Annotated in this window: 72 protein-coding genes, 1 tRNA gene and 1 pseudogene (2 of these 74 cut by a window edge); 57 read left to right on the top strand and 17 right to left on the bottom strand. The window is 33.0% G+C overall.

Going from position 1 to position 115343, the window contains the following annotated elements:
• Window positions 1-658: the final stretch of a SulP family inorganic anion transporter gene (locus Q4Q47_RS03300; protein WP_303305231.1), read on the top strand. 965 nt of this gene lie to the left of the window's left edge; only the last 658 of its 1623 coding nucleotides appear in the window; the start codon falls outside the window, past its left edge; it ends in the stop codon at window positions 656-658.
• A 188-nt stretch (window positions 659-846) separates the two neighbouring features.
• Here the strand turns inward: Q4Q47_RS03300 and Q4Q47_RS03295 are convergent, their stop codons facing one another.
• The 3 genes from Q4Q47_RS03295 to Q4Q47_RS03285 all read right to left on the bottom strand — a co-directional run bounded on the left by Q4Q47_RS03295 (window position 847) and on the right by Q4Q47_RS03285 (window position 2838).
• Window positions 847-1320 carry a hypothetical protein gene (locus tag Q4Q47_RS03295; protein WP_303305230.1) on the bottom strand — a complete coding sequence of 158 codons (474 nt, stop codon included), beginning with the start codon at window positions 1318-1320 and terminating at the stop codon, window positions 847-849.
• Window positions 1317-1772, bottom strand: a complete 456-nt coding sequence (coaD, locus tag Q4Q47_RS03290; protein WP_303305229.1) for a pantetheine-phosphate adenylyltransferase — start codon at window positions 1770-1772, stop codon at window positions 1317-1319. Before coaD ends, Q4Q47_RS03295 begins: the two co-directional genes overlap by 4 nt.
• 91 nt (window positions 1773-1863) lie before the next feature.
• Window positions 1864-2838, bottom strand: a complete 975-nt coding sequence (locus Q4Q47_RS03285; RefSeq protein ID WP_303305228.1) for a D-alanine--D-alanine ligase — start codon at window positions 2836-2838, stop codon at window positions 1864-1866.
• A gap of 235 nt (window positions 2839-3073) precedes the next feature.
• Here Q4Q47_RS03285 and Q4Q47_RS03280 point away from each other — a divergent pair, with 235 nt between their 5' ends.
• The 5 genes from Q4Q47_RS03280 (at window position 3074) to Q4Q47_RS03260 (ending at window position 7057) form a co-directional block, all read left to right on the top strand.
• Window positions 3074-3628 (top strand): PASTA domain-containing protein, encoded by a 555-nt coding sequence (locus tag Q4Q47_RS03280; RefSeq protein WP_303305227.1) that lies wholly within the window; start codon window positions 3074-3076, stop codon window positions 3626-3628.
• A 52-nt stretch (window positions 3629-3680) separates the two neighbouring features.
• Window positions 3681-4718, top strand: coding sequence for an RluA family pseudouridine synthase (locus Q4Q47_RS03275; RefSeq protein WP_303305226.1), 1038 nt, complete (start codon window positions 3681-3683; stop codon window positions 4716-4718).
• A 171-nt stretch (window positions 4719-4889) separates the two neighbouring features.
• Window positions 4890-5546 carry a VOC family protein gene (locus Q4Q47_RS03270; RefSeq protein WP_303305225.1) on the top strand — a complete coding sequence of 219 codons (657 nt, stop codon included), beginning with the start codon at window positions 4890-4892 and terminating at the stop codon, window positions 5544-5546.
• 28 nt (window positions 5547-5574) lie between these two features.
• Window positions 5575-6333 carry a peroxide stress protein YaaA gene (gene yaaA, locus Q4Q47_RS03265; protein ID WP_303305224.1) on the top strand — a complete coding sequence of 253 codons (759 nt, stop codon included), beginning with the start codon at window positions 5575-5577 and terminating at the stop codon, window positions 6331-6333.
• Between the two features lies 1 nt (window position 6334).
• Window positions 6335-7057, top strand: coding sequence for a hypothetical protein (locus Q4Q47_RS03260; protein WP_303305223.1), 723 nt, complete (start codon window positions 6335-6337; stop codon window positions 7055-7057).
• 111 nt (window positions 7058-7168) lie between these two features.
• On the opposite strand, the gene Q4Q47_RS03255 is transcribed toward Q4Q47_RS03260, so the two are convergent.
• The 3 genes from Q4Q47_RS03255 to Q4Q47_RS03245 all read right to left on the bottom strand — a co-directional run bounded on the left by Q4Q47_RS03255 (window position 7169) and on the right by Q4Q47_RS03245 (window position 10761).
• Window positions 7169-8122: a bifunctional helix-turn-helix transcriptional regulator/GNAT family N-acetyltransferase gene (locus tag Q4Q47_RS03255; RefSeq protein ID WP_303305222.1), complete on the bottom strand. Its 954-nt coding sequence runs from the start codon at window positions 8120-8122 to the stop codon at window positions 7169-7171.
• A gap of 160 nt (window positions 8123-8282) precedes the next feature.
• The gene (locus tag Q4Q47_RS03250) at window positions 8283-9068 is read right to left on the bottom strand and encodes a PhzF family phenazine biosynthesis protein (protein WP_303305221.1); all 786 of its coding nucleotides are present in this window, start codon (window positions 9066-9068) and stop codon (window positions 8283-8285) included.
• Between the two features lie 154 nt (window positions 9069-9222).
• Window positions 9223-10761: an arylsulfatase gene (locus tag Q4Q47_RS03245; protein ID WP_303305220.1), complete on the bottom strand. Its 1539-nt coding sequence runs from the start codon at window positions 10759-10761 to the stop codon at window positions 9223-9225.
• A 521-nt stretch (window positions 10762-11282) separates the two neighbouring features.
• Between Q4Q47_RS03245 and trxB the strand changes: the two genes are divergently transcribed.
• Window positions 11283-12233: a thioredoxin-disulfide reductase gene (gene trxB / locus Q4Q47_RS03240; protein WP_303305219.1), complete on the top strand. Its 951-nt coding sequence runs from the start codon at window positions 11283-11285 to the stop codon at window positions 12231-12233.
• 214 nt (window positions 12234-12447) lie between these two features.
• Here the strand turns inward: trxB and Q4Q47_RS03235 are convergent, their stop codons facing one another.
• Window positions 12448-12915 carry a hypothetical protein gene (locus Q4Q47_RS03235; protein WP_303305218.1) on the bottom strand — a complete coding sequence of 156 codons (468 nt, stop codon included), beginning with the start codon at window positions 12913-12915 and terminating at the stop codon, window positions 12448-12450.
• 220 nt (window positions 12916-13135) lie between these two features.
• On the opposite strand from Q4Q47_RS03235, the gene Q4Q47_RS03230 reads away from it, so the two are divergent.
• The 20 genes from Q4Q47_RS03230 to Q4Q47_RS03135 all read left to right on the top strand — a co-directional run bounded on the left by Q4Q47_RS03230 (window position 13136) and on the right by Q4Q47_RS03135 (window position 48756).
• Window positions 13136-13210 (top strand) — tRNA-Pro (locus Q4Q47_RS03230).
• Between the two features lie 674 nt (window positions 13211-13884).
• On the top strand, window positions 13885-16473 hold the full coding sequence (locus Q4Q47_RS03225; RefSeq protein ID WP_303305217.1) for a T9SS type A sorting domain-containing protein: 2589 nt from the start codon (window positions 13885-13887) through the stop codon (window positions 16471-16473).
• A 217-nt stretch (window positions 16474-16690) separates the two neighbouring features.
• Window positions 16691-19957 (top strand): SusC/RagA family TonB-linked outer membrane protein, encoded by a 3267-nt coding sequence (locus Q4Q47_RS03220; RefSeq protein ID WP_303305216.1) that lies wholly within the window; start codon window positions 16691-16693, stop codon window positions 19955-19957.
• Window positions 19958-19986: 29 nt separating this feature from the next.
• Entirely contained in the window at window positions 19987-21690 is a 1704-nt protein-coding gene (locus tag Q4Q47_RS03215; protein WP_303305215.1) for a RagB/SusD family nutrient uptake outer membrane protein, read from the top strand.
• A 268-nt stretch (window positions 21691-21958) separates the two neighbouring features.
• The gene (locus Q4Q47_RS03210; RefSeq protein ID WP_303305214.1) at window positions 21959-23296 is read left to right on the top strand and encodes a T9SS type A sorting domain-containing protein; all 1338 of its coding nucleotides are present in this window, start codon (window positions 21959-21961) and stop codon (window positions 23294-23296) included.
• A gap of 112 nt (window positions 23297-23408) precedes the next feature.
• On the top strand, window positions 23409-25235 hold the full coding sequence (locus Q4Q47_RS03205) for a GxGYxYP domain-containing protein (protein WP_303305213.1): 1827 nt from the start codon (window positions 23409-23411) through the stop codon (window positions 25233-25235).
• A gap of 149 nt (window positions 25236-25384) precedes the next feature.
• Entirely contained in the window at window positions 25385-27985 is a 2601-nt protein-coding gene (locus Q4Q47_RS03200) for a T9SS type A sorting domain-containing protein (RefSeq protein ID WP_303305212.1), read from the top strand.
• 483 nt (window positions 27986-28468) lie between these two features.
• Complete coding sequence (locus Q4Q47_RS03195) at window positions 28469-29491, top strand: LacI family DNA-binding transcriptional regulator (RefSeq protein ID WP_303305211.1); 1023 nt, start codon at window positions 28469-28471, stop codon at window positions 29489-29491.
• Between the two features lie 67 nt (window positions 29492-29558).
• Window positions 29559-32471: a glycoside hydrolase family 38 N-terminal domain-containing protein gene (locus Q4Q47_RS03190; protein WP_303305210.1), complete on the top strand. Its 2913-nt coding sequence runs from the start codon at window positions 29559-29561 to the stop codon at window positions 32469-32471.
• Window positions 32472-32502: 31 nt separating this feature from the next.
• A complete protein-coding gene (locus tag Q4Q47_RS03185) occupies window positions 32503-32943 on the top strand; it encodes a hypothetical protein (protein WP_303305209.1) in 441 nt (146 codons plus the stop codon).
• A gap of 22 nt (window positions 32944-32965) precedes the next feature.
• Window positions 32966-33658, top strand: coding sequence for an RraA family protein (locus Q4Q47_RS03180; RefSeq protein ID WP_303305208.1), 693 nt, complete (start codon window positions 32966-32968; stop codon window positions 33656-33658).
• Between the two features lie 21 nt (window positions 33659-33679).
• Window positions 33680-34603 carry a sialate O-acetylesterase gene (locus tag Q4Q47_RS03175; protein WP_303305207.1) on the top strand — a complete coding sequence of 308 codons (924 nt, stop codon included), beginning with the start codon at window positions 33680-33682 and terminating at the stop codon, window positions 34601-34603.
• A gap of 55 nt (window positions 34604-34658) precedes the next feature.
• Entirely contained in the window at window positions 34659-36104 is a 1446-nt protein-coding gene (locus tag Q4Q47_RS03170) for a sugar porter family MFS transporter (RefSeq protein WP_303305206.1), read from the top strand.
• 28 nt (window positions 36105-36132) lie between these two features.
• Window positions 36133-36933: an SDR family NAD(P)-dependent oxidoreductase gene (locus Q4Q47_RS03165; RefSeq protein WP_303305205.1), complete on the top strand. Its 801-nt coding sequence runs from the start codon at window positions 36133-36135 to the stop codon at window positions 36931-36933.
• A gap of 12 nt (window positions 36934-36945) precedes the next feature.
• A complete protein-coding gene (locus Q4Q47_RS03160) occupies window positions 36946-37998 on the top strand; it encodes a lactonase family protein (RefSeq protein WP_303305204.1) in 1053 nt (350 codons plus the stop codon).
• 51 nt (window positions 37999-38049) lie between these two features.
• Window positions 38050-39117 carry a mannonate dehydratase gene (locus tag Q4Q47_RS03155; RefSeq protein ID WP_303305203.1) on the top strand — a complete coding sequence of 356 codons (1068 nt, stop codon included), beginning with the start codon at window positions 38050-38052 and terminating at the stop codon, window positions 39115-39117.
• 25 nt (window positions 39118-39142) lie between these two features.
• Entirely contained in the window at window positions 39143-41842 is a 2700-nt protein-coding gene (locus tag Q4Q47_RS03150; protein WP_303305202.1) for a glycoside hydrolase family 38 N-terminal domain-containing protein, read from the top strand.
• A gap of 134 nt (window positions 41843-41976) precedes the next feature.
• Window positions 41977-45018: a glycoside hydrolase family 38 N-terminal domain-containing protein gene (locus tag Q4Q47_RS03145; protein WP_303305201.1), complete on the top strand. Its 3042-nt coding sequence runs from the start codon at window positions 41977-41979 to the stop codon at window positions 45016-45018.
• 122 nt (window positions 45019-45140) lie between these two features.
• On the top strand, window positions 45141-47444 hold the full coding sequence (locus tag Q4Q47_RS03140; RefSeq protein ID WP_303305200.1) for a GH92 family glycosyl hydrolase: 2304 nt from the start codon (window positions 45141-45143) through the stop codon (window positions 47442-47444).
• Window positions 47445-47535: 91 nt separating this feature from the next.
• Window positions 47536-48756: a 6-phosphofructokinase gene (locus tag Q4Q47_RS03135; protein WP_303305199.1), complete on the top strand. Its 1221-nt coding sequence runs from the start codon at window positions 47536-47538 to the stop codon at window positions 48754-48756.
• 321 nt (window positions 48757-49077) lie between these two features.
• On the opposite strand, the gene Q4Q47_RS03130 is transcribed toward Q4Q47_RS03135, so the two are convergent.
• Window positions 49078-49962, bottom strand: a complete 885-nt coding sequence (locus tag Q4Q47_RS03130) for an AraC family transcriptional regulator (RefSeq protein ID WP_303305198.1) — start codon at window positions 49960-49962, stop codon at window positions 49078-49080.
• Window positions 49963-50183: 221 nt separating this feature from the next.
• Here Q4Q47_RS03130 and Q4Q47_RS03125 point away from each other — a divergent pair, with 221 nt between their 5' ends.
• From Q4Q47_RS03125 to Q4Q47_RS03055, 15 genes and pseudogenes are all read left to right on the top strand, one after another.
• Window positions 50184-51194, top strand: coding sequence for a zinc-binding alcohol dehydrogenase family protein (locus tag Q4Q47_RS03125; protein ID WP_303305197.1), 1011 nt, complete (start codon window positions 50184-50186; stop codon window positions 51192-51194).
• Window positions 51195-51351: 157 nt separating this feature from the next.
• Window positions 51352-51570 (top strand): annotated as a pseudogene (locus Q4Q47_RS03120) (altronate dehydratase); the annotation flags it as partial.
• A gap of 27 nt (window positions 51571-51597) precedes the next feature.
• The gene (locus Q4Q47_RS03115) at window positions 51598-53040 is read left to right on the top strand and encodes a tagaturonate reductase (RefSeq protein ID WP_303305196.1); all 1443 of its coding nucleotides are present in this window, start codon (window positions 51598-51600) and stop codon (window positions 53038-53040) included.
• A 506-nt stretch (window positions 53041-53546) separates the two neighbouring features.
• Window positions 53547-54722, top strand: coding sequence for a 1,4-beta-xylanase (locus Q4Q47_RS03110; protein WP_303305195.1), 1176 nt, complete (start codon window positions 53547-53549; stop codon window positions 54720-54722).
• A 640-nt stretch (window positions 54723-55362) separates the two neighbouring features.
• Complete coding sequence (locus Q4Q47_RS03105) at window positions 55363-58404, top strand: SusC/RagA family TonB-linked outer membrane protein (RefSeq protein ID WP_303305194.1); 3042 nt, start codon at window positions 55363-55365, stop codon at window positions 58402-58404.
• Window positions 58405-58415: 11 nt separating this feature from the next.
• Window positions 58416-59930 carry a RagB/SusD family nutrient uptake outer membrane protein gene (locus Q4Q47_RS03100; protein WP_303305193.1) on the top strand — a complete coding sequence of 505 codons (1515 nt, stop codon included), beginning with the start codon at window positions 58416-58418 and terminating at the stop codon, window positions 59928-59930.
• A gap of 175 nt (window positions 59931-60105) precedes the next feature.
• Window positions 60106-63366, top strand: coding sequence for a VCBS repeat-containing protein (locus Q4Q47_RS03095; RefSeq protein ID WP_303305192.1), 3261 nt, complete (start codon window positions 60106-60108; stop codon window positions 63364-63366).
• Window positions 63367-63380: 14 nt separating this feature from the next.
• Window positions 63381-65432 carry an MGH1-like glycoside hydrolase domain-containing protein gene (locus Q4Q47_RS03090; protein WP_303305191.1) on the top strand — a complete coding sequence of 684 codons (2052 nt, stop codon included), beginning with the start codon at window positions 63381-63383 and terminating at the stop codon, window positions 65430-65432.
• Between the two features lie 14 nt (window positions 65433-65446).
• Window positions 65447-68575 carry a glycoside hydrolase family 2 TIM barrel-domain containing protein gene (locus Q4Q47_RS03085; protein WP_303305190.1) on the top strand — a complete coding sequence of 1043 codons (3129 nt, stop codon included), beginning with the start codon at window positions 65447-65449 and terminating at the stop codon, window positions 68573-68575.
• Between the two features lie 33 nt (window positions 68576-68608).
• The gene (locus Q4Q47_RS03080; protein WP_303305189.1) at window positions 68609-69940 is read left to right on the top strand and encodes an aryl-sulfate sulfotransferase; all 1332 of its coding nucleotides are present in this window, start codon (window positions 68609-68611) and stop codon (window positions 69938-69940) included.
• 1 nt (window position 69941) lies between these two features.
• Entirely contained in the window at window positions 69942-71138 is a 1197-nt protein-coding gene (gene chrA, locus Q4Q47_RS03075; protein WP_303305188.1) for a chromate efflux transporter, read from the top strand.
• The gene (locus Q4Q47_RS03070) at window positions 71135-72160 is read left to right on the top strand and encodes a sulfotransferase family protein (protein WP_303305187.1); all 1026 of its coding nucleotides are present in this window, start codon (window positions 71135-71137) and stop codon (window positions 72158-72160) included. The genes chrA and Q4Q47_RS03070 overlap by 4 nt, the downstream gene beginning before the upstream one ends.
• Window positions 72161-72186: 26 nt before the next feature.
• Complete coding sequence (locus tag Q4Q47_RS03065) at window positions 72187-74463, top strand: TIM-barrel domain-containing protein (RefSeq protein WP_303305186.1); 2277 nt, start codon at window positions 72187-72189, stop codon at window positions 74461-74463.
• Window positions 74464-74510: 47 nt separating this feature from the next.
• The gene (locus Q4Q47_RS03060) at window positions 74511-77012 is read left to right on the top strand and encodes a glycoside hydrolase family 3 protein (RefSeq protein WP_303305185.1); all 2502 of its coding nucleotides are present in this window, start codon (window positions 74511-74513) and stop codon (window positions 77010-77012) included.
• 61 nt (window positions 77013-77073) lie between these two features.
• Complete coding sequence (locus Q4Q47_RS03055) at window positions 77074-78393, top strand: saccharopine dehydrogenase C-terminal domain-containing protein (RefSeq protein ID WP_303305184.1); 1320 nt, start codon at window positions 77074-77076, stop codon at window positions 78391-78393.
• Window positions 78394-78647: 254 nt separating this feature from the next.
• Here Q4Q47_RS03055 and Q4Q47_RS03050 read toward each other — a convergent pair whose 3' ends face one another.
• The 8 genes from Q4Q47_RS03050 to Q4Q47_RS03015 form a co-directional block, all read right to left on the bottom strand.
• Window positions 78648-79901 carry a sulfate adenylyltransferase subunit 1 gene (locus Q4Q47_RS03050; protein WP_303305183.1) on the bottom strand — a complete coding sequence of 418 codons (1254 nt, stop codon included), beginning with the start codon at window positions 79899-79901 and terminating at the stop codon, window positions 78648-78650.
• Between the two features lie 214 nt (window positions 79902-80115).
• Complete coding sequence (cysD, locus tag Q4Q47_RS03045) at window positions 80116-81021, bottom strand: sulfate adenylyltransferase subunit CysD (RefSeq protein ID WP_303305182.1); 906 nt, start codon at window positions 81019-81021, stop codon at window positions 80116-80118.
• A gap of 11 nt (window positions 81022-81032) precedes the next feature.
• On the bottom strand, window positions 81033-81452 hold the full coding sequence (locus Q4Q47_RS03040) for a DUF2061 domain-containing protein (RefSeq protein ID WP_303305181.1): 420 nt from the start codon (window positions 81450-81452) through the stop codon (window positions 81033-81035).
• Between the two features lie 26 nt (window positions 81453-81478).
• Complete coding sequence (gene cysC, locus Q4Q47_RS03035; protein WP_303305180.1) at window positions 81479-82072, bottom strand: adenylyl-sulfate kinase; 594 nt, start codon at window positions 82070-82072, stop codon at window positions 81479-81481.
• The gene (cysQ, locus tag Q4Q47_RS03030) at window positions 82069-82890 is read right to left on the bottom strand and encodes a 3'(2'),5'-bisphosphate nucleotidase CysQ (protein ID WP_303305179.1); all 822 of its coding nucleotides are present in this window, start codon (window positions 82888-82890) and stop codon (window positions 82069-82071) included. Before cysQ ends, cysC begins: the two co-directional genes overlap by 4 nt.
• An 83-nt stretch (window positions 82891-82973) precedes the next feature.
• On the bottom strand, window positions 82974-86012 hold the full coding sequence (locus Q4Q47_RS03025) for an aminotransferase class III-fold pyridoxal phosphate-dependent enzyme (protein ID WP_303305178.1): 3039 nt from the start codon (window positions 86010-86012) through the stop codon (window positions 82974-82976).
• 164 nt (window positions 86013-86176) lie between these two features.
• A complete protein-coding gene (amaB, locus tag Q4Q47_RS03020; protein WP_303305177.1) occupies window positions 86177-87706 on the bottom strand; it encodes an L-piperidine-6-carboxylate dehydrogenase in 1530 nt (509 codons plus the stop codon).
• Between the two features lie 4 nt (window positions 87707-87710).
• Window positions 87711-88619 (bottom strand): DUF1338 domain-containing protein, encoded by a 909-nt coding sequence (locus Q4Q47_RS03015; protein WP_303305176.1) that lies wholly within the window; start codon window positions 88617-88619, stop codon window positions 87711-87713.
• Window positions 88620-88719: 100 nt separating this feature from the next.
• Here Q4Q47_RS03015 and Q4Q47_RS03010 point away from each other — a divergent pair, with 100 nt between their 5' ends.
• From Q4Q47_RS03010 to Q4Q47_RS02990, 5 genes are all read left to right on the top strand, one after another.
• The gene (locus tag Q4Q47_RS03010; protein ID WP_303305175.1) at window positions 88720-89622 is read left to right on the top strand and encodes a LysR family transcriptional regulator; all 903 of its coding nucleotides are present in this window, start codon (window positions 88720-88722) and stop codon (window positions 89620-89622) included.
• A 181-nt stretch (window positions 89623-89803) separates the two neighbouring features.
• Complete coding sequence (locus tag Q4Q47_RS03005; protein WP_303305174.1) at window positions 89804-91489, top strand: tetratricopeptide repeat protein; 1686 nt, start codon at window positions 89804-89806, stop codon at window positions 91487-91489.
• A 45-nt stretch (window positions 91490-91534) separates the two neighbouring features.
• The gene (locus Q4Q47_RS03000) at window positions 91535-94474 is read left to right on the top strand and encodes an FAD-binding and (Fe-S)-binding domain-containing protein (RefSeq protein WP_303305173.1); all 2940 of its coding nucleotides are present in this window, start codon (window positions 91535-91537) and stop codon (window positions 94472-94474) included.
• A gap of 321 nt (window positions 94475-94795) precedes the next feature.
• Entirely contained in the window at window positions 94796-96364 is a 1569-nt protein-coding gene (locus Q4Q47_RS02995; protein WP_303305172.1) for a sulfatase, read from the top strand.
• Between the two features lie 521 nt (window positions 96365-96885).
• Window positions 96886-99696, top strand: coding sequence for a M16 family metallopeptidase (locus Q4Q47_RS02990; RefSeq protein ID WP_303305171.1), 2811 nt, complete (start codon window positions 96886-96888; stop codon window positions 99694-99696).
• Window positions 99697-99859: 163 nt separating this feature from the next.
• Here the strand turns inward: Q4Q47_RS02990 and Q4Q47_RS02985 are convergent, their stop codons facing one another.
• Window positions 99860-100468 (bottom strand): RNA polymerase sigma factor, encoded by a 609-nt coding sequence (locus Q4Q47_RS02985; protein ID WP_303305170.1) that lies wholly within the window; start codon window positions 100466-100468, stop codon window positions 99860-99862.
• Window positions 100469-100572: 104 nt separating this feature from the next.
• On the opposite strand from Q4Q47_RS02985, the gene Q4Q47_RS02980 reads away from it, so the two are divergent.
• The 10 genes from Q4Q47_RS02980 to Q4Q47_RS02935 all read left to right on the top strand — a co-directional run.
• Entirely contained in the window at window positions 100573-101784 is a 1212-nt protein-coding gene (locus Q4Q47_RS02980; RefSeq protein WP_303305169.1) for a FecR family protein, read from the top strand.
• Between the two features lie 98 nt (window positions 101785-101882).
• Window positions 101883-105221, top strand: a complete 3339-nt coding sequence (locus Q4Q47_RS02975; protein ID WP_303305168.1) for a SusC/RagA family TonB-linked outer membrane protein — start codon at window positions 101883-101885, stop codon at window positions 105219-105221.
• A 17-nt stretch (window positions 105222-105238) separates the two neighbouring features.
• Entirely contained in the window at window positions 105239-106732 is a 1494-nt protein-coding gene (locus tag Q4Q47_RS02970) for a RagB/SusD family nutrient uptake outer membrane protein (protein ID WP_303305167.1), read from the top strand.
• 53 nt (window positions 106733-106785) lie between these two features.
• Complete coding sequence (locus Q4Q47_RS02965; RefSeq protein ID WP_303305166.1) at window positions 106786-107559, top strand: DUF4843 domain-containing protein; 774 nt, start codon at window positions 106786-106788, stop codon at window positions 107557-107559.
• Between the two features lie 112 nt (window positions 107560-107671).
• A complete protein-coding gene (locus tag Q4Q47_RS02960) occupies window positions 107672-109174 on the top strand; it encodes a PKD-like family lipoprotein (RefSeq protein WP_303305165.1) in 1503 nt (500 codons plus the stop codon).
• A 379-nt stretch (window positions 109175-109553) separates the two neighbouring features.
• Window positions 109554-110963 carry a TlpA family protein disulfide reductase gene (locus Q4Q47_RS02955; protein ID WP_303305164.1) on the top strand — a complete coding sequence of 470 codons (1410 nt, stop codon included), beginning with the start codon at window positions 109554-109556 and terminating at the stop codon, window positions 110961-110963.
• A gap of 87 nt (window positions 110964-111050) precedes the next feature.
• Complete coding sequence (locus Q4Q47_RS02950) at window positions 111051-111923, top strand: S1 family peptidase (protein ID WP_303305163.1); 873 nt, start codon at window positions 111051-111053, stop codon at window positions 111921-111923.
• A 232-nt stretch (window positions 111924-112155) separates the two neighbouring features.
• Window positions 112156-113001 (top strand): thioredoxin family protein, encoded by an 846-nt coding sequence (locus Q4Q47_RS02945; RefSeq protein ID WP_303305162.1) that lies wholly within the window; start codon window positions 112156-112158, stop codon window positions 112999-113001.
• 65 nt (window positions 113002-113066) lie between these two features.
• Window positions 113067-114101 carry a TlpA family protein disulfide reductase gene (locus Q4Q47_RS02940; RefSeq protein ID WP_303305161.1) on the top strand — a complete coding sequence of 345 codons (1035 nt, stop codon included), beginning with the start codon at window positions 113067-113069 and terminating at the stop codon, window positions 114099-114101.
• Window positions 114102-114128: 27 nt separating this feature from the next.
• Window positions 114129-115343 carry the 5' portion of a TlpA family protein disulfide reductase gene (locus Q4Q47_RS02935; protein WP_303305160.1) on the top strand. Its footprint extends 150 nt past the window's final position, so 1215 of the gene's 1365 nt are visible here — the first part of the coding sequence; the start codon lies at window positions 114129-114131; the stop codon falls past the right edge of the window.

Genomic DNA, 115343 nt, shown 5'->3' with positions numbered 1-115343 from the left:
GTCTGGTATTGTTGCAGCATTAATGTTATTAATTTTTGTTTTATTCGCATCTGGGCTTATTGAACAAGTACCAATTGCTGCTTTAGTAGGCGTTATGTTTATGGTGGTTATAGGCACATTTGCCTGGAGTAGTTTTAGAATTTTAAATAAAATTCCGGTAACAGATGTTATCGTTTTGATAGCGGTATCTGCACTTACTGTTATTTTCGATTTAGCAATTGCAGTAATTGCGGGTGTTATTATAAGTGCTTTGGTGTTTTCTTGGGAAAATGCAAAACGTATTAGAGCTAGAAAACGTATGCGTGAAGATGGTACTAAAGTATATGAAATTTGGGGTCCTTTATTCTTTGGATCTATAATAGCTTTTAATGAAAAATTTGATATTAAAAATGATCCTCAACGCGTAGAGGTAGACTTTGTAGAATCGAGAATAAGTGATCATTCTGCCATCGAAGCTATTTTTAATTTAGTTCATAAATATGAAGCTGAAGGGAAAACAATAAGGCTAAAGCATTTAAGTGAAGATTGTAAAATCTTATTATACAAATCTAGTCCAAAATTTAGAGAAGTTATTATTGAAGATATAGACGATCCACGTTACCATTTAGCAGAAAACCCTGAGGCATTTACCAAAGGGCTTTCAGAATATAAGTTGTAGCCTTGTTAAAAGTTAAAAGTTAAAAGTTAAAAGTTAAAAGTTAAAAGTTAAAAGTACTTAAAGTGAACTTAAAGTTATTGTTTTTATTAAAAGTGGAAATGTTCAGAAACTTTAGGCACTTAAAGTTAAAAAGTTAAAAATTTATTTTTACCAACAACCAACAACCAACAACTACTTTTAGTCTTGTTTTAGTTCAGACTTCTTGATTGGCCGCTTAAGAATTTCCAGCCATCTTTACGTTTAATCAATGTTCCAGATTCAATTATTTTAAACGTTACTGGGTTATGATCGGCGTCAACTTGTACACATTTTACAATGCCCGAATAGTTTGCTATTTCTTTTGTTAGAGGGTAAATTTTAATACTTTCCCAAGAAAACTCGATAAAGTCAATGATTTTAGAATTCTCAGTTAATATACTTTTTATAGTATCATAGCTTAATGTTTCTTTGTAACCTGGTGGTACCCAAAAAAAATCTGAAGAATCATCTAAATATTTAAACTCACTTACTAAGCCACTTTTTGTGATATCATTATGGTAATTGTCAAACATTTGCTTAATTTCAAATGTAATAGTTTCTTTGTCTTTGTTGTTTAAGGTCTTTTGGCCATAACTATTAAAAATGACTAAAAAAAGTAAACTAGTTGTCCAGATTAGTTTCATTTGATTTTCACGCTTTTAGGTACAAGTTTCGTATAATCTCCATGATGTCTTATAACATCTCTTACAATAGATGATGCTATATAGGATGTGTCCGCCGATGTTAAAAGGAACACAGTTTCAATAGGCGCCAGGTCACGGTTAGTATGAGCAATAGCCTTTTCGAATTCAAAATCTGCCGGATTGCGAAGTCCACGTAGTATAAATTCTACCCCAATTTCTTTACAAAAATCTACTGTCAATCCTTTATAGATAACAACCTTGATTTTTGGTTCATCAGCAAAAGCTTCTTCAATAAATTGTTTTCGTTCTTCTAATGAGAACATGTATTTTTTATCGGCATTTACGCCTATAGCCACAATTACTTCATCAAAAAGAGTAACACCACGTTTTATAATATCATAATGCCCCAATGTGATTGGATCAAAAGATCCAGGGAATATGGCTCGTTTCATGTTCTTAAAGTTACAAATTTTATTTAATTTGCATAGTCTTTTTGTTTTTTAATTAACCACGCGTAAATGTTTGATTTAGTATTAATTATACTCATTTTAAGGCTTCTTCAATAGCATTATCGAATAATGCCACTAACGAAATACCGTCAGCAGCGGCTTGTTGTGGTAAAATACTTTCTTTAGTTAACCCAGGAATTGTATTTATTTCCAGTATATGTGGTTCACCATCTTTAAAAATAAATTCAGAACGTGAGAAACCTTTCATTTTTAAAACTTCATATACTTTTTTAGCAAGCCTATTTACTTTGTTTTCTTCTTCCTTACTTAACCGAGCTGGTGTTATCTCTTGAGATTTTCCTAAATATTTGGCTTCGTAATCGAAAAAATCATTTTCACTTACAATTTCAGTGATGGGTAATACTTTGGTTTCGCCTTTGTAAGTAATCACCCCAACAGAAACTTCAGTGCCATCTAAAAACGACTCAATTATAATTTCATCATCTTCTTTAAAACCAATAGCTATAGCACTTTGTAAGTCTTCCTTTTTGTGTACTTTAGTGACTCCAAAACTACTTCCTGCTTTATTAGCTTTAACAAAACAAGGCAAGCCTACTTTATCTATGATTTGATCTTCATTAATAGAATCACCCAGATTTATATAAAAAGACACTGCAGTTTTAATACCATAAGGTTTTAAAACACTAAGACAGTCACGTTTATTAAACGTTAAAGCGGCTTGATACATACCACAACTGGTATGGGGTATATTAAGTAATTCAAAATACCCTTGCATAAATCCATCTTCGCCAGGGGAACCATGAATAGCGTTGAACACACAATCGAAAGTAATAACGCGATTAGCTACTCGAACAGAAAAATCATCTCTATTAACAGGGAATTCAACATTATTAGCATCAACATATACCCACTTGTCTTTAAATATATGAATGCGATACCCATTATATTTTGTGGTATCTAGCATTTCATAAACAACATTTCCGCTTTTTAAAGAGATTTCATATTCACTTGAAAAACCTCCCATAATGATGGCAATATTTTTTTTCATTAATATTATTTTGTCATTCCCTTGAAGAAGAGAATCTTATTATTTTAACTTTACAAGTCTAAAAACTTATAATAAAACGTATTTATTATAAGTTTGTACCAGTCTAAGCATAAAAATAACATTGATTTTAAAATGATATTTTATGTCTAAATAGGTATAGGCTAAAATATCATATATATTGCAAAAGAAAAAACAGTTCTGTTTTTATATATTTGCCTTATCGAAAAATTTACAAATGAGCCTATTTAAATTTCTTACCAGTAAAACATTTTTAAAACAAGTTTTATTAGCACTAGTTGCTGTATTTGTATTATGTTTTATTATGCTTAAATGGTTGAAATCTTCAACAAATCATGGCGAATTTGAGACGGTTCCCAATTTAACTGGTAAATCCATAAGTGTTGCAGATATTGAATTAAAAGAAAATAATTTGGTGATGCAAATTCAAGATTCAGCAAATTTTAATCCAGATTATCCTAAGTTTTCAGTTATCGAACAGGAACCACCCGCTGGAGCAAAAGTTAAGGAGAATAGAAAAATATATTTAACACTCAACCCATCAGGATACAGAAAAATACAAGTTCCAGACTTAAAAGAACGTACCTTTAGGCAAGCTAAACCAATGTTGGAAGCCTTAGGATTTCGAGTTGGTAAAATAACCTACGAAAACAATATAGGTAAAGACCTCGTATTAAAAATGCGTTATAAAAGGAAAGCTATTAATAAAGGAGACAAGCTAGCAAAAACTTCAAAAATAGATTTGGTTTTAGGTAATGGTAAAAGGCCTTAAAATTAGAGGATTACTTTATTACTACTTATTATTATATCTAATGTTACTGTAAATGGACGATTATACACCGCAATTACCTGATGAAGATAACCTTTACGAGCATTATGCTTTTGCGGTTGATAAGGGGCAAGCACCTTTACGTATAGATAAATATTTAATGAATTTTGTTGAAAATGCTACTAGAAACAAAATTCAAGCAGCAGCAAAAAACGGTAGTATTTTTGTTAATGACGAAATTGTAAAATCAAGTTATAAAGTAAAACCTTTAGATCGTATTCGTGTGTTGTTTACACACCCACCACACGAAAATTTATTAGTAGGTGAGGATATTCCAATTGATGTGATCTATGAAGATGACGAACTTCTGGTAGTTAACAAACCAGCAGGTATGGTGGTGCATCCAGGGCATGGCAATTATTCGGGGACGCTTATAAATGCTTTAATCCATCGGTTTGATAATTTACCAAATAATTCCAGTGAACGCCCGGGATTGGTACACAGAATAGATAAAGATACTAGCGGGCTTTTAGTCGTTGCCAAAACCGAAAAAGCGATGGCACATTTGTCATTGCAGTTTGCTAAAAAAACCAGTGAACGTGAGTATGTGGCTATTGTATGGGGGCATATAGAGGAAGACGAAGGTGCTGTTGAAGGCCATATAGGTCGTCACCCGAAAAACAGATTACAAAACACGGTTTTTCTAGATGATGAAGCTGACAAAGGGAAACCTGCAGTAACCCATTACAAAGTTTTAGAGCGTTTGGGGTATGTCACTTTGGTATCTTGCAAACTCGAAACTGGGCGTACGCATCAAATACGTGTGCATATGAAACATATTGGGCATACGCTTTTTAATGATGCTCGTTATGGAGGCGAAAGGATATTAAAAGGAACCACCTTTACTAAATACAAACAGTTTGTAGATAACTGCTTTAAAGTATTGCCACGACAAGCGCTTCATGCCAAAACTTTGGGTTTTGTACACCCAAAAACAGGCGAATTTATGCAATTTGATACGCCTATTCCAGATGATATGCAGCAGTGTATTGAAAAATGGAAAGCATATACTAAGAATCAGGAATTGGAGTAGTGGTTTTCTTTAAATCCAGGGAACACATGTATTCCTTTTTCTTCGAATACTGATAATAAATAATATTATACCAATTTAACCTTTCGTAAACACATAAATACACCCTATTCACATATAAATTATATCATTATCAATTACAAAAAATAGGGGTTTCTAGCTTATATTTGAAGTATGAAGATTAAAGAAATCATTCTTTTTACAGCGAATATTCAGAAGCAAAAGCAATTTTATCAAAATGTTTTAGAATTTGAACTGATATTAGACTTAAAAGAAAAGATCTCATTTAAAACAGGAGCAAGTATATTGTCTTTTCAGCATGATAAAAAGGCGGTTAATGCTTCCCATTTTGCATTTAATATACCATCAAATCAAGAACAAGACGCTTTATTATGGTTGCAAAAACGTGTGCAAATATTACCCTACGGGCATGACTTGATATCAAATTTCACAAGCTGGAATGCTAAAGCTGTCTATTTTTATGACTCAGATAATAACATTGTAGAATTTATTGCGAGAAAAAATTTAGAGATTAATAGTCATACATCCTTTGCTTCTAAAAGTATTTTATCAATAAGTGAAATAGGTATTGTTACTACAAATATTGAAACGGTTTATAATTCAATAAATAACATGAAAAACATTCCTGTTTTTAGTGGTAATCTGATGCGTTTTTGTGCTTTGGGAAATGATGAAGGCTTATTTATTTTAATAAATAAGACTCTAAAAAAATGGTATCCTACCCAAGAGGAAGCGTTTACTTCAAATTTTATTGTTAGAGGAGATTATAACTTTAGTTTTGAAAATGGAGAAATAAAAGAATTATTGTAATTTAGTTATCTAAAAAAAAATAGCTTTAATGAAATTAGTCCTGTCACCAGCAAAATCTCTTGATTTTGAAAGTCAATTACCAACAACGATACATACCGAGGCGCAGTTTCTGGCTCAGTCAGAACGTTTAAATAAATTACTTAAAAAGAAGTCAGCTAAAAGTTTATCAAAACTCATGCGTATTTCTGATGCTTTAGGCCAATTAAATTATCAACGTAATCAAGATTGGCAACTGCCTTTTACAGCAGATAATGCACGCCAGGCAGTTTATGCTTTTAGTGGTGATGTGTATAGGGGCATAGATGCTTACAATATTCCAGAAGAAAAAATAACTACGCTACAAAATACCGTTCGTATTATTTCTGGTTTATACGGGATACTAAAACCAATGGATTTAATTCAACCATACCGTTTAGAAATGGGAACTAAATTCCCTGTTGGAAAAAATAAAAACCTCTATGAGTTTTGGAAAAAGCAAATTACAAAGGCTTTAAATGAGGAATTAGAAGCTGACGAATTATTTTTAAACCTTGCCAGCAATGAATATTTTAAAGCTATAGATACCAAAGCATTAAAAGTACCTGTGATTACAGCAAGTTTTAAAGATTTTAAAAATGGTGAATATAAAACTATTATGACCTTTGCTAAGCTGGCACGTGGTTATATGACGCGTTATATCATTGATACTAATGCCAATACTTTAGATGATGTAAAAGGCTTTAATTACGAGGGCTATAACTTTAGCGAACCTATGTCTTCAGAAACCGACTTAGTTTTTATTAGATAATATGGCGTTTTACTTAAGCATTGCACTTCAGGCCTTTTGCCTATATCATCTTTATAAAAATAGAAACCCCTACTATTGGGCTTTTTTAATATTTTTTATTCCGGTTATTGGCTGTATTATTTATTTAATCACTCAGGTTTATAACAAACGTGATGCTGAGAAAATAACAAACGAAATCACGCATATCATAAACCCAACAAAAAAGGTAAGGGGTTTAGAAAAGCAGCTTCAATTCTCAGAATCGTATCAAAATAGAGTGAATTTAGCAGATGCTTATTTAGAAATAAAGGATTATAATAATGCCATTCCCCATTATTTAGAAGCTTTGGATGATAGCTCGCAAAATGACTTTTATGTCATTAAGCAATTAATAGAAGCGTATTTTAATATTGAAGATTGCGAAACTGTTATTTTATATGCTGAGAAAATAAAAGATCATTCAGAATATAAAAAATCGAGAGCGCAATTTTTATATGGATTGGCTTTAGAAAGGGTTGGTAAATTAGAGGAAGCTGAAGAAAACTTAAAACAAATAGATATTCGCTATTCCTTTTATGATGAACGTTTGATATACGCGAAGTTTTTATTAAGTAGAGGTAAAAAAGACCAAGCTAAAGAGGTATTAGAAGATGTGCATACAGAATCCCAGCATATGACAAAGGTTAATAAACGCATTTATAGAGGAACTATATTCGAAGTTGAAAAACTTTTGACTGATTTTTGAATATTGGAAAAACCTTAAGGGTATTCTAAGTACAAATGAATATAGGAATGAACTAAATATGCCATTGTATGTGGTTTTAGGAATAGAATTTAAGTCCGCTTAAGACCTTGTTCATTTTAACTTAAGTTCCATTTGAATATTACACCGTTCATAAGGTGTATAATGACTCGCAACTTTTCGAAAACCAAGCTTTTCATACAATGATATGGCAGGTTTTAAAATCGTGTTACTTTCAAGATATAAGTTAGAAGCTCCTAATGATTTAGCTTTTTCTATAATAGCTTTTCCCAATAAATACCCAATACCTTTACCTTGCGCTTTTGGAGAAACAGCCATTTTGGCTAGTTCATAGTCATAGTCGTCGTCTTGCATTTTAAGTAAAGCACAGACACCTAAAACAGTTTTACCTTGAACAGCCACTAATATTTCACCTCCTCGGTCCAATATGTAGTCTTTTGGATTCTCGAGAGCCTTTCTATCAGCATCTTCCATCTTAAAATATGAGTTAATCCATTCTTCATTCAGTTTTTTAAAGTCAGTATGGTGTTCTGGTAAATAATTTAAAATGTCAATGTTAGATGATTCTCTAATTTTTTTTTGTTCTATAACTCTGGTGAAAAGTGATTTTTCGCTCAATAAGTATTCAAATTCTTGAATTGCTTGCCAAAGATTATGTTTTGTCTGTTTTAGTGTGTCTTTTACTGCATTTTCAACGTCGGTATATTGTGCTTCAATTTTTGTTGATATATCGATTCCTTTTTTGGTCAGAAGAATATTATTTATACGACCGTCCATTTTATCTTTTTGCTCTAAAACCAATCCATTATTTGACATCTCACGAACTATTTTAATAACTGAAGGATGAGAATGTCCAATTTCATTAGCTATTGAAGTAATAGGTTTTCCTTTTTCCTGATTGGATAAAAAATAGAATACAGGAAACCACTTGGGTTTTAACTCTACATTATAAAGTGCATAAATTAATTCGGCATCTTTTGTAACCTTTTCACTTAAGGTTCTTAATCTACTACCCAATGCCATTTCACCAATTTTATCAAAGTTCATTAAAAATATGTATTTAAATACGTAACTGGTTACTAATATATTAAAACTTTTTAATTTTTTGATGGATATTTGAAGTTTTATGAAATGACATGTAATCTTCTTAAGATTACTAACGAGATCTAAATCTAAAAAGTCAGATATGGTTTTTCAATAAATCATTTCATATTCTTAGGGTTCCCTCTGAATAGGTTTTTGCTTTTCCTGCTATTAAAACCCTATCTTTTTTACTTGTGCAAAATAACTTTCCTTTTCGAGCCGATAGCTGAATTGCTGTCATCTCTTTTTTATTTAAAACATGACTCCAATAGGGAATTAATGAGGCATGAGCAGAACCCGTTACAGGGTCTTCAAAGATTGTTGCTTGCGGAATGAAAAATCTTGATACAAAATCGGAATCATTTCCTCTGGCGGTAACCGCTACACCTCCAGGATCAATATTTCCTTGATCAAATTTGTTTTTATCAATCTTAATATTCCTTACGTCATTTTCGTTTTCATATACTAAAATGTAATCTCTTGACTTTAAAATTTCTTTTGGTTGTTTGTTAAGCGATGCTTTTATAAAATCGGGTAATTCAGTTTTGAGAGGATTCCTTTGAGGTAAATCCATGACATACATGTTTTTTTCAACGTGCACATACAGTGGGCCACTTTTAGTATAGAAAGTTATTTTGGTATTATCATAACCTAAAATTGTTTTTAAAACATGAGCCGTTGCAAGCGTGGCATGACCGCATAAATCAAGTTCTAAATCTGGTGTAAACCACCTTAATTCAATAACGTCTCCACTATTGACAAAAAATGCAGTCGCATCAACCGAGTTTTCTCTTGCAATATTCTGGAGTAATCTATCTTCCAGCCACGTATTTAATTGCACAACTTTAGCTGGGTTTCCACCAAATATTTTATCGGTAAAGGCATCTATTTGGTAATAGTTTAATGTCATTTTGTAGTTTTTTTAATTGGGGTCAATCGTAAATTTTATGAGTATAGCTAGACTGTACATTAATATTCGTTCAAGTCGTCAAGAAGATTTAGTGTACTACGAGCTTTGATATTTAGTGCTTTTTTACATTACTTATACAAATTGTTGACAAATATTAGTTGTTATATTTTGAAATCCAGTTTATAAACATACTATCTAATTCTATTATTTTATCAGGATACATGTTATTAAGGTTGTTTGTTTCTGTAGGGTCTTCCTCAATGTTATATAAATCCCATGGCTTATCGATGCCATGTTTAACAATCTTCCAATTATTTTGCAGTAGAGCCCTGCCTTCTTTCCATTGCCAAAATATTGGTTTATCTCTTTTAGCCTCTTTTCCTTCCAGTATAGGCAATAAACTTATGCCTCGCATCGGTGTAATGTCTTGTTTGTTAAAATAATCTGGATATGTTGCTCCAGTTATCTCTATAATAGTTGGCATTATATCGATAAAATGACCGGAGAAGCTCGAAAATGAATTAGATTTAATTTTGTTGGGCCACCAAGCAATTAATGGCGTATTGATACCACCTTCATAACTATAGTTTTTATAAAATCGATATGGCGTATTACTAACATTTGCCCAATCTAGCCCTAAGGAAATCCAACGGTCAATACCACCAATTTTTCCATCGTCGTTATCATTTTTTAAATTAACCACCTGTGACGAAGCGCCATTGTCCGATACGAAAAGAATAATACTATTATCTAATTGCCCTAAAGATTCTAATTCATCCAACACCCGACCGATATTTTGATCCATACGATCGATCATAGCTGCATATACTTCCATTTTTTTTGCTTCAAACTCTTTTTGATCTAAAGTAAGTGTATCCCAAGGCTTAAAAGTAGGTTTCGAAAGTGCATAGCCTTTATCGATCAACCCCATTTTTAGTTGTTTGTTATAACGGGCATTCCTAATACGTCCATACCCTAAATCATACTTGCCTTTATATTTTGCTATGTCTTCAGGCCATGCCATTAGTGGATCATGAGGTGCTGTATAAGCTAAATAAAGAAAAAACGGCTTTTTCTTTTCTGCCGCATCTTTCATGTAATCGATAGCATAATGGGTGAAGTAGTCGGTAGTATAAAAATCTTTTTCCTTAGGTGTGTAACCGTAATGCATCATGCTATCAATACACCAAGTTCTTGTTGGGTTTTTTTGTGCTGGTTTTGCTTCACCTTCTCTTTGCGCTCCCGGATTAAAAAAATTACAAGCACCATCTTTAAGTCCATAATAACGGTCAAATCCTCTGGTTATTGGGTTCTCTTTTCCGTGGTGTTTCCCACTCCAGTAAGTTAAATACCCCTTTTCGCGCAATACTTCACCTATGGTCACTGCATTTTTAATAGGGTTATTAAATGTTGTATCATACCCACAATCATGTGCATATACTCCGGTTATTAAACTTGCTCGTGACGGAAAACATTTAGAGGTATTATGAAATTGCGTGAATCGCATACCTTCTTCTGCTAACTTATCCAGATTCGGAGTATTTATTTCACTACCATAACAACCCAAATCAGACCAACCTAAATCATCTGCCGAAATCAAGATTATATTAGGTCCGAAATTATCAGTATTTTCAGTTTTACATGCCGCAATATTAAAAATAACAAAAAGGTATAACAGAAATCTATACTTCATCCCTATTTAGATTTTAAATGTTCGTTAAGGCAGATAGTTTACAAAGTTAAAGAGACATAGTTTGCACCATATTTTGACTTAGCCTATTGATACCTGTTTATTTTTTATGTACTTTTCACTAAAGAAACCTAAAAATACGTTTCTATAAAATACCTTCCAAATTCCGTTACCTATTTCTTGAGCTTCAATGTATTTTCCTTATTAAAGCAGATGTTAAGTACAAAATATATATTAGGCTAAACTGTTTAATAATCTTGATATGAAAAATTAAAAACGTACAGTTAAAAGTATTTTTTATATAGTACCTGGTAAAGAAGATGCGTTTGCGTAATATTAAAACATTCTTATTCTCTACAACTTCAGTGTTTTGAGGGGTTCTTTTTTTAGATATATTGAGCTTGATAGCGAGGTATAAAATCATTATAGATTTTGCATATAGAGTTATAACAACTGTTAATAACTTCTATGCAAGTTTTAAGTCAAAAATTCTACTTTTGTTTTAATTAAATTTTATAAATATTATGTCTGATACAATAGAAAAAATAAAGTGCTTAATTATAGGTTCTGGGCCAGCTGGCTATACAGCAGCTATTTATGCGGCTAGGGCAAATATGTCTCCCGTGTTATATCAAGGAACACAACCTGGAGGACAATTAACGACAACTAATGAAGTTGAGAACTTTCCAGGCTACCCAGAGGGTGTGACTGGACCAGAAATGATGATTGAATTACAAAAACAGGCAGAACGTTTTGAAACAGATGTACGTGATGGTTGGGTAACTAAAGTAGATTTTTCTGGTGATGTTCATAAAGTATGGGTTAATGACATTAAAGAAATTCATTGTGATACTGTAATAATATCTACTGGAGCTGCAGCAAAATATTTAGGTTTAGAATCTGAGCAGAAATATTTAAAACTAGGTGGCGGTGTTTCTGCTTGTGCTGTTTGTGATGGCTTCTTTTATAAAAACCAAGAAGTGGTGATTGTTGGGGCTGGTGATTCGGCGTGTGAAGAAGCACATTACTTATCAAAATTATGTACTAAAGTCACTATGTTAGTTAGACGCGATGAGTTTAGAGCATCTAAAATTATGGCTGCAAGAGTGAAGAATACGAAAAATATTGAGATTTTATATAATACGGAAACAGAAGAAGTTTTGGGTGATGGACAAGTCGTAACAGGAGTTCGAGTTTTTCATAATAAAACTAATGAAAAACATGACATTCCTGCAACTGGATTTTTCGCAGCAATAGGTCATAAGCCAAATACAGATATTTTTAAGGAGTTTTTAGATTTGGACGAAACGGGTTATATTATTAATGTGCCTGGAACATCTAAAACTAATGTTGATGGTGTTTTTGTTTCTGGTGATGCTGCCGATCATGTTTACAGACAGGCAGTTACAGCAGCAGGAACTGGTTGTATGGCGGCTCTTGACGCTGAGCGTTATTTAGCAGCTAAGGAGCATTAATAAATACTGTTTTTATATAGCCTAGTTATTTTTTTATAACAAGTGTCATGTCAACCCTACTATGTCCAGCCCAAGTCTTGTTCTTTTTCGTTTTTGCTTTAGGATAAAAAGTGCACGTAGCTACGGCTATGCTCATTTTTTCTCCTTTTACAAAATTCAAAAAACAACGGCGACTTAACCGGAATATTAGACTTGACATGACACTAGGCTTTTTTTATTCTAAGCGTCTATAGTTTTCTGCAAAAATAGGATGCCCTTCACTATCCATTTGAATTTGAGTAAAGGTGTTTTCTTCCAAAATGATATCAAATATAAATTCATTTGAATCTTCTGTAATGTTCATTGATTTAGAGCCATATTCAAGAACTTCAATTAACTGACCATCTTCAATCTTATAATCGCCATAACCAAACCATTCAACGGAATCTGAAGTTCGCAACCTGTTCCACATGACTTTAGTGGCAGAGTACATTTTAATTTGTTTTGTATTAGCTGAGGATTTTATGGTGTCTACCGAGCTATCTTCTTTGTAATTTAAATAGCTAACAATTTCCCATGTTCCTTCAAGAGAGGGAGATTTATCTGTAACTTCAATATTGTTTTTTTTTGGGACAGTTTCAGCGTTGTTTTTACAAGAAATAAAAAGAGATGTCGATATAAAAAGAAGAAGAAGTGCTTTCATAATATATAGGATTTAAATGAAATTACTACAAGTTACAAAAAAACACGTATAAACTATTTGTAGGCTAAAATTATATTTAACATGAAGATCTTCATATAAGTATAAAATGTGTTTAGTTTAGAAGATACAATATATGTGATTTAGCGTTATAAGTTTTTATAATAATGAGCCCATAAAATTGTATATATTTTAATAAGGTTTTATTTTTGCCAAATTAAAACGGGATGTGGCGCAGTCCGGTTAGCGTACACGGCTGGGGGCCGTGTGGTCGCAGGTTCAAATCCTGTCATCCCGACAACACTGATATCATTTGATATCAAAAAACATCTAATTAAATGATTTTAAGAAGTTTAATTTTTGTAAAATTCATTTGGTTGGTTGTTGATAGCAACTAAAAAGAGACCTATTCACTACCCATCGGTTATTTAGGACTAGACATATTTATTAGAGAGAGCAACGCTCTCTATGTGATTTAACTTTCGTTTCAAGGATTTATTAACTTAAAAACGAAGGAAAAATGAAGACTTCCACATTTAAGATTTTTTTTCGACAGGTAAAAGGGAAGAGAAAAAACGGTCACCATCTATGCTAGAATTATAGTAAACGGTTGTATTATTTTTAATAGAACGGATTTCCGTTATCAATGGTTCATCTGAACTATTTGAACAGAATCTTTTTTGGGTCTGTATTGTTATGTAAATATTTTATTTTTTCCTCGAGCAAATGCCGTAAAATAGTGATGAAATTCTTTAAAAATAAAGAATTTATAATTTTTATTTGGATATCTCAAATAATTGATTTTTATTTACACTATTAAACTAAAGCGCTTTAGTTGTAAAACTATATTTATGTTATAAGATAACTTAAAAAGTTTAGTTTTTTTATTACATAGAACTTATTTCAGTAAAAATAATTTATATTTTGTAAGAAAACTAAAGCGGTTTAGTTTGGTGATAAAACAAATGTATTATGAAAAGAAATATTTTTTGCCTATTTGTTGTTTTTGTGTCTGGTCAATCGTTGTTTGGGCAAAGACCTTGCGATGATTATGGTACAGCCTTAAATGATGCTGAAATTTCATTCACCTATAGTGATATTTCTAGTTTATGCCATGGTGTTGGAAATGCAGATGTTTCTAATGCTGATTGGTGGGTGACAGACCCTAGTTCGCATAGTGCTGGTGTCATGATAGACGGGCCACGTACTAAAAAATTGCATGAGGGTAGTGGAAAAGTGTATTTTACTATGAAAATTGATAATAATTCAGGAGTAAATGAAATAGGAAAAATGGAAGTGTATGATGTTACAGCGAGTGAAGTTTTAACTTCTAAAACTGTTTGGCAAAATGAATTTTCAAATTCAGATACTTTTCAAGAATTTGAACTTCATTTTTCTTTACATGGAAGGTTAGACCATGTCATACAGCCAAAATTTACATGGTATGATGAAAGAAAAATAACAATAAGTGAAATTAAGTTTACTACAAATAAACATTTAGTAGGAACACCTCCTATTACAAATCAAAGTGAGAGCTCAATAGGTCATGTAACAAGTTTGATAACAGAAGCTATTAATGGGTTAGGGTTTGATAATGACAACGGGCATGAGTACGACGAGCCAAACAAGAGAGATTTAATATTTGTAGGTAAATATTATATAGCATGGATAGATCAAACAGGGTTTTATGGAAAGTTAAACGGACTGTGGTTGCTAAATGGGCTTGATGGAGATAGTTTGGATTTTGTTCAAAAGGAGGGGACTCGTCCTTATAACTTCTTGGCTATAGGAGAAAAAGGAGATGGTGATTGGCCTATAGGATATGCTGGAGCGGAACATTATGAAATTCCTTCTTCCTTAAATGAAGGGAATGATATATGTCTTAAAGATGCGTGTAACTGGTATAGTATTGATGAAGCTAATGCGGGGAGTGATCCTGATTTTGAGTGGTGGAGTGAATGTGCAACAGTAAACCGGCAACCTTGGGGACAATATAATGCTCCTATTGAAGAATTAGTTTCAGGGGATACATTGATGACTGTTAAGAGTAAGGCCTTGGTAAAAAAACTAGGGGATCCAGATGGGGTCTATGATCAGGATTGGTGTAATACAAATATGCTTTTTTTAGATGGTATTCGTAGGCCAGTTTATTTGTTAATGGGGTATAAATTTTATAGCGATAAGCCTTATTTTGATAGGACATATCAATATTATAATGAAGTTGGAAACCCTGATTTTGGATTTCCTCAAATGGGCCATTGGTCTATTATTCATGGAATTGCTATAACAAAATATGCAAATGACTTCACTTCTAAAATAAATTTAGCTGATTATATTTATCCAAATGAAACATTCTATGAAAAGGGTAGAGATGAGCATGTGGATGTAAAATATAGAATAAAAGATCAGATATATTTACCTAAAAAATGGCGATATATTAATCCCGATCTAGATTTAACAGGAGCAACATCTGGAGATGATGAGTTTGCTTGGGCTAGACAATCGTATACTTTGAGCTCCAATGCTTCTTTCGATGTGGGTAAATCTATACATATGTCACATATTGGTGATTTATTTCATACGGTTTTGCCAGATATTAATGGTGCTACCGGTCACTGTATATGTACACAATTAGGTTGTTTAGAAATTGGTGGCGGCATGTTACCTTTTGGAACCATAGGACAAGAAGGAGGAGGAGGAATTACTGGTTCAATAGCAGGAGGGAAGTATAGTGTTGAAGGGGTTAAACGGATAGGTTTTCCACAAGGGACTTCTATGAAAGATATTGTAAATAAACCATCAAAAAGCTTTGAGTTTAAACAATTTGAAACAGAGAACGATACCATAATTAAAGCATCTGGACATGATGCTATTGCTGAAGGGATCCGGTTAACAACAGCAAGCCATAATGCTGCACATGTTATTTATGGACCTGTACCACAAACATACTTAGGCAACGATAGTATTTCCGTGGCTACAGTAGAGATGAAAGTTGATGTTAATGCTTATATAAAACAATCTGCTACCAAGGTTGCAACCATAGAAGTATATAATATAGACACTAGTACCGTCATATCTTCTAGAGATGTCGAATTAGGAGAATTTCCATTGTCAGATGATGCTAAATATGAATATTTCAGTGTAAAATACAATGCACTAAAATACAATGAAACAAATATATCAAATGATTATATAGTGGTTAGGGTGTATTGGTGGGATAATGTTAATCTCAATATAGATAAAGTGTCAGTTTATAATAAAACAGGTTTTAGCTCGTCATCTTTAAGTACAGCAAGAGAAATTGCTTTAGAAAATCCTGCTTTAATGATATTTCAGCCATACAATCAGAATATTTTAAATCTAAAGCTGGGTGAAGGGAGCAAGTTTAATAAGGAATTGGAGTTAACAACCATGCTTGGAAAAAGTATTAAATTAAATACTTCAAGCCAATTAGGATCAACTTATACATATAATATTTCAAGTTTGTCCTCAGGTCTGTATGTATACAGGGTAAAAATTAATGAGAAATTTATTGTAGGAAAAGTTGTTATTAGTAAATAAGAATGTTCTTTAAATAAGAAGTGTTTAAACTGGTTTAATTCTCAGGGTATTAAAAAGCTCTGAGGATTAAAAAAGTTATTTGGAATAATAATCAAAGAACAATTCATTAATAGAATAACATATAAAATAATACCAACGTCTTGAATGATTATTGTATTTGTCTCTTTTGTAGTTGGTCGATTGGGATTATACTAACTAATTTAATTTAAATTTAAAAATGATTAAAAAAATGTTTCAGCCCTTAAAAAAAGGGGTTTGTGTATGCTTTGCTTTAGCATTTGCAAGTGTTGTCTTTCAGGCAAGAGCAGCAGAACCTATTAATAAAATAAGTCACATATATGCAGGCTTAGAAAAGGAGAGTATAAAATTGATAGAAAAAGATGTTCACTTTCAAGGATATGAAATTAAAGGGACTATTACTGATGAAGCTGGTAAGCCACTTGTAGGTGTTAATATTGTTGAAGCTGGTACTTCGAACGGCGTTGTTTCTGATTTTGACGGAAACTACACCGTTTTAGTTAAATCTTCAAAGGCTGTTTTAGTTTACACGTATTTGGGTTTTAGCACCATTAAAAAAATAGTGAGTAGTAAAGCGACTATTAATGTCGTTATGCAAGAAGATTTATCTCAACTTGATGAAGTGGTGCTTATTGGGTATGGTTCGGTTAAAAAAGCAGATAATACAGGTGCTACGGCTTCCATTAAATCGGATAAATTTTCAAAAGACCGGGTTGTTGTTGATATACAAGACGCGCTTAAAGGAAAATTAAGTGGTGTGCAAATCACCCAAAGCCAAGGAGGTCCTAGTTCTGGAAGTACTGTAATAATTCGTGGTGCAACATCTTTAACAGGAGAGAATAACCCCTTATATATTGTTGATGGAGTTCCTATGGATAATTTTGATTTAAATGCCTCAAATGTCGCATCCGTAGATGTTTTAAAAGATGCTGCATCAACGGCAATTTATGGTTCCAGAGGAGCCAATGGTGTTATTTTAGTAACCACTAAAAAAGCTAAAAAGGGAGTTAGTAAATTCGATGTTACATCTGTAACTGGCTTTTCAGATATCTCCAAGCAGCTTGAACTTTTAGATGCCGGAGGATGGGTAAAACAGATTTACTATCAAAATTCAAATTATGTGAAATTTGCAAATAGAGGAGGGATAACTTATGATCCTGTAAATTTTGATTATTACCAAGATGATGAGGGTAATGTTTGGTCTTTTAATGCTAAAGATGTTCATGGTGAACCAAATACTTATAAAAATTATGAAAACTGGCCAAATACAGTGAATACAAATTGGCAAGATGCCTTGTATAGAACTGGAGTATATCAAAATCATGACTTAGCATTTTCAAGTGGTAAGGAGCATTCTACTATAAGAGTATCATTAAATTACCTTGATCAAGAAGGGATTATGCCTAACAATAAAACAAACAAGGTTTATGGTACGATAAATACAACCAATGATATTAATGATTACATTAAACTCTCTACGAATTCATATTATTCTAAAACCAAAGTCGTAGGGTTTACAGGCGTTGTTCAAAATGCTTTAGTGCAACCACCTATAAAGCCTTTAGAAGGAACCTACGATGTGTCGCATATTCCTGGAAATAGACAAGAAGGTGTAATATCAAGCCCTGTTAAACTAACGGAATTAATGGAACAAAAATGGGGGAATTCTGTATTTCAAACAAACTTAATAGCTAACGTTAAGTTTAATGATAAGTTAAGTTTATCTGTACAAGGGAGCTATAGAGGAGAGCATGCCGAAAATAATTCATACCATCCAAAAACAACTATTTATGGAAGGGATTCCAGAGGTGTAGCCAATTATCATGCTTTTAAATCAGAGCAAATGGTGAATACCAATATATTAAGTTTTAATGATAAAATTGGAGATAATCATAATTTTGCATTTATGTTGGGAGGCTCAATAGAGTCAAATAAAATAAAACAGTTTATAACTAAAGTTAATGGTTTTGCAGTTGAGTCATTGGGTTATAATGGTATTGCAGGAGGAGATACACCTGGTGTTCCAGTTATTCTATCAGATGAATCTAAATTGCTTTCTTCTTTTGGACGTTTAAATTATAATTATAAAGATAAATATTTGCTTAAAGCAACCGTACGTACAGATGGGTCTTCAAAATTTGCTAAAAACAAAAAATGGGGCTATTTTCCATCAGCAGCTATAGCTTGGAAATTATCAAATGAAAAATTTGCCAAAAACATTTCAGGATTTCCAAATACTAAGTTCAGAGCTAGTTGGGGTAGAACAGGAAAACAAGCACTTAGTCCATATCAATCTATATCTGCTATAGATGTAGTTCAAACAACTATTAATGGTGTTGATCGTGCACTAGGAAGTATAACGTCTAGACCAGAAAATCCAAATCTTCAATGGGAAACTGTAAGTGAAACAGACATAGGTATTGATCTAGCATTCGCAAAAAACAAATATATTTTTTCAGCCGATGTATACAGAAAAACGACCGAAGATTTATTGTTAGCCGTTTCTACACCAGGTTATACAGGGTTTACGTCTCAATTAGTTAATCTTGGCAAACTTCAAAACGAAGGGCTAGAATTACAATTAGATGCAACGCCTTTTAGAGGAGGGGATTTTACATGGAACTCAAATTTCAATATATCATTCAACAAATCGAAGGTTATTGAAATAGGGGAAGATAATATACTATATCTTGATTATGGAATATTGAAAGAAGGCGAGGAAATAGGTGAATGGTTCGGATATCAAACTCAGGGATTATGGCAAACTCAGGCAGAAATTGATGCTGCGATAGCAGATGGTTTTATCTCTCAAAATGGTACTGCAGCAAGTGTACTTTATCCAGGGGACTCCAAGTTTGTAGATCAAAACGATGATGGTATTATCGATTCTTTTGATCGTGTATCACTAGGGAGGTCAAGTCCAGATTTTACTGGTGGATTTAGTAATTATTTTACTTATAAAGGTTTTGCTTTAAACGTCATGTTACAATTTAGTTCAGGTTCAAAAATATTTAATCATAACAGAATTTGGCAAGAATCGGGAAGAGGGTTTGCAAATAGTAATGCTGCTACTGCTAATAGATGGTATCCAACTTTATATACTTACGATCCAGCAAATCCAGACAATAAGGAATTAGTACATCAAGGAACTGGTACGAATTACATTAGACGGGTTAAAGGACAAGACGAGAATATATTAACAGATCATTTTATAGAAGATGGCTCGTTTATTCGACTAAGTGATGTTTCAATCTCATATAACCTTTCAAATGAGGTCGTTTCTAAATTAGGAATTAGTAGTTTAAGATTATTTGTTACAGGAAAAAACCTGAAAGTATGGACAAAATATAAAGGTTATGACCCAGAAGTAAATACAGGAAGATATAAATCATTGCTTTCAGGATTTGACGGAGGTGCTTACCCAAGAGAAACTACACTGGCAGTAGGGCTTAATGTATCATTATAAGACAGGTCTTTAAATTTAAAAAATATATTATGAAAAAAAATAAAATAATTTTATTAGTTAGTTTAATAGGACTGTTTGTGTGGCAATCCTGTAGCAACGACATTTTGGAAGAGGTTCCGGCAACGAGTTATTCCGATTCGAATTTTTATAGTACTGAAGAAGGATTAAAAGCAGGAATTCTTGGTGTATACGCTCAAACACAAAAAATGTATGATAACTATATGTCTGTACCTGTAATGTTAGGAACCGATATTGCAGCAACACGATATGCTAGTGAGTATATTGCTACATTTGATTACTTCACTTATACATCTGATGAAAATGCAATTTATCATGCATGGATTCAATATTATAATGGGATAAGTCGTTCTAATATTATTATAAAATCAGCTGAGAATTCTGGAGTTGATGATGCCGTTAAGCAACGCGTTATTGCTGAGGGGAAATTTCTTCGTGCTTGGTTTTATTTTAGAATGGTTCAACTTTGGGGACCAGTACCATTAACACTTGAAGTAAGTAATGAAGAAATACCTCGTAGTTCGGTAGGTGAAATATACGCTCAAATTGTTAAGGATTTAATAGAGGCTACTGCCAATGAGCCTTTGCCGCTAACCAAGGATGCGACCGAGCCTGGGAGAGTTACACATCATGCAGCAAAAACATTATTAGGAAAGGTATATTTAACAATGGCTAGTACAAAAAAGTATGCCAAAGTTGATGATTTACTTAGCCAGGTAGGTAAAGAAGAATATGGTTACAGTTCTATTCCCGAATCTTCATCAGAATTATACAATAAATCTAAGGCTGTATTAAATGAAGTCATTAATAGTGGAACTTATGCTTTATTGGATAAATACAAAGATAATTTCTCAATAGCCAATAAGAATATGAATTCTGAAAGTATTTGGGAAGTGCAATTCTCTAAGGAAAATCCAAGTCAATTTACCAAATGGATGGGAATGGCAACTTGGTTTCCATGGAAATGGCCTGAAGCAGGTTGGGGAGGAGCAGGAAATGTTGCTCCAACCCCGTCTTTTATGTCCTATTACAAAAAAGGAGATAGACGCTTTTATTGGAATAATCCACCATGGAGAATTTCTATGATTAATGGGGCTGAATATGATCAACTCATAGATTGGGAAGATGATTTAGATTTGGTTGTTGGTGGTCAATATATAAATCATTTTTATTGGGGTATGGGAATTACGAAATATAGATGGACTGAAAAATGGAATGAATGGAGTCCTTATGATGGGGTAAACACACCAAATAATGGTATTGTACTTCGTTATGCAGATGTATTATTAATGTATGCGGAGGCAGATTTAGAGGCAAATGGAGGAATAGCTTCACAAACTGCTGTCGATTTGGTGAATGATATACGAAATAGAGCGAGACAATTTAACGATGAAACCGCAACAGGTTTTTCTCCAAACGTAGCAGAATCTAGTACGCCAGAATTTAGTAATTACACATCTGGAAGTCTTGATTTGGATGCTATTATGTTAGAGCGTGCGTTTGAATTATGTTATGAGCATCATCGTAAATTCGATTTGCTTAGAACCAATAGACTTCAGGCAGCTACCCAATCTAGACTACCTGCTAATCCAGGAGTAGGTTATTATTCAGGTGCATTTAATTTTAATGACTATAGACTGCTTTGGCCTATTCCTCAAACAGAAATTGATATTGTGTCCGATAAAGAAGGACTATTTCAAAATACAGGTTATTAGAACTATTTGATTAGTAGCTATTAAGCGATAAAGGCTTAAAATATAATATTTACTATATCCTTTATCGCTTTTTTAGAGTAAAAAATAATGTTTGGCACTTTGTCATAGTCTAACAAAAATGTATATGATGCTAAATAGTTTTTCTTTTTAAAAATATATAATACATGAATAACTTTAATTAATTATTGTATTCACTTCATTTGTTGTTGATCAAATTGGGATGGAACCTTAATTAAACTATAATTAACTTTTTATAAAATAAAATATTATGAATAAAAATTTACTTTTATGTGTAGGATTATTTCTTGCTTCTTTTGTTTTGCCAGCTCAAACATATTACGACTATCTGGATTATGATAGTTGTAAAGATCTTTTAACACTTGATATTGCTAATAGTAACCCAATAAATGGCGCTTATTGGTGGATGGGAGAGAATAGGTATACCAAAGTAGCAAACCCAGACGCTTCAGATACTCAAAACCCATATGTAAAAAAAATACTAGCAACTCATGTTGGTCACTATATTGCATTCAAGTTGCCTGAAACTATAAGTAGTACTGAAGGTTATCAATTTAAATTAAGATATTATGCCCCCGCTTCAACTACTAGTGGTGGGTTTTATGTTAGATTTTTTCATTCTTCCGTAGGACAACATAATAATTATTCTCAAGTGTTTGTAGCTAGTAAGGTGGATGCATCATGGACCGAAATTACTGGGAGTCTAATACCTAATGGAGGTCTTGATTATGATACCGTAGTGATTTATCCTTTATATAACGCTACAAGCGTGGAACCATTATATATTGACGATTTTCAGATAACGGTCGAGCCGACTGCCTCAGCATCTGTTGCTGCAACGTTAGAATCTGGAAATACATGGTATGATTACCCTGGAGGCTCCAGTACAAGTTTAAACCCAATTCAAGGAGGAACCTCTACATTAGATACCACAACGAACCCCAATGCAGAAGGATTAAATAGCACGACAGTAAATAGAGTAGTTAACAATGGAACAGATCATGTTTGGACTACCTATGTTTTAGATGCTGCAATTCCTAATTCAGGAATGTTAAAGTTTAAAGTATTGGCAGATTGTACCAATGGATCAGACCATGGCACAGTAAATGTTAGGCTATTAAATAGTGCCGATGCAATAGTTTTTGACAGTGGGGAAAATAATCAAGAAGTAGGCTATTATGCTCATGCAAATAGGTGGACTGATATAGAGGTAGATTTAAGCCTTGCATCGGGTGGTGACATTAAAAAGGTACATATCTTTTTTGATTATTTTGAGAAGGGAACAGCTGGCAACAAGTATTATTTTGATGCTTTACAAGGGCCATCTTTAGGAGCTGGATCACTTTCTGTTAATGATAAGACCTTGATTTCAACATTAAAATTATACCCTAACCCAGTTAAAGACACATTTGTTTTAAACAAAGAAGTGGAATCTGCCCGAATTTATGATGTATTAGGGAATTTAATACAAACAATTAATAATAAACAAACCCAATTTGGTGTGTCTAATTTAACAAATGGTATGTATTTTATAGAGGTCTTTGTTAAAAATGGAAAGGAAACCATTCGATTTATAAAAAATAACTAAAACGATTTATTTCTCTGATGGTTATAAGCTATTCATTTGTAGTTGGTCGAAATTGGATGCTAGCTTTAATTAGCTAATAGTAAAATTAAAAATAAAAGTAAAAGTAAAAATTATGATAAAGAAAAAGTGTCAATCCTTAAAAAAGGAAGATTATGTATCTATTCCTATCCTTAGTATAATAGGCATTCTTTTTATGTTATTTGTGGGTTTGGGATGTAGTAAAGATAATCCTATAGATGACAATCAAGAACCAGACCCACCTGTTGTTAATATTAATGATGATATTGAGGTTACACCTAAGACTTTTACAGTAGATGAAGAATATTGGTGGCCTAATCAAAATAAAGCCAAAAAGTTAATTATATGCAATCTTTATCCCGAGGCATATGATGAGAGGGTTCTTGCAGAATCACTTGCAGGTATTGCGGCTTGGGCAGTTAATGAAGGATTGAATGATGAAATGGTATGGATTGAAGCATTTCATGGATCCTATCCAATTTGGTTGGATAAATTGAAAGCACGCCAAGGTTTTACAGAAGTAATTAGGCTTACCTTATGGGATATTGTTAGAAGGTTTAATGATAAAGGACTTATACCTGGGTATATTAGTTATAAGGCTGATAATTCAACTGGGAATTCTTATGACGATAGAGCAGGAAGGAATGAGTCAGCGAATTTCGCAACCTCAGCCGCTGCTGTTTTAAAGGGAATAATTGTTGAAAAAAAGCTGAAAGATAAAGCAGAGAAACTAGGAATAAAAATGATTTATGATGCTAATAAGGAAAATTATTTAACCCATTATAGGAGGCTGAAACCAGCTTTAAATAAAAACCTTATTTTAATGAGTGACCCGGCTTATCCGAATCAAAGAGGAATGGCCATAGCACACAATGCAGGTTCATTTTATGGATTAGGCACACCACTGGAAGTGTTTTTAGCAGACTTAAATCCAATATCTCCAGTTTTAGGTTGGAATTTTGGAGGCGAACATACTTATACCGAAGAGGCTTCTATAAACGGACTGTTTACAACAGCCACAAACTGGTGCTGGAATATGACAGTAACCTCTGCTGGAGCTCATGAGTATCAACCTAAAAAGGTAAAGACTGTTTCACATGAAAATATTGACTTTGATAAGGAAGGTAGTTTTCATAGTTTTATTATGTCTGATGGTGATAATATACAATGGCTTTCAGGGAGCTTTTTCCATCATACCGATTATTGGGCAAATGAAAACCACGGTGATTTTCCAATGGGATGGACCACTTGCGTTTCTAATTTATCAGAAACGTATCCAGATGCAATAGATTATCTTTCTGATACACAACCAACTCAAACATCTGTAATTGAATATGGAGGTGGATATCATTACCCAGATATGTTTGGGAAATTAAGAGGAGGTAGTGAACCTATGTTAAGAAAATTTGCTAAGAAAATTAATCTTCATCTTAAAAAAACGGGCGCCAATATTTTTGGCTTTATTACTAGAGACTTGCATAGTGCTGAGGCTAAACTGGCTTTCCAAGTTTATGCTGAAGAATTAGATATAATAGGTATGATTGTTAATGATTTCTCACCTTATGAAAGTGGAAATGGAGAAATATATTGGGCTACAAATAAAGAAGGAAAGCACATACCAATAATTTCATCGAAATACTCATTATGGAACGGCACCAATTTTGAACGATCTGGTGATCCCACTAAAATATCTGGTCTCATTAATTCAGAAAGTAATCAGGCTATTCAGCAAGGGGCTTCAGCCATGAGCTGGACTAATGTGCATGCATGGTCAACCTTTGAGGAGAATGGTGTACAGGCACGTGGACTTACTCCAGTAAAATGGACCATTGATAAATTGGACAGTAATGTAAATGTTGTGTCTCCAGAAGAACTTATTTGGAGAATACGAAAGTTGCATTACCCTAGTGAAGTAAATTAATTACCCTTATAAAAAGTAATTAATCTATTAGATTTTTTTGAACAATGATTAAATCGGTTTGGTTATTGCTTAAGTTTTGAAAGTTAAAAAGATTTTTTAATTAACACTAATAACTAAACCGATGTAGTTATTAAGTTAAACATTTTATTATGAAAATAAGTAAAAGTATTTTTAGTGTTTTTCTTGTTCTTATAACAGGTCAATGGTTATTTGGTCAAAGAGCTTGTGATGATTATGGGGAACCTCTGAATGATCATCAAGTAAGTTTAACTTATTCTGGGGCTAGTTTGTGCCATGATGATACTGGAGCCGTAGATCCAGGTGATAGCCAAAGTTGGTATGCCGATCCAAACTTGCATAATGCAGGGTATCTAGTGAATGGCCCTCGTACATATAAATTACATGAAGGAAGCGGGAAAGCTTTTTTTAGAATAAAGATTGATGATAATCATGGTGCAGCTCAAGTTTTGAATATGGAGGTCATAGATTATACAGATAATAAAGTGTTAAGTTCTAGAGTTATTTGGCAAAATGAATTTGTTAAATCTGATGAGTACCAGGAATTTGAACTCCATTTTTCTCTAGAGGGTAAGCTTAATCACCTTATTCAACCAAGGTTGTATTGGAATGATACAAAAAAAATTACTATTAAAGAATTCAGGTTTACTACAAATAAACATTTAGTAGGAACACCTCGTATCACCAATAAGAGTTCAAGTTCTAGCTCACATGTAGATACTTTAGTTAACAATGCTATAACTGGATTGGGTTTTTCTGCTGGGGGGTACGACGAGCCAAACATGTGGGATTTAATATTTGTAGGTAAGTATTATATAGCATGGATAGATCAAACAGGCTTTTATGGAAAATTAAACGGATTGTGGTTGCTAAATGGGCTTGATGGAGATAGTTTGGATTTTGTTCAAAAGGAGGGGACTCGTCCTTATAACTTCTTGGCTATAGGAGAAAAAGGAGATGGTGACTGGCCTATAGGATATGCTGGAGCGGAACATTATGAAATTCCTTCTTCCTTAAATGAAGGGAATGATTTATGTCTTACTGAAGTGTGTAACTGGTATAGTATTGATGAAGCTAATATGGGGAGTGATCCTGATTTTAAGTGGTGGAGTGAATGTGCAACAGTAAACCGGCAACCTTGGGGACAATATAATGCTCCTATTGAAGCATTAGTTTCAGGGGATACATTTACTGTTAAGAGCAAGGCCTTGGTGAAAAAACTAGGGGATGCAGATGAGGTCTATGATCAGGATTGGTGTAATACAAATATGCTTTTTTTAGATGGTATTCGTAGGCCTGTTTATTTGTTAATGGGGTATAAGTTTTATGGCGATGAGCCTTATTTTGATAGGACATATCAATATTATAATGAAGTTGGAAACCCTGATTTTGGATTTCCTCAAATGGGTGGTTGGTCTATTATTCATGGAATTGCTATAACGAAATATGCAAATGACTTCACTTCTAAAATAAATTTAGCTGATTATATTTATCCAAATGAAACATTCTATGAAAAGGTCAGAGATTCGCATGTGGATGTAAAATATAGAATAAAAGATCAGATATATTTACCTAAAAAATGGCGATATATTAACCCCGATCTAGATTTAACAGGAGCAACATCTGGAGATGATGAGTTTTCTTGGGCTAGACAATCGTATACTTTGAGCTCCAATGCTTCTTTCGATGTAGGTAAATCTATACATATGGCACATATTGGTGATTTATTTCATACGGTTTTGCCAGATATTAATGGTGCTACCGGTCACTGTGTATGTACACAATTAGGTTGTTTAGAAATTGGTGGCGGCATGTTACCTTTTGGAACCATAGGACAAGAAGGAGGCGGCGGAATTACTGGTTCAATAGCAGGAGGGAAGTATAGTGTTGAAGGGGTTAAACGGATAGGTTTTCCACAAGGGACTTCTATGAAAGATATTGTAAATAAACCATCAAAAAGCTTTGAATTTAAACAATTTGAAACAGAGAACGATACCATAATTAAAGCACCAGGGCATGATGCTATTGCTGAAGGGATCCGGTTAACAACAGCAAGCCATAATGCTGCACATGTTATTTATGGACCTGTACCACAAACATATTTGGGAAATGATACCCTGACGGTAGCTTCTGTTCAAATGAAAATAGATAATTACATAAAAAATTCAAATACAGTGGTTGCAACTATTGAGGTTTATGATATAACCACCAATACCTTAATTGCATCTAGGCATGTAGAACAAGGGGAGTTTCCTTTGTCGCCTAGTAGCTATCAGTATTTTAGTGTAATATACAATGCAAAAGAATACAATGAAACAAATATATCAAATGATCATATAGTGGTTAGGGTGTATTGGTGGGATAATCTTAACCTCAATATAGATAAAGTATCATTTTATAATAAACCAGGATTTGTTGACCCTGCTGTAGCAAAAAATGGTAATGGAAAAAATGTACAAACTACCCCTAAGGAAGTTATTATAAACACTCCAGTTTTAACAGTATTTCAGCCACCTAATCAAGATGTTTTAAATGTTAAGTTAGGAAAAGTAAATAGTTTTGATAAGGAAATTGAGTTAATAACATTACTTGGCAAATCTGTAAAATTAAATACATCAGACCAATATGGATCAACATATTCATATGATGTTTCAGGTTTGTCTTCAGGAGTGTATATTTATAAAGTGAAAATTAATGGTAAATCTTTTACAGGAAAAGTTGTAATAGATTAAAGGATGTTTTAATATGCATTTATAATAGAATGCAGAGATTTTTTTTGAGTAGATAAAACATGTAAATCTACATAATAGACTTATCAAAAGTAATTTTCTTAAAAAAACCTGATTGAATTAGAATTTAGTCAGGTTTTTTTTAAGTAATAGTTTTTATTTATACACTTAAAACCCTATATAATATTTTTGTATTATGTTGATTTTTAATGTCTTAAATTGTTGTCGGGTCGAGCGCAGTCGAGACCTATTAAAATTTTAGGTTATTTAAATACCTCTCGACTGCACTCGAGGAGACATACGCCCAAATATAAGATGGTTAACAGTAATAATCGTAATTACTTATGTAGAACTCACGTTTAAAGAATCGATATGTTAAATTTAAAATGTTATTTTAAAACAAGTATTTTATTTTTGTTAAAAAAAAAATTAATGTATATTTGCCTTAACTAAACCGATTTAGCCAGAAGGTTAAAATATTTTCAATTGAAAAAATTATATTTAAAAGATATTGCTAAAAACTTGAATGTTTCTACAACAGCCGTGTCTCTTGTTTTAAATAATAAGGGAGATGAGAACAAGATTAGTCAGGATACACAGCAAAAAATTTTGGAGTATGCTAAGAGGCACAATTATGTAGCTAATTCTCTCGCACGAGGATTAAGTAGAGGTAAAAGTGAAACTATAGGGTTAATAATCCCTAATATTTCAGATGATCATTATGCTAAAATAGCGGGACATATTGAGAGAAAAGCAAAAGAATATGGTTATGTGGTTATGTATGCAAGTTCTAATAAAGACCCTAAAAATGAGGCAAAGTTAATTCAGTCGATGATTAATCGTCAGGTAGATGGTTTAATTTTAGCATCAACGCAACATAATTCAGAAGATATTGAGTTGCTGAAGGATAATAAGCTTCCATTTGTTTTAATTGATAGGTTATATCCAGAAATAGATACGAACTATGTTGTTGTTGATAATTTTGAAGGTGTTCAAAAAGCAACTAAGCATTTGTTAAATTTAGGTAGACGTAAAATAGGGTTTGTTACTTTAAAGCCAGGTTTAGAAGCTATGAGACAACGATTGCTAGGTTATCAGGAGGCGTTAAAAGAGTTTAATATAGACCCAAGTGATGCTTTAGTGAAAGAGTTGAGTAATGTAGATTATAAGGATGAAATTAAAGAAGCTTTGGGAGAGCTGGTTAGGTTTCCTAATAGTGTGGATTCGATAATATTTTCTACACATTATTTAACATCTTTAGGATTAAGGGAGCTTCGAAGGTTAAATATAAAAGTACCACATGAGGTGGCTATTGTTAGTTTTGATGAGTTAGGTGCTTTCGATTTGGTTGACCCGCCTATTACATCGATTAAGCAACCAGGAGCTGATATAGGGGATTTTTCTGTAGATATACTTATGGATGAGATTCAAGGGAATGAAAGTGGAATAAACAAAACAAGAATGTTAAAACCCTCTCTTATTATAAGGAAATCATGTGGCGCATTATGATTGAAACAGCAAAATTTTTAAATAAAAACTAAAGCGCTTTAGTGAAAATAATTTTATAAAAATAAAAATGAAAAATAGTATTTACCTTATCCTTTTTGTACTCGTAACTAATTTTGGGTTTTCCCAAAACAAAAGCAGTCATTCTGCGATTTTAATTGAGTACGAACGTCCATATGATTATGTGCAAGCAGAAAACAATTTATTGGTCAAAGCCTTTTTGAAATTGAATATTGCTTCTGGTTTTGATAGCATAGAATTAAATAATGGGTATATATCTAAAATCAAGTATGAAAATGATAAAGCATGGGCGTGGCTACCTGTATTTGGTCAACCAGAGATTATGAAAATAGTGGCTACTAACACAGGTTTAACCCAAGAACAGCTTTTTACCCCTCTAGTAACATCAGATTGGGATTATTTTAAGGATGGTACATTTCATATTATTTCCTCTTCTCATCAGGATATAGCTTGGATGGATACTCCAGAACATTGCAGGCATGAGAGAATAAATGATATCATTGTTCCTGCATTAGATGTCATGAAAACGGATAAAGCTTATCATTTTGGAATGGAACAGGCTCTAAATTTAAAAGAATTTATAGAAGAGCACCCAGAAAGAAAAGACGAAGTTATCGAAAGAAATAAAGAAGGGAGATTCACATGGGGAGCTACTTATAATCAGCCATACGAAGGCATGCAGATGGGAGAGCAACTTATTAGAGAGATGTATTTTGGTAAAAAATGGATTAAGGATAATTTTAAGGGTTGTGACGCTAAAACAGCTTTTAATACAGATGTCCCTGGAAGAACGCTACAATTCCCGCAAATTTTAGCAAAATCAGGAGTTAAAAACCTTTTTGTTTCGAGAATGAAAGAAGGATTTTATGATTGGACATCTCCCGATGGTTCTTCTGTTTTAACTTATACACCAGGAAACTATGGGTGGGCTGTAATATTCTATAGACTTTTTGATGAAGACGCTTTAGAAGCTATGCGTAAAATACAGAATAGGGTGAAAATGTGGAGTGATTATTATGGCGAAAGAAATTTACCTCCTCATTTTGCTATCGTTATAAGTAATGATGCATCTGGACCCACCAACTATGGGAAAGTTGTAAAGGAGTGGAATGGCATTGTTCGGAATACTGGAATTAAAATACCTACTTTAAAGCATGCAACAGTATCAAGTTTTATGGCTGAAATTAACAAGGAAGGCGCTAAGTTTGATAAACTGGAAGGAGATAGACCAAATATATGGTCTTATATTCATGGTCCTGGACACCATAAAGCAGTAACAGCATCAAGAAAAGCTGGTAGAATGCTGCCTTCAGCAGAAATATTTAGTACCATAGATGCATTGGTTCACAATAATACATTTAAGAACTATCCTAGTAAAGAACTTTCAAATGCTTTTGAAGAGTCTATTTATCCAGATCATGGATGGGGAGGTAAAAATGGACATATTACTGATAGTATATTCAGGAGCAAGCTTGAGTTTGCTGCAAACGAATCCGATAGATTAATTAAGAATTCGTTAAGCTCTATTTCTAATAAAATTAAAACAAGAAAATCGAGAGCAGTAATTGTATATAATGATTTATCGTGGGAGAGAAATGATGTCGCTTCAGTAAAAATAGAAAACCCAAGTAATTATTATGTCGTTAATAAAGAAGGAAAGGCTGTACCATCGCAAGTAGTAACTAAGAATGATGAAAAAGTAATACAATTTGTTGCAAATAAAGTGCCCTCTTTAGGTTATAGTACATTTTATTTAATCAAAGGAAAAAAAGATTTAAAAGTAAATAAAGAGGTAACCCCTAATTCGTTAACAAATGATTTTTATACCATCCAATTAGGAGATGGAGGCATTAGGTCTTTGTTCGATCATTCTTTAAACAAGGACGTTATTAAAAGCACGAAATTTTCGGGAGGAGATGTCCTTACTTTAGAATATACAGGAAATGGAGCGGGTGAATTTACTCAAATGACCAAACCAGAAATGAAAGGTGTTTTTGATCCCAATGGGAAGTCTCATAATGCTGGTTATGATAGAACAAGTAAACATACATCACAGTGGAGAGTTATTAATGATGGAAATGTTTTTACTCAATATGAGAGTAAAACACTATTTAAGCATACACAGATTGTTCAAAAAATAAAAGTGTTTCATCATGAAAAGAAAATTGATTTTTCTATCGATATGATAAACTGGGATGGAACCCATAATCGTGAATTTCGTTTTGCTGTACCATTAAATATGGACAATGCGAAAATAAAATATGAGGTGCCTTTGGCAATCGCTGAAGTTGGAAAAACAGAAATGAAAGAAGCACCAAAAGGCTGGGCTTGGGGAGGAACCTATGATAGTAAGCCTACAACGATTCATCCTAGAGAAGTTTTAAATTATATAGCTTCTGAAACCAAGGAATTTGCTTTAACTATGGCAACAGATGTAGCCTTAGCAGATTGGATTGATCCAACCCGAGAAGCGGTTGACTATCCAGTACTGCAAGGTCTATTATTAGCATCTCATAAAAGTTGTCATGGAGAAGGAAATTGGTATCACCAAACAGGAGATCATCATTTTAAGTTTTCTATTAAGTCACACAAACCGAGTGATAAAACATCGTATCAATTTGGGACATCTTCTAATCATCCACTTAGAACGGTTTTAAAAATAAAAACGAACAAAGAGGGAAAACTTCCATCAGACATGAGCTTTTTTAATGTATCAGATTCTATGGTGCGTATAAGCACTATAAAAAAGAGTGAGGATGACGATAATGTCATTATGAGATTGGTAGAAATGGGAGGAAGCGATAAACAGACCACAGTAAATCTATCACAACCATTTTCTGAATTAATAAAAACAAACTTAATAGAAGAAGAAGAAAACAATATAAATCAATCAGGGAAAAATATGGATATAAGTATTGGTAAAAATGCCATTGAAACCTATAAAATAATTTATAATAAGTAAAAAGAATTAAATTCTTGAATAAGAATAATGTATGAATAAAAGTGACAAAGAGAGCCTAATTGAACTAATTGAATCTTATCAAATTATCGAAGATGGATTTCACCCTTTTTTAATTAGAGATGGTTGGCAAGTGGCCCAACTAAATTATGTGGAAGAACAAAATATTGAAAACATAAGCAAAATAGATGTTCATTATCAAACAGATGAAGTTTTTGTATTATTAAATGGCAAAGCGGTTTTAATAGTAGCTACTTTTAAAGATGATATACCTTTTTTTGAAGTTGAATTAATGAAGCAAAATACAATTTATAACATTCCTAAAAACAGGTGGCATAATATTGCTATGGAAGAGGAAAGTAAGGTTTTAATAGTGGAAAAATCTAATACGCACCTGTCTGATTTTGATTATTTTAATTTAGACTCTGAGAAGAGATCGGAACTGAAATATAAAGTAGAAGAACTTTTAAAATAATAAAAAATAAAATATAATAGTAATGACACTTTGGAATAATGATAATGAGTTATTTGAGATAGCAAAAAAAGAGCTTTTTGTAGCATTGGTTGGTGATATACTGGATAAAATGGGTTTTCAACATCAATTTTTACCTCCAAAAATAAAACCTCTTCAAGATGATTTTGTGGTTATAGGTAGAGCTATGCCAGTACTGGAAGTCGATGTGTTTGAAGAAATCTCAGAAGACACTAATAATCCAATGATGAAAAAGCCATTTGGGATTATGTTTGAAGCTTTGGATGATCTTAAAGAAAATGAAGTTTATGTATGTTCGGGTTCATCGCCAAGGTATGCCCTTTGGGGGGGATTGATGAGCACCAGAGCTATGAAATTAAAAGCGGCAGGAGCCGTTGTACATGGTTGGTCTAGAGATACCAATGAAATATTAAATCTCGACTTTCCTACATTTTCTTATGGAGGTTATGCTCAAGACCAAGGTCCTAGAGGGAAAGTTATCGATTATCGTGTCCCAATCGAAATTGAAGGTGTAAGAATACATCCAGGAGATATTATGTATGGAGACCGAGACGGTGTTCTTGTTGTACCAAAAGCGGTTGTTAAAGAAGCCTTTACAGGCGCTATTGAAAAAGCAAGAGGAGAACAACAGGTAAAAGAAGCATTAGAGAATGGTATGAGTACTGTAGATGCTTTTAATAAGTTCGGTATTATGTGATTTTTGTGTAAAAATTTTATTATGAAAAAAAAGAGGTTAAGAGTAGCATTGATTTTTATTGTTTTTCCCTTAATTATGTTCAGTCAACATAAAGAAGCAAATGGGATTAGAGTTTTCTATTTGGGAGGCCAGTCAAATATGGATGGATACGGTAACAATAAAGATTTACCAAAGTCTTTAGATCAAGAATTTGAAAATGTTTTTATTTTTCATGGCAAACCTAGTGTGGTTAATGATTCATTGGCAGGATTTGGAAAATGGGAAAAATTAAGACCAGGTCATGGTGTCATGTTTTCTTTTGATGGAAATAAAAATATAATGTCTAATTGGTTTGGAGTCGAACTTTCTTTTGCAAAAAAGATGCAGGCTCTTTATCCAAATGAAAAAATAGCCATTATTAAGTATTCACTTGGAGGGACTTCAATTGACAGTATTCAGAAAGTTACATCTTGGGCTCCTGATTATAATGGTGATAAAGACGAATTAGGAATCAATCAGTATGATTTTTTCCTCAAAACTATGCAAAACGCTTATGCAATATCAGATATAGATGGTGATGGCCATCCTGATCGGTTAATTCCCTCGGGAATTGTTTGGATGCAAGGAGAAAGCGATGCCCTTCACACTAATGAAATAGCATTGCAATATTATAAGAATCTTAAGCAGTTAATGGACCTTATTCGTGCGGCATTACACAATGATGATTTACCTGTTGTTATTGGGAAAATATCGGATTCAGGAATGAATGAGGAGGGGAAAATGTGGCAATTTGGTGAGTTAATTCAATATGCACAAGAAAAATATGCAAGAATAGATAGAAAAGCATCAATTGTTAGAGATACCAAAGATTATGGTTATTCAGATGGAGCACATTACAACAGTTCAGGATATATAAGTTTAGGAGAGTCATTTGCTAACCTTATTTATGAGTTAAATAAAGAATAAGAAAAGGCTGTATTGTGCAGTAGCTATCAAATAAATTTAATTAAAACTAAAATAAATGAAATCTAAAACATCCAAATACCTATTAGGAATAAGTTTTGTGTCAACCATTGGAGGTTTTCTTTTTGGGTATGATACTGCCATTATTTCTGGGTGCAATACTTTTCTAGAACAACAATTTCAATTAACACCATCTATGCTAGGATGGGTCGTTTCTTCGGCACTACTGGGAACCATTTTTGGATGTATTGTTTCCAGTATGATTACCGATCGTTTTGGTAGAAAAAAAGCACTGATTTTGGCAGCTATCTGTTTAACAATTTCAGCTATTGGTTCTATGTTACCACCTCAATTTTTAGGCGATTTAGAAAAAGCCATGTGGTTTACTTCAGATACAAGTTCAGCATTTAGCTTTTTAATTGTTGTTCGTATTATTGGTGGTATTGGTGTTGGGATTACTTCGGTGGTAGCACCTATTTATATTTCAGAATTATCATTACCACAAAATAGAGGAAAAATGGTATCGCTATATCAATTTTCCATAACCTTGGGGATTCTTTTAGCTTTTTTAATTGATTGGATTGTATTAAACCAAGCAGGCAGCGCAGCAGGTGTTATATCTAGTGAGCCTTCAGGTTTTTTTAATTGGTTGTTTGTAGATGAATTGTGGCGAGGTATGTTTGGTACAGAAATACCTATTGCCCTTTTATTTCTACTATTACTTTTTATAGTACCAGAAACTCCAAGATGGTTAGTTTCTAAAGGCAGATATGATGAAGCTATGGAAATTATGATAAAAATTGATGGAAAGGAGCATGCCGAATCACAGATGGAAGAAATAAAAGAAATGGTTGAAGCGGAATCAGGAGGTGTAAAAGAATTGTTACAGCCCTTTTTAAGAATCCCGCTTTGGATAGGAATATTACTGCCTATGTTTGCCCACTTAAGTGGTATAGCTGCCATAATGTATTTTGCTCCAAACATTATCAATGAATCTGTTCAAAGTGTAGAGAGCGCATTCTTAGGGGCCGTTTTAGTAGGTGTCATAAACTGTGCATTCACTTTTGTAGCTATTATGAATATTGAAAAATTTGGTAGAAGAAAGCTGTTATTAATAGGTGTTATAGGAGCATTTATCTCTTTGTCCGGAGTAGGTGTTTTATTTGCCATAGGTTCTAAATTTGTTATTATACCATTATTAATGTACGTGGCAAGTTTTGCTTTTTCATTTGGACCTATTGTTTGGGTTATTATCAGCGAAATTTTCCCCACTCGTATTCGTGGATTGGCTGTATCGTTAGGAAGTTTTTCTCTAATGGTAACAGGTTTTGTAATAACCCTTACCAACCCTATTTTAATAAAAACAGTAATGCCGTCAGGAACATTCTTCATATATGCAGCATTAACATTACCGGCAATTTGGTTTATTTGGAAATTTGTTCCAGAAACCAAAGGAAAGACATTGGAAGAGATTGAAAAATTTTGGAGAATAAAAGATAAGTAATCCATTCACAACGAAACTATAAATAGAGATGCAAAATATTGATTTAACAGGAAAAAGGGCTTTAGTAACAGGAGGTAGTCAAGGTATTGGAGCAGGGATTTGTAGAAAATTAGCAGCCAATGGGGCCGATGTCTTTATTAATTATTATAGTAATAAAGAAAAGGCAGAGTTGTTAGTTTCTGAAATAAAGGAAAAATATGGCGTAAATGCCTGGGCAGTATATGCAAATATAGCTAAGAGTAAAGATGTAGCAGCTATGTTTTCTTTTGTAGACGATAAAGGGGAAGGTATCGATATTTTAGTTAATAATGCAGGAATGGAAACCATAAATCATGTATTAGAGATGACTGAAGAAGAATGGGATAGAGTATTGAGTATAAACTTAAAAGGACCATGGCTATGTGCGCAACAAGCTGGTTTAAGAATGGAGAAAACAGGTAACGGTGTTATTATTAATATTTCGTCTATTCATGACGTAGTTCCAAGAAAAGGATTGGCTCATTACTGTTCGTCTAAGGCAGGTTTAAAAATGCTTTCAAAGTGTATGTCTCTGGAACTTGTAGACAAAAATATAAGAGTAGTGTCTGTTTCTCCAGGAGCTATTTATACAGAAATGAATCGAGAAGAAATTAAAAAATTTGGTATAGAAAAATTTGAAAAATGGATTCCATCAGGAAACATAGGAGAGGTGGAAGATGTTGCAAATGCAGTTGTGTTTTTGGCTAGTGATATGGCATCTTATATTCATGGTGCAGATTTATATATTGATGGAGGTTATATGAACAATACCATTCAGTATGATCCGAGACCACCTAGAGTTAAAAAGTAAACTCTACATAGGATGATATTTTATACGGGAAGTTATACTCAAGAAGGAGCTCCGGCTAATATCCCTAAAGGAGAAGGAATTGGCTGTTTTAAACTAAATCAGGAAACAGGTGTTATAAAATCACTTCATTATACTAAACAGCGAAACCCAAGCTATTTGGTGATTTCTAAGGATAAGAAATATTTATATGCAGTAGAAGAAATGCTTGAAAGTTTAAAGCCTAGAATCTTTTCTTATAAAATCGAGAATCAGGGCTTACTTAAACCTATCAACTCACAAGAATTGGTAGGAGATTATGCTTGTCACTTAGCAATTATTCAAGATCAATTAGTTGTAGCTAATTATGTGTCAGGAAACGCATTGTCATTTCAAATTTTAGAAGATGGGAGTTTGGCTCCATGTAATCAGTTTATTAAACATGTTGGCACAGGTCCTAATAAGGAACGGCAGGAATCAGCACATGTACATATGGTATACCCTTTTAAAAAAGACCATATGTTTTTGGTCGATTTAGGTCTTGACAAAGCCAAAGTTTATCAGTTGATTGCTAATACTAAAAGTTGGAAAATGGCACTTGGATTAGATCTAAATATTGAACCTGGTTCGGGTGCTAGACATATGGTGTTAGACAAAACTCAAAATTATGCATTTATTTTAAGTGAATTAACGGGAGCCGTTTTTGTTTTAAAAAATGAAGGAAAAAAATTTAAGCAAATACAAAAGATTTTATCAGTACCTCAAAACTGTAAAGAAGACTTTGGAGCAGCAGCAATAAGGCTTCATCCTTCTGGACAATTTCTATATACATCAGCTCGTGGTTCAAATACCATTACGATTTTTAAGATTAATGAAAAAAATAAAATGCTTTCGCTTGTAGCTTATCAAGCTACAGAAGGAAAGACGCCTCGCGATTTTAATATAGATCCAACAGGAGAATGGTTAATAGCCGCAAATCAAGATTCAGGTACGTTAGTGGTTTTTAAAATGAATAAAGAAACAGGTCTGTTAACTAAAAAATATAAAAAAACAGTTGAAACACCTGTCAATATAACTTGGCTTTGCTAAGATAATTTGTGAAATGCAATAAAGATATAGTTGAAAATAAAATGAAATAAAATGAAATTAGGATTTGGATTATATAAACATATGCTCAATACCGAGCATTACAATTTTGCCAAACAATGTGGTGCTACCCATTTGGTTATTCATCTGGTAGATTATTTTGGGCATAACAAAGATAACGCAGATCAACCAATTGGAGGTGCTGATGGTTGGGGTAGAGCAGGTAATGCAAATGAAATATGGAGTTTAGAAGAATTAAAAGCTATAAAAAAAGAGATAAACGATCATGGTTTAGAATTAGAAGCCATAGAGAATTTTGATCCAGCACATTGGCACGATATTCTTCTTGACGGCCCAAAAAAGAAAGTTCAAATTAAAAACCTAAAACAATTAATTCGTAATGTAGGAAAAGCAGGTATCCCAACATTCGGATATAATTTTTCGTTAGCAGGTGTATCTTCAAGGGATGTAGAACCATATGCAAGAGGAGGAGCTATATCTGTAGGAATGAATGGAAGTGTAGATGATAGACCAATACCTAATGGAATGGTATGGAACATGATATATGATGAGAATGCACCAGAAGGGACATTGCCTCGAATTAGTCATGAAGAGCTATGGCAGCGACTGCAGTATTTCCTCAATGAAATTATTCCAGTAGCAGAAGAAGCTGGCGTTAAAATGGCAGCACATCCAGACGATCCGCCAATGCCATATGTGAGAGATACGCCACGATTGGTATATCAGCCTAACTTGTATCAGAAATTGATTGATATAAAACCAAGCACATCAAATAATCTTGAATTTTGTTTAGGGTCTATTGCAGAAATGACAGAAGGAGATGTTTACGAAGCTACTGATACATATAGTAAGCAAGATAAAATTTCTTATATCCATTTTAGAAATGTGATTGGGAAAGTACCTGATTATAAAGAAGTTTTTGTAGACGAAGGTGATATAGATATGGTTAAAATATTAAGGATTTTAAAGAAGAATAATTTTGATGGGGTATTAATCCCAGATCATACGCCTCAAATGACATGTGATGCTCCTTGGTATGCTGGGATGGCCTATGCTATGGGCTATATGAAATCGGCTATGATGTTAGTAGAAAAGGAGTGAATTATAGAAATATAAATAAAGGATAATGATGCTGAGATTAAGGTATAATATACTGATTGTTATGTGTTTAATGGTTGTGTTTAATTTAAAAGCACAAGAAACTTTTAATTGTGATGCCGAGACTTATAAATTGTTGAAAGATTTATCAGACTCTAAATTAGCAAAAGGAAATATTCTTTTATTTACAACTACTCATGAGGATATTGCCTGGCTTAATTCACCTGAATTTTGTAAGATAGATAGAGATAAATTATGGTTAACACCTTATATAGATAGATTAAAGTCAGATCCTGATTTTAAAATGGATATTGAGCAATCATCTATTGTGATGGAATATTTACATCGACACCCCGAGGAAAAAGAGAATTTTATCAATTTTATTAAAGAAGGACGTATTTGTATTGGAGGAGCCTACGTACAAACCTATGAAGGTATGTATTCGGGCGAGTCACTGGCTAGGCAGTTTTATCTTGGTAGAAAGTGGATGAAAGATAATTTAGAAGGGTACAAGACTAATGCATATTTTAACAATGATGTTCCTGCTAGAACGATGCAAATGCCACAATTAGCTTTTAAGGCTGGAATAGACAATTTTATTTTTGCTAGACATATAAAAGGTTTTTTTTATTGGGAAGCTCCTGATGGCTCAAAAGTGAGTTGTTACAGCCCTGGTGACCATTATATGGACTTTTACAATTTATTGGCTAAAAATGATAATGGAGCTGTAAAAAAAATGGCAACAGATGCTGTAGACTGGTATACATTATATAATAATAAAACTACGAATAATACTGTAATGCCTGCCATGTTAAATTATGAATTTATTTGGGATCAAAAACCAGTAGAAAATTGTGGACCTTTTATTAATAAATGGAATAAAATAAACTATATAGAAGTTGATGGTAAAAAACGCATCAAAGTTGATTTACCTAAATTTAGATATGCCACTGCAGATGAGTTTTTTGAAAGAGCAAAAGCAACCACTGCTATAAAAAAGACGATTAAAGGAGAGCGTCCTAATACATGGGTATATATTCATGGAGCATCACATCAAAAAGCGTTAAAAGCAAGTCGAGAAGGTGATATCTTGATGACTCAGGCTGAAAAATTTGCTACAGCCAATGCTCTTGTAGATGGCTCTTTTACAAAGTACCCAGAACGTGAATTAAAAAAAGCATGGGAGGCTAAAATATATCCAGATCATGGATGGGGAGGTAAAAGAGGTCAAATAACAGATGATCTATTCTTGCAAAAGTTTCTTTTTGCACATCAAAAGGGAACTGCCATTTTAAACCAATCAATAAAAGGTATCGCAGGAAAGATTAATTTTAAAAAGAAAAAGGGAACCCCCATTGTTGTTTTCAATAGCTTAAGTTGGGAAAGAACAGATCCTGTAAATTTTGAAATAAATTTTGATCCAAATGAAGCAAAAGGTATTTCTCTTTATACAGAGAAAGAAGTTTTATTACCAATACAATTATCCAATTTAGAATATTATTCTAATGGTTTTTTAAAATCTGCAAAGGTCCATTTTATAGCTGAAAGTGTTCCGTCAATTGGGTATAAAACGTTTTACCTTAAACCTGGTTCTACCAAAAGCGTTGATTTAAACGTCGTAACCAATCATACTTTCGAAAATAAGTTTTATAAGGTGAAACTGGGTAACGGAGGATTGGAAAGCATTTTTGATAAAGCATTAGGAAAAGAATTAATAAACACGAATAGTTTTAAGGCCGGAGAAATTTTTGCGATGCACTCGGAAGGTAATGGTGCTGGCGAATTTTCAGAGGTGCAACAACCAGATTTAAGTTTTTTTGATAGACTAGCAACAGGAATTTCAGATTGGGAAATTGATGAGCAAGGAGCCGTTTACACCTCATACAAAATGAGGCAAAAAATGAAGGAAGCAGTTATTGAAATGAAAATAACATTTTACAACACAACTAAAAAAATTGATTTTAATATTGATGTTTTAAACTGGGAAGGAGTACTTTTTAGAGAATTTAGGATGGCAATGCCTTTAAATATGAATAACGGCGACGTGACCTATGAGGTTCCGTTTGGAGCTGTGACAGTTGGTAAAGATGAGTTGAAAGGAAATGCAGGCAAGCATTACAGCACTCTTGTAAAAGATCTTCACCCAAGAGCTATGGAAAACTGGCTATCTGCTAGTAACGATGATTATGGAGTTACATTAAGTTCTAGTGTAGTTACTACTGATTGGATTGATCCAACAAATAACAAAAATAATCAGATAATTTTGCAGCCTATATTGTTAGCTTCAAGAAAAAGTTGTCATCATGAAGGTAATGAGTATTTACAAACTGGAGACCATCATTTTTCATTTAGTTTAACATCTCATAAAGCTGGTTGGAAAAACGGACAACGTTTCGGAAAACAGGCAAATGAAAGATTACAAGTAGTGCTAGATCCACAATCTTATCGTGAAACTATATTGCCTGAGAGTCTTAGCTTTTTTGGAACAGATAAAGATAATTTGATTATTTCAACGGTTAAAAAAGCAGAAGACGATCATAGTACTATGATAAGATTATACGATACCGACGGCATTGATACATCGGCTTCTATTTCAATATTTAAACCTATAAGAAAAGCACAATTAACGACTTTGATTGAAGAACCAATCAAAGATTTAAAAATAAAGAAACAACAAGTACAATTAAAAGTAGGTCACAATGCTATTGAGACTCTTAAAGTTCAATAATGTGAGTTACTGAAATGCAAGTATGAAAAGAATAAAATTTATAAAAGCTACTGGACTTTCTGGAGTTGCGTTTATGGGATTGTTCCATTATTGTCATGCTCAGACTGTGGGCTAAAAATTAAAAATAATAAAAAATGAATAATAAAATATCAATACTTACTCTAGGTATATGTGCTTTGATGCTTAATATATCATGCAATTTTAATAAAACCGAAAAAATAAAGGGTGAAACGAATGTAGCGGTTGATGATTCTGGTGAACTTGAAAACAAGATTACAAATAACCTTACAGGTAATGTGTCTACTGATTTTTTTAACATGCCTGAAGATAAGCGTTTAACAACAATTATAAACGATAGTATTACCTGTGTTACACAACCTTATTTTAAATATCATGAAAATGGTAAGGCAGGTAGAGAAATAAAATTGGTTTTTAAGGAGAACACATATACAGGTAAATTGAAGGTTGCCTTAACATCGAAAAAAAATAAGAAGAGGTATGTTTTAGATTTAGTAAAAGAGGTTGACGAATATTCATTATTACTTGAAGAAGGGCTGTCAGTAAATCAAGATGATGTTATTGATATTTCGATAAAAATAGGAGATACATCAATTTCAAAAAAAATAACAGTCCCTAAAAAAAGGCTGTGGACGGTTTATTTATATCCCCATTCACATATAGATATTGGATATACCAATACTCAAAAGAATTGTGAAATAATCCATACTCGTAATTTGGTTAATGGTATTAAGTTAGGGGAAAAAACAGCAAACTACCCTAAAGGATCACAATATTTATGGAACCCTGAAGGTCTTTGGCCTGTTGAAAGGTATTTAAATAAAGCTTCAGAAGAAGAAAAGAAAATGATAATTGAAGGTGTTCAAAAAGGATACCTCCGCTTAGATGCAGGCTATGCAAATATAATGACAAGCGATACTAACGGAGAGGAGCTTATTGAATATCTAAAATTTGGCAAAAAATATGAAAAACTAACAGGAAAGCCTATTGAGACGTTGGTACAAGTGGATGTTCCCGGAATGACTTGGGGTGTGGTTCCCGTGGCGTCAAAAATGGGGATTAAATACTGTCTTTCGTTTAATAATGGTTATGATAGAGTTGGACGTTCTACATTACATAGTTTTAAACCCTTTTGGTGGTCTGATGTCACAGGGAAAAATAAAATGCTCTTTTTACAAGCTGGGAGTTATAATCCCGGAGCCTTAATTAAAGGGCATAAATTCTGGCCTAAAATGGCAGGTCAAACAGACCCATCAAAACTATTGCAAATTGTAAAAACAGAAAATCCTCGGGAGAATTTTGTAGAACCATATATAAATAAAATCCTTCCACAATTAGAAGCATCTGATTATTACCCATATGATATTTTTGTAATGTCTTGGGCCATGGCGGATAACACGCCTATAGATGCCGATTTACCTGATGCAGTTAAGAGTTGGAATGAAGAATATGCATACCCCAAATTAGTGATTGCAGGAGCAACGGATATTTTAAAAACGTTTGAAAGAAAGTATGGAGATGATCTACCTGAATTAAAAGGGGATTTTACAGAACATTGGACAGACGGTCTAGGAACAGCTGCAAGGCAAACCGCTATAAATAGAGAAACAAAAGAACGCTTGCTTCAGGCAGAAACCTTGTGGACCATGTTAAAACCAACAATCCCTGTTAATAGAGAAAAATTTGATGAAGCATGGAGAAATGTTATTCTAGGGACAGAACATACCTGGTGTTATATGGTACCAGATCAGCAGCCACTTTCAGGTGAAATCTTAGATGTGAAATTTGATCATTTTGAAAAGTCTAAAAAATTCAGTCAAGAATTATTATTGGAGGCCTTAGATGCAGTAGCAAAAAAAGATAGTGAAGTTTTTGGGGTATTTAATACACTATCATGGAATCGTTCTGGTGTCGTAAAGGTCCCTGCTGGACAAAGTAAAAATTATAATAGTGTTTTAAACGAAAAAGGTGTTTTTGTGGAATCACAAAAACTTTCAACAGGAGAGCTATTGTTTTATGTAAAAAATATTCCTGCTTACGGTACAAAAAAGTATCGTTTGACTCGTACAGATAAAAAAGCAAGTGAAATCCTAGCGAAAGAGAACGTTTTAGATAATGGTATAGTAAAAGTTACTATTGATAATGAAACAGGGGATATATCTAGTATCGTTAGAGATGGTGAAGAGTTTGTAAAACAAGGAAGCGGATTTTCGGTTAACAATTATAAATACTTAAAAGGAAACGATAGTCCAGATAAAGCTTTTGGAACAAGTAATAGCGCATACTCTATTAAAGAAAATGGACCGTTAGTGGCTACAATAGTTGTAGAATCTGATGCAGAAGGAGCAAATAAATTAATTAGAGAGGTTACTGTAATTAAGAATGAACCCTATATTGAAATCAATAATATTGTTGATAAGATAGATATAAAGGATAAAGAAGGTGTTCATTTTGGTTTTGCTTTCAATATGAAAAACCCAAAAATGGTAGCCGATATTCCATGGGGAAAAATAGAAATAGATAAAGAACAACTTTTAGGAGCTAATAGAAACTGGATTACTGTTAGGCGTTGGGTAGATATTTCTGAAGGAACTAAAAGTGTGGCTTGGACTTCCTTGGATGTGCCTGTATTTGAGGTTGGTGACATTAGAGCTAATATTATTGGATCTGCTTCCGAATCTAAGGAGTGGGTGCCAAAACTAGAGCCGAATGGTATAATCTATTCTTGGGCGATGAATAATCATTGGCATACCAATTTTCAATTAAGTCAAAAAGGTAGACATAGTTTTAAATATGCTATCCTTCCTTATAATACTGAAAGTAATATTGCTTTGGCTAACCATTTTGGAAATGAGCAGTTTCAACCGCTAGTTGTATCAGCCATTGAAAAAGGGGTAGATGAGACATCATTATTAGAAATTATAGGTAATCCTTTAGTGTTTTCTACTGTTTTCAAAACAAGTGAAGATGGTAAATCTGCATTAATACGATTACGTTCTTTATCTGATAGAGATGAATTGGTTGACTTAGATTGGAAAAGTAAAAAACCATCAGGTGTGTACAGTTACAATATGAGAAACGGTAATCAAGGAGAACATCTGAAGGGCAAAATAACTGTACCAGCATTGGATTTTTTAACCTTAAAAGTGGTTTGGTAAATATTATGTAATAGAAGTAAGTAGTTATATAACGTTTTTAATAGAAAGCTCATAGTAGTAAGTCTTTATGAAATTGTCTACTGACCCCTGCGCTAATTAATATATACTGAAACATAAAAACAATGATACGAAGGAAAATAATTTTAATTGGATTTGTTACAATACTAAGTTTTAACATTTCATGCTTGCCTCAGGCAGAAAAAAAAGAAACTAATTATGCACAATTTGTTGATCCATTTATTGGAACTCAGAATGAAGGACATTGTTTTCCTGGAGCTACAGCCCCATTGGGTATGGTACAAGTAAGCCCTGAGTCTTATACCGAGCATTATGAAGGATATGAAATGGATCATGTAACGGGCTATCAATACAACGATCCAAAGATTATCGGATTCACGCAAACGCACCTAAATGGTGTTGGATGTCCGTCAATGTCAGATATTTTATTAATGCCTTACTGTATTAAAAATATAGACCCATCATCTCGTGTTAACTTTGGATCGACTTACAATAAAAAGAACGAAAAAGCATCCCCTGGATATTATAAAGTTTATTTGGATGATAATCAGGTAAATGTAGAATTAACTGCTACTGAACATACTGCTTATCATCGCTATTTGTTTGATAATCAAGAATCAGCTAGGCTCTTAGTTGATCTTCAATATGGTGTGTCATGGGATATTAATAGTATTGCTAGCAATGTCCTTGAGGCATTTCAACAATTTGGAGATGATTACACATTAGTAGGCTACAGAAAAGGAAGTGTTTGGGCGGAAAGAGACTTATTTTATGTGATAAAGTTCAATAAGAGAATCGTAAAAAAACAAAGCCTAATAGCACCTGGAAATAAGGATGAGAAAGCGCCACGTTACATCATTGAATTTGATATGGATGATAGCAAAACTTTGGAGGTTCAGATTGGAGTTTCAACAGTTGGGATTAAGGAAGCTAAAGATAACTTAGAATCTGAAATAAATTCATGGGATAGCTTTGATCAAATTCGTACACAAACCAATAAAAAATGGAATGATATTCTTAAAAAAATTGAGATTGAAGGAGACGAGGGTAAGAAAACAGCATTTTATACGTCATTGTATCATTTATATATTCAACCGAATAATATTGCTGATGTAGGCGGAAAATATCGGGATTCTGAAAATGAAGTAGAAAAAGCTTCTTGTGGAAAATATTATTCAACATTATCTTTATGGGATACCTACAGGGCAGCAAACCCAATGTACACTATTTTAAGCCCTGATTTGGTGAGTGATATGCTTACTTCAATGTTAGACAGTTATAACAATATGACTATTGATCCTCAAAACCCGAAAGAGGCAAATAAATATTTGCCACGTTGGCAATTATGGGGTAAAGAAACACATACTATGGTTGGGAACCATGCAGTTCCTGTCTTTGTAGATGCCTACCTAAAAGGGATAAAACCCTCACAATATACCGATGAACAAGCTTTTGATGCAATTTGGAGTTCTGTTACTTTACCTCACTATCGTAATCATGTTGAACTTACCGATTCTTTTGGCTATATACCGTACGATGTTCAATTATCAAGCATAGATGATGGTAGAGAAACGGTTTCGAGGCTTTTGGAGAATATTTATGATGATTATTGTGCAGGATTATTTGCAGATAAACTAGGTAAGAAAGCAGAGTCTGATTTTCTTAAAAATAGATCAAGCTATTATAAAAATGTCTATGATCCGGTAAGCGGTTTTATGAGAGGTAAAAACTCGAAAGGAGAGTTTAAAAAAGATGTAGATGTTTCTGAAGTGGTTGGTGAATGGTTGGAAGGTTCAGATTTCACGGAAGGAAATGCATACCATTATCTATTTCATGTGCAACATGATATTCCTGGTTTGTTGAAACTAATGGGAGGTAATGATGTTTTTGTTGAGAAACTAGATTCGATGTTTTATTCAAATTCTAAGCCAGAGGTTAAAACATTGGTTTGGAAAATTAATGGAACTATGGGGCAGTATTGGCATGGCAACGAACCTTGTCATCATGTTCCATACCTATATAAATATACCAATCAACCATATAAAACAGATAAAATAATAAAGACTCTTGTTGATGATTATTATCACAATAAGCCAGACGGGTTAATGGGAAATGATGATTGTGGCCAGATGTCATCTTGGTATATGTTTTCTTCATTAGGATTTTATCCAGTAAACCCTTGCGGTGGTAAATATATTTTAGGCGCTCCGCAACTTAAAAAAGCCGTTATTAATCTTCCAAATGATAAGGAGTTTAGAATTCAGGCTAAAAATTTAAGTGAAGAGAACTATATCGTCCAATCTATTACCCTGAATGGGAATTTGTTGAACAGAAATTATATTACGCACAAAGAAGTTATTAATGGAGGAGTATTATCTTTTGAAATGGGAGCAACTCCTTCAAATTGAGGAGTTCTGAAAGAAGCCATTAATTGCTAACAAAAAATATAGAATAATATTGAGACTTAGATTAATTGTAATAAAAAACGAATAGAAACAAATGAAAGAATCAGTAGTTATAATATGTGGAGGTGGACCTGCTCCAGGTATAAATACTGTGATAAGTACTTTGGCTAAAACCTTTATTAAGGATGATTATGAGGTTATTGGTGTGCATTATGGCTATCAAGGATTATTATCTGATAATCCATTATTAGAATTTTTCGATTTTCATAAAGCAGATCGTATTTTTAACAAAGGAGGTTCTACGTTAATTATGAGTAGGTTTAAACCAAAAGAGTATGATTTTAAAGTCAATTTTTTTCTAAAATATAATGTAAAACTATTGGTGACTATTGGAGGAGATGACACAGCTTCTACGGCAAATAGATTATCAAAATATCTTTTGAAACAAGGACTAAAAATGGCACATATTCATGTTCCTAAAACTATAGATAATGATTTGCCTTTACCAAACAGGAATCCTACGTTTGGGTTTCATTCAGCGAAGGACCAGGGTGTTCGCATTGGGAATACTGTTTATGAAGATGCTAGAACAAGCGATAATTGGTTTGTTGTTTCTGCAATGGGAAGGTCTGCTGGTCATTTGGCATTTGGAATATCCTCAGCATGCCATTTTCCTATGATGATTATTCCGGAAATGTTCAACAAAACAAAAATCACATTTGATAAAATAATTAATCTTATTATTTCGTCAATTATTAAAAGTAAAATAAAAGGTGTTGAATATGGTGTTGTAATGATAAGTGAAGGCGTTTTTCATCTCATGGAAGAAGAGGAAATACTAGATTCTGGGATTAATTTTACCTATGATGATCATGGACATCCAGAGCTTGGAAATGTTAGCAAGTCGCACATTTTTAATTATTTATTGCAAATAAAACTAAAGGAATTAGGATTAAAAGTAAAATCAAGACCTGTTGAAATCGGATATGAATTAAGATGCTGTAATCCAATTGCTTTTGATTTAACATTGTGTACTCTACTTGCCATTGGCGTTAAGAAATTATTTGATCAAGGGTATTCAGAATGCATCGTTAGTGCAAATTCAAATGGAGATATAACCCCATTATTTTTAAAAGATTTTGAAGACGAACAAGGAAAAGTACCTCCAAGATTAGTGGAAATCAATTCTGATATGACACAATTATTCATAAAAAATCTTTTCTATATAGAAGAAACAGATTATAAAAAAGTAAATAAATATTTAAAATACCCAGAAGAATATGATTTCAAAAAAATATTGAACTGGGTTAGATAAGAATTTAGAAACCACAAAGTTTAAAAATAAAAAGATTAAAAAACAATTAGCTTTACTTATTAAAGGAAAAGAACGCTACAATAAACCCATGCTGGAAAACCACGTAGAATGTCTATGTAAAATGATTACTAAAAGCCCTCAAAAGTTAAAAGAAGATACTTTTTGTAGATATGAAGAACTTTTTAACCATTTAAAGAGTTTAAAAATTTAAGATACAAGTGGCTCTATACGATTTTAATTAAGATAATTAGGTTTAGTGGTCTATCCCAGTTAAAATGTGACAGAGTCCTCAAATCAGAAATCTCAAAAAAATGAGACTCATTATACTTTAGAAAGGCCTATACTATTTTTCCTTAGAGTTAAATAGTTACTGGGAGTTGTACCAGTTATTAATTTGAATTGTCTGTTAAAATTGGAAAGGTTGTTATATCCGGATTCGTAGCATATAAAAGTAATACTGTATTTTTCTTCTAACAATAGTTTACAAGCATATCCGATTCTAATTTCGTTAAGGTATCTGGAAAACGGTTTATGATTTAACCTTTTAAAAGAGCGGCTAAACGCAGAAGCATTCATGTGAGCAATTTTTGCAACGCTATTTAGGTTAATTTTAGAATTGAAGTTTTTAAAAATATACTCATATACTTTGGTGAAATTTTTATTGTCCTGTAAATCATTAGTATCTACGTATCCTTTACTAGCTAATAATTCATAATCAGAATGTTTAGATAATAAATCTAAAATCTTGAGGAATTTCCACATTTTGTCAAATCCCTTTTTATTTAAAGTTTCAGCAATTAAAAGTGCAATTTTCTTATCTGTATTTAAAAATTTGATTCCGTATTTTGATCTTTCAATAAGCTTAGCTATAGAAACCATTTCAGGAGTTTTAAAAAAAACGTCACCCAAAAAATCTTCTTTAAAATGAAACACAATAGATTCCGAAATAAGCTTGGGAGATGCTTCAAAATAGACTTTGTCACTTAACCACATGTGTGGTAAATTTTTCCCAATTAGTACGATATCTCCTGTATTGAATTGCTCGATACTATCTCCAACAAACCTTGTGCCACTACCTTTTTGAGAAAACACCAATTCCAATTCCGGGTGGTAGTGCCATACTTTTAAAAAATAAGGGAAAGAATGTTTTTCTGTACTAAAAGAAGTGTATTTTAAGCTATCTCTATTTAGTAAATGTAATTTCATGGAAAATAAGTGTTGAAAAGAATACAAATTGGACCGAAAAATACAAAAAATAAACATCAAAGATAATTTATTCGCAGTAGGTGCAAAAAAAATATCATTAATAGCAAATAATTTGATGGTGTAAAGCCGTCGTTGACTCTAATTTTGTCTTATAGGTTTTTTGTGAACTTGTATAAGTGCAAAAACTAGATGAGTTCTATGATAAAAAATAAATATCGGTAATGAAATATATTGTTTGCGAAAAACCAGGGCAGTTTCTGCTAAAAGAAAAAGAACCACCAGTGAGAAAAGAAAATGAAGCTTTATTACAGATTAATAAAGTTGGTATTTGTGGAACGGATTTACATGCTTATGCTGGAAATCAGGCATTTTTTACATATCCAAGAATTTTAGGGCATGAGTTGGCTTCAGAGGTTTTGGAAATTGGAGAAAACCCAAGAGGTATTAAAACAGGAGATAAAGTAGTGGTCATGCCATATATTAGTTGTGGAGAATGTATAGCCTGTAGAAACGGGAAGAGCAATTGCTGTACAAATATATCTGTGTTGGGGGTTCACGAAGATGGCGGAATGCAAGAGCAAATAGTGGTGCCATCAAATATTTTGTTGCCTGCGAATAACCTTTCTGATAATGAGATGACAATCGTAGAGCCACTCGCAATTGGTGCACATGCGGTAAGGAGAGCAAATATAAAACAGGGAGAAACAGTGGCAGTTGTAGGCTGTGGTCCTATAGGGATTGGTATTATGAAATTAGCTCAGATTGCAGGAGCAAAAATAATTGCTATTGATACGAATGAGCGACGCTTAGCCTATGCTAAAGAAAAAATTGGTGTGGAATATATAGTAAAAGCAGGAGCCGATGCTACCAACAAAATATTAGAAATCACCAATGGCGATTTATGTACAGCAGTATTTGATGCCTCAGGAAATAAACATGCTTTAGAAGCCTGCCCGGATTATATGTCACATGGAGGGCGTTTTGTTTTAGTAGGATTGTCAAAAGGAGTATTGACCTATACACACTCAAAGATTCATGCCAAGGAAACAACTTTATTATGTAGTCGTAATGCAACTACCGATGATTTTGAATATGTAATTAGTGTGTTGAACCAATTTCCTACGGAATCTTTTATTACGCATAATGTGCCATTTACCGAAATGATCGAAGATTTTGATAGTTGGTTAGATGCTAAAACAGGTGTTCTAAAAGTAACGGTTGATTTTAAATAGTAAATAAAGATTATGCCAAATTAGAGCTAGATATAAGAAGGGCTATAGAAATTATTAAGTCCGTTAAAAAATAGAAATATATGTTTAAGAGTTATGTCCAAGATAGGTTCTCAGGATAACATTATTGTTGCTATTACTGATTTAAAGGCGGACACAATTATTGAAAATGTCGAGCAACACAGATTTGTTTGAAAGAATGAACGATATTATCGATATCAATGCAGGAACTGTTATTAGCGGAGAAGATACCATTGAAAGTATGGGGAATAAAATTTTAGAACATATAATCAAAGTAGCAAGTGGTGAAGTAGTTTCAAAGGCCGTATTGCACGGACAGAATGATTTCATTCCTTGGAAACGAGGAGTGTCATTATAAAGTTAAAAAAAATAAGTATGAAGAAAAATGAATCCATTAAATAGAAATATAGCAAACGTTCCGGTTTATACTGAAAGAATTTTGCAATTTGGAGAAGGAAATTTTTTAAGAGCTTTTGCAAACTGGATAATTCATGAAATGAATAAGCATGCAGGTTTTGATGCAGGAGTTGTCGTAGTCCAACCTATAGATCATGGACTAGTAAAAATGTTAAACGAACAAGAAGGCTTATATACCTTATACCTAAACGGAATTAAAAATGGAAAAGTGATTAGCGAACATCAAATCATTGATTGTATCCAAAGGGGAATCAATCCTTATGAAAACTATGCGGACTATTTGGCGAACGCAGAAAATCCGGATTTACGCTTTGTAATTTCAAATACCACAGAAGCAGGAATCTCATACAATGCTAGTGATAAATTAGACGACGCACCCCAAACAAGTTTTCCAGGAAAATTAACCGCTTTGTTGTACAAAAGATTCCAAATTTTTTTTGGTGCTTCAGATAAAGGATTGATTATTATTCCTTGTGAGCTCATCGACAAAAATGGAGACAATTTAAAACGAATTATTTTGCAATACGCTGCAGATTGGAATTTAGGAGAAGCTTTTGTTGAGTGGGTTCATAAAGACAATATCTTTTGTAATGCCTTAGTCGATAGAATTGTACCCGGGTATCCAAGAGACAAAATGGATACTATAACAAAAGAATTAGGATACAAAGACAGTTTGGTGGTAGAAGGCGAACAGTTTCATTTATGGGTCATTGAAGGACCAGAGTCTTTAAAAGAGGAAATTCCAGCAAAAACTTGTGGGTTGAATGTTGTTTTTACAAACAATATGGAACCGTACAGAACGAGAAAAGTACGTATACTAAATGGTGCACATACGACATTAGTACCAGTAGGATATTTATATGGTATTGATACAGTGCGTGAGTCTATAGAAAATGATATAGTTGGAGCATATCTAAGGAATATAATTTTTAATGAAATTTGTCCGACTTTGGATTTATCAGAATCCGAATTGAATCAATTTGGCAACGATGTGTTAGATCGATTTAAAAATCCTTACTTAGAACATGCCTTGATGAGCATTTCATTAAACTCAACATCAAAATATAAAACAAGAGTATTACCTTCTGTTTTAGAGTTTATTAAGAGAAAAAACAACTTGCCCCAAGGCCTCTTGTTTTCACTGGCATCTTTGATTCTTTTCTATAAAGGGGAAAGAAATGGAGAAGCCATTGCATTGAAAGATGATCAAACTGTTTTAGACTTCTTTGAGAAACAGTGGGCTACAGAATCCATTGAAGATATTGTAAAAAATACGCTTTCAAACACTAATTTTTGGGAAATTGATTTGACACGGTTTGAAGGATTTCAAAATGCAGTAACAAACCATTTGCAAACCATTGTAAGTAAAGGAATGAAAGCAGCTTTAGTGAATCTTGAAAAAAACCAATAAAAATTATATAACTGCATAACACTATTAATCGTTTGACTATTAGTGTTTTTTTGATTAGATGAAAACACATGGAACTATAAGACAATTGATTATTGGTGTCTAAACCGGGAATGGATTAGTACTTTTCTCTTCGTTGTGAGTATTGCCATTATAGCTATTGTGAGTGTGACGCCCCAAGATTCTTCGAAAACGGTAGATCATGTTTTAATATACGATTGCAAAAAAATCAAGGCAAAGTATTTTTATAAAAAATGAATTCTGGCTTGTAATAGTATTAGGTACAGCAATAAATACATTTTAGAAAACTTTCATTTATTGGTTTAAAACGCAATTTCTATAAAGCTTTTCCTTAATTATATATACTTTAAATCATGCAATTTAAGTGTTTTTAATAATCAACGTAAAGGCTGAGTAAAGGTATTTTCTTATTGATTATGACAAAATTTTATCATTTTTATATAGACTAAAAAATAAAGAATGATCATTAATGGATAATAAAACGACAAGTGGATAAGGCGTATTTAAAAAAGTATAGGCTATCCATACATCTTATTTTTATTTGCTTGTTAGTATGTAATTGTATTGAACAAGGTGACAATCTGTTGGTCAAGAAATGGTCAAAAGAAAAAGCATGGGAATGGTATAACAAATATGATTGGTTAGTTGGTACAAATTTTATTCCCAGTACCGCGGTAAATCAATTAGAATTTTGGCAAGAAGAGACTTTTGACATAGAAACACTCGATAAAGAATTGGCATGGTCAGCTGAGTTAGGCATGAATTTGCATCATGTGTATTTGCATGATTTATTATGGAAACAAGATTCCATTGGGTTTTTAAATAGGATAGAAAATTATCTGACGTTATCAGATAAATATCATATAAAAACGATGTTTGTTTTATTGGATAATACATGGTATCCAATTCCTAAGTTAGGTAAGCAATTAGATCCAATTCCCCATAAGCACAATTCAAGATGGGTGCAATCTCCTGGAGCTGAAATTTTAAGTGATAGTAATCGACATGACGAATTAGAAGGGTATGTAAAAGGTGTTATTAGTCACTTTTCTAATGATGATAGAGTCATTTGTTGGGATTTATATCAGGAACCAGACTTCATGTCTTGGCAGAAAGATAGAATAGAGCTAGAGGCTGAAAATAAGTCTATACACTCGTTGGCCTTGTTAAAAAAGGTTTTTGCATGGGCAAGATCTGTTAACCCTTCTCAACCCCTAACAGTTGGAATATCAAATGATAGCTTTGAGCATTTAGATGTCCCCGAAGACCTTTCTCCAATAGCGAGATATGTCATTGAACATTCTGATGTGATTTCGTTTCATACTTATGAAGGGGATATGGAGGTGGTGAAGCAAAAAATAACAGAATTAAAAAAATATAAACGCCCTTTGCTTTGTACAGAGTATATGGCTAGAACGGAAGGTAATACGTTTGAAAATATGTTGCCAATATTAAAACATGAAAATGTAGCTGCAATAAACTGGGGACTTGTAGCGGGAAAAACAAATACGAATTACCCTTGGTCAAGTTGGGACGAATATTTAATGTCCAGTCCCAAGATATGGCAGCATGATATTTTGAGACAAGATGGAACACCGTTTTCAAAATCTGAAGTTGAATTTATTTTAAAAACAATAGGAATAAAGAAGACTATTGATAGATAAGTAATGCTTTAAGGGGTTAAGGAGTAGTATTATATGAAACAATTTATGATATGTCTCGTACTATTATTTAACCACTCTAAACTCGATATATTTTCTTTGGGTAATAAATATGTTTTTATAAATCAAAGCTTTTCATGATCATTTGATGGAAATCGGAAATTCTAAATATTATATTTTCATAGTATAAATGGGTAATCACAAAGCTATGAAAATGGTCTAGCCAAAAGGGAGTCTTCAAGGATGAGCTTTATCTCTCCAAACCTTTGTTAAAGTGACCTAATTAAAAATATAATCAAATCAAACAATTAAGTAGGATTTTGCTTATGCTTGTGATATTTGTCGCCAAATCAAGGTGTCTAAATCATCAATGTAAGTTAATATATAGCCCAAATCTATGATTTTGAGTGAGACAAAAGAATAGGTGTGGTTCGGTGTTTTTAAGCTTATATAATTGATTTATAGTTGTTAATAAGTTTTATATCTCGTAAGCTTGAATTGATGGCTAGCTGTTCTATAAGGTAGATGTAAAGGTGTTGTAAAGGTTGTGTAAAGGTGGTTTTTTGCTTATAATAACAGGTTTTATTTATTTTCGTATTGACTAATATAAACTGAACAAATTTTATTAATTAAAACTAAATTTATGAAACAAAGAGACTTTAGAGGTCGTTTTCTGTTCTTTACTTTTTTTATCTTTTCATTTGGGTGTCTACTTGCTCAACAGATAAGTGTTAATGGTGTTGTAACAGATGCTAACGGCGGTTTAATGATTGGTGTTAATGTATTGGAAAAAGGAACATCAAATGGAACTGTTACTGATTTTGATGGTAAATACTCGCTATCGGTAAATCAAGGAAGTACCATAGAATATCGTTACATAGGGTATGAAACTAAAGAAGTTATTGTAAGTGGTCAAACAGAGATCAATGTTGTACTTGTTGAAGACATAGAATCTTTGTCTCAAGTTGTTGTAGTTGGGTATACTACCCAGAATAGGAAAGATATTACTGGAGCTATTTCTTCGGTTAATGTATCTGACCTTGAAAAATTACCAGGAGGTAACGTTGCTAATTTATTACAAGGGCAAGTTGCTGGGGTGGTTTCTACTCCGGGATCTGGAGCACCAGGTAGTGCACCGGTTATTAGAGTTAGAGGTTTAGGAACTATTGGAAGTAATAATCCACTTTTTGTAATTGATGGGATTCCTGGTGATATAAGTTCTATTAACCCTGCTGACATTGCATCTATAAATGTGCTTAAAGATGCTTCTGCGGCCACTATTTATGGATCTAGAGCTTCTAACGGAGTTATTATAGTAACCACTAAAAGAGGTAAAGTAGGTGATTTAAAAGTATCTTTCAATTCCTATATTGGGGTAAGAAGTATTCGGGAAAAAATGGGCGTTTTAAATACGGCCCAGAACAATGCAGTTAGTAATGCGGCACATGCTAATGATGACCCGCCACAATCACCTTTAGCTTATACCTCTTTAACAGATGTGGCTGATACGGATTGGCAAGATGAAATGTTTCAAAACGGATTTGAACAAAAATACGATTTAGCTATTTCTGGAGGAACTGATAAAGCTAGGTACAATATGTCTTTAGGGTATTTTGATAGTGAAGGAGCCATTATTGAATCGGATTTTACAAGATATAATTTTAGAGTAAATACCGATTTTAATCTTGGTGAAAGAGTAAGAATTGGGCAAACAATGTCTTATGCCCGGTCTGAGCGTAGCCTGTTAGGTGAAGATGAATCCGGAAATAGAGGGAATTCAGGATTTTCACCAATTTTAGGTATTCTTCAATCGCTACCTCATAACGCTGTATATGATGCTTCAACAGTTGATGGTTTTGCAAATCCTGTAGTTGAATCTGGAAATATTGTTGGGCAAACAAAATTAATTACTGACCAAAGTGAGAACGATAGGGTTCAGGGAAATGTATTTCTCGAAGTAGATTTAATTGAGGGATTAAAATTCCGTACCCGACTTGGAGTTAATGTTTCCAATAGTTATTTTATTACACATACTCCAACGTATCGATTTGGCCCACAAGAGGTGAACGACCAAGCTGATTTATCTGAAACAAGATCCCGTTTAACAGAAACTGTTTGGAATAATATATTAGAGTATTCAAAAACATTTAATGAGGCCCATAACTTGTCATTACTTGCTGGACTATCATATGAAAAAAGTTTATTCAGATCAACTGGCGGATCAAATAATAACTTTCCTTCTAATAATTTAGTTGCATTAAGTGCGGGAATAGGTGATTCGAACTCTTTTGGATCTAATGTAACAAGTACTTTAGAGTCCGTTTTTGGTCAACTTAATTATGATTATAAAGGGAAGTATTTAGTAAGTGCAAGTGTGCGTAATGATGGATCTTCTCGATTTGGACCTGATAATCAGGATGCATTGTTTGCTTCATTCTCTTTAGGATGGAGAATTACCGAAGAAGACTTTTTTGATAGTTCTTTTATTAGTGATCTTAAACCAAGGTTTAGTTTAGGTACATTAGGTAATCAAAACATTGGTAATTTCTTGTTCTTACCAATACTATCTAGTAATAATAATGCCATAAATTATCCGCTAGGTAGTGGAGAATCACAATTAGTAAATGTTGGAACCATTAGCCGTTCATTAGCTTCTAGGGATATTAAGTGGGAAGAGTCTAGAACAACAAATTTTGGGCTTGATTTAGGGTTGTTGAATAATAGGATAGGAGTAACATTTGATTATTTCAAAACCGAAACCACGGGTATGCTTGTTGGGGTTCCAATTCCTGCAACAACGGGTATCGTTTTTCCTCCAACTAGAAATGGAGGTACTTTAGAAAATAAAGGGTGGGAGTTAACACTAAGTTATAAAAACGCTGAGAGTGATTTTAAGTATAGCGTATTGGCGAATATAGGGGCAACTGAGAACGTAGTCACAAAATTAGGTTTTGCAGATGAGTCTTTTACAGATGGTTTTACCATCTTTGATACACACCCAACAACTAGAACAGAAGTATGGAATGAAATAGGAGGTTTCTATTTATTCAACACAGATGGTATTTTTCAGAGTCAAGCAGAAATAGATGCTCATGGGATACAACCAAATGCGGCTCCTGGAGATTTAAGATTTGTTGATACCAATGGGGATGGTGCTTTAAATGACGATGATAAAGACTATTTCGGGAGTGGGCTTCCGGATTTTGAATACGGCATGACATTTAATGCATCGTATAAGGATTTTGATTTTACGCTATTTTTACAAGGTTCTCAAGGAAATAATATATATAATGGAACTAAAGTACTTTTATATAGAAGGATGGGCGCTGCAAAAAATTTCTCATCAGATTTTTTAAATGCATGGACACCATCTAATACAAATACTACTGTTCCAAGAGTAACAGCACAAGATCCAAATCAAAATATTAGACCTTCTAACTATTTCTTAGAAGATGGATCTTATTTGCGAATTAAAAATATTCAAGTAGGTTATACGCTTGATGGTGAAAAATTAGGAATTACAAATGCTAGAGTATATGTAAGTGCTGAAAATTTAGCAACGTTTACAAAATATACAGGGTTTGATCCAGGTGTTTCTAACTATACGACCTTTGCTAGAGGCGTTGATAGAGGTTTATACCCAATTTCTAGAAATATAATATTTGGATTACAACTTAATTTTTAAAAAAAATAATTATGAAAAAACTTATATTTTTATTTAGTTTTATATTGGTCTTTACGGGGTGTAGTAACCATTTAGATCAAAAGAATGTACAGGATTTAACACAAGAATCGTTTTGGCAAAATGCAGATGATGCCAGAAAGGGAATTATAGCTTCTTACTCTGCATTACAAGCTTATAATGGTTCCAAATGGACCTTTTTTGAGCAAATGTATATTGCTGTAACGTGGAAGGCTGATGATATTTTAAATGCCCCAACCGATTATGGGAAATCTATTGCAGATTTTACTAATGGGACAGACGATGCGACCTTTACAAGTTTTTGGAAATCAAATTACGCAGGTATTTCGTATGCAAATCAAGTCATTGAAAATGTACCTAACATTCCTACAACGGCGATGTCAGATGCAGATAAAGCAGCAATTATTGCTGAAGCTAGGTTTTTAAGAGGTTTGTATCATTTTCATTTAGTAGTGGCCTTTGAGAATATTCCTTTAATTACAGAAACACCAAAATCTCCTGATGATTTCTTTGTTTCTCAAGTATCACCGGATGTCGTATGGACTCAGATTGAAGAAGATTTTAAAGCGGCTAAAGCGGCGTTGCCAAACAGCTGGGATAATAATAATTTAGGAAGAGCTACTAGCCATACAGCCACTGCTTATTTAGGAAAATTATACCTCTTCCAAGAAAAATTCACAGAAGCTATTTCAGAATTTAATACGGTGATCACTTCAGGAGCTTATGATTTATTGCCAAATTATGCAGATAATTTTAACGGACAAGGAGAAAATGGTATGGAAAGCGTTTTTGAAATACAATGGAGTGCAGACCGTTCTAATGGAAATGATGAAAGGCATCCATTCAACTTTGAAGTGACACCAGGTGCTTTAGGAGGCTGGGAACTATTTTATCCTTCAGATTGGTTGTTTACAGAAATGCAAAATGATCTTACAGATACCGCTGAGTTTAGCGATAGAGTATATGCGAGTATATTTTTCGATGATCCACTGTCTGAAATGAGTGATAGATATGAAGGTGTTAATAAAAGTTATAGCGAAGTTAAGGATGATCTTAGTCATCCGATATATTTTAAAAAATATACCGCAGACTTCGATTTAAGTTTTTATAATGGTATAAATATTCATTTAATGAGGTATGCCGATGTATTATTAATGCAAGCAGAAGCTTTAAATGAAGATAATCAAACAGGCTTAGCACTGGATTTGGTAAACGAAGTTAGACAAAGATCCAAAGCAGCGCCTCTAGTAGGTTTGAGTAAAGATGCGTTAAGAGATCAAATTCGCCATCATGAAAGACCGGTTGAGCTATCCATGGAATATACCATTAGATGGTTTGATTTGTATAGATGGTCAAAAGGAAGTAGTGCTGTACCTATAAGTGAAACTTTAGAGGATCACTCAAAGCCTTTCTTCAATAATTTTGTTGATGGAAAACACGATGTATTTCCAATTCCTTTAAGTGATATGAATATTAATGAAAACCTTGTTCAAAACCCAGGATATTAATAAAAAATTGAGTTAGTTTTTTAGTGATTGAAAAAAGAGGTGAGGCTAATTAATTGCTATTACCTCTTTTTTTAACTAAAATTTAGATACTGTATTTATGACTAGTAGGTTGCTTGTTTTGCTGTTTATTATAATTTTCTTTTGTTGTAAGGAGAACAATGAAACAATAACTTCTGTGCCTTCTAAAAAAGAAAAGCTATTTACCGTATTAAAAGCAAATGAAACGGGTATAAATTTTAAAAACACGATTCCGGAAAGCGCTGAAATGAATAGCATGACTTATGAATATTATTATAATGGAGGAGGCGTTTCGGTTGGAGATGTTAACAAAGACGGATTACCAGATTTATTTTTTACAGGGAATGTAACACATAACAAACTGTATCTAAACCTTGGAAATTTTAAATTTAAAGATATTACCAAAGAAGCTGGTATAACAGATTCGCCTAGTTGGACTACAGGAACTACCATGGTCGATATTAACAACGATGGTATTTTAGATATTTATGTTTGCAGATCAGGTAAACTTCCGGAACCTCAAAGAGCAAATCTGTTTTTTATTTCCAAAGGTTTATCATCTAATAACACACCTGTTTATAAAGAATCTGCTTCACAATTAGGATTAGCAGATACAGGTTATGGCACACAAGCTATCTTTTTAGATTTTGATAAGGATAACGATTTAGATATGTTTTTACTAAATCACAACGTCAATATTAAACCTTATTTTAATCTTGATAAAATTAGAAATACAAGAGATGCTCATGTAGGGGATAAACTTTTTCTTAATGATCATGGAAAGTTTGTCGATGTTTCAGAAAAAGCAGGAATTATTTCAAATGAATTGGGGTATGGTCTGGGTGTTTCTGCGGGTGATTTAAACCAAGATGGATGGGTGGATTTATATATTGCCAATGATTATTCCGAACACGATTTTTTATATATAAATCAGCAAGATGGTACATTTAAGGAAATGACCAAAACGTCTTTCGGACACCAATCTAATTTCTCTATGGGTACTGATATTGCAGATGTTAATAATGATGGACTCATGGATATTGCTGTATTAGATATGATTTCTGAAGACAACTACGGAAAGAAAACGAGTATGAGTAGTATGAATGAAGAACTGTTTTATACGCATATTAAGAATGGTTTTCATTACCAGTATATGCATAATACATTGCAACTTAATAGAGGAGGTCTTCATTTTAGTGAAATCGGTCAGTATTCGGGCATGTCTAATACAGATTGGAGTTGGGCACCACTTTTTTTGGATATAGATTTAGATGGGTTTCAAGATCTGTTCATTACAAATGGATTGAAACGAGATTTTAGAAATAATGACTTCAGAAATTATAAAAAAACGGTCATTGAGAAAGCCGAAAAAGAGAAAGACATTAACAAAAAAGCTTTAATTGAAAACTTAGTTAATTTGACTCCCCAAAAACAATTAGTTAATTATGTTTTTAAAGGAAAAGATGGACTAAAATTCGAAAATAAAGTATCAGAATGGGGGATTGATATTAAGTCATTTTCTAATGGGCTTGCTTATGGCGACTTTAACAATGATGGTGCTTTAGATTTGGTTGTAAACAATATTGACGAAGCACCATTTATATATAAAAACAATAGCGCGAAACAAAACCTTGGAAACTATATAAAAATAGTTTTAAAAGGGGCAGAAAAAAATGTATCGGGAATAGGAAGCCAGATAAAAATATACACAAAGGGTCAGTTTCAGACAAAAGAAATGTACACCACGCGTGGGTATCAATCATCTGTAGAGCCTATAATTCATTTTGGGCTGGGAGATATAACTAGTATAGATAGTTTAGAGGTTACTTGGTCTAATTCTAAAAAGCAAAAGCTGTATAATGTGCCTTCAAATCAAACACTTTTGGTTGAATACAAAAACGCTGCTATATATAATGATAATTTAGTTTTAAATTATAATCAGTTTTCAAACAATAAAGCGAGTGAAACAGGACTTGATTTTCTTCATAAAGAAAACAATTTTAACGATTTTTCAAGAGAGGTTTTATTGCCTCACCGCATGAGTAGGTTAGGACCGCATATGTCAGTTGGATACATTAATGATGATAAACTAGAAGATGTTTTTATAGGAGGAGCATCAGGGCAATCAGGTGCATTATTTATACAAACAAAAGAAGGAAAGTTTGTAAAGAGTTACCAACAAGCTTTAAAAAATGATAAAAAACATGAAGACATCGGAACCTTATTATTTGATGTGGATGGTGATGGAGATGAAGACCTATATGTGGTAAGTGGCGGTAATGAATTTGAAAATGAAAATAGCAGCTATTTCGATAGAATTTATATTAATAATAAAGGTGTTTTAGCCAAGTCGATAAAAATAAAAGCGTCTAACCTTAGTGGTTCTCGTATAAAAGCATATGATTTTGATAGCGATGATGACTTGGATATTATAGTAACTGGAAGGCAATACCCGGGAAAGTACCCTTTTCCGGTAACTTCTAAAATACTTCGCAACGAGCATGGGGTTTTTAAAGATGTTACCCAGGAAATTGCTCCGGAATTAGTAAACATTGGAATGATTACAGATTGTTCATGGAGTGATTATGATAATGATGGAGATAGTGATCTCGTTTTAGTTGGTGAATGGACCGAATTATTATTTTTTGAAAATAATAATGGAATTTTTAAAAGAGATTTAGCAGTAAAAGGACTGGAGTTTTCTACAGGATGGTGGCATGCTATTGAGTCTACAGATTTTGATGGTGATGGTGATATGGATTATGTTATAGGAAATAATGGTTTAAACTATAAGTACAAAGCAAGTGTTGAAGAACCATTTCAAATTTATTCCAGTGATTTTGATAATAATGGTACTGTCGATATCGTTTTGGGCTATTATGAAAATGGCGATTTATATCCTTTAAGAGGGCGTGAATGTTCATCGCAGCAAATACCAGGTATAAAAGAGAAATTCCCTTCTTATCATCAGTACGCCAGTGCCAATCTTTCAGACGTTTATGGGCAGGCAAATTTAGAAAAGGCATTAAAGTACAGTGCTAACAATTTTGCTTCGGTTTATGTAGAAAATAAGGGGAACAAGCATTTTAAAATAAAACCATTATCAGCCGAAGCGCAGTTTTCATCTGTTAATTCTATTATTGTGTTTGACTTCAATATAGATGGGAATCTAGACATTCTTTTAGGAGGAAATAATTATCAGTCAGAAGTAGAAACAACCCGGAATGATGCAAGCATGGGAACCATTTTATTAGGAAACGGAAATGGAGGATTTTCAGCTTTAAGCAATATAAGTACAGGGCTTTACCTGGACGGTGATTTAAGGGATATGAAGCTGATTTCATTGGGTAATGGCGAAAAAGGATTATTAAGCGTTTATAATGATGATAAGTTGAAATTTCATCAAATAAATTTTTAAAGTAAAGGATTATTATGAAGGATATAAATAGAGCCATGTCAAAAATGATAAATAAGTTTTTTTTATTGAGTCATAGCACTTTGATTGTAGCGCTTCTTGTGCTGTATACTTCTTGTAGTCATGAGCATGACCATTTAAAAATTAACTCTAATAAATTTATAGCTAATATTTTAGACCTTAAAGGAGTTCCAAGCACACCCCAAGATAGATCTATTTCAAGTTTTTGCGACCTTGGGGCTTGGCATGCTTTCGCATTACCTACAGATAATGCCGAATTTTATGGCGGTTTTATTGGGCCTTTTGTTATGAATAGAGAAAATGGCATATGGCTGGGAAAAAAATTCGCTCATTTATCACTTTATGATAAAAACAATAAGAAAATTAAATACACCAGTGCTGTTCTAAATCAATATCCAGGATATTTAGAACAAAAGCTATCTACAGAAATAGAAGGTTTAGAGGTTCATTTAAAATTATGGTTTCAAACAAATACATCAATTATTGTTTCAGCAAAAATTGATAATAAGTCTCAAAAAAACAACCAGGTTTATGTTGGTTGGGAGGGTGATACTTGGTTGAAAAGTGCAGGTTTTCAATGGGATAAAAACCTTAAATTATCATATTCCGATTCTGAGTCTACCCATAGTTATTTATTTGACAGAGGATTTAAGATTGATATTAACGACACAAACAAATCTTATAGTTGTAAAAGTGAAACTATTTTAAATATAGAACCAAAATCTTCACTAAATATAAATTTAAAATATACAATTCAATCAAAGCACGATGAAGATTCTGTTTTAAAACCCATTAACGATTCAATTATTAATAGTTCTTATAATAAAACATTAAGTAGATGGGCATCCTATCACAATGCATTTCCTTATAGAGGTAATCATTGGTTAGATTCCTTAAGTTTTGAGATATTAAAATCTAAATCCATACAAACTTTGGTTACAAACTGGAAAGGCGCTTCTGGTGAATTGAAATATGATGGATTATTTCCGTCTTATCTATACAAAGGGTTTCATGGGTTTTGGGCCTGGGATTCATGGAAACATGCCGTTGCACTTGCTAGGTTTGAACCAGAGCTAGCAAAGAATCAAATGCTAACGATGTTTTCTTATCAAAATGAAGAAGGTATGATTCCAGACTGTATATTTCGTGACACATTAATAGAAAAGCATAATTGGAGAGATACAAAACCACCTCTTGCTACATGGGCTGTAAACGAAATCTATGAAAAAACAAGCGATACTCTTTTTGCTTCTCTCATGTTTCCTAAATTACTCAAATATCATAATTGGTGGTATAAAAATAGAGATCATGATGGTAATAAATTGTGTGAGTATGGTTCTACCGATGGTACAAGAATTGCCGCTGCCTGGGAAAGCGGAATGGACAACGCGGTACGTTTTGACCATGCCTTAATGGTGAAAAATAATCCAACTGCTTGGTCTTTAAACCAGGAATCAGTTGATTTAAACGCATATCTTTTAGTTGAAAAAGAGTTATTAATAAAATTGGCTAAAATCACCAATAATACTTCTTCTATAGAAACATTGCAGAATGATGCTAACGAGGTTTCTGTCTTAATAAATATGGCATTTTATGATGTTAACGCGGGGTATTACTTTGATCGGCAATTAGAAGATTCAAAAACAATTGATGTCATAGGACCAGAAGGCTGGTTGCCACTTTGGGCAGGAATTGCAACATCATCAATGGCAGAATCTGTTAAAAGCAAGGTTTTAGATGAAGCTCTTTTTAACAGTAAAATTCCTTTTCCTACTTTGAATATATCTCATAAAGATTTCGATCCTGAAGACGGCTATTGGCGAGGTCCAGTATGGTTAGACCAAGCCTATTTCGGCATTGTAGGTTTGGAAAGATACGGATATACAAAGGAAGCAAATGATTTAAAATTAAAGCTTGTTAAAAATGCAGAAGGTTTATTGGAAAAAGGATATCCTATTAGAGAAAATTACCATCCAATTTCTGGCAAAGGATTAAATGCTAACCATTTTAGTTGGTCGGCAGCACATTTATTATTATTAATCGAATAAAAGTAAACGCAAATATGAATTGCAAAGTTATACTCTCACATTTCTTTTTTATATTGATACTATTTTCATGTCATGAGAATCATAATTCAATACCAGCAGATCTTTATAACCCACTTATTTTATCAAAGAATACATTGGAGCCTAGAGCGACTTTGTTTTCTTATGAAAGTGAAGCATTAGCACTTCTGGATCAAAAAGAAAATTCTAAAAGATATATGTCTTTAAATGGCACTTGGAAATTTCATTATGCCGAATCACCTAATCAAGTTGTTAATGGGATCACCGAAGCAAATTACCCATTAGATAATCTAGAAAACATTTCTGTTCCGGGCAATTGGGAAGCTCAAGGGTTTGGTATTCCATATTATTTAGACGAAGAATATCCTTTTAAGCCAAATCCGCCGTATACACCTGTAGATAACCCAGTAGGAACTTATAAACACAAATTTACATTAGCAAATAATTGGAATACAGAGGGAAGAACGATTTTGTATTTTGGATCCGTTCGATCTGCCATGTATTTATGGGTTAATGGAAAAGAGGTGGGATTTGCAAAAGGAAGTAAGGTTCCAATAGAATTCGATGTTACAGACTATCTTAATAAAGGAGAAAATGACCTTACAGTAATCGTTTATAGATGGTGTGATGGTTCATATTTAGAAGGGCAAGATACTTGGCGAATTAGTGGGATTGAAAGAAATGTTTATTTATATAATGTTCCAAAGGTTCAAATATCTGATGTTTTTGCAAAAGCATCATTAGATGAAAATTATGAAAATGGTATGTTAGATGTATCTGTTGATATAAAAAATAACCAGCATGAAAGTACGAACTTGAAATTAGAAATAAGTCTTACAGATAGTAATGAAATGACTATTTGGAATAAAATTATTGATAAGCCAAATATTTCAAAAAACGAAACTATTTCTTTTAAGGAATTCATAGAAAAACCGCTACAATGGTCTGCTGAGATTCCAAATCTGTATAAACTAATAATAAAAAGTGTTTTAGAAGAAAAAATAAACGAAGTCATAAAAATAGATGTTGGTTTTCGTAATGTTGAAATAAAAGACAAACAACTATTAGTTAATGGGAAACCTATTTACATAAAAGGGGTTAATAGGAGTGAATGGGACCCTTATTTTGGTAGATATGTCACAAAAGCATCCATGATGAAAGATATTGAACTCATGAAGCAAAACAATATTAATGCAGTTCGTACGAGTCATTATCCTAATGATGAATATTGGTATGAGTTGTGTAATAAATATGGGCTTTATGTCATTGATGAGACTAATATTGAAGCTCACGGTATGTTTTTTCATGAGGATGGTTATGAAGGTTTAACTAATAATGATGATTGGACTGATGCTTTTATGGATAGAACCTATAGAATGGTTGAACGAGACAAAAATCATCCTAGTATCATTGTTTGGTCTATGGGAAATGAAACCGGTGATGGTAATAACTTTGTATCTATTTATAATTGGATAAAGGAAAAGGATGCAACAAGGCCAGTACAATACCAGGAAGCTTTGTATGAAGATCATACCGATATAGTTGTTCCTATGTACAAAAATGTTGACTTTATTTCTGACTTTGCTCAAAAGAATGATGATAGACCATTAATTTTATGTGAATATGCTCATGCCATGGGAAATAGCCTTGGAAATCTTCAAGATTATTGGGATACTATAGAAAACTATAAAAACCTTCAAGGGGGATTCATTTGGGATTGGGTGGATCAAACATTTGCAAGAAAAAATAAAAACGGTATTCCTATTTGGGCATCTGGAGGTGACATGGGAGATCCTAGAAAAATGAATGATTCTACATTCTGCGCAAATGGCTTGCTATATGCAGATAGAACACCGTACCCTTATCTAAAGGAAGTGAAACACGTATATAGAAATATAAAAATAAAGCCTAAAAATGTTGCTCAAGGCAAATTTATGATGCATAACAATTTCTTTTTTACAAACACCGAAAATCTTAAAGTTGACTATGAGGTATTAAAAGAAGGTGTGAATATTTATGAAGGTACAGTTAAAGAAATTAATATTGCCTCTGGAGATTCCATTGATTTTACAATTCCTATATCAAATTTAAAATATGATGAGCAGTTAGACTATTGTATAAATTTTACAGTACGTCAAAAAGCTGAAAACACATTAATACCTGCTAATCATATAATTTCCAGAGACCAAATAATTTTAAGAAAAGGTGTTAAAAAATCAGTTAAAGAATCATTAGTAGGTTTAGATAAAAGTAGTATTGCAAGCAATGAAAATCAATTAACAATTAAAACGAATCAATGGCATATCGTTTTTGATAAGAAAAATGGGTATTTAATTGAAATTTCAGATGATAAAGATAATTTTCTGGAATCTCCACTTCAGCCTAATTTTTGGAGAGCACCAACAGATAATGATTTAGGCAACGGGCTGCAAAAAAGAACTGAAATTTGGAAAAAAATAACATCTAAACTTAAACTTAAAAGTATCGATCATAACTTTGTAAATAATAAATTAAGAGTTACTACAGAGCATTATTATGATACTGTTTTTGAACAAACAACAGTCTATGATATTGATTCACAGGGAAAAATAAATGTTTCTATAGAAATGGAATCTGATAAAAGTTTATCAGAAATACCAAGGATTGGTATGCGAGGAACATTTATTGGGAATCTCAATAATGTAGAATGGTATGGTCGTGGACCAGAGGAGAATTACTGGGATAGAAAAACGGCATCATTTATAGGTAAATATCATGATGAAGTTGAAAAAATGAACACAAAATATATAAGACCACAAGAAAATGGAAACAGATCAGACGTCAGTTGGTTCTTATTAAAAAACGCTGAAGGAAAAGGATTGAAATTTGAAAGTGAATTAGGTTTTAACTTTAGTGTTTTTCCTTTCTTATATGAAGAATTATCATATTATTCTCAAGAGACAAATAAACATGGTTCAGAGATTTTGTCAAGTAATATCATATCTCTAAACATAGATCATTTACAAATGGGTGTAGGGGGAGATAATACTTGGGGCGCAAAAACACATGAGAAATACACCATTCGCCCAGATAAATTTGTGTATGCTTTTGCAATTCAACCGTTTAAATCAAATGGTGATTTTTAAGCGAAATGCCTTAAAAATTCCATAAATTGTAACATGAACAAAACTGTTAAACATTATTTTTTTGCTATACTGTTTATGGCTATTTGCTTTAATAGCTGTAAAAAAGGTATTATTATAGAAAATTTGCCATCTATAATCGCTACTAAAAACCCAACGGTAAAGAAAATGCAATTTTCTTTAAACGACTCAGCCTCTGTAACCATCAAGCTTAAAAACTTGGTTTCTGATAAGGAACTAAATTTAGAGCAATTATCAAAAAAAATCAATCATGAAGTTATACTTGCAGGCCTAAAACCAGATCAGGATTATTTAATTCAAATTTTAAATGGAAAAAGAGTATTGGCACAAATCGATTCATTTCATACAGCTCCCATAGAAGAAAATATTGTAAGCCTTTATGAAAGAACTAATACGACCAACGCTTTCGATGGTTATTTGTTGACACAGAGAAGATTAGTTAGAGGGAGTGTATATATGGTTGATAATGAATCTGATTTAGTATGGTATCAAATGGTCGATGGGCAGCCTAAATTATCTCATTGGACACAAAATGATGAAGTATTGGTTTTGGTTGGAAGTGCAAAGCACAATAATAGTGCAGGAGATAAAATAGTTGCATATACTATTGATGGAAACATATCATATCAAATCGATTTAAAAAAACAAGGCCTCATTGCTCATCATGAATCGATAGACCATGAAGGAGGTATATATTCATTAGTTTATGATACCATTCCCAATATGGTAAACGGCAAGTTAGAAAAGGCTGTTTCTAGTGCTATAGTTAGATTTAATAAGAAAGGAGAAGTTGATTGGAAATGGAGCACATTTGATGTGAAAAATCCAGAAGGCATATCCATTGAAGAAATGGATGGAGATTGGGGGCACGCTAATGCATTTGCGTTTGATACCGACGGAAACATTTTGATTTCTTACCGAGATTGGAATCAAATATGGAAGGTAGATATAAAAACAGGAAAACGTATTTGGATACTTGGTGAGCATGGAGATTTTAAATTTGATGATACACCGTTTAATGGTCAACATGCCATACGTAAAAACCTTAAAGGCGACTATATGCTATTTGATAATGGTAAGAAGCATAGGCAATCAAGAATTGTTTCATATCAGTTAAATGATAGCACAGCAAGATCTATAACGGCCATTAATCTAGAAGAACATCTATACGCAGATAGAATGGGTAATGTTCAAATGCTATTAAATGGTGATTTTTTATTATGCTCTCCCAGAAGCAGGTCTATTGCAGTGATTAGCCCGGAAGGAGACATTTTATTTCATATAAATACAGGTATTCCAGATCCTTATAGGGTAACACATATACCACCTTTCTTTTCTACTAAATAATATGATAAACGAGAAGCAAACACCTATTTCCTTGTGGTCATTATTTTGGAATTTCTTCTTAATAGGGAGCTATTCTTTTGGTGGATACATGGCTCTTATATCTATGGTTAGAAAAGAATTAGTTGAAAAGAAAAAGAAACTAAATGATGAACAGATTCTTGATGGTGTGTCATTGGCATCCATATTACCAGGTCCGGTTGCAGTGAATGCTGTTGTTTATTATGGGTTTATACTTTCTGGAATAAAAGGGTCTATAGTTAGTTTTATAGGCATTTTATTGCCAACATTTTTTCTTGTAACTGGCTTTTCTATGTATTATTTTTCTACAGAAGCCCATACTAATTTAGATCTCCACATTTCTTTTGTAATACCTGTGGTGGTCGCCGTCATTGCGCATGTTGGAATTAGAATGGCTAGAAAGCAGTTCCGCTTATATAGTCAGGGGATTATTGCATTGTTGGCGTTTGTTGTAGCTGTAGTAGCACCTAACGTGTTTTTTTTAATTGGTATGATTGTTTTTGGAGGCGTAACGGGGTATTTTTTATATAAAAACCCAGAATCCGGTTCAAATAGGACTAAATTCAAACCATCTTTTTTTAATAAGTCAGAATTGAAAACCTTGATCATAGCTATTACTAGTGTCATCTTGGTGATATTATTTTTGGCATTCATATCAAATCAAACTAAAATATCATTATACCTTGTTTCAGTGTTTTCTGGTATGAGTTTAACATTATTTGGAGGTGGGTATGTTATCATTCCCATAATGGAACAGGCTATTGTTGGAGATCTGGGATGGCTTACTATAGATCAGTTTAATGCTGCTATAAGTATAAGCCAAATAACGCCAGGGCCTATCATGACAAGCGTCACTTTTATTGGTTATAAAATGGCAGGCATTCCAGGAGCAATCATAGCTACCTTAGCTATTTTTTTACCATCTTCACTTCTCATGATAATGCTTTCACACTTTCAACAAAAGATTAAGCATCTTTCGTATATAGATGCCGTGATGAAAGGAATGCGATCTGTAGTTGTGGGGCTTATTTTTAGTGGAGCTTTTGTAATAGGAGCCAGTCATTTTAGTTTAGATTTGATTCCATGGATTATATTCTTAATAGCGCTCTTGCTCTTTATGTTTACAAAAACGCACCCAGCATTAATTATTTTAGTGACCCTATTACTTAGCTTTATATGATTTATAATAATAACAATACATTTATACCAATTCAAATTATTGGTACTCAAAGATCAGGCTCTAATTTATTGCGTTTGATATTGAATCAATCACCTCTAATATCGGCGCATCATCCACCTCATATTTTAAATGTTTTTCATCCTATTTTACACAAATATGGAGATTTAAACCTAAACGATAATTTTAGCCGTTTGGTTAATGATGTATGTAGATTGGTAGAAGTGAACCCCGTAAAATGGGACTTGAACCTAAACCGCAACGAAATAATTAAATGCTGCACACAGCCAACGTTGATAGAAATATTTAAAGTGATCTATGAAATGATGGCACAAAAAGACAAAGCCATTTATTGGTGTTGTAAAAGCATGGCCAATGTTAATTATTATAGTGATATTGAAAACAATGGACTAAAGCCTTATTATATACATTTAATACGAGATGGTCGAGATGTGGCATCGTCATTCAAGAAAACTCTGGTTGGCGAAAAACACACATACCATCTTGCGGAAATTTGGAAAACCGATTTTTTAAAAGCCAAAGAAGTTTATCACAATGTGGGGAAGGATAGGTATTTACCGATAAAATACGAATCTCTTATATCGGACCCTATGAAAGTGCTTCAAGAGATAAATACTTTTTTAGATTTAAGTTTGGATAAATCTGCATTGCATTATTTTGATTCAAATGAATCCAAAAGAACAGCAGAGGCTGGGTTTATGTGGAGTAATCTCACCCAGCCTATTATGAAAAATAACACTGGGAAGTTTCTTGAAAATCTAACTAAGGAAGACATTGAAATATTTGAACGAGTTGCAGGAGATATTCTTCAAGAGAATGGATATAAACTATGTTCTACACACAATAAAAAAGAGTTTACTCAAGAAGAAATTCAAAATTTTGATGACTTAAACTTAAAATTAAAGACAGCAGCACAAAACTCTAAGCATTTAAAAGTTGATAGAGAATGTCGTGTTAAGAGAAAAGAATTGATAAACGAATTAACGACCATACTAACCCTATAAGAACTATGTTAAATTTTAAAAGAAAAATGAAATTCTCTGTTACGTTGGCCATATTCTTTTTCATTACTAGTACTTTATATAGTCAAAACCCAGAGGTTACATATAATGGATATGCAACCAAAATTAATATAAATGAATCCATAGAAGTTTCGTTTTATTCTACAACAATGTTTCGTGTACGGTATTCAAAAATCGGTAACAATGATGTTTCTAACAAGTTCACTATTCCTTTCACAATAGGACATACAAATTCATGGAATGAGATACCTGTAAGTATAAAAAAAGATGGAGATGTCTATTTCATGCATACCAAGAAATTAGAGATTGGAATAAATATAAAAACAAGGCAACTAACCGTAAACGACATGGAGTCAGGGAAAAGTATTTATCCATCAGATGGTCCCATATACGGTATGTTCAAAGATGGATATAGTTTGTTTGATAGCGCTAGTTTTTTCAATGAAAAAAATGATAATAGTAGATATTCTCATTGGTTTTATAACCCTGAGACTGAGCTTTATGATATTTACCTTGAAGAAGATGTACTTATGGATCAATACTTTATATATGGTCCCTCTTATTTAAAAATATATGAGCAATTTAATCAACTCGTCGGAGCAGAGCCCTTATTACCAAAAAAATCTTATGGATTCTTTCAAACACAGCACTTAGCATGTAAAGGTGACCAAGATCAGTTAATGGCTGTTGCTAGAGAATTGCGAAATAGAGACATTCCTGCCGATAATCTCATTTTCGATTTTGAATGGGGTGATGGTTGCATAGGAGATAAAGAAATTACCTGGGGAAGTAGCATGGATTGGTCAGAAAACTATTCAAAACCATTATCCCCTAAAGCCATGCTCGACAGTTTGAAAGCGATGCATTTTGATGTCATGCTCATTCAGCATAATGCTCCAGACTTTAAAAATAGAAATGGGCAAGGATGGACAGAGACCGTTCAACCTGAAAAATTATGGTGGAGTAAATGGAAAGAAAAGTTAGATCAAGGCGTAAAAGGCACTTGGCAAGATACCAGAAGAAATGACATAACGGATAGCCAAATATGGTTGAAGACACAGAACTATATTGGAGATAACGAGCGCGTTCTTTTTATGGGCTGCCGAAAAATGCAGGCTGTAAACCCTTGGGATTTTAGATATAGTGTTGCTCCGGTTAATAATTTAATCGGATCTAGAAGATACCCGTTTGATTGGACTGGAGATTGTTCATTTAATTGGAATGAATTGAAATGGCAAATAAAAGCGATAACCAATTCTCACGGACCATTAAAGGGCGTCTCATATATTTCATCAGATGGTGTTGGTGAAAGTTGGCAAATTCAAGCTAGATGGAATCAATTTTCTGATTTTTCTGCAATTTCTCGTTCTCACAATCCAAAACCTTGGGCTGGAAACATTGATGTGGCTAATTTTCAGAATAAAATCAAAATTGAAGGAAGAGATACTGTAATTATAAAAGACACACCCGATAATATAACACATGCCGTAGGAGGGGAAAGTAAAGGTCCAACGGCAGAGAATAGTATTCGAAAGCATAGAAAAGAACGTTATAAGTTATTACCATACATCTATTCTACAGCCTATGAGAATTATTTAACGGGGATACCTATTTGCCGTCCAATGCTAATTGCTTTCCCAGATGATTATTTATGTTATTCAGATACATGGCCATATCAGTACATGTTTGGTCCAAATATTTTGGTAGCACCAGTATATGGCGACTTTAAAACTATGGAGATTTATTTACCTCGTGAGAATGATTGGATTGACTATTGGAGTAAAGAAGTTTATAAAGGAGGAGGTGTTATAAATTACAATACTGAAGATGTTGAGAAGTTACCATTATTTATAAAAGCAGGAGCCATTATACCAAAAAGACCAGAAAGAAACTGGATTGAAGAAGAAAAACAGGAAGAAAACTTGATTTTAGATATTTATCCTTCTGATAAGTCTTTTTTTACCTTGTATGAAGACGACGGAAAAAGTATTGCTTATCAAAAAGGTGCTTACTCTGCTACTACAATTAGTCAAAACTATGGTGAAAATGAAGAGTTAATAATACATGTTGGAGAGGCAAAAGGAACGTTTAAAAACGAATTAACTCATAGAACATGGCATATTAGAGTATTGGATGTTTTAAATGAATACGATAGCGTAAACGTCAACGGAAAACAGAAAAAGTTTACGATTAGCACCAATACAAATGAAACCGATTTAATAAAAGAAGTTGTTATTAAAGAACCACGAAATAAAAGTACAACAGTTATTTTTAGTAAAACATAATTGGAGAATTTGAAAACAGTCATAAGAATATCTAATTAAAAGGCACTATGAAACGTATCTATCATTATATTTTTATACTATTGGTTATAGCGTCTTGTGCAAAATCGAAATCCCAAATATCAAGCAATAAAGAAGCAATAATAGCATCTAAAGTTGATTCGCTTTTAGGTCTAATGACTTTGGATGAAAAGATTGAACAGCTAGCAGGAATTGGTTTTGACACCAAACCTAATGAACGTCTGGGAATACCAGTACTTAAAATGACAGACGGACCAGTAGGCATTCGCTGGTCTGAGGCTACTGCACTTCCTGCTGCGGTGTCATTAGCATCCACATGGGATTTGCCTCTTTTGTATAAGGTTGGACAACTTCTGGGCAAAGAAACTAAAGCGAGAGGAAGAAATTTTTTTCTCGGCCCCTGTGTTAATATTCATCGTTTTCCCATTGGAGGAAGGAATTTTGAAAGTTTTGGAGAAGATCCATACCTAGCAGGCCAAATAGCAATCCCTTATATCCAAGGTGTACAAAGTGAAGATGTTCTCGCTTGTGTAAAACATTTTGCCTGTAACAATCAGGAATGGCAGAGAAGCCATGTGAATGCGGTAGTAGATGAACGGGCTTTACATGAAATATATTTACCGGCTTTTAAAGCTGCTGTTCAAGAAGCAGACGTTTGGACAGTCATGACTTCTTATAACAAAGTAAATGGAAAATGGACTGCTGAAAACGACTATTTACTGGACACTGTCTTAAAGAAAAAGTGGGGTTTCAAAGGTTTCGTGGTCTCAGATTGGGGAGCTGCTCATAGTACCGTAGGAGGTATGCATGCTGGCTTAGATTTAGAAATGCCGTTTGGAGCGTTTTATAATGATTCACTTATAAAAAAGGCCTTGCACAAAAAAGAGATTACAGAAGCTATTATTGATGATAAAGTAAAGCGATTATTACGTGTGCGCTTTGAAGCTAATATGTTTTCGCCTGAAGAACAACCTTCGGTAAATATATTAAAGAGCCTGGAGCATAAAAATATTGCTTATGAAGCTGCTGTTAATGGCATGGTTTTATTAAAAAATGAAAATAAAATGCTGCCCATTGATGCAAAGAAAGTAAAGAAGGTTGCTGTCATAGGGCCTAATGCAGCTTTCTCGCGTGTAGGTGGTGGCGGATCTTCTAAAGTAACCCCTTTTTATGCGATTTCTCCATTAGAAGGGTTGAAAAACAAATTAGGAGAAGATGTCGAACTTAACTACGCTTTGGGTGCTACGATAACTGACGACATTCGTATTATAGAAAACACTTATTTTGAAGAAGTTGATGGCAAAAAAGGGTTAGAGGCTTCTTACTTTGGTAATGTAAAATGTGAAGGAACCCCACATTTTATTAGAAATGATAAAGATGTCAATTTCTTATGGTACTATGATGCCCCAAGTTGGGATTTTCATGGCGCGGATGATGAGAATTACTTTTCGGTTCGTTGGAAAGGGAAATTAAAAGCACCCAAATCTGGAGTGTACAAATTTCATGTCATGCACAATGATGGTGTACGATTATCTATTAATGATAAGAAGCTTATAGATAAATGGGAAGATAACAAAGGAAGTACTATTGAAGAAGTTAAAATCAATCTAAGAGCTGGAGAGGTTTATGATCTTCAATTGGATTATTATAATAATGGACATGTCTCTGAGATAAAACTCGGATGGGAGATTCCAGATATAGATTTAATACAAGAAGCAGTAGATGTAGCCAAGAAATCAGATCTGGCGATTGTTTTTATAGGATTATCCGATCATTTTGAAGGAGAAGGTCGTGACAGAGAGTTTTTGGTATTAAAAAATCAGGATAAACTTATTAAAAAAGTTAAGGAGGCTAATCCAAATACCATTGTCGTTATTATTTCTGGAACACCGCCCATTATAGAAAACTGGGCAGATGATGTGCCAGCGATTGTTCAAGCATGGTTTGGTGGTCAAGAGGGGGGAAATGCGCTTGCAGATATTCTTTTGGGTAACCGAAATCCATCAGGAAAGCTACCTGCCACATTTTATAAGTCACAGAATGACTCACCCGGTTTTTTGGATTATAAAAATGAAAATTTGCAATCGGTGTACTCTGAAGGCATTTATGTAGGATATCGATACCTGGACAAGAAAGGCTTACAAGTACGTTATCCGTTTGGTCATGGTCTTTCATATACTAATTTTACGTATCAAAACCCATCCTTGAAACAACTTGATAAAAACACTTTTGAGGTAAAGATGACATTGCGTAATGCAGGAGAAACAGCGGGTGCTGAGGTTGTTCAATTATATGTGAAACCGATGCATACATCAGTAGAAAGACCAGAAAAAGAATTGAAATCTTTTAAGAAAGTATTCCTGAAACCAAATGAACAACAGGATATTACATTTGTCTTAAAAAAAGAAGCTTTCCAATATTACGATATAGCTATACATGATTGGAAAGTTGATAAGGGCGAATACAATATCTTAATTGGGAGTTCATCTAAAGATATAAGACAAACCATTAAATCTCTATCAATTAATTAACTGGGGTTTCTCTCATTTGTCTGGCAATCTCAAATATCACAAAATAATATTCATTAAATAAATGAAAAAAGTTTTAATATTAGGTGCTGGTATGGTTGTTAAACCGATAGCACATTACTTACTTGACAATAATTTTGAAATTACTGTAGCGAGTCGTACCAAAGAAAAAGCAGAAAAGGTTATAGAAGGCTATTCTAATGGTAAAGCTGTAGCTTGGACCGTTGACCAATTAAATATTTTAGATACCTTTATTAAATCACATGATATGGTGGTAAGTCTACTTCCATACTCTTATCATGTTCAAATAGCAAAAAAATGCATTACTCATAAAAAAAATATGCTTACGACGTCTTACGTGTCTCCTGAAATGGATGAATTGAACACAGAAGCTAAAGAAGCTGGAATAATTATTCTTAACGAGTTAGGTGTTGACCCTGGTTACGATCATATGACAGCGATGGAAATTATTGATAGAATGCATGAACAAGGAAGTAAGATTGATGAATTTTACTCTTTATGTGGCGCAATTTGTGCTCCTGAAGCTTCAAATAATCCTTTTAGGTATAAGTTTTCCTGGTCGCCCAAAGGAGTGGTCATGGCTAGTAATAATGATGCTCAGTTTTTAAAGAACGGTAAAATAGTAAATTTAGATTCTAAAGATTTATTTAAAAATCCATTATCAATAGATTTTCCTGGAGTTGAACTAATGCATGTGTACCCAAACAGAGATTCTTTACCTTATATTGATATTTATGGAATTCCAGAAGTTAAAACTATGTTTAGAGGTACTTTTCGTTATCAAAATTGGTGTGAAGCTTTAGACCTGCTGAAAGCCTTAAACCTAACGGGTTATAATGAGCTGGATTTTACAGGAAAGACGTTTGCTCAAGTAACCGCAGAAATAAATGGTTTTAAACCCGATGGTCTAAAAAATGCTATTAAAGCTAAATTCAATATAGATGATAATCATATCGGGTTAAAAGCTATCGAATGGTTAGGTGTATTAGATAATAAACCTGTTCATTTAGAAAAAGGTTCCCCATTCGATCTTACTTCAGATTTAATGATTGATAAAATGATGATGGATAAATCTGAACGAGATATGGTGATTATGCAACATGTTTTTAACATTACTAAAGCCAATGGGGAAAAGGAAACTGTAATTTCTAGAATGTTAGATTATGGAAATAATGAATATACATCCATAGCCCGAACCGTTGCCCTTCCAGCCGGCATAGGTGTTAAAATGATTCTTGATAAAAAAATAACTGATATAGGAGTACATATTCCAATTAAGAAATCTATTTACGCGCCTATTTTAAAAGAGTTAAAAAGCCTAGGGATCTCAATGACAGAAACCATAGAGGAGTTAAAAATTTGAACCGAAAAAGGATTCATTCTAAAAAACGTGACATTGTAAATAAGACACGAATGACACAAATTTACACTAATTAATCTGTCTATCGGCTGATTTCAAGCTTGTACAAGCAGGGAGTTCTTGTTCATTTTAAGCCAATCTATACTATAAAGTATTAGATTCGTGTGAATTTGTGTGATTAGTGTCTAACTTTTGTTAATCAACATTTGTGCGCGTAGTAGTTTTGAAAAGAGAGGAGCAATTTCGATTAAATCAGTTTAAATAATCATGCCAGCTGCTACAGTTTCGTTTGTAATAGTATCAATTAAAATAATACTACCCGTCGTTTTATTTTTTCTATAAGAATCGATTATTAATGGTTTATCAGTCCTTATTTTTACTTTGGTAATATCATTCATATGTAACGTCTTGTTTTCAGTATGTCGTTTTAAAGAATGGATGTCTATTTTATAAATGACTTCTTCTATGACTGCTTTTTGTTCATTCGTAGTATGTCGTATGGTATATTTAGCATTAGGGATTGCTTTATTATTATGTAACCAACATAATAAAACTTCTATATTGAGCGATACTTTAGGTTGGTTATTTGTTCGTACAATCATTTCCCCTCTATTTATGTCTATATGGTCTTGGAGAGAGATAGCTATAGACATGGGAGCATGAGCTTCTGTTATTTGTTTCCCGAACACATCGATACTTTTTATTTTTGAAGTTATTTTTGAAGGTAAAATAGTGACTTCGTCATCAACTCTAAAGATGCCGCTGGCAATCTGTCCGGCATATTTAATATGGTCTTCGTGAGTTTCGTTTTGAGTTCTTAATAAAGTTTGCACAGGAAATCGCGCATCAACCTTATTAAAATCACTACTAATGTGCATGGTTTCCAATGTGTGTAACAATGGTGCTTCTTGATACCATGCTATATTTTTTGAACGATTAACAACGTTATCTCCATTTAAAGCACTAATTGGTATGAAGCGAATGTCTTTTACTAGTAATTTGGATGAAAAGGCCTCGTAATCATTAATAATACGATTGAATACATCTTCAGAATAATCAACTAAGTCCATCTTGTTTACACAAACAATGATATGAGGAATTGACAAAAGGGAGGCAATAAACGAATGTCTTTTGGTTTGTTCTACAACACCATATCTTGCATCAATTAATACAATAATAACATTAGCTGTTGATGCTCCTGTGATCATATTGCGTGTAAACTCAACATGGCCTGGAGTATCTGCGATAATAAATTTTCGCTTGGGAGTTAAAAAATATCTGTAAGCAACATCTATGGTAATACCTTGTTCGCGCTCATCTCGTAAACCATCAGTAAAAAAGGCTAAATTAATAGCATGAATGCCATTTTTTTTACTAGTATTTTGTACCGATTTTAATTGGTCCTCGAAAATGGATTTTGAATCATATAATAGCCTACCAATTAAAGTGCTTTTACCATCATCGACACTTCCAGCTGTTATAAAACGTAATAATTGTTTGTTTTCTTGCATCCTTTATTGGTCTCAAATCTAGTTAAAACTATGTATTTTAGTGCATTTCACTTTCAGCTTCAAAAAACTTTTGACACGAATTTTACGAATTCACACTAATTCAGTTTTACAATGTTTATTATTTTATATTTCGGTATTTCACGAAGCAGACTTTCAACCTGCCAAATCGAACCTATGGACTTCCAGGCCATAGTGGTTTAGTTATAATAATTAACTAAAAATAGCCTTTACGTTTTCGATCTTCCATAGCACTTTCAGAGCGTTTGTCATCACTTCTGCTACCGCGTTCGGTTTGGCGTATTGCGGAAACTTCTGCAATGATTTTTTCCAAAGTATCTGCTTCAGATTCTATCCCTCCTGTAATGGTTATATCTCCTAGGGTTCTAAAACGAATATTTTTTGTTACCACGGCTTCGTGATCTTCAATAATTATATGCTTTGAGTTTGGAATCCAGGCCCCTTGTCGCCAAATAACTTCTCTTTCATGTGCGTAATACAAAGAAGGAATGGTCATGTTTTCGCGTTTTATATAGTTCCAGACATCCATTTCTGTCCAATTACTTATTGGAAAAACCCTAAAGTGTTCTTTTTCATAATGTTTTCCGTTATAAATGTTCCATAGTTCCGGACGTTGATTTTTAGGATCCCATTGGCCAGCTTTGTCCCGATGTGAAAAAACACGTTCTTTAGCCCTTGCCTTCTCTTCGTCTCGACGTGCTCCTCCAATAGCGCAATCTATTTTGTTTTCATCAATAAGGTTTAAAAGCGTGGTGGTTTGAAGTATATTACGAGTAGCGTTTTTTCCTTTTTCTTCTTTAACATGACCTATATCTATAGATTTTTGAACAGAGCCAATTAACAAACGAACCCCTAACGCCTTAATAATATCATCTCTAAATTGAATCGTTTCTGGGAAGTTATGACCAGTGTCTATGTGTACTAAACTAAACGGAATAGGAGACGGATAAAATGCTTTTTTCGCTAAATGAGAAACCACTATAGAATCTTTACCTCCGGAAAATAAAATAACCGGGTTGCTAAATTGCTCGAAACACTCTCTTAAAATAAAAATAGCTTCAGATTCTAGTTCATCTAAATAGTTTAAAAAATATTTACTCATTTTATCAGATGTTAAATATCCTCTTTTTTATCTCGTTTTTCGATACCATAATTAATTTTATACCAAGCACGTTCATGAAGATAATACAAAAGCATTTTACTTATAACTTCGGCCAGTCCTATTTGCAATCCTATAAAAGGGCTACCGGAAATTAACCATGACAATAAAAAAGTATCTAATGTTCCAATAACTCGCCATGTTATCGTTTTTAAAAGATGTCTTTTTGTACTGTTTTTTATTTTAAACCTAAACCAAACACGCTCATGTAAGTAATATAAAATCAGTTTGGTTATAACTTCAGCTAGACCTATTTGCAATCCTACAAAAGGACTACCAGAAATTAGCCAAGATATAATAAAGGTATCCAAAGTACCAATAATTCTCCACGTAATCGTTTTTGCTAAATGCCTTTTAATAAATTGTGTTTTCATTATTTGAGAACTAAAATTTATTCTATTTAATTCACTGTTAACTTATCTTTTATGAATTCAAAAACCAATGCTGTTGCTTCATCAATTGACAGATGCTCATTAATTTCTATGTCTGGATTTGTTGGCGCTTCATAAGGATCGGAAATCCCCGTCATATTTTTTATTTCACCAGCTCTGGCTTTTTTGTACAAACCCTTAGGGTCCCTTTTTTCACAGGTACCCAAACTCGTATTAACAAACACTTCTATGTAATTTTCAGGAGCAACTATATTTTTAATAATAGCTCTATCTTTTTTATATGGAGCAATGATAGCAGCCAAAACGACTGTACCAGCATCAATAAATAGTTTCGAAATTTCTGCAATTCGTCTATTGTTTTCTGACCTGTCTATAGGACTGAAGCTAAGGTTTTTATTAATACCATTTCTAATATTATCTCCATCCAGAGTATAGGTTTCAATATTTTTTTTGAAAAGAAGATGTTCCAAACGACTAGCAATACTTGATTTTCCAGCGCCGGATAAGCCCGTAAATAAAATTAGAAAAGATTGATGCCCGTGACGTCTAAGGCGATCTTCTTTAGTAACACTATAATGATGGTTTTTTAAATTTTTATTCATTTTTTGTCAAATACAAAAGTATGATTACTAACTACAAAATGACTGTTTAATAAGTTGGATTTATTATATGATAAATCTTCAAAAGTGCTTTTTGAAATAACATGAATGCCGACAGCTTCACAAATAGCTTGCCCTGCAGCCGTATCCCATTCCATAGTTGGTGCAAATCTTGGATAAATGTCTGCTTTGCCTTCTGCTATCAAACAAAACTTAAGGGAACTTCCTTTTGGTATAATTTCAATAGAGGGGTAGTTAGCACTTAGTTCTTTCATGAAAACTTTTGTGTCATCATTCATGTGAGATCTACTCCCTACCACCTTTATTAAAGAATCATTTGTTTTTTTGGGAATGATTCTATGAGCCTCATCAAACAAGTTATCAGAATACTTATAATTTTCGTCTACTATTATCTTATAGGCTTTTTTGTCTAGAACGTTAGCATAATAAAGTTCCTTAGAAATAGGAGAGAAAATGACACCCAATATTGGTTTTCCATGCTCAATTAAAGCAATGTTTACAGTAAATTCACCATTCTTTTTTAAAAATTCTTTTGTTCCATCAAGAGGATCAACAATCCAACATTTTTTCCAATGTTTCCTTTCCTCGTAGTCAGTTTCTTTATTTTCTTCACTAATTATAGGGATGGGCGTGGTTTTTAAAAATGTATTGATTATGGTGTTAGCCGCTGTATCCGCCTTTGTTAAAGGACTATTATCTTGTTTGATTTCTAGTTCAAAATTATCATGTTTATAAATTTCCTCAATGGTTTCGCCAGCTTTAACGGCCGCTTCTATGGCAAGATCTAAAAGGTTTTTCATAGCCTCTAATATATAATAATTATCGCATGGAGGTACATATTATATTCTGAAACTTTATGGGTTTAAATATTGTATTTTAAATACTAACTGGTGATGGTAACTTGCATAAAATCCTCGCTAAAAATTTTCTTTAAATAGAATAATAACTCCTCTGCATTTTTTTTAGTAAATACAATAGGCGGTTTGATTTTTAACACATTATAATCTGGTCCATCGGTACTCATTAAAATACCATAATTTTTCATTCGGTTAGCTAAATAATCGGTTTGTTCGGCTAAGGGAGTCAGGTTAGCATCTACCAGTTCAATGCCTAAAAACAACCCTTGTCCTCGTACATCTCCTATAATAGGAAATTCCTGAGCTAATTTTTTTAATTCCGCTTTTAAATATTCTCCAACTTCCAAGGCGTTTTCTTGTAATTTTTCTCGTTTTACGGTTCGCAATACTTCTGTTCCGATGGCACAAGAAACCGGGTTACCACCAAAGGTGTTAAAGTATTCCATGCCGTTGGCAAATTTATTAGCTACTTCTTGGGTACAGGCTACTGCGGCTAACGGATGTCCATTGCCCAATGGCTTACCAATGGTTACAATATCCGGTACGACATCATGCAATTGAAAGCCCCAAAAAGTTTTTCCCATTCTACCACAGCCTACTTGTACTTCATCTGAAATACATAGACCTCCATGAGCTCTAATTTTCTCGTAAGCCATTGCTAAAAACCCTTCTGGTAACTCTATTTGTCCACCACAACTAATAATGGGTTCGATAATAAATGCACCGACTCTTCGGCCTTTTTCATGAACAATGTCTATTTGTTTTTGTACTTCTTCCGCGTATTTTTTGCCTGCATCTTTACCTCTGTATTTACCTCTAAAAGCGTCTGGAAGCGGAAAAATATGAGTATGTTCCGGTGCCCCTTGTCCACCTTTACCGTCAAATTTATAAGAACTTATATCAATACACATGTTGGCATTCCCATGATAACCAACCTCTGAAGCAATAATATCACGTTCACCAGTATTTGCTTTAACCATTCTAATTGCCAATTCATTGGCCTCACTACCTGAATTCACAAAATGCAATACATTTAATTCTGGTGGTAAAGTTTCTATTAGCTCTTTGGCTAATGCATTTATGTTTTCGTGTAAATAACGCGAATTGGTATTGATAAGCGCCATCTGTTCTTGTCCAGCTTTTACAACATAGTAGTTTTCGTGACCAACATGTGCTACGTTGTTTACGGTGTCTAAATATTTACGTCCGAATTGATCCATTAAATATTGACCAGCTCCGCGAACCATTTTTATAGGTACTTTGTATTGAAGACTTAAACTTTTCCCTAAATGTTGTTTTCTATAGCTGATTAATTCTTCATTAGAAGTAATATCGTTTTGTTGAAGGGCTTCTGATTTGAATAATAAATTAGGATTCGGGCAAATGTCTTTCCATACTTGGGTTTGACTAAAATAGGCAACCCCGGGATAATCGGCAGTATAATCAAAAAGAGATAGCATCACTTGAAAATGAAGATGAGGTGCCCAGTTCCCGTTTTCAGGAGGACAACCTAATTCGGCTACTTTTTCCCCTTTTTTAATGAGATCTCCTACTTTATGTTGTGTAGCACTCGCCACTGTTAAATGTCCATATAATGTATAAAAATCAAAGTTGGGAGTGTGATGTTTTAAAACGACCAACCCACCATATTCTTTATCTCCGGCATCATTTACTGCAATAACTACTTCGCCATCTAATATAGCATGAATAGCCGTTTGGGCAGGTAACCAATAATCTATTCCTAAATGAATACTTCGGCTTTCTCTACCCTTATTACCAATTTTGTCATAGGTTGTTGAGGTATATAAAGGGCGTGGTTCCAAATAGCCTCCTGCTATAATTTTGCTTGGAATTGTTTTTTGAAGCTGGTTTATTTTAAACTGAAACAAATCCAGATCGTTAAAATCTTCTTGATGCCCAATCCACTTACTGGAAACACTTAAATCTAAATGCTGTACGTCGTTTTTAGCAATGGTAGGAAATATATCAGATAGTTGAAATGGTTGTTTTGAAGCCCAATTTTCAAAGGCTTCTTGTTTAGGGTGTGCTGTAAACCCACAAACATCTCTAAAATTGTATTCAGCGAACTTTGGATGAATCAAACCCCATTTTTTAAGTACTTCCCAAGCAGGTTTTTCGCTTATTAATAAATAGTCGTTATCAGGTTCTTCTATTTTATTTATAGCCGATTTGGTGACGGAAATAACCAATCGCATGGCAATAGCAGTATATAAATGTGCCAACTCTTCTTCCTCTAAAGGAAAAGTGGAATGATAGCCTTTTATAATGGGTAAAGCAGCATCTAATGGATCGTTATGATGCATGATACAATAAGCACAACTAATAGCGAGGTCATTTATGATTTGAGTATGTACGGAATCCCCATAATCAATGGCAGCTTTTACAATAGGAGAGAGGACATCTTCTGAAACGATAACGTTATTATCATTTGCATCGTTATGAACCACTGCTTTTCGTAATTTCGAATAGCTGCTTTGTGACCTTTCAAATTGTTGTTGAAACGTAGAAAGAATGTCTTTCTCTTCAGAAGAAAACAAATCAATATGCTTTTTTGTCCAAAGCGATTGTGCCACATCCCAATCGAAATCGCGATGTGCTTCCGGATGGTCAAAACCTTGCAAGGCTAGGGTCAATAATCCACATTGTTCACCCAAACTGAAACGCAAATGATCCAATTGAGGATTTACACTGCTCCAAACACGACCAGAAATCCAAGTGAGTAAACGCACTTTCCGTTGGTTACCAAAAGTATCTGTAATTTCAGAAATAACATGTCCATTTTTATCTTTTATTACTTTTGGTGCTAAGAGTTTATCTCTATTGTCTTCAACATATTGCAATAGTTCTTGTTGAAAGTCGAGATAATTTTCATTTTCATCCGGACGTGATATTTTTAGAATATAACCTTCTTCATTTTCTATCTTAATTCTAAAATTAAAATCAAGTTCCCCAGGCAATTGAGAAGCCTTTCCTTTAATGTCAAATAAATCTAAAAGTATGTCTTCAGCCTGTTGCGCTGTTATTTTTAAATTGTTATAGCTCATTAATCTTTTAATAATAATGTTCTTATATATTCAAAATAGTAAATTATAAAAATTATTTTCTAAATTAAATGATGTGAGGCATTAAATTTATAGAATTCACTGTTAAAACTGAGCCTTTTTAATAACAAAGTTGAGAATCTAAAATAAAAGAAATTCAATTAGTATTACAAGTTAAATACAATGCCTTGTGCTAAATGAGCATTTTTCCCATAATTTACGGTGCACGTTTGTCTTCTCATATAAGCTTTCCATGAATCAGAACCACTTTCTCTACCGCCTCCAGTTTCTTTTTCTCCACCAAAAGCGCCTCCTATTTCTGCGCCAGATGTTCCTATATTTACATTGGCAATGCCGCAATCTGACCCTGAATTAGATAGAAAAGTTTCTACTTGTTGCATATTTTGAGTGAAAATAGAAGATGATAAACCTTGTGGAACATTGTTTTGTATAAAAATGGCTTCATCTAAAGTGTCATACGAAAAAACATAAAGAATTGGAGCAAATGTTTCATGTCTAACAATGGACATATTAGAATGGGCTTCAATAATAGTAGGCATCACATAACAGTTGGATTTAAATGCCTCTCCTTTTAATACGTTATTACCATACACTAAATTTCCGCCTTGTTTTTGAGCTTCCTCTATGGTTTTAAGGTAGTCATTTACAGCATCTACATCTATTAATGGCCCAACATGATTTTTTTCGTTTAATGGATTCCCTATACGTAATTGTTTATATGCATGTATTAATTTATCTAATAAATTTTGGTAACAACTTTTATGAACTATTAAACGACGTGTTGAGGTACATCGCTGACCAGCTGTACCAACAGCTCCAAATACAATGGCCGGAACTGCAATATCCAGATCTGCCTCTTGAGTTACAATGATCGCGTTGTTGCCACCTAATTCAAGGATTGATTTTCCTAATCGTTTTCCAACAGTTTGGGAAACACTTTTACCCATTTTAGTTGATCCTGTAGCAGAAATTAATGCTATATCGTAATCTGAAGCCATAAGCTTACCTATGTCACTATCCCCAATTATTATGTTAGAGATGCCTTCGGGCAATGCATTTTGCTTTAGTATTTTCTTGAAAATTTCTTGACATGCCATAGCTGAAAAGGGTGTTTTTTCCGAAGGTTTCCACACACATACGTTTCCACAAATCCATGCTAATGTAGCATTCCAGGCCCAAACAGCTACAGGAAAATTAAAAGCGGAAATAATGCCTACAATACCAAGCGGATGCCATTGTTCAAACATTCTGTGATTTGGTCTTTCAGAATGCATTTGAAGCCCATAAAGTTGCCGGGAAAGACCAACAGCAAAATCACAAATGTCTATCATTTCTTGAACCTCTCCATAGCCTTCTTGTAAGCTTTTGCCCATTTCGTAGCTTACAAGTTTTGCTAGGTTTTCCTTTTCTTTTCTAAGTGCATCGCCAAACTGTCTTACAATGTCTCCACGTTGTGGAGCTGGCATGGACTTCCATATAGGAAATGCTTCTTTTGCTTTAGAAACAACAACTTTATAACTATGGTTATCTGCAAGTTGGATGGTGCCTATGCAATCATTATTTACGGGAGATTTAATATCAATAATTTTTTTACTATTTCCAACCCAATTTTCTTGACCAGTACTAATATTATAATAGGGTGTACTAAGATCGAATGCCTTTAATAAATCTTTCATTATCTTATCTTAAAATAGTTTGTTCTGTATAAGTGCTTTCGAAAATTTTATCGGCATTAGAAGTCTCAAAACCATCTCTTCTATATGCGTTACTGATTTTATCATTTAAAGAAACATTACTATTTGGAAGTAATTTACGCTCTGCAAATTCAACATAGCTTCCAGCTATATCCATTTTTTTATTATCCAAAAACTCAGCTCTAATCATTTTTGCAACGGTGCTACTTTGTTTTAATAACCCATCCGAACTGGTTTTAATCTTACCTCCAGATGTGTTTAATGTGATACCAATCCCTTCAATAAAGTCATTAAACGCTTCAATCGTGTTAAATCCACTTGGGAGGTCATGTACACTTATGGTATAGTGGTTGAGGTAGTAGCGATTGTATATCACCCAGGCTGCATATTCGCTTTCATTTAAAAGCGTTGTGTAGTTTTCAAGAGAAGGTAAACACCATAAAGGATTAGTTAAAAAAGCAGCAATGTCATCAACGTCATCTAGGTTTAGTGCATCTATAGGATCGGATACAATGGACTCAGTATATTTATAAATAATATCTTGAACTTCTTTAGATAAATCCCAAACTCTAAGTTCGCTTATAAAAATTCTTGGATATTTTTCTGAAGGAGGCGCATACCAATATGCATTAAGTTTTTTGTTTTCAAAATGATAAAAATCTTTTTTCTTATAACCATAATGTAAAAATATCTTTTCAAAAGATGCAATACCCAAATTTTCAACCCCCAAAGTTCTGAAAGCTATATGATCATTTGCAATATCATTTTCATCATCAATAATGCCTTCGTTTAACATGGCTGTTACTATTTTAGATACATCCGATACACGCTCTTTGTATGGAGTTAATAAGCATTCTAAAATCTTTTCTAAAGCGTTTTGATTATTATTACTCATGACTGATTTATTAGTTTTTAACTAATTTTTTTAAAGAAATTTTTTATTTGTGTAAATATAAAAGTAATTTTGAGTAGCATTAATTTTTATTAATTATCAAATGATAAGTAAAACAAATCAATTAGAGATTCGACATATTCGTTACTTTTTGGTTTTGGCTGAAACATTACATTTTAGAAAAGCGGCTTCTAAGGTGTTTATATCTCAGTCCGCACTTAGTCAACAAATAAGTCTGTTAGAGTCTATATTAGGTGTTAAATTATTTGATAGAACCAATCGAAAAGTGTCATTAAGCACTGCTGGAATTTCTTTTTTTAAAGAAGCACAGGGAATCATCAGCTATTTAGATAAGTCAATGGAGCGATGGCAACAGACCTTAGATGGAGATAGAGGACAGCTTAAAATTGGTTTTGTTGGTTCAGCAATGAAGCATTACTTACCACCAATTATTAAGCACTTTACAAATGATTATTCCAAAGTAGGTTTGTCTTTGGAAGAACTTACTAATTCAGATCAATTACAGGCTGTGGAACAAGATAATATTGATATCGGATTTATGAGGTCTAACAAAGTGTCTTCCGAAATGAATATAAAATCTGTTTACGCAGAGAATTTCTCGTTAGTATTACCAGAAGGTCATTCAATAAACAAAAACAACTTTATTAATATTGGCCAATGTGCAGATGAATCTTTTATTTTGTATCCAAATGAAAGTAGTCCGATGTACTTTCAGCAGATATTAAATTTATGTTCGGAGTATAATTTTAGTCCGAAAATTTCTCATAGAGCAATTCATGGAGCCACCATATTTAAATTGGTTGAAAATGGTATGGGTTTATCAATAATTCCAAATTCTTTGCGGGATGAAAATAATTATAAAATACGCTTTATTGAGTTAAGGGAAACCAAATCAAAAACAGAACTGTTTGCTGTTTGGAAGAAAAATTATAAAAACCCAATATTAACAACTTTTTTAAAGCATATTCTAAATGAAGAGGTTTAAACTTTTTATAATTGGCCGCAAAACGTCCTTTTATTCCCACATTTTGTCTTTTTATTGCTCTGTAGCGATACTATGCAGCTCTAAAAAGCCTTCATTTGGGAACAAAATTACTATTTTTCGCTTCAATCAAAAAAGTTTAAACCATTTCAATTGATAAGAAGAAATAATTAGTACAATTATCATGAAAAAAAAGCTAGCATTATTTACAGTCTTTATAAGTTTAATATCCTATTCACAAATAGATGTTTGGGACGAAAACCCAAATGATTCTCAATTGAAACTTGATAGTTTGCTCATTGTTTTACCTGAATCGATGGGTGAAGAACGATTAAAGCTATTAAATGAGATTGCTCAAGGTTACTGGTTTATAAACCCTGATAAAACAATTGAATATGGGACTGAAGCATTACGGTTATCTCAGGAATTTGACAATAAAGAACAAGAAGGTTTTGCTTTGATTAATCTATGTCAAGGGTATTTGGTTAGCGATTTATATGACAAAGCATTGCGTTATGGTTTGCAATCTTTAGAGATCAGAAAAACTATTGGAAACAAATATGATTTGGCATATACATTGCGCACCATTGGGTGGCTTTACTATGATATTGGGTATTTTGATAAAGCGTTAGATTATCATAAAGAAGTACTATTAATCCATGAAGAAATTGGAGATAAACAACGCATTGCTTATAGTTATAATAGTATTGGGCTCATTCATGCGCAACAAGGAGATTGTAATTTGGCACTTTCATTTTTTAGAAAATCTTTAGAGTTAAAGAAAGCTTTTAATAACGAAGATAGAATTTCTGAAACCATGAAAAATATGGGGATTTGTCATCGTAAAATCAATGAGTTAGATGCTGCAAAAGAACTTTTAGAATCCTCATTAGAAATTTCAAATAAAATTAAAGATGATCAAAGTAAAGTTGAAACTTTAAATGAGTTAGCCATAGTAAATTTAAAGCTAGAAAAATACGACACATGCTATAAGCTTTTGAACGAATCCAGATTGACTATGGAAAAGCTAAAGGATAATATAGAATGGATTGTAGAGAATTATAGAATTAGATCCGATTATTTTTTAGCCTTAGGAAATTATAAAGAAGCTTTTAATAACTATAAAAAATATGAAGAACTTAAAAGCAGTATTTTTTCGAATGATAAAAGCCGGAAATTAACAGAGATGAGAATTCTTGATGAAGCGGAAAGAAGAGAGTCTGAAATAAAACTATTAGAACAACAAAAAAATTTAGAAAGAGAAAAAAGGCAGGGATTGATGGTTGTTTCAATATTATTAGCAATAATAGGAATTCTTATTATTGTATCTCTGTGGAATAATATAAAAAAGAAGAAAGCCATTTTTAAGCAAAATGAGAAGTTATCTGAAGAAAAATTTAAAACACAATCGCTGTTAAAAGAAAATCTTGAGCATAAATTAGAGTACCGCATGAAGGAACTAACCAATTTGGCTTTGTTTATTTCTCAAAGAACATCAATATATAAAGATCTTACTAAATCTTTTAAGAGTTTAGAATTTACTGATGTTAATAAGCTAAAAAAAGATATAGCTTTACTAATAAAGGAATATACATTTAAATTTAACTTTAATGAAGATATTCAAAAATTTCATGCTAATGTGGAAACTTTACAAAGTGATTTTTTGTTTAGAATTAAGGAAAAACACCCAAATCTAACCGACAAGGAAGTGCAATTGGCAGTACAAGTTAAACTTAAATTGAGTTCTAAAGAAATAGCTAGTATTAATAACCTCTCTTTAAATTCAGTTGAAATAGGGAGGCATCGCCTTAGAAAGAAATTAAATTTAGAAAGCAAAGAAAGTCTTTCCGGTTTTTTAGAAAATATTTAATTAGAGCTAAGAAGTAACAAAAAACTACAGGTTAACATGCCAGAAATGAAAACTAAAAAAAGTTTAAAAGCACTTTCTAAAAAGCTAAAAGGAGACCTTTTTTTTGATGAATTACATAAGAGAATTTATGCCACTGATGCTTCCGTTTACCGTAAAATCCCGCTAGCGGTAGCTTACCCAAAAGACAAAGATGATATAAAGAGTTTAATCTTTTATGCTAATGAACAAAATATAACACTTATACCTAGAACAGCTGGTACATCCTTGGCGGGGCAATGTGTTGGAGAGGGTATTGTGGTTGATGTGTCAAAACATTTCACGAAAATAATAGAATTCAATGAAAAAGAGAAAACTATTATTGTGGAACCTGGTATTGTTAGAGACGAATTGAATGTTTTTTTAGAGCCTTACGGATTGTTCTTTTCTCCAAATACATCTACCAGTAATCGGTGTATGATAGGAGGAATGGTTGGTAATAATTCTTCTGGTTCAACATCTATTCAGTATGGTATTACGAGAGATAAAGTACTGGAACTTGAAACATTATTATCCGATGGATCTGAAGTCATATTTAATTCTTTAACAGTTGAAGCGTTCGAAAAGAAACAATCGGGATCAGATCTGGAAAATGCTATTTATAAGACGCTTTTTAATGAATTATCAAAACAAGATGTTCAAGCGGAAATACATAAAAAATTCCCAAAAAAATCAATCCATAGAAGAAACACAGGATATGCTGTTGATGCCTTTTTAGATGATAACATATCCGGTGGATTCGTTGAAAACATAAATATAGCCAAACTACTTTGTGGAAGTGAAGGCACACTGGCTTTTTCAACAGCAATAAAATTGCAATTGGATGACTTACCGCCAAAAGAAGAAGTGTTTGTTGTTGCTCATTTTAATAGTATTCAGGAGAGTTTAGAAGCCACTGTTATTGCAATGAAGCATAATCTATATTCTTGTGAATTATTAGATAAAACCATTCTGGACTGTACTAAAAATAATAGAGAACAGTCAAAAAACAGATTTTTTATTGAAGGTGATCCAGAAGCTATTTTGATGCTAGAGATTAGAGCAGAATCAGCAGCCAAAACGGATGAATTAGCTTCTAATTTAATTAGGGATTTAAAGCAATATAACTATGGATATGCATTTCCAAAACTATATAATCAAGATATAAAAAAGATTATAGAATTACGAAAAGCTGGTTTAGGTTTATTAGGAAATATCATTGGAGATGCGAAGGCTGTTGCCTGTATTGAAGATACGGCTGTAGATTTAAAAGATTTACCTGCTTACATATCTGAATTTACTGAAATGATGGATGGTTATAAGCAAAAAGCGGTTTATTATGCTCATGCCGGAGCGGGCGAAATTCATTTAAGACCTATATTGAATTTAAAAGAATCTAAAGAGGTAGAGCTGTTTAGAAAAATTACTACTGAAACGGCAAAACTTGTTAAAAAGTATAAAGGTTCTTTTAGTGGGGAGCATGGCGATGGCATTGTGCGTGGTGAGTTTTTACCACTTATGATTGGTGAAAAAAATTATGAATTATTAAGACGGATAAAATATACTTTTGACCCTAATAATGTATTTAATAAAGGGAAAATTGTTGATGCTTACCCTATGGATCAATCATTGCGCTATGAAATTGATAGAAAGGAACCAGAAGTTGATACTTTATTAGACTTTTCGGATTCGTTGGGAATTTTAAGGGCATCAGAGAAATGTAATGGCTCTGGCGATTGCCGGAAACCACCATCAGCAGGTGGTACCATGTGTCCAAGTTATCGAGCTACTCGAAATGAAAAAGATACCACAAGGGCTAGGGCCAATACGTTACGTGAATTTTTAACAAACTCAGATAAAGAAAATAAGTTCAACCACAAAGCGTTGAAAGCCGTGTTTGACTTATGTCTGAGCTGTAAAGCTTGTGCTAGTGAATGCCCAAGTAATGTTGATGTAGCTAGTTTTAAAGCGGAGTTTTTATATCAATATCAAAAAGAGAATCCGCCATCTTTTAGGACTAAAATGTTGGCAAATAATGTGAAGTACAATAGAATAGGAAGTATCTTTCCTGGTTTAACTAACGCTCTTTTAAACACCTATTTAGTAAAAGAAGTGTTAGGAGTCGCACGGAAAAGAAGTATTCCAAAATTGTTCACAAAAACATTTAGGAAATGGCATAAAAACAACTTTAATAAGCTTACTAATAAAGTATCAGATAAAGGAGCCATTTATTTGTTTGTAGATGAATTTACGAATTATTACGATGTTCAAATTGGAATTGATACTTTTGAATTACTAACTTGGTTAGGGTATAAAGTACATATTGTTGACCATGAAGAAAGTGGAAGAAGCTATTTGTCCAAAGGATTTTTAGACGAAGCAAAAGCCATTGCGAATAAAAATATCTCAATCTTTAATAATTTAATTTCAGATGAAATTCCTTTAGTAGGCATCGAACCATCAGCCATTTTATCTTTTAGAGATGAATATTTGCGTTTGGCTGATAATAAAGAAGCTGCTAAGCATATTTCGAAAAACACATTCACTATTGAAGAATTTATCAAGAACGAAATATTAAATGGGAACATTACAGAAAACCAATTCACAAAAAAAACATTAGAGATAAAAATTCACGGACATTGCCATCAGAAAGCATTAAGCGGAACAGAACCCACTTTTTATATGCTAAATCTTCCAAAAAATTATTCCGTAAGTATTATAAATTCAGGTTGTTGTGGCATGGCAGGATCCTTTGGTTATGAAAAAGAACATTACAAGGTTAGCATGCAAGTTGGGGAGGACACTTTGTTTCCTAAAATTAGAAATATGAAAGCATCAACAATAATAGCTGCTTCAGGGACCAGTTGTAGACATCAGGTGTTTGATGGGACAAAACGTACTACAGAGCACCCTGTTAGTATTTTAAGAAAGGCATTATCTGATTTTTTAGAAAATGAAGATACTGTATAAAAATATATTGAAAAACAATAGCAAAAGGAATTATACCAATTTGAGTGTAAAATGTCATATCAAAGCCGATGTTATTTTAAAATCTAATCACAGCGTTTTTAGATTTTAAAATAACAAGTCGACATGCTTCATTTTACACTCAAATTGGCGTAAGCTAAATACAACTTGTAGACGTTTTTATGTACTTTTGGGTAGAACAATTTAGAACCTTTAACTCATATGGAATGTTATTGTTACAGCGATTAATGTTTTACGAACATGTTATGAATCATATTGATAAAATACAATAAGAATCCTTATTATAACTATTATTTACACAAAATGACGGATAAAAAAACGAGATTAAGAACAATCTTCAAGCTTTCAATTATTACATTATTATTGCAATGCAATGTAACATCATGCAGTCATTCAATTAAAAAAGTAAACCCTCCAAACATTATTGTTTTTCTTGTAGATGATATGGGACTTATGGATACATCAGTGCCATTTATTATTGATGGTAACGGTAACCCGGTTAAGTATCCTCTAAATACATTTTACAGGACACCAAATATGGAAAAACTGGCGAAACAAGGTATACGTTTTACAAATTTTTATGCACACTCGGTTTGTTCGCCAACACGCGTTTCAATTCTAACAGGTCAAAACTCTGCCCGCCATGGTGTGACAAATTGGATTCGGTCTGAGAATAACAATCGTACAGAATTTGGACCATCAAATTGGAACTGGAAGGGGTTAACTAAAAAATCTGTGACATTACCACGAGTATTACAACAAGAAGGTTATAGGACCATTCATGCGGGTAAAGCCCATTTAGGCCCAATCAACAGTGAGGGAGAAAATCCACTTAATCTAGGTTTCGATGTTAACATTGCTGGTAGTTCTATAGGTGAACCGGGAAGTTACCACGGGAAGGATGGCTTTGGACATATTGGAGGTAATAAAACCAGAGCAGTTCAAGGTTTAGAAAAATACCATGGTAAAGACATTTTTCTGACGGAAGCATTGACCATTGAAGCCAATGCAGCTATCACTAAAGCTAAAGAAGAAGATAAACCCTTTTTTCTCTACATGTCGCATTATGCAGTGCATGCCCCCTTTCACTCTGACCCTGGTTTTTCAGATAACTATATAGATTCAGGTAAAACTGAAAAGGCTCAAGCATTTGCAACATTAATAGAAGGGATGGATAAATCTCTTGGGGATATAGTAAAGCATGTCAAAAGTCTTGGGTTAGGCGAGAATACCATACTCATATTTATGGGAGATAATGGATCAGATGCCCCCTTACCTTCTGAAAATGATTACGGTAGTTCATATCCTTTAAGAGGTAAAAAAGGACACCATTGGGAAGGCGGTATGCGCGTACCATTTATTGCTTCATGGGTTGAGCCGAACGAACAAAAGCCCTTGCAAAAGAAAATGCCTATTGCGCAACAAGAGATTCAACAACAACCTGCTTCTATCTTAGATGTTTTTTCAACAGTGTGCCAGTTGGCTAATGTAACCATTCCTGAGAACCATATCACGGACGGATTTGATTTAAAAGAGCAGCTAAACGGGCAAATTAATACAAAACGTAGTGAGCTTTTCCTCAACCATTTTCCACATGGTAACCATCGTACCAATTATTTTACAAGTCTTGTTAAATCAGACTGGAAAATTATTTACCATTATCAAGTTGATGGTCAGCCTCTATATGAGTTGTACAATCTGAAAAATGATCCATTCGAAGCCAATGATTTGTCAAAAGAAAATCCTGAACAGCTCAAATTTTTGATGAAAGCACTAATTCATGAAATGGAAAATAAAGGAGCTCTCTATCCGGAGAAGGATGGTGAAGTATTAAAAATGATCATACCTCAATCAAGAAGTAATACGAAATAAACATAGAAATAAGTCTTATAATTTGTGTCTATAGTGCTCTATTTTACAATAAAATAAAACCGTAACTAAGGCTCAATGTTATTAAGTTAAGGGCAGAATGTGTCAATTTTGTCATTCCGACGAAGGAGGAATCCCATTAAGTAAATAAGATTATGAGATTCCTCCTTCGTCGGAATGACAGTTAAATTGCTTAACTTAATAACATTGAGCTAAGGCTATGTTTAGATTTTATTATTTATCTGAGCACGATATAATCCAAATTCTTTTTGGTATAAGATCAGTTTTTCGAAATATCTATTTAATGTCATTGCAAAAAATATTTTTCAAAATAAGCTTTAGAAAACTTTTTAAGCTCAGTTTTTCTTTTGACCATAATATTAAACCCTTCAAACCTTTAGGTTCTAAAAAGTTACTATTACGACATCTTTTCATTTTTTAACATTTTATTAATAGGGGTAAATCACTTTTTTCAACACTTTAATACATATAACAAACACCAACTTCATAAATTAAAACTTTAAATGATTACAAAAGCACGTCAAAAAACAATCATTCTTTTGCTTTCAATGGTATGCATAATACAATTCGTAAACGCACAAGAGGCTGAATCAAAATTCGAGAAAATTAAAGAGTTAGGTAGTATTGAAGAATACTTATATACCCCTAATGGTATGAATATGCTATTGGTACAGGACAATTCTGCTCCAGTAGTTACCGTACAAATTGTATACCGGGTTGGATCAAAACATGAAGTTCCAGGAAACACAGGATCAACTCATTTACTGGAACATTTAAATTTTAAAGGAACCCCTACATTCAACAAAAGAAATGGAAATGCCATTTTTAATGTATTGCAAGGTATGGGAGCCCAAATGAATGCGACGACCTGGAATGACAGAACTAATTATTATGAAACCATCCCAAGTGACAAAATTGAAACTGCACTTCATATAGAGTCAGACAGAATGCGCAATTCTTTGCTCTTAAAAGAAGACAAAGATGCAGAAATGACCGTAGTTCGTAATGAGTTTGAGCGTGGCGAAAATAATCCAAATAGTCTTTTAAGTAAAGAAATGTGGGCGACTGCTTATATGGCGCATCCATATCATCATTCAACTATTGGGTGGCGTTCAGATATTGAGAACATGCCAATTGAAGCATTACGTAAATTCTACAACACCTATTATTGGCCAGATAATGCAACACTAACCATTATTGGAGATTTTCAAAAAGAATCACTTTTTAACTTAGTTGACAAGTATTTTGGTAAAATTACTAAGGCCCCACATAACATGCCTCAACCTTATACAGAAGAACCAGCTCAGTTAGGACCTAGAAGAATCGTTATTAAAAAGCCGGGACAACAAGGTATCGTTTCTATAGGCTATAAAATTCCGGGGAGATTGCATGATGACTTACCAGCTTTACAGGTTTTAAGTCAAATTATAGGCTCTGGTACATCTTCAATAATCAATAAAACATTTGTTGATACGGGCTTAGCTCTTTTTGGATTCTCGAGCGCTTCAAATTTTAAAGAAGTTGGCATGTTTACAGTGTCATTAGGTTTTGCTCCAAATAAAAATCATGAAGCGATGAATACTCAAATGCTTGAAATGATAAACAATGTAAAAAATGAAGGTGTTCTTCAAGAAGATGTTGACCGCATTGTTGCTAAACTTAATGCTCAAACCATTTTATCTCGAGATGGTTCAGGAAGTATAGCAGGCCAATTAACCGAAGCTATTGCAGGTGGAGATTGGACAGATTATATTACCGGAAATGAGAGGCTTGGTAAAGTTACAGCTGAAGATGTAAAGCGAGTAGCCAATACTTATTTATTAGAAGACCAAAGCACAACAGGTTATTTTGTTCCAAAAATATCCGGTGGAAATAAATCTACAGGTCAAAAGCTTGCTAATTATACCTCTAAGGATAGTAAGTACTTTTATAGAAACCCTAATCATTCAAATGATTGTGAACACGATGAATATTCGACTAGAATTTCTCAAACGATGCTTTCTGAAATAACATCAGCATATGAAACCATCAAAGCCACTAATAAAGGCGAAAAGTTTACGAGAAAAACGGTAGCGGGAATAGATGTCATTACTGCAAAAACGGGAGCTAAAGATTTTTTAACAGTTTCAGCCAGTTTCCCAATAGGGGGGTATTTAAATACGAATGCTAATGAAATGGTTCCTTCTTTAACAACACAAATGTTAAGTAAAGGGACTATCAATCATGATAAATTTCAATTTTCTCAAAAACTCGAAAAACTAGGAGTTGGGCTAAGAGTTAATGCTGGAACTCATAAAGTAAATATAAGCTTTAAGTGTTTGAAGAAAGATTTAAAGATGGTCATTGACTTATTGGCAGAAGAGCTGCGTTATCCTTTATTTGACGAAAAAGAATTTGAATTGCTAAAACAACAAAATGCTGGTGGTATGAAACGTGGATTAACAGACCCAGGAACTCAAGGGGCTATTGCCCTTTCTCAAGCCATATATCCTAAAGGACATCCTAATTATTCAACAGATATTCAAACATCCATTGATAACTTAAACAAGGTCACTTTAGATGAATTAAAAGCATTTCACAAATCTTATTTCGGACCCGAAGGCATGCATTTAGTTGCTGTAGGAGATATAGATACCAATACTTTATATACTGCCCTCAAAAAGGCTTTCAAAGGATGGAAAGGCGGTTCAACAAATAAAGCGCAATTTGAGAAACCAGAAAAATCAAATGCCTTAACTAAAGTAGTTACAATACCTCAAAAACCAAGTGCAGAAATGTATATAGGTCAATATACAGGAATCCATAGAATGGATAATGATTATTTACCTTTCTATATGGGAACCAGTATTTTGGGTGGTGGATTTTCTGGAAGATTAATGCAAACCGTCAGAGATAATGATGGCTTAACCTATAGTATTGGAGCTAGTCATTCTGGACATTCGCATACAGGAGGCTATTGGTCAGTAAACGCTTCATTTAATCCGAATCTCTTTCAAAAGGGTTTAGATGCCACCATGGTTCAAATTAAAAAATGGGTCAATGAAGGTATCACTAATGACGAATTAACCGCAAAAAAAACCAACTTAACAGGTAGTTTTAAAGTTGGGCTTTCCACTACAGGTGGTTTAGCAGGAGCACTTTTAAGTTTTGTTGAGCGTGGATTAGAGCCAAGTTATGTGGATCAATATTCTAAAGATATTGAAGCAGTTACTATAGGTCAAGTTAATACTGCTATTAAGAAATATATAGATTTAAATAAATTAATCATTATAAAATCAGGATCACTAGATGAAAATGGTGCCCCTTTAAAATAAAGCACAACATCTTTTCTTTATACTCTTAGTTTTAGTGTTAATTATTTGAGTTAGTCAGTGAGTAAACAAAAAAGAAAGATGATAAAAGGGTTATTTATTTATAAATAGCCCTTTTTAAGAATAAATCGATAAATAATGGTTGACTAAATATTACTTAAAAGATTTAACTGGATTTTGCGAAAACTTTTTGAACTTTAAGTCTTTTAAAATAAAGGAACAAATTTAAAACCCCTTGATCTTTAAGTCTTTCTCTAATTAATTTATAAGCTCGGCACATTTGTGCTTGAACAGTTTTTGGAGAAATTTCAAGGCGCTCTGCTATTTGTGCATAGCTTAGGTTTTCATACTTACAAAGCAAAAACACTTTTTTGCATTTGGTGGGTAGTTTTTCGATTTCTAATTTTAGTTTTTCAATTCTATTAGTATTTATTTCATCATCATCATCAAGGGTCGCCATAAGGCGTTTATATTTCCAACTATCTAAGACACTTTGCTCTCGTTTATCTTTACGATATTTATCAACATAAGTATAATAGGCCGTTTTATATAAATAGGCGTTAATAGAATTGACGGCATCTAACTTTTCTCGAGAGTTCCATAATTTTATAAACGTTTCTTGTAAAATATCTTCAGTTTCATAGTCATTTTTGGTAAACCCGTTAATATAAGCAGCCAATTTTGTGTAATGCAAATCATGAATAGTTTTAAAAGCTATTTGATCTCCTTTTTTAACAGCATTTACCAGGTTAGATATTTTTTTTCTGTCATTCATAAACTTGAATCGGCGAAATATATATAAAAATTTTATAAAAAGATGAAAAAAATTTAGGCGTTTTTAAAAACCTAGACGTATTACTGATATTAAAAGAATAATTTGTGGATAAAAGAATAGAAAAAATAATTGCAAACTATTTCGATCAACAGATCACGGATAGTGAAGCTAAGGAACTTATTTCTTGGATTGAAAAAGGTAATAGAGATATATTTAATAACTATGTAACTTTAAACTTTTCTCTAGAACAGTTAAAAATAGCAAAACGTAATAAAAAGACCGTTTCTTGGGATAAGATAGCTTCTAAAATTAATGATAAACCTTCGATAAAGACGATCCCTATATACAAAAGGAAATTATTCAAATATGCTGCGAGTATTCTAATACTCATCACCATAGGGAATTATGTTTATAAAAAATCTATTAACGAAACCGTAACTATAGAAAATACCTTAAAAGAAATAAAACCAGGATATGAAAAAGCAACCCTTGTTTTATCTGATGGTACTATTATAGATTTAGAGCAGCACAAGAATGAATTGATTACTTCAGATAACCAAATGCAAGTACAGAATACAGATGATGGTTTGGTATACAATTCGATTACTGAAGCGACTCAAATAAAAGGTGTTACCGAGACATTAAAGTATAATACATTGCAGGTGCCCATAGGTGGGATATATCAAGTTAAGTTACCAGATGGAACAAAGGTTTGGTTAAACTCGGCAAGCTCCCTAAGGTACCCGGAAAGATTTAATGGCTCCCAAAGAATCGTAGAATTGACTGGTGAAGCGTACTTTGACGTTACTAAAGACACCAAAGAGTTTATAGTAAAAACAAATACTGCAGACATTACTGTTTTGGGGACTCAATTTAATGTGTCATCGTACAACGAAGATTCTTTTTTCTCATCAACTCTGGTTGAAGGTAAAATTAAATTAACGACATCTCAAGGTATAAATGATAATAACTCTGTCATACTTAGCCCTAATCAAAGAGGCTTAGTAAATAAAGCACTATCAAAGGTTGAAGTAAAACCTGTAGAAACAGAGGTCTATACTGCCTGGAAAGAAGGGAAATTCTATTTTGAAAGAGAAAGGTTGGACCAAATATTGACTAGAATGGCAAGATGGTATAATGTTGATGTTGCTTTTGAAGACGATTCTTTAAAAAAGGAAACGTTTACTGGAGTTATGCTTAAAAATAAGCCAATAGATAACTTATTAAATATGATTAGTGAAACCACAAGAATAAACTATATAATAACCAAAAGTAAAATAAATGAGAAATATGAATTAAAACTAACTAGGAATTAGTTAATAAAAAACCGGAAAATGCTACCAACATTTTCCGGATTAATTTTTGTTAGCTAAAAAATTTTGAAAACCGATTATTTAACTAAACAAACAAATTTATGAAAAAAAAATCAACTACAAGACTATGTAGATTATTTGAAAGACGAAAAGAAATTCTATTACTACTTATGAAACGGTGTCTTATTTTAAGCATTTTATTTTTTAACATTGCTGCTTTTTCTTATTCTCAAAAAATCACATTAGAATTGGGTAAGACAAAGCTGTCTGAGGCTTTTAAAGGTATTAAAAAAGCCACAAAAGTTGACTTCTTCTTTAGTCACAGGGAACTTGATGTAGATCGTGTTGTTATGGTAAATTATAAAGACACGGATGTATTAAAAATTGTTTCAGACCTTGTGGGAAGCAATTTTAAAGTACAACTAAACGAAAACATTTTACTAATTACTCCTGTTTCTATTGGGAATTTTCAAAATGTAATTAAAGTAAAAGGTAATGTTACTGATGAAAATGGTGAAGTATTACCTGGAGCAACTGTTAAAATTAAAGAGACTAATTTAGGAACTACAACCGATTATGATGGTAACTATACTATTAATACTGATGAAAAATCAATTCTTGTTTTTAGTTACGTTGGCTATTTATCTCAAGAAGTTGAGGTAAATGGGCAGAATGTCATTAATATAAAATTAATAGAAGATATTTCGAAATTAGATGAAGTTGTAATTACGGGGATTGTTCAAAGAAAAAGAGAAAGCTTTACCGGAGCAACTCAAACATTTAACAGAGAAGAACTTAAAGCTATTGGTAATTTAAATGTGATTCAAAGTTTAAAGACTTTAGATCCTTCATTTGTCATTCAAGAAAATAATAATCTTGGCTCTAACCCAAATGTATTACCCGATATAGAGGTTCGTGGAAAAACAAGTATATCTACAGACAATATAAGAGATGAATTTGGTAGCAACCCTAACGAACCACTATTTATTCTAGATGGTTTTGAAACGACACTACAAAGAATTGTAGATTTAGATATGAATCGTGTCGCATCTATTACTATACTAAAAGATGCCTCGTCTACAGCTTTATATGGGGCAAAGGCAGCTAATGGAGTTATTGCTATAGAAACATTAAGACCCATTGGAGGGAGATTACAGGTCACTTATAATTCTGATTTTAGAATCGAAATGCCAGATTTGAGTGTTTATAATTTAATGAATTCAACACAAAAGTTACAGTATGAAAAACTGGCAGGACGTTGGAGTTACAGGATTCCGGAAACAGAAAGTACCAATCAATTTGATTTAGACAAAAGCTACAATAGTATTTTAGCTGAAATAGAAAGAGGGGTAGATACCTATTGGTTAAATGAACCCGTTAGAGTAGGAACTTCATTGGGTCACTCGCTATACATTGGTGGCGGAGAAAATGCTATTTCTTATGGAGTAGGGCTTAATTATAAAAAATTAAATGGTGCTATGATTGGTTCGGACCGCTCTACTTGGGGAGCCGATATAAGTCTTACCTACAGAAAAGATAAATTAAATATAACTAATAGGCTTTACATTAATGGGTTTGATGCTAACGAAACGCCTTATGGTTCATTTTCTAACTTTGCTAATGCTAATCCATATTTTAGACAAACGGATGCAACTGGAAATATTACCAAGTTTTTAGATATTGATGACATTTTTAAAAGTAATCAGATAGTAAATCCATTATATAATGCCACTCTAAATGGTATAAATAATAATAAAAATTATGCAATAACAAATAACTTACAAGCTATTTGGACTTTTAATCCTAAGTTAAGACTTCAGGCAGCCTTACAATTGAGTAAAGGAATTACAACCTTAGAAAAGTTTTTACCGCCAGAACATACGTCTTTTGAAAATACAGCATTTTTTGAAAAAGGAAGTTATCAAAATGTGCGTTCTGATGTGTTTAGCTATAAAGTAAATATGATGGCCACTTATGCAAACATATTTAAAGAAAAGCACCAACTAACGGCAAACTTAAGAGTTGAAGCTGAAGAAACAGATAACAAAAGATTAGGTATTAATGCTGTAGGTTTTCCTAGTGGAACTAATGGTAACCCTGCATTCTCATTTAGCTATAAGCCAGATTCAAAGCCTGCAACTGGACAAAGTCTATACAGAAGAATAAATTTACTAGGAAGTATTAACTATGCTTTTGATAATAAGTATCTTTTTGATGGCACATATCGTTTAGATGGTTCAACGGTTTTTGGATCTAACCAAAGGTATTCGCCATTTTGGGCTGTTGGTGCTGGATGGAATTTACATAATGAATTTGGAATGGATCCAGAAAAAATTTCAATGTTGAAATTAAGAGGAAATATAGGATCTACGGGAAATCAAGGTTTTGGAAGTCTGTCATCAGTCTCAATTTATAATTTCAATCAAGATGTTACTATTTTTGGACAAACTCTTGGTCTTCAAACCTTGGCAAACCCTAATTTAGAATGGCAAAAAACCATCGATGCAAGTGTTGGTATCGATTTGGTATTATTTAAAAATAGGCTAAGCGCAACTCTTAATGCATTTAACAAAAAAACAGACCCTTTAGTGGTACGTATTGATTTGCCGTCGTCTACGGGTGTTTTTGGCTACCCTTTAAATACAGGAAATCTAAATACAAAAGGTGTTGAAGCTATTATAAGATATTCGCCAATATATAATCCGGAAAATAACACGATTTGGACTTTAGGGGTTACAACATCTTCTATAAAAAGTGAATATGGTGGGTTTAGAAATACATTAAACTCATTAAATGACAATGAAATTTCTAGTCGTTCACTACTTCGTTTTAGAGATGGTTTTAGCCCAGAAGATCTATGGGTGGTAGAATCTTTAGGGATTGATCCTGGAAACGGGCAGGAAGCTTTTTTAACAAAAGACGGGTTACCAACCTACGAATATAATGTAGAAGACGAAAAAGTTATGGGGAACTCTCGTCCATCTATAGAAGGTGTGATTAGCAGTAACTTACGTTTAAAAAATTTCACCTTTGGTATTAACTTTCGTTACCGTTTTGGTGGAGATGTTTTAAATACCGCACTGTTTAACAAGGTAGAAAACATTAGTGCAACAGAGCGATTAAATAACTTTGATGTTCGAGTACTAAATGATCGATGGATCAACCCAGGAGATGTTTCAAGATTCAAATCTATTACAGATTTTAGTAACACACCAATTTCATCACGTTTTATTCAAAAAGAGAATGTCATTATTGGTGAATCGATTAATCTTGGATATGAGTTTAAAAATCAAAGCTGGATGAACCATTTGGGATTAAGCCAATTAAGATTAAATGCCTATATGAATGAAATATTTCGCATTTCTTCAGTAAGAACAGAACGTGGTATAGACTACCCCTTTGCACGTGCCGTTTCGTTTAGTTTAAAAGCCTATTTCTAAATAAAAAAATTAAAGACATGAAAAAATATTTAAAAAGCTGGATAGCAATACTAGGATGTGTACTCGTATTTTCTTGTAGTAATTATTTAGATGTACAACCAGAAGATAAATTATTAGAATCTATTGTGTTTAGTAATGAATCATCAATACATGCTGCACTAAACAATGTTTATTCCAGTATGGCAAGTGATAATATATATGGCGGAAACTTAACCATGACAACGGTAGATGTTTTAGCACAAAGATATAGTACTTTAGAAGACCTTCAACCAAGGTTTTGGCATAGGTATGGGATTTATGATTATGACGATAGTGTTGTTCAAGGAGGTTTCAATGCTATTTGGTCAAATATGTATATTAATATTTTAAACATAAATAACTTTATTAGTGGTTTAGATACCTATGAAGGTGCGCTTTCCGAAGAAAAAAAGAACCTTTTAAAAGGAGAAGCTATCGCACTTAGAGCGATGCATCATTTCGATTTGTTAAGGCTATTTGGACCTATATATAGTGAAAACCCAGAAGCAGATGCCATTCCTTACAATACAGAAGCTAAAGCAGAATTAACAGCCATTTTACCTGCAACGAAAGTTATGGAGCTTATTTTGGCTGATTTAGCTATTGCAGAAGGTCTTTTGGAAAATGACCCCATAAGAGAATTTGGTAAAATTGCCATTCTGGAAGAAGATGTGGAACCCGAAGACCCTGAGTTTGATTATAATGGTTCTGATTTTTATAGATTTAGAAACTTAAGGCTCAATTATTTTGCTGTTAAAGCATTACAAGCTAGAGCAAATCTATATGCAGGCGATAATATAGCAGCTTTAGCCGCAGCAAAAACAGTTATTAATGAAGCTTCGAAATGGTTTGCATGGACGGATCCATTGGATGTTATTTCTGCAGGTAAAAAAGCAGACCGTATTTTTTCTTCAGAAGTATTGTTTGCTGTACAAAACAACAATTTATATAATCAATATGATCGTTTTTTTAGCGATGAATTAGGTCAGCGATTTGTTTTAACTTCTAACAGCGCGCGTTTAGAAACTGTTTTTGAGGCGAACTTAAATGATTATCGTTTTAATTCTACTTGGGCTGTACCTAGTATTGGAGGTTTTGATACTAAAACCTTTTTTAAGTTTGTTGAAATTAGCGTTGGTCCGGGTGAAGCAGAAGTAGGCTTTAAGTTTATGCAGCCATTGGTAAGAATAAGCGAAATGTATTATATCGCAGCAGAAGCAGAATTAGATGCTACATTAGCCCTAGGGTATTTAAACACAGTACGATTTAATAGAGGCCTAATAGATTTGCCAGCTGATGTTGATATTAATGTTGAACTATTGAAGGAATATGAAAAAGAGTTTTATGGTGAAGGACAATTGTTTTTTTACTATAAACGACACAATTTTTCTACCATTCCAGATGGCTCTTCAGATTCTGGTACCGTAGATATGAACGTATCTACTTATGTGGTGCCTTTACCATTATCTGAAACTAATTTTAGAAATGATTAATTAACTCAATAATTATCTACTGTATCTCAAATACAGTAATAAAATTAAATATTATGCAAAAATATATAAAATCAATAATTTTAATTTGTACCATAGTGTTCGCTTTTTCGGCTTGCGAAAAAGAGGAGCCTGCCCTTTTTAGTGGTAAGGATGTTGTTTATTTCCAATGGGCAAAAGAGGGACAGAATGGTTTTGGTAGTGACCAAGTGGATAGTCTTTCTCTGAGCTTTGCTTTAGAATTGCCAACAGTTACAGACTCTATATTTAACATTCCTGTTAAGGTACATGGATATACGGCTAATTCAGATAGAACTATAGGCGTTAGAGTGCATGAAGCATCTACAGCTCAAGGGAGTGTACATTTTAGTATTCCAGATAATGTTGTGATTCCTGCAGATAGTGTTGGTGGTTTTATACCGGTTACTGTTAATAGAACTGCCGATATGAAAGATCAACCATTTTTGTTGAAGTTGCAATTAGTTTCAAACGAAAATTTCGAAACTAATTTAACAGGAACTATTTTGAGTAGTAATGCAAATAGGCCGGTTAGTTATGATGAATTTGAACTTTTAATTTCCGATATTCTAACAGAGCCTTCTAAATGGAGTTCTTTAGCGGGGTGGCTGGGACCTTTCTCTGCAAAAAAACTATACCTAATAGCTGAATTAAACGATATACCTGTGCCAAATTATAATGAATTCCCACCATTTGGAGAATTCTTATCACATATAAGAGTATTAAAACAACATTTAGAAGATCAAAAAGCTAATGGTACACCAGTTTTAGAAGATGATGGATCAGAAATGATAGTGGGCCCTTATGCATAACCTGTTTTTAATTAAGAAAAAATGAAACATCTATTTTTTAAACTTAATCGTACAGCAATGATGATTATAAGGATGTTACATGTGACCATTGAGAAAAAATAAATATAAACACATGAAAAAATATATAAAAATACAATTAATGTTAGCGCTTTTAATCACTGTAGTACTTTCTTCTTGTTTAGAAGATGAAGGGAACTATGATTATAAAGATATTAACGAAGTAGTCTTTGAAGGAATTCAAGACGAATATGCGCTGTTAAGATTCGACGATTTTAAAATAAGCCCTGAGGTTACTTTTACTCAAGGTTCTGGAAGTCAAAATGATTATTCATATAGATGGGTGGCCGTAAAAATTAAAGCATCGAGTATTGATGAGGATGAAGTAACCGAATTAGCAACGACCAAAGATCTTGATATTAAACTTGAATTGCTGCCTGGGGATTATACAATCCACTATTTTATAACTGATAACTCAACAAATATAGAGTGGCAAAGTAAAGCAACCCTTAGAGTGGCAAATGCTATTTTCGAGGGATGGTTGTTGCTAAGTAGTGTAGGTAGCGAATCCAGATTAGATATGATTCCGTTTATAGACGAAGATTTTCTTGCTCCCAAACAAGATGTTCTTAGTTTTGTAGGCTCGGAACTAACACTGCAAGGCTCCCCAGGTTTTGTGTATTTTAATCGGAGTGCTAAACCTTTTGAAGGTATATATGTGTCAACTTCTGGAAATGGTACAACCAAATTAGAGCCAGATACTTTTGGATGGAACAAAGCTTATAACCTTTCTCAGGAATTTGATACGACCCAGCCGGAAGATTTAGAAGCAGATAATATGGTTGCTACTAATGGTGGTCAATCTTATGTTGTTAAAGATGGTAACATATATCTTCATTACAGGATCTGGCAATTAAATTACAGTACACCAATTAATAGAATAGGGGGTGTGAATTTTGAAGCTTCCTCTATGATAGGAAAAGGATCTGGTTTTTTCTCTACTATTTTGTATGATAATACTAATAAGCGTTTTGTTCAAACCCAAAATGGTACTACAAATGTCATTTCTAGTGTGGGTACATTATTCGACTATACTACAGGTAAAGATTTAGTATATATGGTAGGCAACGATTATAATGCATTGTTCGATGATTCCATATTTGCCATATTAAATGATCCGAACGATGGTAAAAACTATTTAGCATTATTTAATTCCAGGGATTTTGTGCAATCTTATTATGGAGAAATACTAGCTACAGATTTTGACCAAGCTACAGGTTATGCTATTAGTCCGGATTTTGGATATCTATTCTATGCTGTAGGCGGTAAAGTGTATCAGTATGACTTTTCGCTAGGTACCACTAAACTTATGTTGGATAAAGGAACCGAAGAAATTACCTTAATAAAGTTTCATGATATCGTTACGTATTGGAAAACTGAATACAGCGAAATAAATAAAAAACTAATTGTTTGTAGTTATGATCCTTCAGGAACTGAGGGATCTAATGGAACTATGGAATTGTATACAGTACCTCCTGTAAATGGGCAAATAGTTTTAGAAGAGAGCTATACTGGCTTTGGTAAAATTGAAAGTATTACCTACAGAGAACGGTTTTAAATTAATTAATTTTTTGATAACAAAGGGTTGATTTTTCATCAATCAGCCCTTTGTTATTATCATTATTCATTAGAATGTTAATTGATTATTAACTGGCTGATTGTTAGTTTTTTCACATTAATATTTATTTAAAAAATCTTTAATGTTTTGAGTCTAATTTAGACTTGAACGTGCGATAGCTATGTTTAACCCGGATTATGCATTAGAAAATCTATTACAGTCTGAAACTACTTCAAAACCTATCGCTGTGCTATATTTTTAAGTTTCACCAGAGCGATGCTATACTAAAACTTAGAAAACATCAGGTTTTATTGCATTTTCAACCTTCATAACGAAGTTCTAATGCATAATCCGAGTTTAAAAATAAAAAATTTCAATAATGAAAAATACATTAAAATTTATAACTGGTTTATTAGTCCTTTGTATTAGTGCAAACTCTTGGGGGAACCAACTTAATGAAAAAGGAAAAATTAGTGGTAAGTACGTTGGAAACATAAATAATAAAGAAATTTATTTGAGTAAGGCTGAGCATGGCAAACTAACAAGACTTGTTGCCGCTGAGGTAAAAGAAAATGGAGCGTTTAACTTTGCTTACGAGACAGATAAGCCGGGAATATATGTTATTAGTGTTGTTGATAGTTCTACCAAAAAAACAATTAAAGGGAGTTATTACAACTTAAAACGATTTTATTTAGATTCTGGAGCAGATATTAAAATCGAGCTTCAGGATGAAAGCTACAAGTTGCTAAATTCGAACAAGGAAAATGACTTGCTTACAGAGTGGAACCAAACAATTGATACGAGCTATGTATATACGAGGTTAGGAAGTCATCACACTTATGAAGATTTTTTTCCTTTTTTACCGAGTATAGTAAAAAAAGCAGCACGTTTTAAAAAGAAAATAACAACAGGAGACCCCCAATTTGATGAGCTGTTAAAATTACTAGTTGATTCAGAAATAAAATGTACCAACTTAGGATTTCTTTATTCCATGCGTACAAAGCATCCAACCAAAGACACGTATCCTGTTTATTATAAGGAGGTTTTAGAAGATAACTCTCCTTGGTCTGAAAGAATATTGGAATTGCCATTTGGAATTGAATTAGGTCGACTAGGATCCATGTATAAACTTATAAATTTAGATGGCGGTTACCCAAAGGGCATGAGAAAAATTGATGAACTGTATAATCTTTTTCAAAGCAAACTTTTGTGTGGATATCTAGCATTACATACAGCAAAAAGATACCAGGGATATGATGAGGAATATATGGCGTTTAAAGAGAAGGTAACCCCTTATTTATTAAACGACTATTTAAAAAAGAAATTAGAAACAATGGAAGTGCCACTTAAAGCATTTGCCATAGGTGCTAAGGCCATTGATTTTGTTGGTACAGACCTAAATGGTGCGGATCATAAGCTAAGTGATTACAAAGGAAAACTGGTTTATATCGATTTTTGGGCAACTTGGTGTGGTCCTTGTAAGGCTGAAATTCCTGCTTTGAAAACCTTGGAAAAAAAATATCATGGAGAGGACATTGTTTTTATGAGTGTATCCTTTGATAAAGATAAAGATTATCAGAAATGGGAAAATTTTGTTCTAAAAGAAGCATTAAAAGGTGTTCAAATAAAGGTGAGCGATCGTGTTCATTCTGAAATATCAAAAGCTTATAAAATTTCAGGTATTCCTCGTTTTATGTTATTTAATAAAGATGGAACGGTTATCACTGTTGATGCTCCACGTCCTTCGGATGATAAAAAAATTAACGATTTGCTGAACAAGTATTTATAAAAAGTATAAGTCAAAACTACAGGGGCTTGATTGAAAAAGGCCTTAGTATTTGGGTTTAACAAAATGACTGAAATTTATTTAAAAAGGATGAATTTAAAGCAAATTATTACAAGTATACTGATGATTATTTTACTTGGACAATTGAATAACGTACATGCCCAAAATAAAGAATCGTCAAAATATGATCATTATTATAATGATGGGGTTATAACTAGTTCTATCACTAAAAAGGGGAGTGAGCTAATTAAGGCTGGAAATTTTGTCGAAATGGATAAATTAAGGATTGGTTTAAATAAATCCAGTGAAAATGTAAAGTTACCAATTACAACTAGTAAGGGGAGGATTGATTTGGATGCAACACAGGATGGTATTCTGATTTTAGTAAAGCTTTATCTGTGTGGACATTGTCCGAATCACCATGCCTCAATAGCTACAGGTTTTGTTTTAAATAAAGAGGGTGTTTGTGCTACCAATCATCATGTTTTTGCTAAAGACCCTAAAGAATCAATTGATTATGTTTCGGTTTTTGCGATTGACAACCAAGGAAATACTTACCCCGTTGTTGAGGTATTAGCTGCTAACAAAGATAATGATCTGGCTTTATTTAAAATTGAGCCTCAGGATGAAGTATTAAAACCTGTTTTTTTGGGTGAAAATGCTAAGGTTGCTGATAATGTACATATAATTAGTCATCCTAAATTTATGTTTTACACCTATTCTAGAGGGTTTGTTAAAAGATCCTATCTCAGTTATAAAGAAGGCGCTCCTCGTCAATCAATTTCAGCAAATTTTGACCCAGGCTCAAGTGGCGCTCCAGTTTTTAACGATTCGGGAGATGTGGTAGGTGTTGTAACTTCTGTTATGACTGTTTATGATAAAGAAAATAAAAACGCAAAAATAGAAATTAGGGAAATGATTCCTATCGACCTTTTAAAGCAAATGTGTCGTGGGCCACTGTAAAGATGAATTTCAATGAATAGAACATCTATAAATCCATAAAAAGGTATGTTAGCATGTACCGTAAAATTTAAATAACATGAAACGAACATTAACAAATTTTAAGCATTTTTTCACAAAAGGTAATGTTTGAAATTTTTAATGTGAGAACGAAGTGGTTGCACACGTTCTCAACCTGCCTGCCGGTAGGTTTTATAAAAAATTTATTATCAAATAATTACTAAAATTTAAACGTGTGAAAAAAAATCTAAAATTTTATATAGCTACTATACTTATTTGTTTAACTCCTTTATTAGGGATATCACAAGTAACATTTCAAGATACTTCATGGAGTGACCTTTTAAATACAGCGAAAGTAGAACAGAAGTTAATCTTTGTGGACTTATATTTTACTGGATGTTTTCCTTGTAAGTTAATGGATGAAAATGTTTTTACAAACGAAAAAGTATCAAACATTTTGAATCGTGATTTTGTATCATTCAAATCAGATATTTTAAAAGAAGACATTGGCAAAAAAATAAGTTTAAAATATGGTGTTACAGGGTTCCCGACCTTTGTATTCTTAACTGCTGACGGTATTGTTCTAGATATTACCTCGGGACTTTATGAGGTCGACGATTTTACTTCTTTATTAAATACTGTAAAAGAGAATGCTGATAAAAAAATACATAAAAAATACAGTAATAGCCTAGAGGGAAATTACCCCAAATTTTATAATGATGCTTACTTAAAAAACAAAAGAGATGTTTCTTTCGAGGTATTGGATTCCTATTTAAAAAATCAACAGGATTTAAGTGCTGAAATACCTTTCGCAATTATGACCGGACTTAGAGTTGGTGGAAAATATGCTGACTATATATTGAATAATGCAGAACAGTTAGCTAAAGATTATAGTAGAATGCAAATGAGAAACAATCTTTTTACAATATTAAAAAGAAAGGCTATGTCATTAGGGAAAAAGAATGATCAGGCGGCTTACAATGAAGTTTTAGAAAAAGCAAAACCCATATTTACAAAAAAAGAGTGGACAAAATTTAGTGAATCATTTCAAAAGGATTTTGATAATAATAGAATTCAATAATCAGAACATTTTAAGGTTTTTTCAGATCCTTTAAAAAGTTTAATTCAGAATTAAAAACATCAATCATGAAAAAAATATTTTTAATACTAGTATTAATTGGTCATACGTCTTGCAAAGGCCAGACCGTTCACCCAGAATACACCATTATTTCGGGGCAAATAAAAAATGCAGAATCTAAAGCGTTTTCGCTATTTAGTATGGCTGAAGGTTCAAAAGAAATTACTTTAAACGAAAAGGGTCTGTTTAAAGATACTTTGCATGCTCCCAAGGGGTTATTCCAAATAATAATGCCTGAATTGAATAGAGAAGGCTTGGTGAGATTAAAAATAAATAAAGGAGCAGATATTCACTTTACAGCAGATGCAAATGATTTTAGAAATACTTTAAACTATACTTTAGACCAAGCTGATTTAAATAATTTTTATAACGAAAAAGCAAAAATTGATAATTCTGAGGATGGTTTTGATGAATTATGGTACAGAGAATCTAAAGCAATTTTTGATGCTAAGATCAAGTTGCTAAAAGAGAAATATACAACGCTTCTAAGATCATACAAAAATATTGCTGAAGAAGATATTATAGGCGCGGAAAGCGATAATGAAAGAATGATTAATATCTATAGATCTAACTACGAAAGTGCTTATGAAATATCGCAAAAATTAAAGAAAGGAACCTCTTCACCTTCTTTTGAGAATTTCGAAAACTTTGATGGTTCTACAACATCACTTTCAGATTTTAGAGGCAAATATGTATATATAGATTTGTGGGCTACGTGGTGCGGTCCTTGCAAATATCAAATACCTTATTTAGAAGAAATAGCCAAAGAATATAAAGACAAGAATATTGTCTTTGTAAGTATTTCTAGTGATGCTCAAAAAGATAAAGAAAAGTGGAAAGCTATGATTAAAGAAAAGCATATGGGAGGCGTTCAATTACTTTCACCAAATGCAGGGAATATTGATTTTATGAAAGATTATTATATAAAAGGAATCCCAAGGTTTATTCTCTTAGATCCAAAAGGAAACATTATTGATTATGATGCTCCAAGACCTTCTGAGAAAGAAAAAATAAATAAACTATTTATCAGCAATGGTATTTAAAGCGTGAAGTTAAAAACAACATTAATTATGAAAACATCTAATTTATTATTCTTAATCCTCATTATGAGTATTGCCGTGTCTTGCGCAAATGATTCATCAAGTAAAGATAATGGATATACCACTATTGAAGGTATGTTTGATACATCTGATAAAGTTGAGGTCAGCTTGTATAAAGTTGAACACGGTACACAAACATTAATAAGTACTTGCCAATTAAATGAGGGTAAACAATTTGGTTTTCACATAAAACCAGACGGAGAGGGTTTTTACGTTTTAAATATTGGACCTTTTAAAAGATCTATTTATATAAAAGAGAACATGGCTATAAAAATTACAGCCAAATCTGATGGAAAGGTATTGTTAGAAAGCTCTGACGAAGAAAATAAAGTATTAACTAATTGGATGGAAGAACAAAAAAAGTTCACGCCCAATTTTGCTGCAAATTCAAATGAAAAACCTACGAGTGCTTTCTCATTTTATGAAAAAAATATTGATAAAGTAAAAAAGTATCACGACAAGGTTAATACTTCAAATGGGCGTTTTAATGAGCTCATGCATGCATTAATAAATTTAGATATAGAGGCTGCTATTATCTGCTTAACATTTCCTAATTCACCTGAAGAAAAATCGGCTAAATTTTATCAGAACCTGATGCAGGGGGATAATTACAAATCAACCATGATACTTGATCTTCCTGGTGTGATGCGCGCTTTTGGGAGTCATCAACTTCATAGAAGTCTGAATGCAGGTATTAAGTTAGATAAAAACTCATTAAGCTGGATGGTGAATGATATAGAAAATGACACGCTAAGAGGATATTATATTTTAAATAATCTAAGGTCGTTTAAAACTTATAACAAGGAGTATTTAAATTTTATCGAACCATTTAGAAAAGATATCGTACTAAGTAAATATGTTGAGAAAAGAATTGCTGACTTCGAATCTAAAATAAAAAATATTGATCCAGGAACCCAAGGATACCCATTTACTTATAAAGACATAGAAGGTAAAGAAGTATCGTTTAAAGATTTTAAAGGAAAATATGTTTATATAGATGTGTGGGCTACTTGGTGTGGGCCATGTAAAGCTGAAATACCACACATTCAAAAGTTAGAAAAAGAGCTACATGATAAAGACATACAGTTTGTAAGTATTTCTTTGGATAAACCCAAAAGTCATGAAACATGGAAAAATTTTGTTGAAAAGGAAGCATTATCCGGAATACAGTTAATTGCTGAAGAT

It is taken from the genome of Flavivirga spongiicola, from assembly GCF_030540825.1.
GTDB classification, from domain to species: domain Bacteria; phylum Bacteroidota; class Bacteroidia; order Flavobacteriales; family Flavobacteriaceae; genus Flavivirga; species Flavivirga spongiicola.
The sequence above is the reverse complement of the archived record's forward strand: the minus strand, read 5'-3'. Positions and strand labels throughout refer to the sequence as shown.

Coding starts and splice junctions, on each gene's coding strand:
- Q4Q47_RS03065 (WP_303305186.1), top strand. CDS start 72,187: ATGAAATTCTCTGTTACGTTGGCCATATTCTTTTTCATTACTAGTACT.
- Q4Q47_RS03145 (WP_303305201.1), top strand. CDS start 41,977: ATGAATAATAAAATATCAATACTTACTCTAGGTATATGTGCTTTGATG.
- Q4Q47_RS03070 (WP_303305187.1), top strand. CDS start 71,135: ATGATTTATAATAATAACAATACATTTATACCAATTCAAATTATTGGT.
- Q4Q47_RS03235 (WP_303305218.1), bottom strand. CDS start 12,915: ATGAAAGCACTTCTTCTTCTTTTTATATCGACATCTCTTTTTATTTCT.
- Q4Q47_RS03060 (WP_303305185.1), top strand. CDS start 74,511: ATGAAACGTATCTATCATTATATTTTTATACTATTGGTTATAGCGTCT.
- Q4Q47_RS03135 (WP_303305199.1), top strand. CDS start 47,536: ATGAAAGAATCAGTAGTTATAATATGTGGAGGTGGACCTGCTCCAGGT.
- Q4Q47_RS02995 (WP_303305172.1), top strand. CDS start 94,796: ATGACGGATAAAAAAACGAGATTAAGAACAATCTTCAAGCTTTCAATT.
- Q4Q47_RS03165 (WP_303305205.1), top strand. CDS start 36,133: ATGCAAAATATTGATTTAACAGGAAAAAGGGCTTTAGTAACAGGAGGT.
- Q4Q47_RS03105 (WP_303305194.1), top strand. CDS start 55,363: ATGAAACAAAGAGACTTTAGAGGTCGTTTTCTGTTCTTTACTTTTTTT.
- Q4Q47_RS03200 (WP_303305212.1), top strand. CDS start 25,385: ATGAAAATAAGTAAAAGTATTTTTAGTGTTTTTCTTGTTCTTATAACA.
- coaD (WP_303305229.1), bottom strand. CDS start 1,772: ATGAAACGAGCCATATTCCCTGGATCTTTTGATCCAATCACATTGGGG.
- Q4Q47_RS03115 (WP_303305196.1), top strand. CDS start 51,598: ATGAATCCATTAAATAGAAATATAGCAAACGTTCCGGTTTATACTGAA.
- Q4Q47_RS03245 (WP_303305220.1), bottom strand. CDS start 10,761: ATGAAGTATAGATTTCTGTTATACCTTTTTGTTATTTTTAATATTGCG.
- Q4Q47_RS03220 (WP_303305216.1), top strand. CDS start 16,691: ATGATTAAAAAAATGTTTCAGCCCTTAAAAAAAGGGGTTTGTGTATGC.
- Q4Q47_RS03285 (WP_303305228.1), bottom strand. CDS start 2,838: ATGAAAAAAAATATTGCCATCATTATGGGAGGTTTTTCAAGTGAATAT.
- Q4Q47_RS03050 (WP_303305183.1), bottom strand. CDS start 79,901: ATGCAAGAAAACAAACAATTATTACGTTTTATAACAGCTGGAAGTGTC.
- Q4Q47_RS03275 (WP_303305226.1), top strand. CDS start 3,681: ATGGACGATTATACACCGCAATTACCTGATGAAGATAACCTTTACGAG.
- Q4Q47_RS02965 (WP_303305166.1), top strand. CDS start 106,786: ATGCAAAAATATATAAAATCAATAATTTTAATTTGTACCATAGTGTTC.
- Q4Q47_RS02940 (WP_303305161.1), top strand. CDS start 113,067: ATGAAAAAAATATTTTTAATACTAGTATTAATTGGTCATACGTCTTGC.
- Q4Q47_RS03015 (WP_303305176.1), bottom strand. CDS start 88,619: ATGAGTAATAATAATCAAAACGCTTTAGAAAAGATTTTAGAATGCTTA.
- trxB (WP_303305219.1), top strand. CDS start 11,283: ATGTCTGATACAATAGAAAAAATAAAGTGCTTAATTATAGGTTCTGGG.
- Q4Q47_RS03215 (WP_303305215.1), top strand. CDS start 19,987: ATGAAAAAAAATAAAATAATTTTATTAGTTAGTTTAATAGGACTGTTT.
- Q4Q47_RS03175 (WP_303305207.1), top strand. CDS start 33,680: ATGAAAAAAAAGAGGTTAAGAGTAGCATTGATTTTTATTGTTTTTCCC.
- Q4Q47_RS02970 (WP_303305167.1), top strand. CDS start 105,239: ATGAAAAAATATTTAAAAAGCTGGATAGCAATACTAGGATGTGTACTC.
- Q4Q47_RS03000 (WP_303305173.1), top strand. CDS start 91,535: ATGAAAACTAAAAAAAGTTTAAAAGCACTTTCTAAAAAGCTAAAAGGA.
- cysC (WP_303305180.1), bottom strand. CDS start 82,072: ATGAATAAAAATTTAAAAAACCATCATTATAGTGTTACTAAAGAAGAT.
- Q4Q47_RS03010 (WP_303305175.1), top strand. CDS start 88,720: ATGATAAGTAAAACAAATCAATTAGAGATTCGACATATTCGTTACTTT.
- Q4Q47_RS03270 (WP_303305225.1), top strand. CDS start 4,890: ATGAAGATTAAAGAAATCATTCTTTTTACAGCGAATATTCAGAAGCAA.
- Q4Q47_RS02975 (WP_303305168.1), top strand. CDS start 101,883: ATGAAAAAAAAATCAACTACAAGACTATGTAGATTATTTGAAAGACGA.
- Q4Q47_RS03190 (WP_303305210.1), top strand. CDS start 29,559: ATGAAAAATAGTATTTACCTTATCCTTTTTGTACTCGTAACTAATTTT.
- Q4Q47_RS03170 (WP_303305206.1), top strand. CDS start 34,659: ATGAAATCTAAAACATCCAAATACCTATTAGGAATAAGTTTTGTGTCA.
- Q4Q47_RS02990 (WP_303305171.1), top strand. CDS start 96,886: ATGATTACAAAAGCACGTCAAAAAACAATCATTCTTTTGCTTTCAATG.
- chrA (WP_303305188.1), top strand. CDS start 69,942: ATGATAAACGAGAAGCAAACACCTATTTCCTTGTGGTCATTATTTTGG.
- Q4Q47_RS03205 (WP_303305213.1), top strand. CDS start 23,409: ATGATAAAGAAAAAGTGTCAATCCTTAAAAAAGGAAGATTATGTATCT.
- Q4Q47_RS03280 (WP_303305227.1), top strand. CDS start 3,074: ATGAGCCTATTTAAATTTCTTACCAGTAAAACATTTTTAAAACAAGTT.
- Q4Q47_RS03160 (WP_303305204.1), top strand. CDS start 36,946: ATGATATTTTATACGGGAAGTTATACTCAAGAAGGAGCTCCGGCTAAT.
- Q4Q47_RS03130 (WP_303305198.1), bottom strand. CDS start 49,962: ATGAAATTACATTTACTAAATAGAGATAGCTTAAAATACACTTCTTTT.
- Q4Q47_RS03100 (WP_303305193.1), top strand. CDS start 58,416: ATGAAAAAACTTATATTTTTATTTAGTTTTATATTGGTCTTTACGGGG.
- Q4Q47_RS03025 (WP_303305178.1), bottom strand. CDS start 86,012: ATGAGCTATAACAATTTAAAAATAACAGCGCAACAGGCTGAAGACATA.
- Q4Q47_RS03255 (WP_303305222.1), bottom strand. CDS start 8,122: ATGAACTTTGATAAAATTGGTGAAATGGCATTGGGTAGTAGATTAAGA.
- Q4Q47_RS03150 (WP_303305202.1), top strand. CDS start 39,143: ATGATGCTGAGATTAAGGTATAATATACTGATTGTTATGTGTTTAATG.
- Q4Q47_RS03080 (WP_303305189.1), top strand. CDS start 68,609: ATGAACAAAACTGTTAAACATTATTTTTTTGCTATACTGTTTATGGCT.
- Q4Q47_RS02960 (WP_303305165.1), top strand. CDS start 107,672: ATGAAAAAATATATAAAAATACAATTAATGTTAGCGCTTTTAATCACT.
- Q4Q47_RS03085 (WP_303305190.1), top strand. CDS start 65,447: ATGAATTGCAAAGTTATACTCTCACATTTCTTTTTTATATTGATACTA.
- Q4Q47_RS03295 (WP_303305230.1), bottom strand. CDS start 1,320: ATGAAACTAATCTGGACAACTAGTTTACTTTTTTTAGTCATTTTTAAT.
- Q4Q47_RS03185 (WP_303305209.1), top strand. CDS start 32,503: ATGAATAAAAGTGACAAAGAGAGCCTAATTGAACTAATTGAATCTTAT.
- Q4Q47_RS03055 (WP_303305184.1), top strand. CDS start 77,074: ATGAAAAAAGTTTTAATATTAGGTGCTGGTATGGTTGTTAAACCGATA.
- cysD (WP_303305182.1), bottom strand. CDS start 81,021: ATGAGTAAATATTTTTTAAACTATTTAGATGAACTAGAATCTGAAGCT.
- Q4Q47_RS03250 (WP_303305221.1), bottom strand. CDS start 9,068: ATGACATTAAACTATTACCAAATAGATGCCTTTACCGATAAAATATTT.
- Q4Q47_RS03005 (WP_303305174.1), top strand. CDS start 89,804: ATGAAAAAAAAGCTAGCATTATTTACAGTCTTTATAAGTTTAATATCC.
- Q4Q47_RS03040 (WP_303305181.1), bottom strand. CDS start 81,452: ATGAAAACACAATTTATTAAAAGGCATTTAGCAAAAACGATTACGTGG.
- Q4Q47_RS03140 (WP_303305200.1), top strand. CDS start 45,141: ATGATACGAAGGAAAATAATTTTAATTGGATTTGTTACAATACTAAGT.
- Q4Q47_RS03155 (WP_303305203.1), top strand. CDS start 38,050: ATGAAATTAGGATTTGGATTATATAAACATATGCTCAATACCGAGCAT.
- Q4Q47_RS03125 (WP_303305197.1), top strand. CDS start 50,184: ATGAAATATATTGTTTGCGAAAAACCAGGGCAGTTTCTGCTAAAAGAA.
- Q4Q47_RS02950 (WP_303305163.1), top strand. CDS start 111,051: ATGAATTTAAAGCAAATTATTACAAGTATACTGATGATTATTTTACTT.
- yaaA (WP_303305224.1), top strand. CDS start 5,575: ATGAAATTAGTCCTGTCACCAGCAAAATCTCTTGATTTTGAAAGTCAA.
- Q4Q47_RS03260 (WP_303305223.1), top strand. CDS start 6,335: ATGGCGTTTTACTTAAGCATTGCACTTCAGGCCTTTTGCCTATATCAT.
- Q4Q47_RS03180 (WP_303305208.1), top strand. CDS start 32,966: ATGACACTTTGGAATAATGATAATGAGTTATTTGAGATAGCAAAAAAA.
- Q4Q47_RS03225 (WP_303305217.1), top strand. CDS start 13,885: ATGAAAAGAAATATTTTTTGCCTATTTGTTGTTTTTGTGTCTGGTCAA.
- Q4Q47_RS03210 (WP_303305214.1), top strand. CDS start 21,959: ATGAATAAAAATTTACTTTTATGTGTAGGATTATTTCTTGCTTCTTTT.
- Q4Q47_RS02985 (WP_303305170.1), bottom strand. CDS start 100,468: ATGAATGACAGAAAAAAAATATCTAACCTGGTAAATGCTGTTAAAAAA.
- Q4Q47_RS02955 (WP_303305164.1), top strand. CDS start 109,554: ATGAAAAATACATTAAAATTTATAACTGGTTTATTAGTCCTTTGTATT.
- amaB (WP_303305177.1), bottom strand. CDS start 87,706: ATGAAAGATTTATTAAAGGCATTCGATCTTAGTACACCCTATTATAAT.
- cysQ (WP_303305179.1), bottom strand. CDS start 82,890: ATGAAAAACCTTTTAGATCTTGCCATAGAAGCGGCCGTTAAAGCTGGC.
- Q4Q47_RS03090 (WP_303305191.1), top strand. CDS start 63,381: ATGAAGGATATAAATAGAGCCATGTCAAAAATGATAAATAAGTTTTTT.